This is a genomic window from Mitsuokella apri, assembly GCF_051886055.1.
GTDB lineage: Bacteria > Bacillota > Negativicutes > Selenomonadales > Selenomonadaceae > Mitsuokella.
This window is the reverse complement of the sequence record NZ_JBJEXT010000066.1, coordinates 1-81,265: the sequence shown is the minus strand read 5'-3', so window position 1 is coordinate 81,265 and position 81,265 is coordinate 1. Positions and strand designations below refer to the sequence as shown.

The following is an 81,265-nucleotide window of genomic DNA, read 5'->3' as shown; positions in this document are numbered from 1 at the left end:
CGCCGGAGTGGATGCAGCAGCGCCTCGAAGGGGCCGGCATCCGCGCCATCAACAATGTCGTCGATGTGACGAACTTTGTCATGATTGAGCTCGGCCAGCCGATGCATGCCTATGACTACGATGAAATCACGGGCCACACGCTGACGGCCCGCCTCGCCAAAGAAGGGGAAAACCTCCATACGCTCGATGACAGCTCGCGCCTCGCGAAGGGCACGGAGCTCGTCATTGCCGATGCCGAGCATCCGGCAGGACTCGCGGGCATCATGGGCGGCCTCGAGACGGAAGTCACGGACAAGACGACGACGGTCGTGCTCGAAGCGGCTTCGTTCAACGGCCCGAGCATCCGCCGTACGGCCCGTGCCTGCGGTCTGCATTCCGAGGCTTCGGGACGTTTTGAGCGCGGTGTCGATGTGACGAACACGCCGCGTGCGCTTGAGCGCGCCGCACAGCTGCTGCAGGACATGGGTGCCTGCACGGTCACGCAGGGCATTGTCGACTGCTATCCCGAGAAGAAGCAGCCGGTCACGATCGACTACACGACGGACGAGATCAACCGCCGCCTCGGCACGAATATCGAGGGCACAGAGATGGTCAAAATCCTGACGTCGCTTGGCTTTGAAGTCGAGGCCAAGGGCGAGGAACACTACCATGTCACGGTGCCGTCGTGGCGCAATGACTGCACGTACATGGAAGACCTCTCGGAAGAAGTCGCGCGCATTTACGGCTTTGACAAAATTGCGAGCACGACGCCGTTTGGCCGCATGGTACAGGGCAAACAGAGCGCCAAGCAGAATTTTGTCGACAAAATCAAGCACACGCTCGCCAGCCTCGGCATGACGGAGGAGCTTTCGTTCTCGTTCACGAGTGAGGACCTCTTCGATAAGCTGCTCGTGCCGGCTGATTCGGAGCTGCGCCGCGCCATCCCCATTATGAACCCGCTGACGGATGAAGCCCCGCTCGTCCGCACGTGCCTTTTGACGTCCATCATGGAAAATGCCGTGCGCAACTTCTCGCGCAAGAACAACGACCTCAAGCTCTTTGATGTCGCGCCGGTCTTCCTGCCGAAGGCACTGCCTCTTACGGAACTGCCGGAAGAGCGCCTGAAGGTTGCGGGCCTCATTACGGGCCGCCGCAACGAAGTCGGCTGGAACCAGTCGAACGAGATGGTCGACTTCTTCGATATGAAGGGCATTGTCGAAGAGCTCTTCCGCGTACTCGGCATTTCGAAGTACACGGTCGAGGCCGGCGAACACTTTGCGATGCATCCGGGCAAGACGGCCCTGTTTAAGAAGGGACGCGAGACAATCGCCGCTGTCGGCGAGCTCCATCCGCAGGCTGCCGAGAATTTCGGCATCAAGCAGAAGGTCTACCTCTTCGAGATGGATGTCGAAGTCCTCATGAAGTACACGGGCAAGAACTTCCACTTCGAGTCGCTGCCGAAGTATCCGGCCATCGCGCGCGACCTCGCCATCGTCGTCGACACGGATGTTGCTGCAGCAGACATCGAGCGCGTCATCGCGAAGAACGGCGGCAAGCACTTCAAGGATGTCACGCTGTTCGACGTCTACACGGGCGAACATGTCGCAAAGGGCAAGAAGAGCCTGGCCTTCAACCTGCAGTTCCAGTCGAAGGACAAGACGCTGACGGATGAAGAGGCCGATGCAGCATTCAAGAACATCCTGCAGGCCGTCGAGAAACAGTTCGCAGCTGAGCTGCGCGCCTGATGACGGCCGACCTGTGATGGTTTGACTGTTTGAGATGACTTAGTGAAGCGGAGGGATTTCCATGGCTGAAGCAAATGCATCGGGAAGCACGGCAAATACGGCCAATACGGCCGCTGCGAAGAAACCCGCCCAGCGCGTGGTCGTTGAGATTTTCGGCGAGACGTATCCGCTGAAGACGACGGACGACTCCGAGCGCCTCAAGAAGCTCGCCAAGGGCGTCGACCGCCTGATGAAGCAGATGGCCAGCGGCGTCCGCAGTTTTGACAGCACGAAAATCGCCGTGCTCACGGCCCTGCAGATTGCCGACGAATACGACAAGCTCAAGTCCGACTACGACGAGCTCGTCGAGCTGCTTGACGAAAAATAAAATAAAGCAGAATATGCGCCTATTATAATAGGAAGGAAAGACACGGATTCTTTAGTGAAGCCGTGTTTTTCTTTTTGTTTTGTCCTTGTTTTTGAGCAAAGTGCTTGACGAATTTGTCTGATTTTTTTATAATATAAATGTAAAAATCAAGTTGAACACGTTCAACAAATTCTGTTTGGGAAAGGACAGGGGGATTTTTGATGAAGGAACACACAAAGGAAATCCGGCAGAAGGTGCTGGAAACGGCGAAAGAGCTGCTGATCGAGCAGGGCTACAAGAAGACGACAATCCGCAGCATCGTGAACCGCTCGGGGGTACTGACGGGCAGCATCTATTATTTCTTCAAGAATAAAGAAATGATTTTTGCCGATATGATCGCGACCATCGTGCATCAGTGCATTGAGAAAATCGATGCCTGCAGCGAGGGGGAATCGCCGGCGTTCAAGTACGCGGTGATTTGCGAGGTCGAGCTCAAGAAGATGCAGGACGATCCGCGCATTCGCGAGATTTACTACGAGTGCTACCATTCGCCGATTATCTTTGAGCGCATGGTCGATTTGTTCGCCGCTTATGCGGAGCAGCTTTTTGGGGAGCGTTTCACGAAAGAAGAATACCGCCAGAAGAATCTGCTGATTAAGGGCGCGATGGGGGCCTGCATCACGGCCATGAATTTTGAGACGGCGATGAATACGGAAAAAGCCCGCCGCGAGGTCATCCGCGCCGCACTGAAGCTCTTCGGCATTTCGGAGGCAGAGATTGAGGCTACGCTGCAGCATATGGCCGAGCGCGAAGAAATCTGGCAGAAGATTGCGCAGGAGCTCGTTGAGATGCCGCTGGCAATCTGAGCCTGGCGAGCTTCTCTATATTTTTTCTAGGCTGTGATGGCCTAAGGTTTTTTTGCACTGAATTTGAACGCGTTCAAAATAGGGAGATGGTAGATATGCAAGGAAAGATGAGCAAGGCAGGGCAGCGGTCTCTGGGGCTGCTGCTGGCGTTTGTGCTGCTGATGATGATGCTCTGCGCGGGCTGCGGCAGGACGGCCAATGCGGACCAGACGACGTGGGGCCGTGCGGACGCGAAGGAAATCGACGTGAACTCAAAGATTGCGGGCCGTGTTGTGGAACTGCTTGTCAAGGAAGGCGATACGGTCAAGGAAGGTCAGGTCATCGCGCGCATCGATAAACGCAGCCTTGAGGCGCAAAAGGCCGAGGCTGAGGCGAGCATCCGGGCACTGCGGGCTCAGCAGGCGCAGGCGGCCGTGACGACGAACATGCAGTCGGGCACGACGGCTTCGGCGGTTTCGGAAGCACAGGCAGCGACGGATCAGGCACGGGCGGACCTCGCTCTCGCGCAGGCCGACCATGACCGCTATGCAGAGCTCCTGTCTGAGGGGGCTGTCTCGAAACAGACGTTTGAGCAGTTTGACACGAAGTACAAGACGGCGCAGGCCGCTTATGAGCAGTCAAAGGCCGCCGTGCGTCAGGCACAGGCCGGCACGCTGCAGACGGATGCATCGCGCGCGAACGAAGAGGCTCTGGCCATGAAGATTGAGCAGGCCGAGGCCACGCTGCAGAACATCGAGGTATCGCTCGATGAGACGGAAATCCGCGCGCCGTTTGACGGCGTCATCACGCAGAAGTACATCGAAGAGGGCTCGATGATTTCAAATGGCACGCCGCTTGTTGCCGTGCAGGACCCTGAGGACAACTGGATTGACATCAAGGTGCCGGAGACGAAGCTCTCGAAGTATTATGTCGGTCAGGAAGTCACGATGATTGGCCGCGACAACGCGACAAAAGTCACGGGCACGATTACGGATATCAGCAAGAAGGCTGAGTTTGCCACGCAGCGTGCGACGAGTGAACGCGGCGATGAGACGGATATCGTGAGCTTCAATGTCAAGGTGCAGGTCAACTCCGATGTGCTGCGCCCGGGCATGCGCTTCCGTCTTGAAGGGCTGGACGACGATCAGGCAGGGTCGTCCGGTGGTGCATCATGAAGGGCTTAGGCAGTATCAGCAGTATCGGGCGTATTTTTGCCTCACTCTATGCGATTGCCAAAGAGGAATTTCTCTATCTCATCAAGGGCAGGCCGCCGGTTGCGCTCGTGCCGTTCATCGTGCCGCTGGGCTTTGCTGTGCTGTTTGGCCTGATTTATCAGGAGAACGTTGTCAATCATATCCCAATGGTGGTCTGGGATGAGGACCAGTCGGCGACGAGCCGTTCACTCATCGAGGCGTACACCGATGCAGACCGCTTCACGTTTGTGGCGCAGGTTTCGGACGAAGCGTCGATGCGGGAGGCCATTCACGATGGCGAGGCCCGCGTGGCTCTGGCCATCCCGCGGAATTTCGATAAAGACCTCAAATCGGGGCGCGGCGCGGATTTTATGCTCATGGTCGATTCGTCGAATAATATGTTCGGCAATGCGGCCATCAGTGCTTCGCAGGAAGTCAGCCGCTCGTTCTCGGTCGCGGCAGGACAGCAGCTGCTTGAGAGTCAGGGGCTTTTGCCGGACGATGCCATCAATTCGGTTTATCCCGTGCGCATGGGCGTGCGCATCCTCGGCAATCCGGCCAACGGCTACAGCTCGTTCATGCTGTCGGGCCTCATGATGAACGGCCTGCAGATTGGCGTCATGCTGTCGCTTGCACCGGCCCTCGTGACGGAGCTTCTGCAGCCGCGCTGGCGGAAGAAACATCCGTTTCTGATTCTCGTGGGCAAAAGTATCCCGTACTGGCTGCTTTCATTTGCGGCGTATCTTCTGTCGCTTTACCTGATTATCCATGTGTTTGCCGTGCCGATGCGCGGCAGCTGGGGAGAGGCGATGCTCTTAGGGGCTTCGTTCATCTTCTTTGTCAGCAGTGTGCTGCACATTTTCTCGAGCTGCTGCCCGAGCCGCGTGCTGTCGCTGCAGGCCCCGATGGTCTACATCATGCCGGGCCTTCTGTACAGCGGCCTGTCGTGGCCAAATTTTGATATGAGCAGCATCGCGTCCGTGCTCGGCATGCTGATGCCGATGACGTACGGCGGCGACACGCTGCGCGACATTCTGCTGAACGGCACGGCACCGACACTCTATACCAACTGTAAGATTATGCTGCTCGGCGGTATTGGCTGCCAGCTCGTGGCCGCAGGGATTTTTTATCTGCGGCGGCGTTTCCATATCTGGACGGACGAATCCGGTACATCTCATGGAAATGAGGGAAAGGGGGAGCACGATGAAACTTCTGCAGGCAATGAAGCGTGAACTGCTGCTTGCTGTACGTGACCCGCGGCGTCTCGTGTTCCTGTTCGGCGCGGCCGTAGCCTATCTGATTGTCTTTGGCCTCTTGTACGTGCCGAATCTCGTCAAGGATGTGCCGTGCGTCGTCTACGATGCGGAAAACTCGCATTTCTCGCGCGAACTCGTGCGCGACATCGAGAGCAGCGACAGCATGAAGGCCGCGGTCTTTGTGACGAGCGAGGAAGAGATGCAGAACGCACTCAACACAAAGCAGGCGTATGCGGCCATCGAGATTCCCCCGGACTTTTCAAAAAAAGTCAAGACAGGGCAGGGAGCAGACGTGCTCTACATGGCGAACGGCGCGAACATCATCCTGACGAATATTACGAGCTCGGCCATGCAGGACATCCTCGCGGCATTCTCGGACCGCGCGGCCGCGGAACGCACGGCCCTGCGCACGGGCGGCGATGAACAGCTCTTGGAGCATATGATTTCGCCGGTCCATGTGCATCTGCGCGTGCTCTACAATACGACGCAGGGCTACATGTTCTTCTTCCTGCTCGGCCTGGCAATGGTCGCGTTTCAGCAGGGCATTTTCTTTGCCGTAGGCGCGGCCGTCGATGGCGAGTATGAGCAGGTGCAGGCCGGCACGCACGACTGGCATTTTTCGTCCGTGCTGCTGCTCGCGGCGAAATTCGTGCTGTACTGGGTCCTCGCGATGCTGTCGTATCTGCTTGTTGTCTTTCTTGTGCAGTATGTCTTTGAGATTCCCTTGAAGGCACCGCTCGGCACGCTGCTGACGCTCGCGGGCATTTTCGTGGCCGCGGCCATCAGTTTTGCCATGTTTTTCTCGGCGATTTTCAACTGTGAAATGGAATTCGTGCGGGCCATCATCATGTATCCGGTGCCCGCGTTCATCTTCACGGGCTACACGTGGCCGCAGGAGTCGATGCCCATATGGCTGCAGCACGTCGCGGCGGCTTTTCCTCTTTCGTGGTTCTCCAATACCGTGCGCGAACTGTTCCTCGCCGGCCATTCGCCGCGCCTCGCCGAGGATTATCAGGCCCTCGCCATCCTCATCGCGGTGTTCCTGAGCCTTGGCGTGCTGATTTTCTGCCTTAAGATGCGGCATTTCCGCCAAAAATACGGGCAGATGCGTGCGGCTGAGCCAGACGCATCCGCTGCGGGACAGCTCAGGAGCTGAACGGCTTCAGTCGCATTTTTCCTTTATTTATGATAAGATAAATACATTGAGAAAAGTCAAATAATAAAGGGTGGCGCGTAGATATGCATATGGATATTCATATTAATAGGAAGCAAAGCAACATAAATAAGACGCTGCTGGTGCTGCCGGCGGCCGTGCTGGGACTCGCGGCGCTGACCGCACCGATGCCGGTCTCCGCAGCGGAACAGGGCGTGCATGTGCAGCCCGTAGAGGTACAGACCGCGCAGCAGGCAGACGGGCAGACGGCAGCGGCAGAATCTGCGGAGAGCCAGAAAACGACGCAGGGCCAGACGGCTCAGCCGGTCAAAAAGATGAAACGTGTGCAGGCTCTTCAAGATGCGAAAGAGGCAAATGCGGCTGAGGCTGGTACGGCCGAGGCGAAACACGCGGACGGCAATATCGAAGTGCAGCTCGAGTACCTCGACGGCCGTTTCTTCAAAAAACGCAACGTCGACCTCTACAATGTGCATGTCTACAAACAGTACAGACAGCTCGGCGCGCTGTCGCTGCATTACGGCCTGACGTTTGAGCGTGCGCTCGGCTACACGACGGAGGACGATATCTATCGCGATGCCGAGGCCGTGGGCTTTGGTCCGTCGTACATGCTGCGCTGGACGAAACACGTCTCGGGCAAGCTCGATGCCTCGCTCGATGCCACGGGCAGCGTGCTCGCCTACAACCACGCCCATCCGGGCAACGGCCGCGCCTTCGGCTTTCTCTGGCGCATCGGGCCGAGACTCACGTACAACTACACGGACCGCGATGCCCTGAGCCTTGCCTACCTCTTTCATCATTCGTCGAATGGCTTCAGCACGCACAATCCGGGCTACAACGGCGTCGGCTTCTCGCTGGGCTTTACACATTGGTATTGATTGTCGGCAAAGAGCATTTTGCTCTTGTCACAGTGAACACTTAGCAGAGCGTTTCCTCTGGGAATGGACATTCCCGAGGGAACGCTCTTTCTTTATAACTGTTATTACAAAAATTAAAAATATTTTAAATTTCGGCAGGAGTTTTAAGAGGCGTGGAGAAGAAGGTAGTATCCGCTATAGAAGGACAATAAGGCCTCTTGTACTTTTGTAGTGAAAGATATTCAAATTAGTGCAGCGAAATTTAGTATTGGTAAGAAAGGAGTCGTTTTCATGAAGACAAAAATGACAAGCAGAATGCGAAACAACAGGCAGAGCAAAGAAGCTGGTTTCACCCTGATTGGCATGCTGATTGCCGTGGGCATCGTGGCCATCCTCGCGATGATTGCGGTACCAAAATTCACTTCGGCCATTGCTTCGGCGAATACGGCGAGAATTCAGGCCGACTTATCTACGATAAATACGGCTATTTCTGTTTATGAAATTGAGAATGGTGAGTACCCAGAGAATATTGGGGATCTGGGTAATTATTTACAGAATACAAAACCAAAACCGCCGACTGGGAAATGCTATATAAATGGTAGTGAAACAAAGATCCCTGAAGGGGGATACGATATTGATCGTTCTACACATCAGGCAACTTGCGGAGGAAAGAAGATAGCGGAGTTTTCAAAGACAAAAGATACAGAAAATGTAGATCAAGGATAACGATTCGGAGTAACGATCATGAGCTTAAATATGTACAGCCGGGGGCTGCTGGTCCTGGTCTTCTCGGTCATGCTGGCCGGCCTTGTCTTTGCTGAGCTGGAAAGCCCCGCCATCCTCTCGGGCAGTGTGTTCTGCCTGCTTTTGGTGACGATGGCGGCCATCGACTGCTGTACGGGCCTGCTGCCGGACCGCGGAAATCTTTTTTTGGCAGGGTTCGGGCTCCTGTTTGTGCTGACGGGGACGACTTGCAGCCTGCCTGAGGCCCTTTTTGGCGCCGCGGTCGGGGCCGGTGTGCTGCTTTTGCTGCGCCGGCTCTCGCATGGCGGGCTCGGGCTCGGCGATGTTAAGTACGCCGCGGCGTTTGGCATCTGGCTCGGCGGGCAGGGGACACTGCTTGCGCTGCTGCTGTCTTTTGCCATTGGCGCGGTGCTGGCCCTTCTGCTGCTGGCCTGCGGGCGGCTGCAGAGAGACAGCGAGCTGGCCTTCGGGCCGTTTCTGTCGGCAGGGGCCTACCTCAGTTATCTCGGCTTGCTCTGGTAGGTTTGCTGTTTACTATTTAGTCTACTATTTAATAGGAGAAACTGTGTGGCGGAGCAGAGGGCGGTGCGGCGGGACTTAGGAGGCGGCAATATGTGTTGATAGGGAAAAAGAGACGATTGGCGGCAGGGAGGTCTTCGGAGCGGGGCTTTCTGCTCGTTGAAGCGGTCTTGGCCTGTTTCGTGGTCATGATCCTCGCGTCCGTGGCCGTGCCGCGCGGCATGGCGCTTTACCGCGAGGCCGTGCTCGAATACGAGACGCAGTGCCTTTTGAGCGATATCCGCTATATGCGCGAGCTTTCGCGCAGCACGGAGCCGCGGCCAAAGGCTCTGGAATGGGACTATAACGGCCAGCGTGAACGGCGCGCGGGGATGTATTTCCAGCGTGACGGCTATGTCCTGATTGCCGGCAGCCGCACGTTTCGCGAGCATAAGTATGCCGGGGGCATCCAGATGAGCGGGCCTCTTTTGAGCGATGTCGAGACGAAAAGGCCGCTGGTGTTCGGTGACAATGGCGTATTGGTGAATCCCTGTACGATGTATCTCTTTTTTGCGGGGCAGCAGAGCAGTGGCAGGCGCTTTATCCTGAGCGCGGGCGGCCGCTGCCGCGTGGAAAGGGGGTCCCCATGGTAAAACAGAAGCAGCAAAAATGGAAAAAACGAGGGGAGCGTGGCTTTTTCCTGCTCGAAACCATCGTGCTGGCTGCCATGCTCGCCGTGATGACGGGCGGACTGCTGCTTTACCGTCAGGGCCTGCATCTGAATGAACAGACCCGTTTTGAAGCGGCGGCCGTGAGCCTTGCCGAATCGGAGCTTGCGTATCTGGAATATGATGCCAGGGAAAAGCCGGAGACTTTTGCGGCTGGTTCGTCGGAGCAGCCTATGTATGTGCCGTTTTCGACACGTCCCAGTGAGGGTGGCGCGGATTTCCGCGTGCAGCGGGAAATCGGGCGGCTTAAGGAATCCGATGTGCCGCGGCAGTCCGGCAATCTTGAGAGGGGAACGGACGCTGCCGGCAGCGGGGCACAGGCTGTGTATCTTGCCAAAGTGCGCGTCAGCTGGCAGGACCGGCGCGAAAGGGAGCAGAGTGTGACCTTGCAGAGGGTGATTTGTCCATGATATCTATGATTTATTTAAATCTCATGAAGCGCGGGAAGTGTGCCACTGGTACCCGCAGCCGAGAACGCGGCGCGCTGCTCCTCGATATGATGGTCTCTTTGCCCATGCTCGTCCTGCTGCTGGCCGGCGCAGCTGCCGTGGCCGCACTGGCCTTTCGCTCCGCTTTTTTCCTCATGGCGGACAGCGAGCTCGAGCAGGAAATCCAGATGGCCGTGCGTCAGGTCGCGGACGAGGCGCGCTCTTCTTATGAGGTGCGGTGGCGCGGAGAGGGCTGCGTGTTCAGGCAGTACCGCGGCGTCGATGACAAGGGGCAGAGCACGTATCAGGTCTCGTACTGGGTCAATGTGACGCAGGACAAAATCCATAAGCTCGTCTGGAAGGATGCGAGCCGGCCTCTGACGGGCAATCACGCGCTGGCGGGCGTCGACATCACGGAATTTTCGTGCCGGAAGCTCGCGCCGCGCCTCGTGGAAATCCGCCTGACAGGTCGGAGCCTCGTGACAAAGCACCGCTATACGCTGAAGACCGTGGTCTATGGCCCCGATATGCCGTAGATAGGCAGATAGACAGATAGGCAGATAGTAGATAGAGGAGAAAAATATGAAGAATGAACGCGGCTCCGCGGTCATCTGGACGGCGCTGCTGACAGTTTTTGTCCTGCTGCTCGGCTCGGCCGTCTGCTATACCTCATGGAACACAAAGCGCATGGCCGTGTCGTACGGGCGCGAGGCCGCGCTGCGCCTTGCAGCTGAAGGCGCCCTTGAGCAGGCTGCGCGGCAGGTGGAGCAGCAGCCGCCGGCGGCAAAGCTCGCCAAAGACATTATGCCGAAGCGGGAAATCAAGGGCGGGTACGGAATCATCACCGTGCGGGTCGTTGCCGTGGAACAGGAGCAGCAGGCGTGGCTGATTGCAGCAGCCGAGGAAAAGGACGGAGATATCTGGCAGCGCCATAAGCTCGTGCGGGGCTGCCTTGAGAAGAGAGAAAAGGAAGGTGGCTTTGTCTATGTCTGGAAAGGAAGGAGCCGGTAAATTCAAAGAAGCAGTGGCCTGTCTGCGGCAGAAGGCGGCGGGGCTGTCTTGGGGAAGGTCAGCGAAGCCAAGTCTCGGCCGATGGGACGATTTTTTCTGGGAATCCGCGCAGTCTGTCGTCGGCCTGGCCGTGCGCGCCGATACGGTCCTTTATCTGCGGCTGCAGGCCGAAAAGAAGGAACAGGGCGGGAGCTGGGACGTTCTGCGCATGGTGTCCGAACCGCGCGAGGCGGAACTGAGCCTTGGCGAGCAGGTGCGCATGCGCGCCGTGCGCGAGGGCTGGCAGGAGCTGCCGTTTGCCCTGTGCCTGACCGGCGAAGAACTCCTTCTCTATAAGACGGAGCTGCCGCCGAATCTGACTTCACGCGAGGAGCGGGAAGCGGCCCATTGGGAACTCGACGCGCGGCTGACGGAAGCCGGGCTTGACGCCGATGCCTACGCCATGGCCGTTAGGCGCGCCGCAGAAAATCCAAATTCAAATCCAAATCCGGCAGCGGCAGGGAGCGGGTCCGCTGGGACTGGTCCTTATGATGAGACGGTCGGGCACAGTTACTGGCTCGCAGCGGCCCCCAGTGCTAAGCTCAAGGCCATGCAGGAGGATTTTGCTGAGCAGGAGCTTTCGCTGCGCGGTTTTGCCGTGCTGGCTCCGCTGGGACCAGCCGTGCAAAACGGGCAGGGCGGCTGGGCCGCACAGTCTGGACTGACTGGGCAGCTTCAGATGTCAGGGCATGCAGGTCAGCACGAGTCCGTGCCGGCTCTTTATCTGCCGGCCCTCTGTGCAGCGCTGTCCCTTATTCATGGCGAAGACGCACTCGGTTTTCTGCTGGCCGGCAGGCAGCTCTCGGTGCGCCGCTGCCGCTATAAACGCCTCGCCGTGCTGACTTTGCTCGTCACGCTGACCGCGCTTTCGGTCTGGAGCTTTTTCGATGCGCGGGCTTATTTTCAGGCGCGGGCGGATTTCCGTCAGCAGAAGCAGGAGACGGCCCTGCTGCACCATGACCAGAAGGTCATGCAGATGACGAAAGCCCTGCAGGCCAAGGTCAGTCAGCGCGACCGGCGCATTGCGATGCTGATGGAAAAATCCCTGCCGTGGTACAGCGTCATGGTGCACCTCGGCCGGCCGGAGCTGCAGACGGACGGGGTCTGGCTGCAGGATATTTTGCTGCGGCGCGATAAGAAAATCGAGATCAGCGGCCTTGCCATGAGCTATGCGGCCCTGTCGGTTTTCCTGCAGTCCTTCGAGCAGGACCGTGATTTTTTCACGCAGGGGCCCGTGCTCGAAGAATCCTCGGCCGAGGGCAAAGACATCCGTTTCCGCATGAGCGTTTCTCTATAATTAGGATAGAAAAATAATAGGATAGAAAAAGGCGGGCGAGGGAGGCGAAACGAAAAATGTTTGGTATTCGCAAAGGAAGAAAGGGCAGTGACGGCGATGGCCTGCAGGGTTTGAGCGATTCGGCGGGCTTAGAACGTTTAGAAGGACTGGCAGGTACAAAGAAAAGCAAAGGTGCCGGAGCAATAGGGCGTAGGTTCAGGGATATAGCGGAGACGCGCGACGGCCGCTTTTTCCTGCTGTCGTTTTTTGTCTGCCTCGCGCTCGTGCCCATTTATTTTTTCGCGCTGCACCTGCCGCTGCAGCGGGCCGCGCAGGCGTATGCGGCCAGGGCGGAGCAGGCGCGCGGCGACACGGCGGCGGTCATGAATTTCAAGAATGTGCACCGCGATATGGAGGCCTATGAAAAAGAACTCGCGGAGCACGATGCGCGCAGCGGAAAGGCCCTGCCGGAAAAACTCGTGCAGGGGGAATTCCTGCACGAACTTCAGCAGAAGGCCTTGAAAAGTCAGGTGCAGCTGCATAAAGTCGTGCCGTCTGAGCTGCAGCCCATGCAGGGGCAGGAGAAAACAGCTGCGAAGGTTTCGCCTGAACAGAATTTGCGGGGCGCAGATGCCAATCATGACGCAGATGCAGCTGGTCTGCAGGAAATGGCCGTGATTGTCGAATGCGAGGGCTCGTATTTTGCGCTGCTCGATTTTCTGCGCAGGCTGCAGCAGTCGGAGCGCGTGCTCTGTCTCGAGGAAAGCCGAATCGGGCCGCCCGCTGCGGACAAAGGGACGGGCGGAGAATCTCTGCAGTGCCATCTGCGCCTTACGGCGTACGCCTGGCCGGCCCAAGAAGCAAAAGAAGTCAAAGAAGCAAAAGAAGCAGAATAGCCTTACGCAGGCATTACTTACTGTTTGGAAGGCTCGTCTTTCAGATAAGGATATTTGCTGTTTAGAAAGAGACTTGATTTATACTCGCGTATATCTTAAACTATAAGCAATATGATTTTTGAATACGCGAGGTGTAAGATATGAGTGAATTACGTTTTATGACGGCCGGCGAATCGCACGGCCCGTGCCTGACTGCCATCCTTGAGGGTCTGCCGGCAGGTCTGGTGCTCCATGAAGAGGCGCTCAACAAGGAACTGGCGCGCCGCCAGCAGGGCTACGGCCGCGGCGGACGCATGAAGATTGAGAAGGACCACGTCGACGTGCTGTCGGGCGTGCGCTTCCATGAGACTTTGGGCGGCCCGATTACGCTGCGGGTCGTCAACCGCGACTTCCAGAACTGGGGCGGCCGCATGGCTGCTTTTGGCGAGCCTGAGGGCGAGAAAGTCACGGCCGCGCGTCCGGGTCATGCCGATTTTACGGGCATCCGCAAGTACAACCGCAAGGATGTGCGCGATATCCTCGAGCGCTCGAGTGCGCGCGAGACGACGATGCGCGTGGCCGTCGGCGCCGTCTGCAAGGAATTTTTAAGGGCCCTTGGCATTACGGTCGTCTCACAGGTCGTCTGCCTCGGCGGTGTGAAAGTCGACCCCGCGAAGGTCGACCGCACGAAGCTCGGCACAGAAGAAGGACTTGGCGATTCACAGCTCAACTGCTACGACAAAGAGGCCGAAGAGCAGATGATTGCCAAAATCAAGCAGGCCAGAAAAGACGGCGACACGCTCGGCGGCATTTTTGAAATCACCGTGCGCGGCCTGCCCGCGGGCCTCGGCAGCCACATCCAGTGGGACCGCCGCCTCGACGGCAAACTCGCAGGCGCTCTTATGTCCATTCAGGCTATCAAGGGCGTCGAAATCGGCGCGGGCTTTGACTGCGCGATTCTGCCGGGCAGCCAGATTCACGATGAAATGTTCCTCGATGAAAACGGCCACGTCTACCGCAAGACGAACCGCGCCGGCGGTCTCGAGGGCGGCATGACGAACGGCGAAGAGCTCATCGTCAAGGCCGTGATGAAGCCGATTCCGACGCTCATGACGCCGCTGCATTCCGTCGACATCGAGAGCCACGAAGAAGTGCTCGCCTGCAAGGAGCGCAGCGACACCTGTGCCGTGCCGGCTGCTTCGGTCGTCGGCGAGGCCATGACGGCCTTCGTCATCGCACAGGCCATCTGCGACAAATTCGGAGCCGATGCCATGGTTGACCTCAAGGCCGCCATCGAGGCGTACAAAGAGCGCATCGGGAAGGAATGGTGAGCCGATGAAGAATGTTGTACTCATAGGCTTCATGGGCACGGGCAAGACGAGCACGGGACGCGTGCTTGCGCAGAAGCTCGGCATATCGTTTCTCGACCTCGACCAGGAAATCGAGAAGGAATACGGCATGGCCATCCCTGATATGTTTGCAAAAAAGGGCGAGGCGTACTTCCGCAGCTGCGAGCACGCGATGGTCGAGAAGGCCGCAAAGCGCCAAAACACCGTGATTTCGACGGGCGGCGGCACGGTCAAGGACCCGAAGAATATGGAAGCCCTGCGCAGAAGCGGTGTCGTCGTCTGCCTGCAGGCCGATGTTGATACGATTCTCGCGCGCACGGCGAGCAAGGGCGAGCGTCCGGTGCTCGACAAGGAGGACCGGGGCGACCGCCGCCGTGCCATCGAGAAGCTCATCGCAGAGCGCCGTGCGCTCTACAAGCAGGCGGATTTCTCGGTTGACACGAGCAGACTCTCGCCGCTGCAGGTCGTCGACGAGATCCTTCATTATCTGAAATTACGAGGTGTGTTGCATGCGTGAGGTACACGTTGCTCTCGGCAAAGAGAGCTATGATATCAGGATTGGTTATGATTTGAGCAGTGAGCTCATCGCCTTTGTGCGGCAGGCCGGCTTTTCGAAACAGGCCATGCTCGTGACGGACAGCAATGTCGGCCCGCTCTACGGCGAAAAGATCCGCCGCCTGCTCGAAGAGGGGGGCCTGAAGGCCACGCTCGTGACCATACCGGCCGGCGAGAGCTCGAAGAGCCTGAAGGTCGCAGAATCCCTCTACACGAAGGCCATCGAGCTTGGCCTCGACCGCAAGTCCCCGATTTTTGCCTTGGGCGGCGGCGTGGTCGGCGACCTCGCGGGCTTCATCGCGGCGACGTACATGCGCGGCGTGCCTTTCGTGCAGCTGCCGACGAGCCTGCTCGCTCAGGTCGATTCGAGCGTCGGCGGCAAGGTCGCCGTCAACCACGCGCTCGGCAAGAACCTCATCGGCGCGTTCTATCAGCCGAAGGGCGTCTTCATGGACCTCAATCTCATGAAATCCCTGCCGAAGCGCGAGATTTACACGGGCCTTGGCGAAATCATCAAGTACGGCATCATTTACGATGCGGACTTCTTCGCGTTTCTCGAAAGCCATGTCGATGACGTGCTGAAGCTCGAGCGCGAGGCCACGGTCCACATGATTGCGCGTTCGTGCGAAATAAAAGCCGCCGTCGTCAGTCAGGACGAGAAGGAAGCGGGCCTCAGGCGCATCCTGAATTTCGGCCACACGATGGCCCATGCCATCGAGAAGGAGACGGGCTACATCCGCTACAATCACGGCGAGGCCGTCGCCATCGGCATGGTCGGTGCGGCTGACATCAGCGCGCGCCTCGGCATGATTCCGGAAGCGGATGTTGCGCGCGTCACGAAGCTCATCGAGGCGCTGCACCTGCCGATTTACGCCGAGGGCTGCACGGTCGACGCGATGTACCGCGACATCTTCCACGACAAGAAGACCATCAACGGCAAGGTCAACTGGGTGCTCATGGAGGGCATCGGCAAAGTGACCTGCCGCAACGATGTGCCGGAAGACATCGTGCGCGCTGCCATGGCCGCACGCATCGGCAAATAAGCGCAGCAGGAATTTCTGTAGGCCAAAAGAAAATTTTTAAAGGACGGTTGAAACCGTCCTTTTTTTATGGTAGACTAATTGAGTATATGGGCGGTCCTCTGAGTGAGCATAAGGCTTGCCATGAACGTCTGACATAAGGAGGAAAAAAATGAATATCATCGAAACGTTAGAAAAAGAACAGCTCCGTTCGGATATCCCGGAGTTCGCACCTGGTGACACGGTCCGCGTTCACGCTAAGATCGTCGAGGGTTCCCGCGAGCGTATCCAGATGTTCGAGGGTGTCGTCATCGCCCGTCAGGGTTCCGGTGTCCGCGAGACGTTCACGGTTCGCCGCATCTCCTATGGTATCGGCGTTGAGCGTACGTTCCCGGTACATTCCCCGCGCATTGAGAAGATCGACGTTCTCCGCAAGGGTATCGTTCGTCGTGCAAAACTCTATTATCTGCGTAACCTTACGGGTAAAGCTGCTCGTATCAAAGAAAAACGCTAATCTGCGTACGGTAGGGACTGCTTTGGCAGTCCCTATTTGTTTATGCAGTTTTTTAGGCAAGTGAAGTAAGACAGGAGGAACTTCCATGAGTTCATTAGGAGAAGAGGCAAAAGACTGGGTCATATCCATTATCATCGCGATTGCCCTGGCCTTTGTCATCCGTCAGTTTGTCGTCGAGCTCTACATCGTCGACGGTCCGTCCATGCGTCCGACGCTGCAGTCGCAGGAACGCCTGGTCGTCAATAAGTTCATCTACGACTTCCGCGCGCCGCAGAAGGGCGAGGTCCTCGTCTTCCAGTATCCGCGCGATCCGAGCCGCGATTTCATCAAGCGCGTCATCGCGACGCCGGGCGACACGATCGAGATCAAGGGCGGCAATGTCTACGTCAACGACCAGCTTTTGAAGGAAGACTACATCCTCGAGAAGACGCGCAGCGAATACCCGAAGGCCACGGTCCCGGAAGGCACGGTCTTCGTCATGGGCGATAACCGCAACAATTCGGAGGACAGCCGCTTCGCCGATGTCGGCTTCGTGCCGTACAAGCTCATCAAGGGCAAGGCCGTCCTCGTCTTCTGGCCGCTCAGCGCGTTTAAGACGCTGCCTTAATGGGAGGGAATCAGCATGAAATGCATTTCCTGGAACGTCAACGGCCTCAGGGCCTGCCTCAAAAAGGGCTTTATGGAATCCTTCTGCAAGCTCGATGCCGATGTCTTTGCGCTGCAGGAGACGAAGATGCAGCCAGAGCAGGCCATCCTCGACCTGCCGGGCTATAAGCAGTACTGGAACAGCGCGGAGAAAAAAGGCTATTCGGGCACGGCGGTCTTTTCGCGCCTTGAGCCTCTGCAGGTGACATACGGCCTCGGCATCGAGGAACACGACCACGAGGGCCGCGTCATTACGCTTGAATTTCCAGACTGCTATTTTGTGACGGTCTATACGCCAAACTCCAAGCGCGGCCTTGAACGCCTTGCTTACCGCATGGAGTGGGAGGACGCGTTCCGCGCGTACCTTCAGGGCCTTGACGCGAAAAAGCCCGTCATCGTCTGCGGCGACCTCAATGTCGCGCACGAGGAAATCGACCTGAAGAACCCAAAGACGAATCATCATAACGCGGGCTTCACGGATGAGGAACGCGGCAAGTTCACGGAGCTTCTTGACGCGGGCTTTATCGATACGTTCCGCACGCTGTATCCGGAACGCACGGGCATCTACACGTGGTGGTCGTATCTGCGCAAGGCGCGCGACACGAACGCGGGCTGGCGCATCGACTACTTCGTCACGTCAAAGCGCCTGCAGGACAAGATTGCCGATGCGACGATTCACAACGAGATTTTCGGCAGCGACCACTGCCCGGTCGGATTGGAGCTGAACTTATGACGGCTGCTGCGAAGGGCCATAAAAAGACAAATCTCACGACGCTCTGCTATATTGAGCAGGATAATGCGTACCTCATGATGCACCGCGTTAAAAAGGAACACGACATCAACCACGACAAATGGGTTGGCGTCGGCGGCCACTTCGAGCCCGACGAGACGCCCGAAGAATGCCTGCTGCGCGAAGTCAAAGAGGAGACGGGCCTGGTGCTCGACGATTTCCGCCTGCGCGGCATCATCACGTTTATGTCGGACAAATGGCAGACGGAGTATATGTTCCTTTATACAGCGGACAAATTCCACGGCACATTCGTCGGCCGCGACGGCTGCCGCGAGGGCACGTTCGAGTGGGTGCCGAAAAAAGCGGTCTATGACCTGCCGATTTGGGAAGGCGACAAGATTTTCTTTCATTTAATGGAAGAACGTGAGCGTGTCTTTTCACTCAAACTGCGCTACATCGACGATGAGCTCGTCGAGAAAGTCCTTGACGGCAGGCCGCTTTAAAAACGTGGATAAAAAAGGGAATGAGGTTCTCCCGTGGCCTTGGGCCAAAACTGCTTTACAGCTGATGACTTCTGTGCTCTTGTGCAGGTCATCGGCTTTTTTGCTGTCAGGGACGTTATTTTGTTATTTATTAGGAAAGAAAGGAAGGGTATATATGGCAGAAAATCTTGGTCTTGTTTTTGTGGGCGGCGGTCTCGGGGCCGTCTGCCGCTATCTCGTGACGACGCACGTCGGCGCGCGCTTTGGCACATTTTTTCCGTGGGGCACGCTCGTCGTGAATACCGTTGGTTCGTTTCTCATGGGGCTTATCATGGGCCTGCTGCTGCTGCTCGTCGAACGCATGGGCAGCGGCATTTCGGAGTACGCAAGGCTTCTCCTGACGGTCGGCTTCCTCGGCGGCCTCACGACGTTTTCGTCCTTCAGCATGGAGACGCTGACGCTGCTGCGCGGCGGCAGTTATTTCTACGCGGCCTGCAACATCGGCAGCAATATCGTGCTCGGACTTTTGGCCGCTTTTCTCGGCTTCGTGCTCGCCGCGCGCCTGAGTGCCTGATTTTCAGGCGTTTTTGCGCCGGCGGGATTGCAGAAAGCGCGGCCGCTATGATAAAATGAAAAGCAGTGTAACTTGACAATTGCCATTCATATAAATTGGAAGTAATTTGGGAGGAAGAAACATTTTGTCAGCTTTAAGCGAAGAACTCGATAAAGAAATCAAGAAGCGCCGTACGTTTGCGATCATCTCGCACCCGGATGCCGGTAAGACGACGCTGACGGAGAAGCTGCTGCTCTACGGCGGTGCCATCCATCTCGCCGGCTCCATCAAGTCGCGCAAAACACAGCGCCACGCTGTGTCCGACTGGATGGAAATCGAGAAACAGCGCGGTATCTCGGTCACGTCGTCCGTGCTGCAGTTTGACTATGCGGGCTGCCGCATCAACATCCTCGATACGCCGGGCCATCAGGACTTCTCGGAAGATACGTACCGCACGCTCATGGCCGTCGACAGCGCCGTCATGGTCATCGACGTTGCGAAGGGCGTCGAGGCCCAGACGAAAAAGCTCTTCAAGGTCTGCAAGCAGCGCGGCATTCCTATTTTCACGTTCATCAACAAACTCGACCATTACGGCAAGCTGCCAATCGATATCATGGACGAAATCGAGAACGTGCTCGGCATCCGCTCGTATCCGATGAACTGGCCAATCGGTCAGGACGGCCAGTACATGGGCGTGTACGACCGCCGCAACAAGAAGGTCCTGCTCTTTGCCGCCGATACGACGCACGGTCAGCAGGCGCGCATCGCCGATGTCTACGAGCCGGATGACCCTGAAGTCATCGAGCGCGTCGGCGAGGACACGTGGCAGGCACTGAAGGATGATATCGAGCTTCTTGACGAGGCAGGCGAGGAATTCGATATGGACAAGGTCAACGCCGGCGAGCTCACGCCGATGTTCTTCGGCTCGGCCATGACGAACTTCGGCGTGCAGGATTTCCTCGAGGGCTATATCCGCATGGCGCCGACGCCGCAGCCGCGCATGTCGAGCGATGGCCTCATTGCGCCGGACGACGAGAAATTCTCGGGCTTTGTCTTCAAGATTCAGGCCAACATGAACCCCGCGCACCGCGACCGCCTCGCGTTCATCCGCATCTGCTCGGGCAAATTCGAGCGCAATATGAGCGTCTGGCATGAGCGTTCGGGCAAGATGATCAAGCTCGCGCAGCCGCAGCAGTTCCTCGCGCAGGACCGCCAGATCATCGATACGGCTTATCCGGGCGATATCGTCGGCCTGTTTGACCCGGGCATTTTCGGCATCGGCGACACAATCTGCGACGAGAGCCACAAGTTCAAATACGCCGACTTCCCGGTCTTCCCGCCCGAGAAATTCGCACGCGTGCAGGCCAAGGACACGATGAAGCGCAAGCAGTTCGTCAAGGGCATCGAGCAGCTCACGCAGGAAGGCGCGATTCAGCTCTTCCAGCAGGCCGGTGCGGGCATGGAATCGTACATCGTCGGCACGGTCGGCACCCTGCAGTTCGAGGTGCTCGAGTACCGTTTGAAGAACGAGTACAATGTCGACATCGAGATGAATATGCAGCCGTACGAAGTCGCGCGCTGGCTTGCGTATAAAGACGGACGCGAGGTCACGCCGGCATCGCTGAAGGGCGCGGACCGCGGCATGTTCGTCTACGACCGCAAGGGCAATCCGGTGCTGCTCGTCAGCAACGAATGGGCGCTGGGCTGGATCATGGACAACAATCCGGACCTCATTCTCAACCATGTGCCGTTTGACCGCAAAGAGGCATAATAGAAGTATAATAGAAGCATTGATGCAAAAAGAGGCTTTGCCGAGGGGCAAGTCTCTTTTTTTCTATAAGAAGTACTGGAATGATTCGCCCAATGATGATATAATCACAATGTTGAGTACCATTTTATAGGTGGTAGTCTGTCTTTTGAAGAAGAGAATGAGGCGGGGAGACCTGCTTTTATTTTTTCACTTTGGTATATCCATGCACGTAGGCGGTGTTTTCAATTAATAAGCAAGGTATAGAGGAAAAAGTAGAGACGGCAGTGCAGGCGGAGTCCGCGCCGCAGGGCGGACAGCCGGAAAATGGCGGCAATGACAAAGAGAAGAAGTCGAGCAAGGGTGAGTCGTTCCTGAAGGGCACGTTCATCCTGACGATTGCCGGCTTTGTCGTCAAGGTCATCGGCTCTTTGAACTGGATTTTTGTCTCGCGTATCTTAGGCGGTGAAGGTATCGGTCTTTACCAGATGGCCTTTCCGATTTACTTCTTTGCGATGACGGTTTCGCAGGCCGGCGTGCCGGTCGCGATTTCCATCATCACGGCGGAGCGCGTGGCCCTGAAGGATATCTTCGGCGCGAAGCGCGTGTTCAAGATTGCCATGCGGCTCATGTTCGTCACGGGCCTGTTTTTCTCCATATTGACGTATTTCGCGGCCGACTGGCTCATTGAGTGGCATTTCATCCGCGACCCGCGCGCGTACCTCTCGATGGTCGTGCTTGCGCCGACGGTCTTTTTCGTCACGTTCCTCGCGGCTTCGCGCGGTTACCTGCAGGGCTGGCAGCGCATGACGCCGACGGCCGTGTCGCAGATTGTCGAGCAGATTTTCCGCGTCATCACGATGATTCTGCTCGCGTATCTCTTCCTGCCCTGGGGTCTGGAGTACGCATCGGCCGGTGCCTCGCTCGGTGCTCTTGTCGGCGCCGTGATGGGCCTTATTGTGCTCGTTTACTATCATTGGAAGCTCGACCGCGATATCGAGCGCGACTATGGGCATGATATTAAGCCCTTGCCGGGGACGGAACATGAGCCGGTCAGCAAGATCATCCGCCGCATTTTCATGCTCTCGCTGCCGGTCTCGGCTGCGAGCATCATGCTGCCGGTCGTCTCGAACCTCGACCTCATGATCGTGCCGCAGCGCCTCGAGGTCGCGGGCTACAGCGTCAATGAAGCGACGGAGCTCTTCGGCTACCTGACGGGCATGGCGGTGCCGCTCGTCAATCTCTCGTGCATCATCACGGCCTCGATGGCCATGAGCATCGTGCCGGCCATTTCGGAAGCGAGGGCCCTGCGCGACATGAAGCGCGTCTACAGTCAGACGGCAGCTTCCGTGCGCATCTCGAACTTCGTCTGCTTCCCGGCCTTTGTCATCGTCTTCGTGCTTGCTACGCCGATTTCGACCCTCATTTACAACGCCCCGGGCGCCGGTCCGGCCGTCATGATTTCGTCGTTCAGCATCGTGCTCTTAGGCCTGCATCAGGTCTCGACGGGCATCCTGCAGGGCCTCGGCCATCCGAACATCCCGATGGTCAACATGATCCTTGCGGCTGCGGCCAAAGTCATCCTGAACTGGGAACTCACAGCCCTGCCCTGGCTCGGCATCATGGGTGCCGCATGGGCAACGGCCGCCGACATGGGCGTCGCGGCCATCATCAACCTCATTTTCATTTACAAATTCATCGGCTACCGCATGGAAATCCCGCAGCTCTTAAAGACGCTATTCGCGGCTGCCGTCATGGCCGTGGCCGTCTACTTCTTCTATGACTGGACGATGGCCTGGTGGCACCTCGGCGTCATCTCGACGTTCGGCGCCGTCTTCTTCGGCTGCTTCGTCTACATCGCTGTCATGCTGCTCATCGGCGGCCTGCTCGAGGAAGACCTCGTCCGCATCCCGATGATTGGCCGCATCGGCATCCGCATCCTGCGCCGCATCGGCGTGTTCAAGGACTAAAGGTCGGTTCGTGGTTTGAGAAATTTTGTGCTATTTTGTGCTATTTTGTGCTAGGGGGAAAGCATCTTGAAAAAACTCGTGCTCTTCTATAATCCGGTCTCGGGGCATGCTGCGTTTAAAAACAAGCTCGACTGGGTAGTGGAAGCCTTTCAGCGCCGCGGCATCTGCGTTGTCTTCTACCGCACGCGCAAAGAGGGCAATGAAGCCTTCATCCCGTTTGTGCAGGAAATCGCGCCTGACGGCCTGCTCGTAGCGGGCGGCGACGGCACCGTGCACGAAATCGTCAACCTCATGATGAAAGGAAAATTAGACCTGCCGCTCGGCATCATCGGCAGCGGCACCTCCAACGACTTTGCCACCTACCTCGGCGTCAACGAAAACCTCGAAGAATACCTCGACATCATCGCCAGCGGCCGCAGCCGCCGCGTCGACCTTGGCCTCGTAGGCAGCACCTACTTCATCAACGTTGCCAGCGGTGGCATGATGGCCTGCATCGCCCACGAAGTCGACGCCCGCTTCAAAAACGCCCTCGGCAAAATGGCCTATTATCTAAAAGGCATCGGCGAACTCCCAAAATTCCGCTACTTCCCGCTCAAAATCGAAGCCGATGGCAAAACCTATGACGTCGAAACCTTCCTCTTCGTCGTCATCAACAGCCCCGTCGTCGGCAGCATGAAAAACGTCGCCACCGGCGTCGAAGTCGACGACGGCAAACTCGACCTCCTGACCATCGGCCGCACGAGCCTGCCCAAACTCATGAGCATCTCCCGCGACCTCGTCAGCGGCAAAACCGTCTCCGGGCGCGAAGGCGTCCTGCACATTCAGGCCAAACACTTCCGCATCGAAAGCGGCATCCCCGTCGAAAGCGACATCGACGGCGAATGCGGCCCAATGCTCCCGCTGGAGATCGAAACCATCCCCAAAGCCGTAGCCATCTACTGCTAATATCATATGACTGAACAAAAAAGAGAGGCCCGCAGGACCTCTCTTTTAAACTGCAAATAAAGAAATACCGGTAACGGCAATGCCTGCAAAGCAGGCGAGCCCCTTCCTGAACTAAGAAGCAAAAAGTAACTGGGGCTGAGGGAACTATTTCGCCTGTAAGCTCCATCTTGTCAATATCGATGTAACACAACCGCAGCTAGGACCGGGGGAACTATTTCGCCTGCAGGCAGGCCGCAACTGCCCGCAGGGCTGGGCCCCGAGTATACTCAGCCAAGTCCTGCGATGCAGGAACGCCGCGGCAGGCGGCGAACAGGCTAAAACGAAGAAATCTGGCATGGGGCCCATTTAGCGGCAAGCCGAAGCCGAAATAGTTTCACCGGTCCCCGCCGAGACGCAGCCGAAGCCGAAATAGTTCCCTCCGCCCACGCCACGATGTTAATTTTATTCTGCTCCGTTGTCAATCTGCCCCAAATAATGCGCCACAAACTGCTGTGCCGTCCTGCCGCTGCGCCCGCTGTGCGTGAGCTCCCAACGTACGCCCGCAATCCGCAGCTCCTCCGGCGTGAGCTTGATGCCGGCCTTCCGCAGCATATGGTCGATAATCGCCAAATATTCTTTCTGGTCCGGCGCATAATACTGGATGATGAGCCCGAAGCGGTCCGACAGCGAAATCGTCTCATTGACGCTGTCATCGCGGTACACCTCATCCTTGCCCGAATCGCGGTCGCGCCAGCTCTCGCGAATCAGGTGGCGGCGGTTTGACGTCGCGTAAATCAATACATTCTCCGGCCGCGACTCCACGCCGCCCTCGATGGCCGACTTCAGATACTTGTACTCCGCGTCCGATTCCTCAAACGAAAGGTCGTCGAGGAAAATGATGAAGCGCTTGCTCGCAAAATAGCGCAGCGCGTCCATAATATCCGGCAGGTGCGAAAGCTGCGGCTTTGTCAGCTGCAAGAGGCGCAGCCCGCGGCTGTAATAGAGATTCGCGAGTGCCTTGACGCCCGACGACTTGCCCGTGCCGCGCGCGCCGACGAGCAGCACATTGTTGGCCGGCTTCCGCTGCACAAAAGCCTCCGTATTGTCGATGAGCTGCTCCTTTTGATGCGCATAGCCGATGATATCGTCCATCTGCATCGCCTCGAAATGGCGGATGCCGATCAGGCGCTGCTGCTTCGTATCCCAGCGGAACGCCTTGAAAGACGCGATATCGCCGTAACCAAAGCTTCCATAATAAGAGAGCAGGGCCCCCGCGTAATCTTCGGCTGTCTGCGCATCCTTCAAAAGCGCTTCAAGCGCTGCCGAAGCCTCATCGCTCTGGCGGACCGTCGGCTCATAGTCATCGAGCAGCGGCAGGTCGAGATAAAGGCTCGTCGGATTCGTCAAAAACGGCAGCAGCAGCGTCAAATCGTGCGTGAATGCCTTTTTGAGGCTCGCGCCGACCGGCCCGTTGCTGACCTCGATCGTCTGCGCCGCGAGATTCGCGTCGTGCACGAGCAGGTAAATGATGTAGCTGCGCAGGAGATTGCCGTGCAGCCCGACGTCTTCGGCTGTCTCGATGAGCTTCGCGGCGCAGATGCCCGTCTGGCTCTTGTCGCCGTCAAGCACCTCGCCGAGGGCGGCAATTGCGGGATCCTGCAGCAGACTGCGGCAGATCAGGAGTTTATGGCAATTTGGATAATCTGACATGGTTCATCCTTCTTTCTTTTCATATTCCTCTCATTATAATGGAAAACAAAAGAGATGTAAACTTGTAACTTTTAGTGCTCCGCGGGCAGAGGCCGGCGGCAAAAGAGCGGCGAAGCAATAAAATCATTGGGCTGCTGCTGAAGCGGGAAAGGTTCAGGCAAAGAGAGCGAACGCAGCTCTGTGGCCCTCGTGTCAAAAGCCAGCATCTTTTGCAGGGGACTGAGTCCTTTGTCCTGCAGGCGCTGCTTGGAATCAAGGAACTGGCTGACCTTGGTGACAAGAGGGACGGCAGATGTTTTTTTGACCGCGTGCAGCAGTCTGCGCCCCGTCTCGTCAAAGGCGAGCACGCGCGCGTAAAGGGGCCCCGTCTCGTCTGCGCGTTTTACATCTTCGATGCGGCTCCCGAGCAGCAGATGCGGGAAAATCCTCGCGATGCGGCTCGCGGGATAGCGGCTCGTGACCATCGCCTGCGTGAGTGCCGCGAGAGACGCACTTGCGCAGGCCTTGGCGAGCAGGCGGTTCTCAAGACCTTCCTGCAGCCCGAAGATTTGCCGGAGATTTTCAGAGTCCATCGTTAAAATCTTCGTGAGCAGGGGGCGGAAAAGATGCTCCGCATTGGCAAGGTCAGCGGGAAAAGCGCGCTGCAGCAGGGCAAACGACGTTTCGGGCAGCGAAGCGCGCAGGGCCGGCCAGTCGGGCTCGTCTTTTTGGAGCTCCTGCCGGACGGCTGAGGCCGAAGCCAAAGGGCCGAGGGCTGTTTCATGGTAGCCGGCACCGCGCCGTGCAATCAGAAGGGGCGTGATGTCTGGAGCATAGGCCCCGAGAGCGCGCAGATACTCGATGGCAAGGATGTTGTTGGGCTGCCGCAGTACATTTTCATCAAGACCATTCTGCTGCAAAATGGCCGTCAGGGCCTTCGCATACGACTCGCCCTGCTGCAGGCGCTCGTGAAGCTCCGCCTGCGTTGCTTCCGCGTCGATGGCTCTGGCAGCCGCGGCAAGCGGCAGAAGTTCCGAAGATTCTGCGCCAAAGGCCAGCGTATCGACAATGCCGAGCGAGGACAAAAGGCGCACCCCGCCGCGCGCAAAATCCTGCGCACTGCGGCAGGCAAAGAGAAACGGGAGCTCCAAGACAAGGCTGCAGCCGCCCAAAACAGCCATCTGCGCGCGCTGCCACTTGTCAAGCACCGCCGCCCCGCCGCGCTGCGTAAAACTGCCGCTGATGACCGCGACGACGGCAGCATCTTTTTCACCATAGAGCTGCAGCATCTTTTCGCGCACAGCGCGGAGCTGATAGGCGTGGCCCTGATGAAACGGATTATATTCGGCAATGATGCCAACAACGCGCATGAGATACTCCTTTTATAATTACCGCGATGGATTCGTGTGGGTGAGATGATTTTTGCAAGGGGAGCGGGGAAATATTTTCGGCTTCGGCGCGCCGCTAAATGGCTCCCAATGCAGAAAGATGCTTCGAAGGAAATTCGCCGCCTGCCGCGGCGTTCTTACATGGCAATCTTAGTCTGAGTTTTCTTGGGAGCCAGCCCTGCGGGCAGTCGCTCTGCGCTCTGCAGGCGAAAATATTCCCCCGCTCCCAGTTACTGCGAGCATTTTCGTCTTCGCGCCCCGTTAGCTGCAGATTGCTGTGCGGGCAGAACTCATCTTGATACTACCAAAACCTCACGTCATCAGGCTGAGGGCTGCAGCGCAGTCCTCAGCTTTAGAGGTATGGCAAGCAGTGACTGGCGGGGAGGGCATTATTCCGCGTGCAGGAACGAAGTGATTGCCCGCAGGGCTGGGCCATAAGGAAAGCCCTGCAAAGTACAGAATGTCAAAACGCCGCGGTCGGCGGCGAAGCCCCTTAGCCTGCAAAAAAATCATATGGCCCATTTAACGGAGTGACGAACCCGAAATAATGCCCTCCCCGCCTTTTGCGATGTAAACCCAACCAAAAGACCAATGTAATTAAAACTCTGTACCTTTAGTCTAGCAGACCATCCTCTATGCGTCCAATGGATTTGGGCTTTTTGCACGGATATGGTATACTTAAAACGATAGGCAGTCCTTGGACTGTCTTTTTATGGAATAGAGAAAGGATTTTTTATTTATATGGAAAAGAAAAAAGTAGTCGTCGCGATGAGCGGCGGCGTGGACAGCTCCCTTACGGCGGCGCTGCTCGTGGAGCAGGGCTATGACGCCATCGGCGTGACGATGCGCCTTTCTGAGGAGAGCCGTGATTTTGATGAGAATGACCGCGGCTGCTGCAGTCTCAGCAGTGTCGACGATGCGCGCCGCGTGGCGGAGGTCGTCGGTATCCCGCATTACGTCATGAACTTCAAGGACATGTTTCAGGAAAAAGTCATCGACTACTTCCTCGCGGACTATGCGAAGGGCTGGACGCCGAATCCCTGCATTGCGTGCAACCGCTATGTGAAGTTTGAAGGCCTCTTGCAGAAAGCGCTCGAACTCGGCGCGGAATATGTGGCCACGGGCCATTATGCGCGCATCGGGCAGGATGAGACGGGCCGCTATGTCCTCAAAAAAGGCATCGACACGCACAAGGACCAGTCGTACGCGCTGTATCACCTCAATCAGCAGAGCCTTGCGCATTTTCTCATGCCTCTTGGCAAATACACGAAGGTCGAGACGCGCAAACTCGCGGAAAAGTACAATCTGCCGGTCGCGCACAAGCCCGACAGTCAGGAAATCTGCTTTGTGCCGCACGATGATTACAAGGCGTATCTGCGCGAAAAGAATCCTGCGTGCCTGCATCCCGGCGACATCGTCGATGTGCACGGCAAAGTGCTCGGCCATCATGAGGGCGTGCCCCTTTACACGATTGGTCAGAGAAAAGGCCTTGGCATCGCGTATCCGGAGCCTCTGTACGTCGTCGACCTCGACATGGCGCACAACCGCGTGATTGTCGGCGGGGCTAAGGACGTTTTCTCGGACGGCCTGATTGCCGGTGACCTCAACTGGATTGCCATTGACGAGCTTACGGAGCCCATGACGGTCTCGGCAAAAGTCCGCTACGGCCGCCGCGAGGGCGAGGCCCGCATTGAGCCGATGGAAAATGGCAAGGTCAAGGTGACGTTCGCGGAGCCGCAGCGCGCCGTGACGCCGGGGCAGTCGGTCGTCTTTTACGATGGGGATACCGTCGTCGGCGGCGGCATCATCGAGAAAGCCTTCAAGCATCTCGGAAATGAGGAGGGGATGGCGAAGTGACACTTGAATCCAGCAACACGACGGTCGGCATCCTCTACGATATCGAGAACGCGCCGTTTGAGATGCTCAACTACACGCTCGGCAAGGCACGCCGCTTTCAGCCGTGCCGCACGATCGTGATTTCGGACTGGGATGAGCGCCCCGAGCAGAAGCGCTGGGACAAGCTCATGCGGCGCCCCGGGTTTACGTTCCGCCAGATCAGCCGCACCTTCCTCGGCAAGAATTCGCTCGACTCGGCCCTTTACGATTCGGCGAAGCTCTTGTATCAGGAGGGCGTGCGCCGCTTTTTCATCATCACGACGGATTCGGACTTTGTGCGCATCGCCCAGATGCTCAATTCGAAGGAAAAATCTTATATCATTGGCGTGGGGACGAAGCAGGCCAGCGAAACGCTGCGCAACGCTTATGACGAATTCATCGTCTACCCGCCGGAGGAAAGAGAAACCGTGAGAAAGAAACATACAAGCAAGCAGGAGAAGCAGGTCGAAAAAGCCGAGAAAGCCGAAAAGGCCGAGGCGAAAAAACAGGCCAAGCAGCTGAAGCAGGCCAAGCAGGAAAAAGAGCATAAAGAGCGCAAAGAAGCAAAAGAAATGGTGAAAGCTGCGAAAGAGCTGAAAGAGGCGAAGGAGCCGAAAGAAGTCAAGGCGGTCAAGAACAAAAAGGGCAAGAACGAAAAGGCCAAGACGGCGAAAAACGCGAAGCCCGAAAAAGCCGTGCAGGCGGAACCAGAGCAGCCGGTCAAAGCCGAAAAGCCGGCAAAACGAGCTGCCAAGGCTGCTCCTAAGCAGGGAAAGGCCGAAAAGGCGAATAAACCGCAGATGGAACAGGCAAAAGCGGCCGAGCAGCCGGCCGCGGCTGTCAAGGTGCCGGAAAGCGCTCTGCCGGAGGGCACTCTGGCCGTGCGCCTGCCCAAGACGCTGCGCCGTCAGCTTGAGGAGCGCATGCGTGAGGAAGAAGTCACGATGGACGAGCTGGTCACGTACCTTTTGATGCGCGGCCTTTCACGATGATTTTAAATGAGGGAAAATCCATGAAACGAGAAGAACTGGTTTTATTTTATCAATTCCGCGATGACGAGAAACTCGCGCTGGCGCAGAAGACGCTGCACCGCCTTGGCATCCATACGAAGGTGCTGCCGGAAGAAGCATGGCGCGAAAAAGTCGGCTATCTATTGGGCATCAAGGGCTTTCGGGCGGCCAATCCCGAAGATTATGAAGACGATGATTTCGTGTTCCCACATGAGGTCATGGTCATGCAGAACATCCGCAACAAGCGCCTTGACGCTGTACTGAAGGCCCTGAAAGATGCCAATGTGCCGCCCGTGCACTATAAATCCATTGTCACGCCGTTCAATACGCTCTGGACGCTGCGCCGCCTTTGCGAGACGATGCAGAAGGAGCATGCGGCCATGATTGAGATGGAAGAGGCCAAGGAAAAGAAAAAGGCAGAAAAAGAAAAAGCCAAGGCCGAGAAGGCCGCAAGGGCAGCACAGGCCGGAAAGAAAGCGGGCAGGGGCGATGAGTGACCAGCAGCAAGACAGGGAAAACAAGACAGCGCCTGAGGACCTCGACAAGACGGTCCTGCTGAATAAGACGGCCTCGTTTGACGCGGCAGGGGAAAAATCCGGCAGCTCCATCAACGCGCCGCAGGGAAAGCCGGCGGCCGCAAACGAAAAAGAGCCGGCCAGCCGCCTTGAAGATACGCAGCAGCTGCCAAAGATGACGGCTGCAGAGGGGGCGCAGGACGGACCCATCCGGCAGCCTTTTCCGCAGCAGGAGCAGGAAGAAGAGCCTCTGCAGCCCGGCGTGCGCGAACTGAAGCCCGATAAGGACCTGCAGAAAAAGGCCAAACAGCAGGAAAAGAAAAAATGGCTGACGCGCAAGCGCAAGAAGGCTCTGCTGCTCATCGCGGGCTTCTTCGTGGCCGTCTTCATCGGCTTTGCGCTCGCGGGCTACCGTCAGGATCAGGCGGACCTGCAGAACAATGAGCGCCAGCATCAGGAACAGCAGATGCAGGCGCGTCAGCAGCAGCTCGACGCGCAGGAGGGAGACCTTCAGAAGCAGCGTCAGGCTCTTGAAAAGAAAAAGAAGGACCTCGAGCAGCAGCAGCGCGACCTCGAGCGCCAGCAGGGCCGCCTTGAGGGACGCAGTCAGGCCATGCAGGAAAGTGCCGATGGCGAATCCGGCCTGCAGAAAATCCTCGACAAGGTGACGGGACAGTCGGACAAGAAGCAGAAAGCCTCTGCCGATAATCAGCAGCAGAGTGCCGATACGGCCGCGGCGGCTGCCGATGTGCAGCAGTCCATCAATGATGCGCAGCAGAAACTCGACGACGTGCAGCAGAAGCTTGACGATGTCCAGTCCCTGAAGGACGAGGCCGGCAAGGTCAAGGACAAGGCCGCGGATACGTACGCTGAGAACAAGGATACGATTGACACCGTGCTCTCGTACGCCAAGGAAGGGGCTTCGATGCTCGGCGACCTGCTGTTCCATTGATGCAGTCTTTAGGTGTATAGTCTTTAAGCAGGTTTAGACAAGGGGAAAATAGTATTCTGGACTTGTGAAATTTTGGAAGGGGCGTATAAGATGATAGGAAAACACTGGAAGAAAGGGCTCTCTCTCGGCCTGACGGCTGCGGCGCTGCTCTCGGCGCTTGTATTTTCGGGCTGCGGCTCCGATCGGCAGGCAGGCTCGTCAAGCGGCGAACTGCAGACGCTTTCGGTCGGCCTGATGCTGGATACAGACTCCCTGCCGTTCCTCATCGCCGAGGAGAAGGGGTATTTTGCGGACGAAGGGCTCAAGGTCGATATCCAGCAGTACAAGAGTGCGATGGACCGCGACTCGGCACTGCAGAGCGGCAACCTCGACGGCGCGGTCTCCGACATGCTCGCGGCTTCGTTTGCCAAATCGGGCGGCTTTGACGTCAAGATCACGTCGGCCACGGATGGCAGCTACAAGCTCATCGCAGGCCCGAATGAGCAGGCCAAAGACGTAAAAAGCCTCAAGGGCAAAGACGTCAGTGTTTCGCGCAATACCATCATCGAATACGTGACGGATGAGATTCTCGCGAAGGACGGCCTGCAGGGCGATGATATCAACAAGGTCATCATTCCGCAGATTCCGACGCGCCTTGAGATGCTGCAGAACGGCAAACTCGCGGCCGCGACGCTGCCGGAGCCGATGGCCAGCATCGCCATCCACAACGGCGGACACCTCATCAAGAGCTCCGATGACCTCGGCATCAACCCCGGCGTCATCCTCTTTACGAGCAAAGCTGCCAAGGACAAGAAAAAGGAAATTCAGGCCATGTACCGCGCCTATAACCGCGCCGTCGATTACCTCAACAACACGCCGCGCGACGAATACATCGATTTTGTCATCGAGAAGGCCGGCTTCCCGGCTGAGGCCAAGGATGCGCTCGTCCTGCCGAAGTACCACAAGGCCGCGCTGCCAGCGAAGCAGGATGTCTCCGACTGTATGAAATGGCTCAACACGAAGGGCCTTGTCAATGAGACCTACGGCTATGATGACCTCGTCGTCAATCTGCTTGGCGAATAAGAGAGAACAATTAAATTGATATATGATATGGGAACAGCATGATTGCGTTTGAACATCTGACCGTCCGCTACCGGACGGCACAAAAAGAAAAGAATAAGACAACCGTGCTCGATGATATCAGCCTGACCGTTCCGCAAGGAACGGTTTGTGCTATCATCGGGCCTTCGGGCTGCGGCAAATCCACGCTCTTAAAGGCCGCGGCCGGACTTATAAAGCCTGCAGAGGGCAATGTACGACTGGACGAGAGAGCCCTCGACCCGAAAAAAGACTGCATCGGCTTCATGCCGCAGAATTACGGGCTTTTGCCATGGCAGACTGTGCGCGAAAATATCGTGCTCGGCTGCCGCATCCGCAAAAACTGGCAGGATGGCAGGGAGGCAGATGAGGCGCGCCTGCAGGGACTCGCGCAGAAGCTTCATATTGAAGACCTGCTCAGCCGCTATCCGCGGCAGCTCAGCGGCGGCCAGCAGCAGCGCGTGAGCCTCGCGCGCTCTTTCCTGCTGCGCCCTGATATTCTGCTGATGGATGAGCCCTTTTCGGCGCTCGATGCCATCACGCGCGAGGAGATGCAGGACGTCTTTTTGACGCTCTGGCAGGAGCAGCACGTCACGACCATCCTCGTCACGCATTATGTCGAGGAGGCCCTTTATCTCGGACAGAAAATCGTCGTGATGGGCGCAAAGCCCGGCCGCATCGTGCGCGTTTTCGAAAATCCCCTGAGCGGCAGCCCCGAGAAGCGCGGCCGTCAGGAATTTTTTGAGATGGGGCGCAGACTGCGCGAGGAGATCCGCCGCATCAGCAGGGGGGAAGAAGCATGAGAATCAAACATACACTCGCTTCCTATGCGGCCGCGGCCGTTTTCCTGCTCGTGCTCTGGTACGCAGTCGCAGAAATCATGGAGCTGCCGATTGTGCCGACGCCGGACAAGGTCTTTGCAAAGCTCGGCCGCGTCTTCACGCAGTACATTCTCGTGCACGCGGCCTGGAGCCTCTGGCGCATCGCGGCGGGCCTCGGCCTCGCCGTGCTCGTCGGGTATCCTTTGGGCGTACTCATGGGCTATTTTAAAAGGGCTGACCGCTTTTTGTCCCCTGTCGTCTACCTGACCTACCCGATCCCGAAGATTGCGCTTTTGCCAATCCTCATGCTGCTCGCGGGGGTCGGTGAGCTCTCGAAAATCCTCATGATCTTCCTGATTATCGTCTTTCAGGTCGTCGTGGCTGTGCGCGATGCCATAAGGACGCTGCCGGAGGAGACGTATTATCCGCTGTACTCGCTCGGCGCGTCTTTTTGGCAGGTGTTCCGCTTTGTCATCATGCCGGCCTCGCTGCCTAAATTCATCACGGCCGTGCGCGTCGCGATGGCCACGGCCGTTTCCGTGCTGTTTTTCACTGAGACGTTCGGCACGAAATTTGGCATGGGCTATTACATCATGGATGCATGGCTGCGCGTCAATTACCTCGAGATGTACGCGGGCATCGTCGTGCTGAGCCTGATGGGCCTCTTGCTTTTTGGCCTGATCGATGCGTTTGAATATTTTGCCTGCCGCTGGCAGCGGAAATGAGAAGCAGAAGGCGGAAAATCATGAGGGACTGTGCGATGCGGAAGGTGCAGAAGATGAGGAAGGTGCGTAAGATATGAAAAAATATTTGGGGCTGCTTGTGCTGCTCTCGCTTCTCTTTGGGGCAGGCTGGGCTGGCTTTCATGCGCCGGAATTTCTGCCGCAGGCCGAGCGCTGCATGGATTCATTTTTGAGCCTTTTCGAGCGCGACGACGGCGAAATCCACGTCGAGGGCAGCGGCGCCGCGCTCGCGGACGTCAAAAAAGCGGCGGGCGCCTTTGACGAGCTCACGGAGCAGCAGATGGGCGCGAGAAGGCAGCATTCGGTCAAGGTCTATGTCGCGTCTTCGGATGCCGACTACCGCAGCATCCTCAGGGAAAAATTCGCACTCTCGGACGATGAGGCGGCAGAGATTGCGGGCATCTCGGGCGGCTGGTCGGGCGGACGGCAGCACATTACGGCCATCAACGCCAAGGCCGGTGTGATGGAAAGTCACAGCGACCGCTATGCGACGACGGCCCATGAGCTCTTCCATCAACTGCAGTACGAACTAAGCGACGGCCGCGACACGGACAAGGAGGCCCTGTTCTGGCTCGAAGAGGGCTCGGCCGATTACGTCGGCGCCATGATGGCCGAAAAACTCGGCGGCCGCAGAATGGCGCGCTGGCAGATGGACGTCCTCGATGACCTTCTCGGCGCGCCGCAGCCTGCCGAGCCGGCGGACCTCCTTCATCTTGAATTTGCCGAACGAAAGTCCATCATGAAGAAGAACTATCACGCCTACGAGATGGCCGACATGATGACCGCGCGGCTTCTCGGCCGCTACTCTGAAGAAGAGCGCGGCCAAAAGCTCGCATCGTATTTCAAGGCGCTGGGCACGGGCAAAAGCGGTGAAGAAGCTTTTGCGGAGGCCTTTGGCCTGTCGCTTGACGATTTTCTCACGGAGTTTTCTGCGTGGTGGCAGGGACAGAAGGAAAATCCGGCCGTGATTCACATCGAAGCGGGCGAGGGCGTGGCGGCGGAGCAGGCCGGTTTTTATCAGGAGCAGCTCGCCGCTGTGCAGAACCTTCTGCAGCGCCGGCTCGGCATGACGCTGCACGGCGAGTACACGCTCGTGCTCGCAAACGGCAAGGAACAGATGGCCGGGGCCGTCAGCGCGCACTCCGATATGACGCCTGCGGAAGCCGCGAAAAATATCGGCGAGAGCCTCTGGCTCGAGAACGGCAGCACGCTGTTTCTCGATGCCGCGGCGCTTGATTCGCGGCGTCAGCAGATTTTCAGCACGGGCGTCATGCTCACGCGCGTCATGGAGGCGCAGGCCATGGGCGGCACGGAAAAAGAAGTCGCGTGGCTCGCGCGCGGCATGGCCTATCTCATCGGCACGCAGCGTCTCGGCGAAGAGGGCCTTGGAGAGTTTGCGGACTACCGGCGCACTTGGTACGATATTCTCGCGGAAAAGGGGAGCTTCCCCGATGCCGCGTCTTTGACGGCGCCGAAGAACTACGAACAGGCCGTTGCCTCCTTTGGCGATGAATCGTGTTCCATCATCGCGGAGCTCACGGCCTACGACCTCGCGGCAAATCACGGCTGGAAAAGCTTTGCCAAATGGCTGCATGCCGCGAATCTCGCGGATGGCGACGGTGCACAGGCCTTCCGCAGCGTCTACGGCACGAGCCCCGCTGCGTATGCCTCGTCGTCAGCTTCGCGCCTGGTGCATGAAATGTATACACGCTGAGCCCCTTTACAAAAAGATTCTTCTGTGATAACATAATAGTCGTTCAAGCGAGTACATTCGATGCACTTGAACTTGAACGAGACGAATAGTCAATATGGCAATGGCGCCATGCAGAGGTGATGCTTCCTATCAGGATTCTTGATCAGGTTGTTTTTTCTGCATGGCTTTTTTGTTGCTCAATTTTAAAAAGGGTGGTATAAACATGGACGAGTTACTTTATGTGATTCCTGCAAACTCCAAAAAAGATGAAATCCTGAACACGCTCAAAGCACATCCGGAAATCCAGTTCGTTTCGCTGGTCGGCATCGATATGGCCGGCAACGATACGGATGAAAAAATCCCAATGCGCATCTTCCTTAAGGATATCGATGAGTTCTATGCTGGCACGGCTGTCCAGACGGATGGTTCTTCCGTCGTGCTGACGGGCATTGCCACCCTGAACAACGCAAAAGTCGATATGCCGATTGATCCTTCCGTCAACTGGTTTGTTGACTACAACATGGAAAACTACGACGAAGAGACGGAGAAACCAATTGGCACGCTGCGTATCCCGTCCTTCCTGATTCATGAAGGCAAACGCGTTGATTCGCGTGCAGTGCTTGCTGACACGCTCGCCTATGTCAAGGGCGAACTCCTGAAGCTCTTCAAAGAGCATCCGCAGATTGCGGGCATCGAGAGCGTCAACGGCAACGATGTTACGGATATCCAGTTCACGTCAGCTACGGAGCTCGAGTTCTGGGTCAAGACGCCGCTTGAAGATGCTGCCATCGAAGAGATGTCCGCTTCGCAGGTCCTGCAGGAGCAGTACTGGGAGCGCACGCACGGCATCGTCCGCACGGCTCTTGAGCAGTGCCTCGAAGTCCTCGACAAATACGGCTTCAAAGTCGAGATGGGCCATAAGGAAGTCGGCGGTCTCAAAGCACAGATCGACGAGAGCGGCCGCATGACGCATGTCTGCGAACAGCTCGAGATTGACTGGCGCTTCGCTGATGCTCTGCAGGCTGCCGATAACGAGCTCTTCGTCCGCACGATTGTAAGAGAAGTATTCCGCGCTGTCGGCCTCGAAGTCAACTTCAAGGCAAAACCGATGATTGGCCTCGCAGGCAACGGCGAGCACACGCACATCGGCATGGCTGCCATCACGAAGGACGGCAAGCTCCACAACCTCTTCACGGCTGACGACCAGGAGAAGGATTTCATGAGCGCCATCGGTTATGGTTCCCTCATGGGCCTGCTGAAGAACTACGAAGTCATCAACCCGTTCGTTTCTGCTACGAACGATTCCCTGAACCGCCTCAAACCGGGCTTCGAGGCTCCGGTCTGCGTCGTTACGTCCCTCGGCCATACGCCGAAGATCCCGTCCCGCAACCGTACGATCCTCGCAGGTCTTATTCGCGACCTCAGCAATCCGTACGCTACGCGCTTTGAGCTGCGTGCCTGCAACCCGTACACGAATACGTACCTCGTCCTCGCTGCCATCTATTCGGCCTGCCTCGACGGTGTCAAAGCCTGCGTAACGCACACGACGGCAGAATGCCTCGCCGAAATCTCCAAAGATGCCGGCGAAGAAGGCTTCTACCTCGAGAAAGACCGTGCATACCGCAGTGAAGACGATGTCTTCGAAGACTACACGGAAGAAGAGCGCACGCGCCTCTTCGGTGCTCCGCCGGCTACGGTCTGGGAGAACATGCAGAACTTCGAGAACTATCCGGCTAAGCTCGCAGTCATCACGGCTGGCGGCGCTCTGCGCGACCAGATCATCGAAGCATTCCGCGCTGGTGCCCTGACGCGCTGGAAGACCGAGCTCATCGCCCGCATCATTCCGGAGAACCGCGACATCGTCCGCAGTGCCAAGGAAGTCAAGACGGATTTCGTTACGGACCTCGATTCCTACAACTGGAACAAGATCAACGGCATTCGCAGCTACCTCGCTAAAGACAGCATCGATGAGAAGAGCCTCTTCACGCTGCTCATCAACGCTCTGAACGAAGGCGACTATGCAACGGCATCCGGCCTGCAGGTTGAGATGTACGACAAAGTCGAAGAGCTTAAATCCCTCTATGACTCCTATGTCAAGAACATGATCTGATTGCCTCAGGCAATTAGTTGAAATAAGGACAGCCCCATACCGTACGCTTTGTATGGTATGGGGCTGTTTGCTGTTTCCTGTGTCAACCGTTATTTCGATGAGGTTGACGATAAGGGAATGCCGTCCTATAATAGGAACATATGTAGGGCATTATAAAATTTATTTCTATGAGAGAAAAAGAGGGATTCATCATGAATGCAAAAGCATTTTCCGTACAAGACCTGACCAAAATGGCACTCTGCGTGGCGTTCTGCTGCGTGACGGCGTATATCTCGTTTCCGCTGCCATTTACGCCGGGCATGGTCACGGCCCTGACGCTTGCGCTCGGCGTCACGGCGTTCGTACTGCCGCCAAAACAGACGTTCATCGCACTCTTTGTCTATGTCATGCTCGGCTGCATCGGTCTGCCGGTCTTTGTCGGCGGTACAGCCGGCGTCGGCCGCCTCGTCGGCCCGACGGGCGGCTACATCATCGCGTGGCTCGTCGTCTACCCGATTATCAGTGCGCTCAAAGGGGATAAGCCGAGCTTCAAGCGCTACGCCCTCGTTGACATCGTCGTCGGCATCCCTCTTACCTACGTCGGCGGCCTCATCTCCATGATGCTCGTCATGGACATCGGCCTCAAAGCCGCCGTCGTCATGGCCGTCCTGCCGTACATCCCCGGCGACATCATCAAATGCCTCATGGCCGCCTTCCTCGGCGTCAAGGTCAATCAGGCCATCGACCGCAGATAAAAGAATCTGTTCCTGCGGAAATCATAGCGCTGCAGTCTCCCGCGTGGTATACTAATACTGTTTATACGTTGGCGCGAAAGGGAAGTGGGGGCATGAACAAAATAACGGACAGTCTTTTGCAGGGGCAAAAGACTGCCTTCTTCGATGCGAGGGTGAATTCGGCTGCCGAATATCGCCCTCAATTTGTGTACAATGACTACCACAATGGCCGCAAGGTCCTGTCGGCCCTCGAGCGCGAATTCGAGCACTGCGAGTCCTTCTGCATCAGTGTGGCCTTTATCACGATGAGCGGCATCACGCCGCTGCTCGGCATTCTGCGGGAACTGGAAGAGCGAAAAATTCCCGGCCGCATTTTGACAACGAATTACTTAAATTTCAGCGACCCCAAGGCCCTGAAGAAGCTGCAGGCATTCTCCAACATTGAACTGCGCATGTACTGGTCGGAACAGGGAGCTGGCTTTCACACGAAGGGCTATATCTTCCGCCGCGGCGATGTTTACCGCATGATTGTGGGCAGTTCCAATCTCACGGCAGCAGCTTTGACCAAAAATGAGGAATGGAACACGAAGCTCATTTCCCTTCATGATGGCGAATACACGCAGAGCATGCTCACGCGCTTTGAAGACCTTTGGTCGGACGAAAAACATACCCTTTCGTTTGCGCTCTTTTACGATGCGTATCAAAAGATTTATCAGCATGAGCGCGAACGCATGCAGGCAAAACAGGGACAGTCTTATGAGCTGCCCCTGTCAGACCTGCCGCTGGCGGCGGAAAATGCCGATTCGGTGGCAATGACCGGCACGTCCGCAGCCCTGCGTCCCAATCTCATGCAGGAGGAGTTTATTGAGAGCCTGCGCGCCCTTCGTCACCATAAGGCCCGCAGAGCTCTGCTGATTTCCGCGACGGGCACGGGCAAGACGTATGCCTCAGCCTTTGCCGCGCGTGATTTTCAGCCGCGGCGCATGCTTTTTGTCGTGCACCGCGAGCAGATTGCCAAGCAGGCCCTAAAGAGTTACAGGCGCGTTCTCGGCGAAAATATTGACGCGGGCCTGCTGTCCGGTACGGCTAAAGACGTCGATGCACAGTATCTCTTTGCGACCATCCAAACGCTTTCGCGTGAGGACGTCCTGCATTTATTTTCGCCAAATGCTTTTGACCTGATCATCATCGATGAGGTGCACCGCGCCGGCGCGGCCTCGTATCAAAAACTGCTCGACTACTTTACGCCGGTGTTCTGCCTCGGCATGACGGCCAGTCCGGACCGGCCGGACAGCTTTGATATTTACGCCCTGTTTGACCACAATATCGCTTATGAAATTCGCCTGCAGCAGGCTCTGACTGAGGATCTTCTCTGCCCATTCCATTATTTTGGCATCCATGATATCAGTTTGGGAGAGCGGACGTATGCGGCGGATGAGGTGCATGACGAACATCTTTTTCAAAAGCTTACAGGTGAGAGCCGTGTCGAGCATATCATCCGTGAGGCCGAGTTCTACGGTTTCAGCGGCTCGCGCGTCAAGGGCTTGATTTTCTGCAGTACAAATCGGGAGGCGGAAATTCTTTCGCAGAAGTTCAACGAACACGGCCTGCGCACGCTGAGTCTATCCGGCAAAAATTCACAGGCAGAACGAGAAGCGGCCATAAGCCGCCTCATCGAAGATGACATCCCCAATCCCCTCGATTATATCTTGACGGTCGATATCTTTAATGAGGGCGTCGATATCCCTGAAATCAACCAGGTCATCATGCTGCGCCCGACGCAGAGCCCGATTGTCTTTATTCAGCAGCTCGGCCGCGGCCTGCGCAAGGCGGAGGGGAAGGAATACGTCGTCATACTCGATTTTATTGGCAATTACAGCGACAAGAATTACCTGATTCCCATCGCACTTTCGGGTGACCGCAGCTACAATAAAGACAATATCCGCCACTTTCTGCTTGAGGGTGAACGCATGATTCCGGGGGCCTCGACGATTCACTTCGATGCGGTCGCGCGGGAGCAGATCTTTCATTCCATCGACCAGTCGAACCTCGCGGCAATCCAGCTTATCAAGGACAATTATTTCCATTTGCGCTATAAATTGGGGCGAATTCCTAAGCTGGACGAGTTTGACCGCTTCGGCGAGATGGACATCACCTGCGTATTTCGTGCCAATCGCCTCGGCTCGTATCATGCCTTTCTGAAGAAATATGAAAAGGACTATCGCGTTGCCTTCAATGCCCTTGAAGAAAAATTTCTGCAGTACATCTCGAAGGAATTTGCCGAGGGCAAGCGGCCGCATGAGCTATTGATGCTCGACATCATTTTGCAGCATCCCGGGGAAAAGCGGATTTTTCATGTGCTGGAGCGGCGTCTCTCGCTGCCTCCTTATGAAATTGCCTTCAAGCGCAATACGCGCCAAAATCTCATCCACATCATGACGGGAGATTTTGCGACAGGCGCGTCCCGCAAGACGTTTCAGGACTGCATTTTTATCGAACCATGTGCAGGGGACTACACAGCGTCGGCCTCGTTTCGCAAATTGCTGCAGCATGAGGACTTTCGGAGTCAGATAGATGAGCTCGTCCGCTTCGGCCTGCGGCGCTATCGGGAAAACTACAGCAATCCCTATCAGGACAGCGGCTTTCAGCTTTATCAAAAATACGATTATGAGGATGTCTGCCGCATCATGGACTGGAGCCATTCCCTCGTGCCGCTCAATATCGGTGGTTATAAATACGATGCGGAAAGCCGGACGTATCCCGTTTTCATCAACTACGACAAGGCGGCGGATGTGCAGGATTCCATCAATTACCATGACCGCTTCTTGAATAACGGCCAGCTCATTTCGATTTCCAAGAGCAAGCGAAGTCTCGATTCTGAAGATGTGCAGCGTTTCTGCAGGGCAAAGGCAGAGGGACTGCCGATTGACCTCTTTGTGCGGAAAAACAAAGAGGATAAAGAGGCCAAGAGTTTTTATTATCTGGGCCGTATGACAAATCACGGGGCTGAGCCCATCAAGATGGACTCGGGCGACACGGCCGTGGAACTTTTCTGGCAGCTCGACACGGCGGTCCGCGAGGACCTTTACGATTACCTTACAAGCAAAGAAGCCTGACTTTTGCATAAGAATGCAGAAGGGCAGAAAGATAGAAAGGAAGAGATAGATGAAAAAGATTCACGTGGCAGCAGCAGTCATTACGGATGGTACGAGCGTGCTGGCGACAAGGCGCAATTACGGCGATTTTGCGGGCGGCTACGAATTTCCGGGCGGCAAGCTCGAAGCCGGAGAAAGCGGGGAAGAAGCCCTGCACCGCGAGATTCGCGAGGAACTCAAGGCCAAAATCGTCATCGACCGCCTGCTCGGCACAGTCGAATATGATTATCCGAAATTCCATCTGACGATGGACTGCTACCTCTGCCGCTTGATGGGCCACCATATCACCCTGACCGTGCACGACCGCGCCAAGTGGCTTCATCCGGACGAGTTCGACACCGTCAATTGGCTGCCGGCCGACGTAAAAGCCGTCGGCTGGGCCAAAGAAGCTTTAAGGGCATAAAAAATGACCGCCAGTTATGCAGCTGTGCGGTCATTTTTCTGTCGCTTATGCGATACATGGTTCAATTTTTTCGAGTTCATTTTTCAGGGCAATTTTTTCATTGCGCAGCTCGATGTCGTTCTGCAAATCCATGAAGTAGCGGTCGCTGACACCGAAATACTTCGCAAGACGCAGGGAAGTATCCGCTGTGATTCTGCGCTTTCCGTGCAAAATATCCTGAATTCTCGAAATGGGAACGTGAATATCCTTTGCCAGGCGATAAGCCGAAATCCCCAATGGCTCCATGAATTCCTCGTGCAGAATCTCTGCAATCGTCGGAGTAGGAATGAACGACTTTTCCATATCTATCACCCCTTAATGGTAATCTTCAATTTGTACATCATAGAAACGATTGCTGTCTTTCAGCCTGAAACAGATTCGATATTGCTTGTTGATCCGAATACTGTACTCATCCTTTCGTGGGCCGGAAAGCTGTTCCAAATGATTCGCTGGAGGGACACGCAAATCGTTCAGACATGTTGCATTGTCCATCATAAGTAATTTTCGTAATGCAAGACGCTGAATTGATTGTGGCAGTTTCTTTGAAAATATCTGATGATAGACTTTTTCGGTCTCTTTGTCCCGAAAACTTGTAATCATGATTTTATTATACCTGAAAAGCAGGTATATATCAAGTAAATTGTTTACAGTTGCTGTTACGTGTTCTTTTATGATAGAATAAAAAAATCAGCAGTACGATGTACTGCTGATGGCCACCAACGGTAGGCGGTTGCCCTCTGATTCCGGTTTCTTTCTGGAAGTGGAGGGATTTTGTAAGCCCTCCACAGTTTCGGCTGAAAGGAGGGATGAAGCATGGACGGAATGGTTGTATACGATATCGTATTTAATGTTTTCGGACTTGCCATTGCTTGTTTTTCCCTAGGCTACGCCTTTGGTAAAGATAGAAGCAACAAAAAATGACCGCCAAGACCCCCATCTGACCGGTCATTTTGATTTGTTCTAGGGGCAGCCGCTTACGGTGGCCTCTTTTTCTATACTTATTATACCATTTGCCCGCAAGGCCTGCAAGAAATAAGTGCCGCAGTATCAGCCGACGAAGAAATCATGCGCGAGGCTGCTGAGTTTGGCGAGGATGACGAAGATGACGGTGCCGCCGACGGGGTAGAGGAAGAGGTTTGTGTAGTTCTTTTCTTTCCATGCAATCTTTGTGTTGCCCCAGATGACTTCGAGCAGGATGAGGAACGCGAGGAAGAAGACGACATTGACGACGAAGTAGAGTACGGTCATGATGGTCATGGCATGAGTCCTTTCTATTTATGAGTACGGAATAGGAAGAGTGATTCTTCTTGTTTGTTCCTTTTATTTTAACAGATGCAGGAAGTTCGTCAAGCAGCAGAAAAATAAATCCCGTAAGGCTTGACAAGTGTATGCGAGGCTCATATAATAAGGGCATCGAATAAAGCAAAGGCGATGCGGAAGACATGACCGCGGGGACGCTGCTTCAAGAGAGGGATGCATTGGCTGAGAGCATCCTAGGTGAGCGCCGGAGTTACCCCTTCCAAGCTGCAGGGCTGAAGATATTTTGCGTAAGCTCTGCCGGAGCACATTCTCCGTTACGAAATGCTGAGTGGCTGTTTCCTTCTATTATATATAGGGAGATGGCAATCAGGGTGGAACCACGATGCTAAGCTTCGTCCCTCTTCGGGACGGAGCTTTTTTGATTTTTAAGGAGGGCATACAGATGTTGAATATTACCATGAAAGACGGTGCAGTACGCGAGGTTGAAGCGGGTACGAGCATTCAGGATTTCGTGAAACAGGTAAGCAACAGCCTGGCTAAAAAGGTCCTGGCTGCCAAGGTGGACGGTGAGACGCAAGACCTCACGACCGTTCTCGATAAAGACTGCAAGGTAGAGTTCCTGACGTTTGATGATGCGGACGGCCGCTGGGCACTGCGCCACACGGCTTCTCACATCCTCGCACAGGCTGTCAAACGCCTCTACAAGGACAACAACGTTCGCCTGGCCATTGGACCGGCCATCGACAACGGCTTCTACTATGATTTCGATATCGACCGTCAGCTCACGGAAGCCGACCTCGCCGACATCGAAAAAGAGATGAAGAAGATCGTCAAGGAGAACCTCAAGCTCGAGCGCAAGGAAGTCAGCCGCGAAGAGGCCCTGAAGTTCTTCGAGGAGAAGGGTGAGACGTACAAGGTCGAGCTCATAAACGACCTGCCGGAAGGCGAAAAAATCACGATGTACACGCAGGGCGAATTCACGGACCTCTGCGCCGGCCCGCACGTCGTTTCGACGGGCAAGGTCAAGGCCCTGAAGCTCATGAGCATCGCCGGTGCTTACTGGCGCGGCGACGAGCACAACAAGATGCTGCAGCGCATCTACGGCACGGCCTTTGAGAAACAGGCCGACCTCGATGCCTACCTGCACATGCTCGAAGAAGCCAAGAAGCGCGACCACCGCAAGCTCGGCAAGCAGCTCGACCTCTTCAGCCTGCATGAGGAAGGCCCGGGCTTCCCGTTCTTCCATCCGAACGGCATGGTTATCCGCAACGAACTCATCAACTACTGGCGCGAAGTACATCGCCGCTACGGCTATCAGGAAATCAAGACCCCGATGATCCTGAACCGCAAACTCTGGGAGACTTCCGGTCACTGGGACCACTACAAAGAGAACATGTACTTCACGAAGATTGACGGCGAAGATTACGCGATTAAGCCGATGAACTGCCCGGGCGGCATGCTCGTCTACAATTCGAAGCAGCACAGCTACCGCGACCTGCCGCTGCGCCTCGGCGAACTCGGCCTCGTTCATCGCCATGAGAAATCCGGCGAGCTCCACGGCCTGTTCCGCGTCCGCAACTTCACGCAGGACGATGCGCATCTCTTCGTTACGCCGGACCAGATCGAAGAAGAAATCCAGCACACGATCGACCTCTTCGATGAAGTCTACAACACGTTCGGCCTGACGTACGTCGCCGAGCTCTCGACGCGTCCGGATGATTCGATGGGTTCGGACGAAATTTGGGAGAAATCCACGGCAGCCCTGCGCAACGCCCTGGAGCACCGCGGCCTCAAATACGTTGTCAACGAAGGCGACGGCGCGTTCTACGGCCCGAAAATCGACTTCCACCTCAAGGATTCGATTGGCCGTACGTGGCAGTGCGGTACGATTCAGCTCGATATGCTGATGCCGGAGAAATTCGACCTGACGTATGTCGGCGAAGACGGCGAGAAACACCGCACGGTCATGCTGCACCGCGTTGTTTACGGCTCCATCGAACGCTTCATCGGCATTCTCATCGAGAACTACGCCGGTGCATTCCCAACCTGGCTCGCTCCGGTACAGGCCCGCATCCTGCCAATCACGGACAAGCAGGCTGACTACGCGCATGAGCTCCGCAAGAAGATGTTCGACCTCGGCCTGCGCATTGAAGTCGATGACCGCAGCGAAAAGATCGGCAAGAAGATCCGCGAGAGCCAGATGCTCAAGACGCCGTACTCCCTCGTCGTCGGCGACCAGGAGATGGAAAACGGCACGGTCGCGGTCCGCAAGTACGGCGAGCAGAAGAGCGAAACGATGAAAGTCGAGGACTTCATTGCTTATCTGCAGGACCAGATTGCGACGAAAGCCAAGAAATATTAATGACTTGACAAAATCGTGTTGACAGGGCATGACTGCCGTGGTATACTAGTCAAGTACGCAACAAGAAGAAGCCACCGCTTCTCACCTGATGATGAACAGTCACTTGGGTTTATAACAGGAATGTTTTGAGAGGTGGCCTTGTGCCGCCTCTTTTTTATGTTATTTTATCAGGTTTGTCACGTTTTTAATCAGGAGGTGTTTCCACTATTAGCAGGGAATCGTTACGAATCAACGAACAGATCCACATCCGCGAAGTCCGCGTGACGAGCGCGACGGGTGAGCAGCTCGGCATCATGCCGACGCGCGAAGCGCTGCGCATGGCCGAGGAACAGCATCTCGACCTCGTCGAGGTTGCACCGAAGGCCAAGCCGCCGGTCTGCCGTATCATGGATTTTGGCAAGTACCGCTATGAACAGCAGAAACGGGAGAAGGAAGCCAAGAAGAAGCAGAAAGTCATCAACATCAAAGAGGTAAAACTTCGCCCGAATATTGAACAGCATGACTTCGATGTCAAGCTGAAGAACGCACTTCGCTTTGTCGAGGAAGGAAACAAGGTCAAGGTCACGATCATGTTCCGCGGCCGTGAGCTTTCGCATCCGGAGCTTGGCAAGGAAGTTCTCTCGCGTGTGGCTGCCGCCCTCGGGGATGCCGTCTCCGTTGAGCGCAATGCCAAACTTGAGGGTAAGAATATGACGATGATTGTCGCACCGAAGGTCGCGAAATCGTCGAAAAAGAAGCCGCAAAAGACGAAGAATATGGGAGGAAATAGCAATGCCGAAAATTAAGACTCGCAGAGCTGCCGCAAAACGCTTTACTGTAACGGGCAGCGGTGAATTCAAACGCAACAAGGCTTTCAAGAGCCACATCCTGGAGAAGAAATCTCCGAAACGTAAACGCAATCTGCGCAAAGCAACGCTCGTTGCTGGTGCTGATTTTGCCCGCGTTAAGACGATGCTCCCGAACGGCTAATCAAGAAGATTGCGCGTTTGGTAAGATTGATATATTTAGGAGGATAAAAACATGCCAAGAGTTAAAGTCGGCGTGACTGCACATAGACGTCATAAGAAAATCCTGAAGCTCGCAAAGGGCTACAAAGGTTCCAAGAGCAAACAGTTCAAGAAAGCCAATGAGACCGTCATGAAGGCTCTCTACTACGCACGCCGTGACCGCCGTGCGAAGAAGGGCAACTTCCGTCGTCTCTGGATCGCTCGTATCAATGCTGCTGCACGTACGAACGGTATCTCCTACAGCAAACTCATCAACGGCCTGACGAAGGCTGGTGTTGAAGTCAACCGCAAGATGCTGGCTGACCTCGCCATCTCCGATGAGAAGGCTTTTGCTCAGCTCGTAGCTGTTGCTAAAGAGAATCAGTAAGATTCATTCTGAAATGATTCAGGCCCAGCGGGTGCATATGCTGCCCGCCGGGCCTTTTCTGTATATCGCTATATATAATAGAAGGAAATTATCATGACCGAGATCATTGACAGCGCGGCTAACAAGAAAATCAAGCTGATGCAGAGCCTGCTTGCGCGCAGGCACCGCATGAAAGAAGGCTTATTCCGCGTGGAAGGGCTGCGCCTCGCGGAAATGGCGGCTGCGTCGGACTTTTCCCTGCGCTTTGCACTCTATACGGAGGAATTTGCGCAAAAGGAGCGCGGACAGAAGCTTCTCAAGGCCCTGCAGAAAAAATGCCCCATTTACGAAACCAGTGCATCGCTCGCAAAGAAAATCGCCGCGACCGACACGCCGCAGGGCATTTTCCTCGCGGCGGAGCAGAAGACGGAGAACCTTGAGGGCCTTGCCAAGCGCAGAAAGCAGGGGCAGGAGCCTCTCTATGCCGTGCTCGACGGCGTGCAGGACCCCGGCAACGCCGGCACGATCATCCGCACGGCCGATGCCGTCGGCGCCGACGGCGTGATTTTCACGAAGGGCTCGGTCGATGTCTTCGGCGACAAGACCGTGCGCGCGACGATGGGCTCGTTCTTTCATCTGCCCATTGTGACGAATGTGATGGCAGCGGAGCTCGTGGATTTTGCCCAAAAGCAGGGCTGCCAGCTCCTTGCGACGGCCCTCGATGAGACGGCCAGACCGCATTTTGCCGTGGACTTTAGGCGGCCTTCGGCCATCGTCTTTGGCAATGAGGGCAATGGCGTCTCTCCTGAGCTTCTCAAAGAGGCTAAAAAAGTCTATATCCCGATGTACGGCAAAGCCGAGTCTTTAAACGTCGGCATTTCGGCGGCCGTCGTGCTCTACGAGGCCGTGCGTCAGCGCCGCTTTGCCTGAGTTTTCCGGTTTATTCCTTCCAGACAAAGCAGAGGCCCAAGAGGCCGTCTTCTAGGGAAATCGTCAGCGAGTCATGGCCTTTTTCGAGCACGTTGCTGACGGCGCGCATGCTTTTCTGCGTCAGCACGGCGTTTTTGAGAGGCCAGTGCGTGCCTTGGAGCGTCACGCCTTCGCAGACAGCGGTGAAGGGCAGCAGCGAGATGGCCTTCGGCGCGATTTTTGGCGTGACCTGCAGCGTTTCGCCGCCGCGCACAAAGACCAAAGTTTCGCGCTCGTCGGACACAAGGCACGGCAGCGGCGCAAACGCACAGCTCATCATGGTGCTCAGTGCGTGGTCGAAGCGGCCGCCAAAGGCCCCCGTGACAATGGCAGCGGGAAAGCCGGCGCCTTTGGCCATCTTCAGGGCAAGCTGCGTGTCCGTATCGTCTTTCTCGACTGGGAATTTGGCAATCGGGACGTTTTGCTCTTTGGCCCACTGCCAGGATGCGGGCTTTGCACTGTCGCCGTCACCAATCAGGCGGTCTGGGAGAATCCCCGCTTTGCGGCAGGCATCAAGCCCGTGGTCGACGGCCCAGACATCGCGTCCTGCCGCCATTTCCTGCAGCCAGCTGCCTGCGGGCGCACGGCCGCCGCTGACGAGCAGGCAGGCTTCTTGAAAGGCCGAAATATCCGGCGCGTCGAAAGCGTCAGAAGCGGCCGGGGCTGTTTTTTTCTGCATGATGAGGAGCTGCGGCAGCTCGAAGGTGCAGAACTGTTCCGCTTGGCTTGCTTGGGATGCTTGGGACGCTGCGTTGTCCTGCATATTTTTTTGCGTCATAGGGAAGACCTCGATTTTCTCTTATATTCTGGAATTTCAGGAATTTCGCAGAGGAGTATGCTATAATGATAACCATAGCATAACACGCCCGCAAAAGACGGGCAAGCTCAGGAATTTTTACCAAACGAAGGGAGTTGTGATTTATGCTGAACTTTACGTATTATGGTCATTCGGCCTTTCTGCTGGATGATGGCAAATATAAGGTGCTCTTTGACCCGTTCCTCACGGGCAATCCAAAGGCTTCGATTAAAGCCGAGGATGTCGACTGCGATTACATCCTCATCAGCCATGCCCATGCGGACCATCTCGGCGATGCGCCGGAGATTGCGGCGCGCACGGGGGCGGAGCTCGTGGGCATTCCGGAGGTGCTCGCGGTCTGCGAACAGCGCGTGCCGGGCCTTAAAGAGCATCCGATGAATCTCGGCGGCTCGCTGACGCTGCCGTTCGGCAAAGTGCGCATGACGCTCGCACAGCACAGCGCCGGCGTCGCGGGCGGCATCGCCTGCGGCTACGTCGTCTACATGGGCGGCGAGGTCGTCTATTTTGCCGGCGATACGGCGCTTTTCAGCGATATGCAGCTCATCGGCCACAAGGACCAGCTCGACTACGCGCTGCTGCCAATCGGCGACAATTACACGATGGGCCTTGAGGATGCGGCCATGGCGGCGCAGCTCTTGAATGCCCGTCACGTCATCCCGATTCACTACAACACGTGGCCCCTCATCAATCAGGATGTGCGCCATTATAAGGAAATCACCGAGGCCATGTCGCGCGCCGAGGTTCATATCGTCGAGCCCGGCCAGTCCATGGAGCTCAAATGAGCCAGTCCGTACAGCCAAATTCAGGAAAATCCGCAGCGGCAGGCGGAGCAGGGAACAAAGAAAAGCTGATTGCCATTCTCGGGCCGACGGCTTCAGGGAAGACCGCACTTTCGGTTGAGCTCGCGAAGGCACTGCATACGGAAATCATCTCGGGCGACTCGATGCTCGTTTACAAGGGCTTTGACATCGGCTCGGCCAAGCCGACACTGGCAGAACGGCAGGGCGTAAAACATCACCTCATTGATATCTGTGAGCCGGCGGAAACGTACAGCGTGCCGCTCTTTCAGCAGCAGGCTGAAGCCATCATCCATGAGCTGAACGGCAGGGGAAAGATTCCGATTCTTGCCGGCGGCACGGGCCTTTACAGCAAGGCCCTGCTCGAGAACTACCAGTTCAACGAGACGGGCACGCATGCGGACTTTCGGCAAAAGATGACGGCTCTGGCCGAGAAAGAAGGGCTGGAGGCCGTCTTTGCCCTGCTTCAGCAGGAAAATCCGCAGGCCGCGGCCCTCGTCGATGCGAAGAACCCGCGCCGCGTCATAAGGGCTTTGGAACTCGCGCATTTCGGTGAGACCATTTCGCGTGAGAAATCCTTTGCGGAGCATGCCGAAGGCGAAGAATCCGCCGAAGATTTGCAGAAAAATCTCTTCTACGATGCGTTTGTCATCGGCCTCTCGTGGGAGCGCGAGGCTCTTTATGAACGCATCAACAGGCGCGTCGATATCATGTTTGCTTCGGGACTCGAAGAAGAAGTCAGGGGATTGCTGGCTTCGGGTGTCACGCGCTCTATGCCCGCAATGAAGGGCATCGGCTACAAGGAGACGGCCGCGTACCTCGCGGGCGAAATGACGCGCGCGGAGGCCGTCGAGACCATCAAAAGGGGCACGCGCCGCTTTGCCAAACGCCAGCTGACGTGGTACCGCAAGATGAAATACATTCACTGGTACGAGCCCGCGGCCCAGTCTGCTGATGAACTTTTGCACAGGATTTTGCATGACATGGCAGGATTTTTAGAAAGATAAGCGAAAGTAAAGATATAGATAGGTAATAAACAGGTGCTAGGAAAGGTGGAGTTCTATGCCAAACAAGACAATCAACCTGCAGGACAGTTTCCTCAATCAGGTTCGTAAAGAAAATATTCCCGTCACGATCCATCTGGTCAATGGGTTCCAGATTAAGGGGAATGTACGCGGTTTCGATAATTTTACGGTCGTGCTCGATTCGCTCGGCAAGCAGCAGATGGTTTATAAGCATGCCATTTCGACGATTACGCCGGCCCATCCGATTGCCGGAGCCTTTTCTGCGGAACATGCAGAACACGCGGAAAAATAAAAAGAAGCATGCCTGAGGAGAGGCATTTTCTTTTGTTTTTCGGTTTTTGATTTTGCTTTTTGGTTTAAAGGTCCTTCCGCCTTGAGCGGGAAGGGCCTTTTCTGGTGAGAAAGAACGGGAGATACATTATATGAAGACGAGAGGTTTTGAAATCGTATCGCAGTATCAGGGACGCGGCATCGAGGTGCCAAAACGCAAGACGGCGATGAGCGCCGGCTACGACCTGCAGGCAGCACGCTCCGTGGTGATTGGTGCGGGAGAGACGGCCATGGTGCCGACGGGGCTCAAGGCCTATATGCAGCCCGATGAAGTGCTGACCATTCACATCCGTTCGAGCATGGCCGTCAAGCGCGGCCTCATGCTCGTCAATCACGTCGGCATTGTCGATGCGGACTACTATAATAATGAAGACAACGAGGGCCATATCTTCATCGCGCTCTGGAACCGCGGTACGAAGCCTGTGACGATTGAGAGCGGCGAACGCATCGCGCAGGGCATCTTTCTGAAGTATTTGACCACGGACGGCGATGCGGCCGGCGAGGGCGAAACGCGTAAGGGCGGCTTTGGCTCGACGGGACGTTAAGGCAGTTAGGGGATTGCAATGATAAAAATTCAGGTACGAGAGGGTGAAATGCAGTATGGACAACGATAAAGAGAGCTTCGACCTCTTTGCGATGCCGCCGGCACAGCCTGCGGGCAGTTCAGGCAGTTCAGGCGGTTCGGGCAGGGCGCAAAGTCAGGCGGCCGGCAGCGGCGCCCTGCGCACATTTGAGCCTTTGGCCCGCCGCATGCGCCCGCGCAGTTTTGAGGAATTCATCGGCCAGCAGGAGGCCGTGGGGCGCGGCCGTTTCCTGCGCCGTTTGATTGAGATGGACCAGATTCCTTCTATTATATTCTACGGGCCGCCGGGCACGGGCAAGACGACGCTCGCGCAGATGATCGCGCAGATGACGGACAGCCGCTTCGAGAAGCTCAACGCCGTGGCAGCGGGCATCGGCGACATCCGCCGCATCGTTAAAGAGGCCGACGAGGCAAGGCGCTACTACCAGCGCCGTACGATTGTCTTCATCGACGAGATTCACCGCTTCAACAAGAGCCAGCAGGACGTGCTGCTGCCGTATGTCGAGGACGGACGCCTCGTACTCATCGGCGCGACGACGGAAAATCCATTTTTTGAGGTCAATCACGCCCTTCTGTCGCGCGTGCGCATTGTCAGGCTCTACAAACTGACCGACGGCCAGCTCATCGCCATTTTGAAGCAGGCTTTAAAGGATAAGGAACGCGGCCTTGGCGCACAGGCCATTGCCGTAAGCGACGAAGTCCTCCTCGCCATGGCCCAGATGGCGGGCGGCGACGCGCGCATGGCCCTGAATCTTCTGGAGGGGGCCGCGGCCATGCTGCCGCTTTCGGGCGGTGAAATCACGCTCTCCATGCTTGAAGAAATCACGGGCGAGCGTGTGCAGCATTACGACAAAAAAGGGGACAATCACTACGATACGGCCTCGGCCTTCATCAAGAGCATGCGCGGCAGCGACCCCGACGCGGCGCTTCACTATCTCGCGCGCATGCTTGCGGCCGGCGAGGATATCAAGTTCATCGCGCGGCGCGTTGTCATCTGCGCGGCCGAGGATGTCGGCACGGCGGACCCGCAGGCCCTGATTCTCGCGAACGCGGCGGCTCAGGCCGTGCAGTTCGTTGGCATGCCCGAAGCGCGCATCATTCTCGCCGAGGCCGTGACGTATGTCGCCTCGGCGCCGAAGAGCAACGCGGCGTATCTCGGCATCGATAAAGCCCTCGCGGATGTGCGCACGAAGGACTGCGGCGCGGTGCCGGTGCATCTGCGCGATTCGCATTACAAGGGAGCAGCCGAACTCGGCCATGGCAAAGGCTACATTTACCCGCACGATTATCCGCATCATTTCAAGGAGCAGGCGTATCTGCCCGATAAAATCCGCACGGCCCGCTACTATGAGCCGACGTACAACGGCGCGGAGGCAAAAATCCACGCGTATCTCAGGGCCTGCTGGCCCAAGCGCTTTTCCTGAGGCTTCACAGACAGGAATCTTTGACAGTGCGGGGCATTTCTGCTATATTGTCATATGTAAATCCTAGGTAATTACTCGGATTTCCAATTTGTGAATTTTATTGACTAGCAACATAGAGACAGGGATACTTGCCCTGTCAAGCTGAGGTGCACCATGAAGATATCGACGAAAGGAAGATACAGCGTAACGGCGCTTTACGAGCTCGCCCTGCACGACGGCGAGGGGGCCGTTTCGCTGAAGAGTATTGCGAAAAATCAGGGGCTTTCGGAGAATTATCTCGAACAGCTCATGGCCCCGCTGCGCCGTGCGGGCATCGTCAAGAGCGTGCGCGGCGCGCAGGGCGGCTATATGCTTGCGCGCAGCCCGAAGGAAATCACCATCGGCGAGATCATCACGACCGTCGAGGGGCCGATTGCGCTTGTGGACTGCCTGCTGACGAGCGCGGAGTCCTCGGAGCAGCCGTGCGACCGGGCCTGTGCCTGCGTGACGCGCGGCGTCTGGGAAAAAGTCTGCGACAGCATCAGCGAAGTGCTGAACCACATCACGCTCTACGACCTCTGCAATGATACCCATGCTTCGCATAAGAGAGTGGGGTGTGCAAGATGAAGCCCGTTTATCTCGACTATGCGGCGACGACGCCAACGGATGAGCGCGTGGTTTCTGCCATGCTGCCGTACTTTACGCAGCATTTTGGCAATCCGTCGAGCCTGTATTCCTTTGGCCGCGAGGCGCGTCAGGCCGTGCGCCGCGCGCGCTGGCAGCTCGCGGCACTTTTAAACGCGGAGCCTGAGGAGATGTTCTTCACGAGCGGCGGCAGCGAGAGCGACAACTGGATTATCCGCTCTTTGGCCGCGGAAGCTCTTGAAAAAAATGGCGGCGGCCATATCATCACGTCCAAAATCGAGCATCACGCCGTGCTGCACGCCTGCGAGTCGCTGCCTCAAGGCATCGAGGTGACGTATGTCGATGTCGATGAAGAGGGCCGCTTACACCTGGAAGACATCGAAAAGGCCGTGCGCCCTGATACGTTTCTCGTCAGCATTATGACGGCGAACAACGAAGTCGGCACCATTGAGCCCATTGCCCAAATCGGCGCGTTCTGCCGTGAGGGGGGCATTTTCTTTCATACGGATGCCGTGCAGGCCGTCGGCCATATCCCCATGGACGTGAAGAAACTGCAGGTTGACGCGCTCTCGCTTTCCGGGCATAAACTATATGGTCCAAAGGGCATTGGCGCGCTTTATCTGCGCCGTGGGAAAAAGATCTTGCCGCTTATCGCGGGCGGCGCACAGGAGCGCGGCCTGCGCGCCGGCACGGAAAATACACCCGGCATTGTCGGGCTCGGCAAAGCGGCGGAACTCGCGGCAGCAGAAATGATCTCCGAAACGGCGCGGCTCACGGCCCTGCGCGAACAGCTCATCGAGGGAATCCTGAAGATTCCGGGGGCGCACTTAAACGGCCCGCGCGAAAAGCGTCTGCCGGGCAATGTGAGTTTTGGCCTTGAGGGCATCGACCACGAGACTTTGCTCATAAGGCTCGACCTCATGGGCTTTGCCGTCTCGGCCGGCAGTGCCTGCAGTGCCGGGTCACTTGAGCCATCGCATGTGCTGACGGCCATGGGGCAGTCTGCTGAACAGGCCAATACTTCCATCCGCGTGACCATGGGCCGCTTCACGGACAAGGAAGAGGTCGAAGCGTTCCTTCAGGCAGTGAAGACGGCGGCTCTTTCCATGCGCGGGCAGGCCTGAGACAGAAACAGCAGAATTTGTCAAGGATTATGTCAGGATAATTTGTTTTCAGAAAAGCAATCATGTATAATGGAATGAGGTGCAGGCAATGCATTTCATTTCAAGGAGGAATCACGATGTTAGGAGATAAACTGCGCGAGGCGCGGGAGAAACAGAATTTAACATACAAGGACATCGAGAAGGGCACGAGCATCCGTGCTTTATACATTGAATATATCGAAAACGGCAATTATGATGAACTGCCGGGGGACGTGTACACGAAAGGCTTTATCCGCAGCTACGCGAACTTCCTGAAGCTCAATCCAAATGAGCTCGTGCAGGAATTCACGGCGGAGCGCCACGGGGGAGCGGCTCAGCCGGCCGCATCTGCACCGCAGAATCCGGCCTCGGCACGCCCGGCCCGTCAGGGAAATCAGGAAACTCAGGTACAGCCGGCCGCAAAACCTGCTGCTCCGGCAGCACCGAAAGCCGCTGCACCAAAATCCCCGGCAGAGCCGGTAAAACCGGCAAAAAACATGAGCCAGCCAGCTCCGAAAGCGGAAACAAAGCCCGCAGCAAAACCGGAACAGCCCAAAGCCGCTGAACCCAAGGCGGCACCGGAGCCAAAAGCAGCCCCGCAGGCCCCGGCACGCCCGGTTCGTCAGGCAAATCAAGAGACTCAGGAACAGCCAGCCGCAAAACCGGCGCCGCAGCCTGAGGCCAAGAAACCGGTAAGACCGGCGAAACCGGCCGCACCGAAGGCACGGCCTGCGCGCAGGGAACAGCCGGCCGCAAAATATGATTTTGACGAGCCAAAGCGCTCGAATACGAAGCTCATCGCCATTGTCGCCGTTATCCTCGTCGTGCTCGCGGGTGCCGCTTATGCACTGACGGGCAGCGATGACAGTGCCTCAAAGGCCCCGCAGCAGGCACAGCAGCAGGAGCAGGCTCCAGCACCAAAGACGTACGATGACGTCGAAGTCACGGCTACGTTCTCCGCCGACTGCTGGCTCGAGGTCAAGGCCGACGGCAAGACCATCTACGAGGGCACGCTGAAGAAGGGCGACAGCCAGACTTGGAAAGGTCAGGATAAGGTCACGGTCCGCGTCGGCGATGCCGGTGCCGTCTCGTTCTCCGTCAACGGCAAGGACCTCGGCAAGGCCGGCAAGGACGGTCAGGTTGCCAACAAGACCTTCACGAAGGAAAATAATTGATGCAGAAGCAGAACGAAACGCCAAAAGGGCAGTTGAATGCGGAGGGATTTTTGCCAATCTGCCGCAAAGATATGGAAAAGCGCGGCTGGCAGCAGCTTGACTTTGTCTTTATTTCAGGCGATGCCTATGTCGACCATCCGAGCTTTGGCCCGGCGATTATCTGCCGCCTGCTTGAAAAGCACGGCTACAAGGTCGGCATCATCCCGCAGCCGGACTGGCACTCGACGAAGGATTTTGGCCGCCTTGGGAGGCCCCGTCTCGGCTTCCTCGTCTCGGCGGGCAATATGGACTCGCTGCTCAACAAATTCACGGCGGCAAAGAAAGTCCGCCACGAAGATGCGTATTCGCCGGGCGGACAGTCCGGCCACCGGCCCGAGCGCGCGACGATTGTCTACTGCAGCCGCCTGCGCGAGCTCTACCCCGATGTGCCGATTATCATCGGCGGCATTGAGGCGAGCCTCAGGCGTATGGCGCATTACGACTACTGGTCGAACGAAGTCCGCCGCTCCATCCTCGTCGACAGCATGGCCGACCTCTTGATTTTCGGCATGGGCGAGCGCGCCATCATCGAGATTGCCGCAGATCTGCAGCAGGGCATTGAAGTCTCTAATATTCAGGATGTACAGGGCACGTGCTACCGCGTGCCCAATAAGGACTACGCGTGGGACTACCTCGAACTGCCGTCCTTTGCCGAGGTGCATAAAGATAAGAAGAAATTTGCCGAGGCCTTCAAGCTCGAATACCTCGAGCAGGACCCGATCCGCGGGCGCAGGCTCCTGCAGCAGAACGACGAATGGTGCGTCGTGCAGAATCCGCCGGCACTGCCTTTAAATGAGGCGCAGATGGATGAAATTTACGACCTGCCTTATATGCGCACATATCATCCGATTTACGAGAAGGCGGGCGGCGTGCCGGCCATCAAGGAAGTGCAGTTCAGCCTTGTCTCGCAGCGCGGCTGCTTTGGCGGCTGCAATTTCTGCGCGATTATCTCGCACGAAGGCCGCATCATCCAGCGCCGCAGCCATGCGTCCATCCTGCGCGAGGCGAAAATCCTCACGCAGATGAAGGGCTTCAAGGGCTACATCCACGATGTCGGCGGCCCGACGGCGAATTTCCGCCGTCCTTCGTGTGACGGCCAGCTGAAGCGCGGCACCTGCCGCGGCAAACCGTGCCTGTCGCCGGAGCCCTGCAAAATGCTCGTGGCCGACCACAGCGATTACATCAAGCTTCTCAGGGAGCTCCGGAGCCTGCCGGGCGTCAAGAAAGTCTTCGTGCGTTCGGGTATCCGCTTCGATTATTTGCTGCTCGCCAAGGACGACTTCCTCTACGAGCTCTGCAAGTACCACGTCAGCGGCCAGCTCAAAATTGCGCCGGAGCACATCTCCGACCGCGTGACGCGGCTCATGGGCAAGTCAAACCGCGCCGTCTACCTGCGCTTTGCCGAGAAATTCCGCCGTATCAACGAGAAGCTCGGCAAGAAGCAGTACCTCGTGCCGTACTTCATGTCGAGTCATCCGGGTTCGGAACTCAGCGATGCCATCGAACTTGCGGAATTCATCCGCGACATGGGGTACCATCCGCAGCAGGTGCAGGACTTCATCCCGACACCGGGCACGCTCTCGACCTGCATGTGGTACACGGGAATCAATCCTCTGACAGGCGAAAAGGTCTACTCGGCCAAAACATATGAAGAGAAGAGAATGCAGCGGGCGCTCATGCAGTACTGGCTGCCGAAGAATCATGAGATCGTCCGGAAGGCCCTGCATATGGCCCACCGCGAAGATCTCATCGGTTTTGGGCCCAAGTGTCTCGTGCGGCCGCGCAGACAGATAAAGAAGGGGTAAGTATGAGATGTCCTTATTGTAAACATGAAGACAGCCGCGTCATCGATTCGCGCGCCACAGATGACGGCATGACGATACGGCGCCGCCGCGAATGCACGGCCTGCGGCAAACGCTTCACGACGTATGAAGTCGTTGAGAAGCTGCCGCTGATGGTCATCAAGCACGACGGCCGCCGCGAAGTCTTTAAGCGCGACAAGATCTTAAACGGCATCATCCGTTCCTGCGACAAGCGCGACATCTCGATGGAACGCATTTTGGGCCTCGTCAATGAGATTGAGCGCGACATCCGCAATACGATGGACCGCGAAATCTCTTCGCAGGACATCGGCCGCCTCGTCATGGAGCGCCTGAAGGATTTCGACGATGTCGCCTACATCCGCTTTGCCTCGGTTTATCGTAAATTCGCGGACATCTCAAGCTTCCTCGAAGAACTGCAGGATATGCAGGCGCGCAAGCAGCGGGGGCAGAAGAAAAAACAGGCAGGCGCAGAGCCTGAAGCAAAGACCAAACAAGAGCCTGAGAAGTGAGACGGGCTTTTGTATGTTATGATTTTTGATTTTTAGATTCTTATTGGAGGAATTTTGCTTGGACTGGGAACTCAAGAAAGAGCTCAAAGAGCAGCTGCAGGAAGAACAGGGATACTATGTCTATCCCGTCGGCACGCGCACGCGCTTTGCCCTCGTCTATCCGAATTCCTACTTTGTCGGCATGTCAAATCTCGGCTTTCACATCATCTATGACCTTTTGAACAAGCGTCAGGACACGGCCTGCGAGCGCGTCTTTCTGCCGGAACGCACGAAAATCAAGCGCTACGAGAATACGCGCACGCCAATCATGAGCATCGAGACGCAGTCGCCTCTTTATGATTTTGACGTGCTGGGCTTTGCCGTTTCGTTTGAGATGGACTATTTCAATATATTGAAGCTTCTCGAGATGGGCAAAGTCAAGCTCCGGGCATCCGAGCGCGGCGAGCGCGACCCGATTTTATTGGCAGGAGGTCCCTGCCCGACGTTCAATCCGGAGCCGCTCGCCGCGATTTTTGATGCCTTCATCATCGGCGAGGGCGAGGTTATCATGCCGGCTTTTATGGATGCGTACCATGAGGCAAAACGAGAGGGCCTGACGCGGACGGAGCTCCTGAAAAAACTCGCCGAAGTGCCGGGCGTCTACGTGCCGTCGCTCTACGAGCATCATTACGACGAAGAGGGACATATCACGGCCATCGAACCGCTTGCGGGGGCTCCTGAGAAGGTCTCGCGCCAGTGGGTGCAGGACCTTGACGCGTATCCCGCGCATACGGTCGTCGTCACGGACAACACGGAATTCAATTTCTACCTCATTGAGACGGCGCGCGGCTGCGGCCGCCACTGCCGCTTCTGCATGGCGGGGTACTGCTTCCGCAGGCCGCGCAACCGCTCGCTTACAGTCATCAACGAGGAAGTGCAGGAAGCCCTGAAATACCGCAAGCGCATCGGCCTCATGGGGGCGGCGATTTCCGACTATCCTGAAATCAACGAGCTCTGCAAGGATATTTTGGGCGAGGGACTTTCGATGTCCGTAGCTTCGTTCCGCGCGGATTCCGTCACGAAGGAGCTCGTCGATTCGCTCGCGGAAAGCGGCCTCAAGACGCTGACGATGGCACCTGAGGCCGGCAGCGACCGCATGCGCGCCGTCATCAACAAGGGCATTGAGGAGCACCATCTGTTCCATTCGATGGACCTCGGCCTCGCCGCGGGCATCCGCAATTTCCGCCTCTACATCATGATTGGGCTGCCCTTTGAGGAAGAGGAGGACATCGACGCCATCATCGACCTCGCCGAACGGCTCAAGGATTACATGGAAGAGCGCGGCAGCAAGGGCAATTTGACGCTTTCTGTCAATCCGTTCATCCCGAAGCCCTTTACGCCGTTTCAGTGGGAGCCCATGGCCGACCGCAAGGTCGTCGAGAAACGCCTGAAGCGCCTTGAAAAGACCCTGCGCCGCCGCAAAAACGTCATCGTCAACATCGAGTCGCCGAAAGAAGCCTATATTCAGGGCGTGCTTTCGCGCGGCGACCGCCGCGTTGGCGAGGCCCTGCTCCTTGCCCATGAACTCGGTGGCAGCAAGGCCTTCAAGCGCGCGCTGAAGGAAAAGGGGCTTGACCCCGCGTTTTATCTTTACCGGCAGCGCGGCGAGGATGAGATTTTCCCCTGGGAGCGTCTCGATATGGGCTTTCATAAGTCGTATCTCTACGATGAGCTCAAAAAAGCGAAGGAGCTCAAGCCCACCATCCCGTGCTTTGAGGGCTGCCACCGCTGCGGCGTCTGCTGAAGCGCTTTCCTGAATTTTATAAAGAGGTGTTTTCATGAGCTTTTCTTTGCATGAAATCGATAAAGAACATCATATAGAGAGCGGCGAGTTTTCCCTGTTTCCAAAGAAAATTGCCGTACACGGCGTCTCGGGGCGCAGGGGCGGCGTAAGCCGTGGTCAGTGGTCTTCATTGGACCTCGGCCTGCACGTCGGCGACAATCCCGAGGATGTCATCGAGAACCGCCGCCGCTATCTCGGCGCCCTCGGCCTCGACGCCGCGCGCCTCGTGACGCCGGAACAGGTCCATGGCATCCACGTGGAGCGCGTGGGCCTTGCTGAGGCCGGCAAGGGCGCAGAAGCTTACGCCGATGCCATCCCGCGCACGGACGCGCTGATTACGAATGTGCCGAACCTGCCACTGCTGCTCTGCTTTGCCGACTGTACGCCGATTCTTTTCCTCGACCCCGTGCACAAGGCCGTGGGCATCGCGCACGGCGGCTGGAAGGGCACGGTAAACCGCATTGGCTATAAGACGGTCCGCCGCATGCAGGAAGAATTCGGCACGCAGCCAAGGGACCTGCTCACGGCCATCGGCCCATCCATCGGCCCGTGCTGCTATGAAATCGGCCCTGAGGTCGAAGCGAAATTCCGCGAGGCCTTTCCGGGCCATGAGGCGGAGCTCTTCCCGGAAAAATCTGCGGATACGGGCAAGCCGCATCTGAGCCTTTGGGCGGCCAACCGCATCCAGCTCGAAGAGGCCGGCGTCCTGCCGGAACACATCGATGAAGCGCAGACCTGTACGTCCTGTCATCACGATATGTTCTTTTCGCATCGCGCCGATGCCGGCAAAACGGGCCGCCTCGCCGCGGTCATCGCGCTGCGCGGCTGAGCCGCGAGGTCTCTCATCACGTTATCATTTTTTATTTTATCCTTTCTTTATAAAACGGGGGAAGTCGCATGATTGCAGAAAATCTCCATAAAGTTGAACACAATATCAAAGAAGCCATGGAACGCCGCACGCGCGTGCCGAAAGACGCGCCCGTGAAGCTCGTGGCCGTCACGAAGAATCACGATGTCGCAGCGATGCGCGAGGCCATCGACGCCGGCGCGACGGACATCGGCGAAAACCGCATTCAGGAAGCCAAGAGCAAGTTCGATGTCCTCGAACGCGATGTCACGTGGCACCTCATCGGCCATCTGCAGACGAACAAGGCCAAGCAGGCCGTCAAATACTTCAGCCTGATTCATTCCGTCGATTCCGAGCACCTCGCGCGCGCACTCGACAAGGAAGCAGGCAAAATCGATAAAGTGCAGGATATCCTCGTGCAGGTCAACCTCGCGAAGGAAGAGAGCAAGTCGGGCATTTACAAGGAAGATCTGCGCCCGCTTCTCGACCTCATCGACACGCTGCCGCATCTCCACCTCGTCGGACTCATGTGCATTGCGCCAAATTACGATGATGTGGAACAATGCCGTCCGCTTTTCCACGAAATGTATGAAATTTTCCAGCAGGTAAAGGAAATTCCGTTCAAGACCGCGAATATTAAATATTTATCAATGGGTATGACTCATGATTATCAGATTGCGGTGGAAGAGGGCGCGAATATCGTCCGCGTCGGCACGGCGATCTTTGGACCGCGTCAGTATTGAGACCAGTCCATAGAGAAACTGGGGGAGTGTTTTAGATGAATGTAATCGACAAGATTTGTGGCAAATTCGGCCTGTCGGATCCGGATGAGGAAGCCAAGCTCGCAGAAGCAGAGGCAGAGGAAGAAGCGGCCAAAAGAGAACGCAGTCAGAAGCGCCCTTATGGCGAGAAGGAGGAAGAAGAGTTGGGAAACAATAGAGAGCGGCAGGAGAAGGAAGCGGACAATGTAGTCAATCTTCGTTCCGGCACTTCCGTCCGTGAAAATGTCGTAGCGGCGCAGATGAAAGTCATCATCATCGAGCCGAAGACGTTCGACGACGCACAGCAGGTCGCCAACAACCTGCGCGAGAGAAAGCCGGTCGTCATCAACTTCGAGCACACGGATGCCGAGTCCGCGAAGCGCATCATCGACTTCATCAGCGGCACGACGTACGCGCTCAATGGTGAAATCAAGAAGGTTGGCCATAATGTCTTCCTCTGTGCGCCGAGCAATGTCAATGTGACGTACACGGAAGAAGAGCGCAAGGTCTCGACCGAGATGCCGTGGCTCAAGAAATAAAAACATCATTATACTATAACAGGTCATAAATAACAGGGGGCTTTTCCATGGGCATGGATTTACGCATCGGCTTTATCGGCGGCGGCGCGATGGCAGAGGCACTTGTTGCCGGCATCACGCAGGGCACGGTCAGCCGTGAAAATGTTTTTGTATCCGACCACAAGGCCGCACGCTGTCAGGAACTCGCCGCAAAGTACGGCATTCATGCCTGCGTCGGCGCCGATTCCTTTATCGGCAGTGTCGATGTACTGTTCCTGGCCATCAAGCCGCAGGCTGCTGCGAAGGCCATTGCGGAAGTCAGGGATAAAGTCGGGGAGCACACGCTGATTCTCTCCATCGTCGCCGGCCTGACGCTTACGGTGCTCGAAGCATCGTTTACGAAGCAGCCGGTCCTGCGCATCATGCCGAATACGCCGCTTTCCGTCGGCGCGGGCATGTCGGCCTTTGCCTGCGGCAAAAAAGCAGGTCAGGCAGAAGCCGCCATCGTGCAGGAAATCCTCGCGGCGGCCGGCCGTGCCATCGAGGTTTCGGAAACGGCCATGGATGCCGTGACGGGCCTTTCAGGCAGCGGCCCGGCCTATGTGTTCCTGCTCATCGATGCTTTGTCTGATGGCGGTGTGGCCGCCGGCCTTAAGCGCGATGCCGCGACGCTCCTTGCCGCACAGACGGTTTACGGCGCCGCAAAGATGGTGCTTGAGACGGGCAAACACCCCGATGTCCTGCGCGACCAGGTCACGAGCCCTGCGGGCACGACGATTGCCGGCGTGCGCGTGCTTGAAAACCGCGGCCTGCGCGGCGCGCTCATCGATGCCGTCATCGCGGCGACGGAAAAGTCCCGGGAGTTAGGGAAATAAGAAAGAAATAAATCATGGCAAGTGAACAAAAAGAAAAACTCATACGCTTTTATAAGGGTACGGAAGGTGAGGAGACGGTCGTCAAGCTCGTCGACCTCGCCGAAGCCGTGCAGCGCAGCCAGAAATTCCGCCTGAGCGGTTTTCTTGACCCGTACGGTCAGGAAATCGCCGAGACTGTAGCCGCAAACTATCCGGGAATCCGCGTGGATTTTAATGGCGGCTATCAGGGCGCGGAACGCGCGCGGGCCATGTACATCCACGAAGATTTTCAGGGCACGCCGTCAGGCTTTGACATCGCCTGCCTGCGCACCTCTTGGAACGGCCAGTTTGCGCGCCTGTCGCACCGCGATGTCTTAGGGGCTCTGATGGGCCTCGGCATCGAGCGCGACCGCCTCGGCGACCTTCTCGTCACGGCTGACTCCGTGCGCATCCTCTGCGACAGCAAGATGGCAGCATACCTCCTGCAGAATCTAACCAAAATCGGCGCGGTCGGCGTCTCCTGCGAAATGGCGGACCTCGCGGACATCGCGCCGCGCGAGGAGCGCTGCAAGGAAATCCGCGCGACCGTGGCGTCGCTTCGCGTCGACTCGATTGCGGCCTCGGGCTTTGGTTCTTCAAGAAGCCGCGCCGCCGCTGATATCGCGGCCGACAAGATGAAGCTCAACTGGCAGCCCGTCAAGAGCGCCTCGCAGACGGTCAAGGAAGGCGACATCATCTCGATGCGCGGCCGCGGCCGCCTTGAAGTCGCCGAAGTCCGCGGCCAGACGAAAAAGGGCCGCACGGTCGTCGTGCTCAAGCGTTACATTTAAATAAGTAGTAAGAACTCATCTATTATATAGAAAGAAAAGATAGGAGATCTTGGCTTTGCTTACACCACTCGATATCCACAATAAAGAATTCAAGCGCAGTTTTCGCGGCTACAATGAGGATGAAATCGATGACTTCCTCGACCAGGTCGTCAACGACTACGAAAAACTCTTCCGCGACAACGACAATCTCAAGGAGGAAGTCGCGCGCCTGAAGAAAGAGAACCAGCAGTTCCAGAAAAATGAGGACAGCATCAAGGAGACCCTGAAGCTCGCTCAGCAGACGGCGACGAATCTCACGGAGTCCGCGAAGCAGGATGCCCAGAGCCTGCGCGAAAACACGGCCAAGGAATGCCAGAACATGCGCCGCGATGCGGAGATTTCGGCCCGCCAGATGACGGAAGCCGCAGACCATCAGGTCAAGGCCGCAACGGTCGAGTACTGCCGCCTCATCGAAGCCAAGTCGCAGTTTCTGCTGCAGACGAAGGCTGCCCTGGAGTCGGAGCTCGCCGTGCTGCGCGATGCCATCGACCGCCTGCCGCGCCAGCAGGCAGCTGCGCCAAAGCAGGAAGCACCGCAGAATCTGCAGTCTCAGCAGGCAGGCAGCATCAATGGCAGTGTCAGCAGCGTGCAGAATGAGAACGCACAGAACGCACAGAATGCACAGAACGCTGCGCAGGCTGCTCCGTCTGCCGCACAGAAAGGCTGATTGCGCGCCATGGCGTACCTACTCTTTGCTTTTATCCTCGTCATCGACCAGCTGACGAAGTTTTATATCAGCAGCAATTTCCTGCCGGGCGAGAGCGTCGGCGTCGTGGAGCCGTTTTTCCACATCACCTATGTGCTGAATCCCGGTGCGGCCTTCGGCATGCTGCCCTCCGCGCGCTGGTTTTTCGTGCTGGCAGCTGCCGCGCTGCTCGCGGCGTTTCTCTTTTATCACAAGAGACTGCGCCGTCAGCCCGCTGCCTTTTATTATGGCTGCGTGGCCCTGCTTGCAGGCGCCGTGGGCAACCTCATCGACCGCATCCGTCAGGGCCTTGTCATTGATTTTTTTGACTTCCGCATCTGGCCGGTCTTCAACATCGCCGATGTGGCCATCGTGCTCGGCGTGGCCAGCATGATTTTCGCGATTTTATTCCGCATGAAAGAGATGGATGATTGAATATGTCAGATTCTATGGAGCCTACTAATTCTGCGAGCGCTGCGGGGCCTGCAAAGGTCTTTGCGGCAGACAAAGACGGCGAGCGCCTTGACGTCTTTTTGACGCGCATGGAGCCCGAACTCTCGCGCGCCCACGTCCAGAAAATCATCGCGGAGGGGCAGGCACTTGTCGGCGGCGCGGCGCGCAAGTCGAATTACAAGCTGCAGGCGGGCGAGGAAGTCACGTTCCATCTGCCCGAGGCCAAGCCCGTCGAAATTTTGCCCGAGAATATCCCCTTGGACATTCTCTACGAGGACAGCGATATCATCGTCGTCAACAAGGCGCGCGGCATGGTCGTGCATCCGGCCACGGGCATCTACACGGGGACGCTCGTCAACGCGCTTCTTTATCACTGCGATGACCTCTCGGGCATCAACGGCGAGATCCGGCCCGGCATCGTGCACCGTCTCGACAAGGATACCTCCGGGGTCATGGTCGCGGCGAAAAATGACGCGGCGCACCTCGACCTCGCGGAGCAGATCCGCACGAAAACGGCCCACCGCATTTACAAGGCCATCGTCTGCGGCAATATCAAGGAAGAGGCCGGTGTCATCAAGGGCGATATCGGCCGCCATCCGACGGACCGCAAGAAAATGGCCATCGTGCATGAGCACGGCAAGCCGGCCGTCACGCACTTCCGCGTGCTCGAGCGCTTCGGCGACTACACGCTCGTCGAATGCAGGCTCGAGACGGGCCGCACGCATCAGATCCGCGTGCACATGACGAGCATCGGTCATCCGCTGCTCGGCGACCCGAAATACGGCCCGCGCCGCAGCTGTCCGTTTGCCATCAAGGGGCAGGCCCTGCATTCGTGCGAGCTCACGCTCACGCATCCGCGCACGCATGAGCGCATGACCTTTACGGCACCGCTGCCCGAAGATATGGAAAAAATTCTTCGGACGCTGCGCGCCAAGTTTCACCGTTAACAGGCAAAATAAAATAATTAGGTAAATAGGTAAATAGGTAATTAGGTAATTAGGAGGGATTTCTATGCCAGTACTGACCGATAAGACCATCATTATGGATTCTGAGGGCATCCGCCGTGCCCTGACGCGCATTTCCCACGAAATCGTGGAGCGCAACAAGGGCGTCGAGAACCTCGTCATCGTGGGCATCCGCACGCGCGGCGTACCCATCGCCGAACGCATTGCCGACAACATCGAGCACATCGAGGGGAAGAGGCCGCCCGTCGGCATCCTCGACATCACGCTGTACCGCGACGATCTCTCCACACTTTCCTATCAGCCGATTGTCCATCAGACGGAGCTGCCGGCCGATATTCAGGACAAGACCATCGTGCTCGTCGACGATGTGCTCTACACGGGCCGCACAATCCGCGCCGCCCTCGATGCCATCATCGACATGGGCCGTCCGAAGGCCATCCAGCTCGCCGTGCTCGTCGACCGCGGCCATCGCGAGCTGCCGATTCGCGCCGACTTTGTCGGCAAGAACGTGCCGACTTCCTCGCATGAGGTCGTCAGCGTGCAGCTCAGCAGCACGGACAAGGCCGAAAAAGTCGTCATCCGCGAATTCCGCGAGGATAAGAAAGACGGCAAAGAGGAAGAATAAAAGTGAACCTGCTTCATTTTTATCTTGACAGTATCCCGTGTATGCGTTATGATGGATACACAAAGCAGAATAGTGAACTCACATCCAGAGCGGCGGAGGGACTGGCCCGATGAAACCGCGGCAACCATTGACTTTGTCAAAACGGTGCCAATTCCTTTAGGTCTGACCTATAAGATGAGAGTGCGATAACGAGCTCTCTATTATGGATAGAGAGCTTTTCTTATGCATGATACATGATAAAGGCTGCGAGAGACTGCTCTGCAAGCTTAACGTTAACCAAGATTTTAGAAGGGGGTTATTCCTTTGAGTAAAAAGCGTATGTTGTTTACCTCGGAATCCGTCACGGAAGGTCATCCGGACAAGATGGCGGACCAGATTTCCGACAGCATCCTCGATGCAATCCTTGAAAAAGACCCGAACGGCCGCGTGGCCTGCGAAACGCTCGTGACGACGGGACAGGTTCATGTCGTCGGCGAGGTTTCGACGAAATGCTACGTCGATATCCCGAAGATCATCCGTGAGACGGTGCGTGAGATTGGCTACACGCGCGCAAAATACGGCTTCGATGCCGATACCTGCGGCATCCTCGTTTCGCTCGATGAGCAGTCTCCGGATATTGCACAGGGCGTCGACAAGGCTCTCGAGGCCCGCGAAGGCGATATGGACGTCGAAGACGCCATCGGTGCCGGTGATCAGGGCATGATGTTCGGCTACGCGACGAACGAGACGAAAGAGTACATGCCGCTGACGATTGCGCTCGCGCACAAGCTGGCCCGCCGCCTCGCCGAAGTCCGCAAGGACGGCACGCTCCCGTACCTGCGTCCGGACGGCAAAACGCAGGTCACGGTGCTCTACGAAGATGGCAAGCCCGTCGCCGTCGACACGATCGTCATCTCGACGCAGCATGACGAAGATGTTGAGCTCGCACAGATCCGCAAAGACCTCATCGAGCACGTCATCAAGGCAGTAGTTCCTGCCGAACTCCTGACGGATGCGACGAAAATCTTCATCAACCCGACGGGCAAATTCGTCATCGGCGGTCCGCAGGGCGACTCGGGTCTCACGGGCCGCAAAATCATCGTCGACACCTACGGCGGCTGGGCCCGTCACGGCGGCGGTGCATTCTCGGGCAAGGACCCGACGAAGGTGGACCGCAGCGCCGCTTACGCTGCCCGCTACGTCGCGAAGAACATTGTCGCTGCCGGCCTCGCTGACCGCTGCGAGATTCAGCTTGCCTATGCCATCGGCGTAGCGCATCCGGTCTCCGTCATGGTCGACACGTTCGGCACGAACAAAGTCGACGAGGACAAGATCGAAGAACTCGTCAAGAAGCACTTCGACCTGCGTCCGGCCGGCATCATCAAGATGCTCGACCTGCGCCGCCCGATTTACAAACAGACCGCAGCCTACGGCCACTTCGGCCGCACGGACGTCGACCTCCCGTGGGAGCACACGGACAAGGCCGCCATCCTGCGCGAAGAAGCCGGCCTCTGAGCAAAAAAACAGCATAAGAAAAGACAGCCTCGCTCGCGGGGCTGTCTTTTTTACTATGTTTTACGGTATAAAAAGCTAAAGAGAGTAAAAACCAACGGGCAGCATCTTCGGATAAAGATGCTGCCCGCCGGTTTCGCATTTTGAGCTATGGGTGGTATATGTCAAAGTGCTTTTTGATAAAGCGCTAGGACATCTTTTTTGGTCGTGGCCCTTGGGTTGACCGCGATGTTGCCGCTCTTCATGGCATCGTCGGCCATGGCGTCGAATTTCTCGGCCGTGACACCGGCTTCTTTGAGGCTGGCGGGGATGCCGAGTTCGGCGTTCAGTTCACGCAGCAGCGAGACGAGCTCGATGGGCTCGAAGTCTGCAGCTGCCGGTGTCGGCGATACGTAATTGTAGATTTTCCTGTACTTGCCATTGTCGGTCAGGGCGTTGAAATCCATGATCGTCGGCAGCAGGATGGCGTTGGCCACACCGTGCGGCACGTTGAAATACGCGCTGACGGGGTGGCTCATGGCGTGGACATCGCCGAGGCGGGCCCAGGAAAAGGCGATGCCGGCAAAGAGGGAACCCGTCAGCATGGCCTCAGCGGCCTCGACGTCGGCGCGGTTGGCGACGTAGCGGCGGATATTTTTGCCGATGAGCTCAAGGGCCTTTTCGGCCATGGCATCGGAGAATGGCGAAGCCGCGCGCGAGATGTAGGACTCAATGGCATGCACCATGGCGTCGATGCCGCAGGCCGCCGCGACCGAGGCCGGCGCCGTCGTCAAAAAGTCGGCATCGAGAATCGCGTAACGCGGAATCAGCTTGTAGCTGAAGACCGTGAGCTTGTAGTTCCTCGCCTGGTCCGTGATGACGGAGAATGCCGTGACTTCAGAGCCCGTGCCGGCCGTCGTCGGGATCGCGATGAGCGGGATGATGTCGCCCGGCACCTTGCCGCCGCCCTCGTATTCCGTGATGCTGCCGCCGTATTTGGCGACGACGGCCACAGCTTTGGCAACATCCATCGGCGAGCCGCCGCCAAAGGCTACGATGAAGTCCGCACCGCTTGCGCGGAAGGCCTCGGCCGCTTTGGCGACGGTCTCAACGGAAGGATTGCCCTCCGTCTGGCTGAAGATATCCGAAGGAATTCCTTCTTTTGCCATGAGGTCCGCACAGTGCTTGACATGGCCCATCTTCGTGAGGTGCGGGCCCGAGATGATGAAGGCATGCGTGCCGCCGATTTTTTTGGCAGCCGCGGCGAGCTTTTCGACCGTGCCGCGGCCGACGAGAATATCCTGAGGGATGGAGAAGCTGAATTCGTGCATGGGTAAGAGTCCTTTCTATATAGAATAGGGGGTAACTCAGGGCGCAGTTGTCAGATTGCGCTCCGCGAGAATCTTGTTGATGGCTGCATCGATGGCATGGTCGAGGGCTTCGGAGATTTCCTCATCGCTCGACTGCAGGGCCGCAGCATCCTTGTCGGAGATGATGTCGACGAGCAGGCCGAAGCGTTCGCCGTACTCGCGCTTGCAGGCTACGCCGAAGATCAGGCCGAGCACGCACCAGCCGCCGGCCATGGCCCATTCCTGCCAAACGAGCGTTGCACCGGAATTCGGGATGACGTAGAGGGCAACCATGAAGCCCGAGAGGATGACGGCGAGCCAGCCGACAAGCTTATAATGCGAAACCTTGAACGGACGTTCAAGGTCCGGTTCCTTCTTGCGCAGAATGAGGAACGACATGGCGACCATGCAGTAAGCGAGGCAGCAGCCGAAGTTGCCGGCATCGACGATCCAGACGAGCATCTTGCGGCCGGCGAACGGCGCGATGACGGAGAGGAAGCCGATGAGGTAAAGGGCATTGACAGGCGTCTTATAGACCGGATGGAGTTTGGCGAAGAAACGCGGCACCATGTAGGACTCGGCCATGGAGTAGAGTGCGCGGCTGCCGCCCATGAGGAAGGAGTTCCAGCTGGTGATGATGCCGCACATGCCGCCGATGATGATGACTTTGGCCATCGTGGCCGAGTTCATGGCCTTGGCCATGGCATCGGCCGTGACGAGGCCCGTGCCGCTTTCGGAAGCCATAATTTCAGTATTCGTGAGCACGAGGCCGACAGCGATAATGACGAGTGCATAGAAGAGGACGGCGCAGACGACGGAGAGAATCAGGATCTTGCCGATTTTCTTGAGCGGTACGTTGATCTCCTCGGCGGCCTGCGGGATGACATCGAAGCCGATGAAGTAAAATGGCGTGGTGACGGCGACGGCGAGCACGGCCTTGATGGTCACGGACGCATCATCGCTGGCGATGAAGGCCTGCGGCATCAGGGTATCCGTGCTGCCCGTGATGACGGAGACGACGACGAGCAGGATGCCTGCGGCGCCGATGATGACGGTCAAAATGGTCTGGAGCTTGGCGGCAGCTTTGACACCGCGGATGTTGACGAACGTCATGATGATGCTCATGCCGACGGCAACGGCCAGCCACGAAGCGTAAATCTTAAAGCCCGCGACCGTGTAGAGGTAGCCCTGCAGGAAATTCGGGAAAATGTACGTGATGATGGTCGGCAGGGCACAGGCCTCAAAGCAGACAACGCTGGCATATCCGAGAACGATGGCCCAAGTACAGATGAAGGAACCGATTGGCCCCATGGCGCGGTAGCTGAAGACGTGTTCGCCGCCGCATTGCGGCATGGCGCTTGTGAGTTCGGCATATGTCAGGCCGACGAAGAAGATCATGACGCCGCCGATGCAGAAGCCGAGGGCCGCACCGAGCACGCCGCCATCGTGAATCCAGCTGCCGGTCGAAACGACCCAGCCCCAGCCGATCATGGCGCCGAAGGCGATGACGAGGATATCCCACGCGCCGAGCACGCGGTCAAAGGATGATGTTGTTGTTTCTACGCTTGCCATAGTATTCACACTCCTAACGCATCAGCCGTGACAGGCGGTTTGATGGAACTGTCGTGTTTGGCGGCGGCTTCTGCCGGCTCTTCCGGCATCGCTTTTTTCGTGGCAGCGGCTGCCGCTTTTTCTGCAGGTTCGGCCGGCTTGATGGTATTGGCAATCTCGGCTACACTTGCAAAGCCAAAGACCTTGGAGGCGACGTCCTCGATGAGCTTGGCCGTGCCGTCGATGCCTAAAAGGGAAGAATCAATCAGCATATGGCGGTTGTGGCGGTCGCCGCGGTAGGTGCCGGCTACCTGTTTGTAGCGAGCATGCAGATCTTCATCGCTCTTTTTGATTAAGAGGCTGGCATCGGTCTTGTTGAGGCTGTGGGCCTTCATGACGTTTTCAAGGCGCACCTGACTCGGCGCGTAAATGAAGACGTTCAGGCATTTTTCCTGATGGCGCAGGATGTGGTCGGCGCAGCGGCCGACGAAAACGCACGAGCCGCGGGCGGCGAGGCGCTTGACGGTTTCGCGCTGCAGGAAGACCACGCGGTCCGTGAGGTTATGGTACTTGATGGCGCCGAGTTTCTGCGGATTCGTATCGAGGTCGCGGCCGCGGATTTCCTTGGCCTTTTCGGCCTTGTCAAGAAGGTCCTTGGAGAAGCCCGCTTCCTCGATGATATCGTCGATGAGGCCGCGGTCGTAACACGGGATCCCGTAGTCCTTGGCAATGCGCCTGGCAAGCTCCGGCCCGCCGCAGCCGTATTCGCAGCCAACGGTGATAATGACTTTCTTTTTGCCTGTATCCATAAAAGCTTCATCTCGCTTTCTGATTATAAAAAGAAAAAGCAAAAAGCTGATGCGAGAGTACAGGACTCCCGCATCAGCTTCATTGCTGTATCCCAAAATGGGGATGTATATAGTAGTATTGTAGGATAGCTTGGTTAGTTGGTTGTGATGGGATTATTTGCTCAGGCTCTCGACCGTATCCTTGATGATGGCCACAGCCTTGTCGCAGTCGGCCTCGGTGATGATGAGAGGCGGGATGAGGCGGATGATGTGCTTGCCGATGGCCGTGATGAGCAGGTGACGGTCAAAGCAGCCGTGCTTGACATCGACGCCCGAGATCGTATCATCGAACTCGCAGCCGACGAGCAGGCCCTGACCGCGGACTTCCTTGACATGCGGCAGCTTGGCAAGTTTCTTCTGGAGATAAGCGCCGACTTTCTTGGCATTGCCGGCGAGGTCGCGGTCGAGGAGTTCATTGACTTCGGCAAGGGCAGCGGCGCAGCAGACCGGATGGCCGCCGAACGTCGTGCCGTGCGAGCCCATCGTGAAGGCTTTGGCGACTTCCTCGCGTGCGCAGATGGCGCCAATCGGCATGCCGCCGCCAAGAGCTTTTGCCATCGAGACGATATCCGGCTTGATGCCGTAGTTCATGAAGCTCATCGGCTTGCCCGTGCGGCACCAGCCCGTCTGGACTTCATCGATGAGCAGCAGCATGCCGTTCTCATCGCAGAATTTACGCAGGCCCGTCATGAATTCCTGCGTGGCCGGATGGACACCGCCTTCGCCCTGTACCGGCTCAATCATGATGGCGATTGTGTTCTCCGTGCAGGCATCCTTGAAGGCCTTGAGGTCATTGTAAGGAGCATAGGAGAAACCGTACGTCATCGGGCCGAAGCCGACCTGGCAGGCATTGCCCGGCTGACCCGTAGCACTCATGGCGCCGAACGTGCGGCCATGGAAGCCCATCTTAGCCGTGACGATGTGGTACTTGTTCGGGCCGTAGTGCTCGATGCCGTATTTGCGGGCCATCTTGATCATGGCCTCGTTGGCCTCGGTACCGGTGCTCTGGAAGAAAATCTTGTCCATGCCGATGGTCGTGCAGACCTTTTCAGCAAGCAGTGCCTGCGGAATCGTGTACGGATAGTTGAACGTCTGCATGAGCTCGCCGGCCTGTTCCTGTACGGCCTTGACGACTTTTTCGTTGCAGTTGCCGGCGCTGTTGACGGCGATGCCGGCGTAGAAATCGAGGTACGGCGTGCCGTTCTCATCGTACATGTACTGGTCTTTGGCTGTTTCAGCCAGGAAATCGAAACGCTCGTACGTCTCAATCATGTATTTCTTGACTTTGGCTTTGATATCTGCTGCAGTGAGTCCCGTGTCCTTGAGTTTCATGATGATTTCCTCCCTGTCCAATCAAAAAGGCGCCAGCGGACATTTCTCATGTCACGCTGACGCCATTGTCATCGTTTTTGTGGATGTTGTATTTGGTACTTGCTATCTTTGCTCTCGAGCTTATGTACAATATATCACACAAGTATGAATGCGTCAAGCCTATTTTAGCCATGTTTATTGTATTCATAACGATATATGTGCAATATACTGCATATATAGATACTTTGATATTTGTCAAAAGGATTCAGCTCACGACGAAGAACGAGGCAAAGCTGACTTTCTCCCGGCCGTGATTGCGGTAGACATGGTCGTCTTCCGAGGCAAAGCGGAAGGCTTCGCCGGTCTTAATGGTGAACGTTTCGCCATCTGCGAGTTCAAGGGAAAGCGTGCCCTGCAGCACAAAGACGTATTCCTTCGTGCGCTCGCCGTGGCCGCCGCTCCAGTAGGTGCCGCCCGCTTCGACATCGATGCGGTAAATCTCGACAACGTGATTGTCGGCAATCGGGAAGCACGTCCAGACGCGGTACTCGCCGGGCACGTCCTTCGTCGGCGCGATCTCATCGACGTCGACGAGGTACGCATCTTTCGTCGGGACCTGCGTGAGGTCCGCGAGCTTGATGCGCAGGCCGCTTAAAATCTTGTCAATGACCCCGATGGACGGATTGGCCGTGCCGCGCTCGATACTCGCGAGCATGCTCTTGCTCACGCCCGTCTGCTCCGCGACAACATCGAGGCTCATGCCCTTGGCTTTGCGGATGTGCTTGAGGTTGATGGAGATGTTGTGAATGAGATAATTCATAAGGATTCCTTCTTTGTCTTGCTTAAGGGAGGATGCTTTCATTATAACATAGGTACATGACATAGATACGTCTGGTCCGGCATTTTTTTGCTTTCTCGCTGCCGGGGCAATTTTCAGGGAAGTGTGAGCCGGACACTGTACTTTTCGGCCCAATCCGCTATAATAAGGATTATCAGCCCCATGAGAAAATAGAGAAGGGATGATAAGATGAAGAAAAATCAGGAGGCAGCGGCAGAGCTGCCCGAAGAGCGGCTGCCGTTCCTGCGCCGGCTCTTCGGCCATACGTGGATGGTCCTGCGCCATAAATACTGGGTCTTTCACTATGCCTGCATCGCGGGCATTCCGTGGCAGGGAATCACGCACGACCTTTCGAAGTTCTCGCGCATTGAATTCTGGGAGAGTGTGCATTACTACAATGGCATTTATTCGCCGATACGCCGCTGCAAGGAACTCAACAACGGCTATTCGTTCGCGTGGATCCACCATAAGGGGCGCAATCTGCACCATTACGAAGCATGGTGGGACAATTTTGACGGACCGGACGGCCCGCGGCCCATCGATATGCCGTACAACTACGCTGCCGAAATGGTCTGCGACTGCCTCGCGGCAGCGCGTGCTTATGGCCGTAAAAACTTCAGCTATCAGGCAGAATACGAGTGGTGGCAGCGCAAATGCCGGCACGGCGTCGCGATGACGAAGCACATGCAGGGCTTTATGGAAGAGGTCCTGAGCACCATCGCGAGGACGGAAGACGAGAGCCTGCTGCGTCCCGAAAATCTGCGTCCCATCTACGACCGCCACGTGCCGCCGCGTGCGTAAACGCTTGTCTTTTTGTCGTTTTCCTTGTATACTGTAGTTGATGCTATCACACACTGGCATTGCTTGTTTTAGGAAAATATCCTTTGGAAAGAGGGTTTGCATCATGAAGATGAAAAAGAATATTTTGGGCATGCTGCTCGCGGCCACGGCTGCCGTCTGCGCGCCTGTCGCCGTCTGCTCGGCCGCCTATGTCACGGCTTATGAGCAGCACGTCGATGAAAAATACGTCGTCGACACCTCGACAGTCTACCGTCCGGATGCCGACCACATCAACGTCGGCGTCTACTACACGGACAACATCAAGCAGAAGACGTATCCGTACGTCTACAAATTCTGGTACAATTCGGGCCGCGGTGCGTGGTACATCCTCGAACAGAAGGACAAGGCTGAATCCGGTGACATCTACGAGGATGATACGCATTACTGGTCCATTGTCGAGGAAAAGAGCATCGCACAGGACGTCCTGAAGGTCGTTCTGGCTTATACATCAGCGGATTGACTTTTTGCTTCTGACTGATTCTGCAGCTGCCTTCCTGCGCACCGCCTTATGCTGTATGGCATAACTGGCGCGGCACAGGGAGGCTGTTTTTCTCACTGTTGGACTGTTGATAAGTGTAAGAAAACTTCTATATAAATAGAAGGAAAGAAGGAGGTATTTTTATGAAAGCATACGACGTCATCATCATTGGCACGGGCGCGGGCAATATCATCGCCGATGCGGCCATCCGCGCACAGAAGACCGTGGCCATCATCGAGCGGGGACGCTTTGGCGGCACCTGCCTGAACCGCGGCTGCATTCCGACCAAAGTCATGGTCACGGCAGCCAACCTCGTCTGCGAAATGCGGGAAAGTGCGCGCATCGGCGTTCTCGCTGACAACATCCGCCTCGACTGGGAGACCGTCGCGAAGCGCCTGTGGCAGAAAATCGACGAAGGTCCCGGGATTCAGACGTACTACGACCAGTTCCCGAATGTCACGACGTACAACGGCACGGCTTCATTTACCGGCAAAAAGACTTTGCTCATCGAAAAGAACGACGGCGGCCGTGAGGAAATCGAGGGCCAAAATATCTTCATCGCCACGGGCGGCCGGACAAATATCCCAAAGCTTCCGGGTCTTGCAGAAGCGGGCTATGTGACGTCGGAGACGTTCTTCGGCCAGAAGTTCCCGAAGAAGCCCTACAAGAGCCTGATTGTCATCGGCGGCGGGCCCATCGGCTGCGAATTTTCCCATGCCTTCCGGGCGGCCGGCACAAAGGTCACGATTGTTCAGCACAATGTGCGGCTGCTGCCGAAAGAAGACGAGGAAATCTCGGCTTTTATGCTGAAGCAGTTTGAGGGCAGGGGCATTGAAGTGCTCCTGAACAAGGATACCGTCTCTGTCCGCGTGGAACATGGTGAAAAAGTCCTGAGCGTGCAGGACAGGAAGAGCGGCGAACAGGCAGAAGTCCGGGCCGAGGAAATCCTCGTCGCGCCGGGCATCCGCCCGATGACGGAGCTCCTGCACCTCGAACATACGGACGTGAGCCTCGATAAGCGCGGCTATATCCGCACAAACGAATTCCTCGAGACGAGCGCCGAGGGCATCTATGCCTTAGGCGACATCAACGGCAAGGCCCCGTTCCGCCACAAGGCCAACTACGAAGCCGAGATTCTCGCGCACAATCTCTTTGAGGGCAGAGCCCCCGAAGACTGGCGCTGGGCCGACTACGATGCCGTTCCAGCCGTGACCTATACCTACCCCGAAGCCGCGCATGTCGGCCTGACCGAAAAAGAAGCACAGGCACAGGGCTATGAAACGGAAACGGCCCATAACAACTACTCCGCAGCCGTCAAGGGCTTTGCACTCGGCTTTGAACCAGGCCGTTCCGATGACGGCTTCGTCAAACTCGTGCTCGACAAAAGAAAGCACCATATCCTTGGCGCCCATATCGTCGGCCACGAAGCCTCGATTCTCATCCAGCCCTTCATCAACCTGCTCATGTGCGGCAAACATACCATAAAGCCCATAAGCGGGGACATCGCTTCGGAGACCGCCAAAAAACTCCGCGCCCTGCCGCTGACGCGCGACCTCGACCCGCGCTCCGTCTACACGCTCGGTGAAAGTATGACCCCGCATCCGTCGCTCTCGGAAGTCACCATGTGGACGCGGTATTACTACGAGAAAAAGTAAATAAGAAGCATTCCAACTGATCCTGCAGGCATCCGGCCATCTCCGGCTGACCGCAGGGTCAGTTTTTTATATATACCACATCGAAATTATCAATCTTTTCATAAGATATTTTTATTGATGATAGGCTTGCATTTTGTATACCATTGGTGTACACTAGAGTCCATCAAACGTTACATAAAAACGCTTTTATACAAAATTATTTCCATATATATGTAACATTTGACTATTGGAGGTGTACATAGAAGATGAGGATTTGGGGAAGAAGCAGAATCATATGTCTTGTTATGGCCGTGGTGATGAGTTCTCTGCTGCTGTCGGGCTGCGGGCTCGGCAAGATGGCCCGTGAACATCAGGCCGCTCAGGGCGGACCTGTCGAGCTGAAGCTTGCTTACCATCTGCCGCAGGACCATTACCTGTCGCAGGGCATGGAACGCTTTGCCGAGCGTGTCAACGAACGCTCCAACGGCTCCATCAAGATCACGACGTATCCGGCTGGCCAGCTCTACACGGATAAGAGCATGAACGATGCCATCATGTCGGGCGGCCTCGACATGGGCCTGAATTCCACAGCCATGTGGACGACCGTTGTGCCGGCCCTCAATGTCCTCGATGTCCCGTTTCTCCTGAACAGCTACGAAGCCGTCGGCCGTGCGATGGACGGCAGCCTCGGCCGCACATTGACAAGCGAAATGGAAAGAAAGGGCGTCCATCCGCTGATTTGGGTTGATTATGGCTATGTCCAGTTCTGCAACAACCAACGTCCTTTAAAAGAACCGGAGGATTTCAAGGGCCTGCAGCTGCGCGGCTACGGCCAGATTCCGGCCGAGACCATCAAGGCCCTCGGCGCTTCGCCTGTTACGATGAGTTCGAGTGAAGTCTACATGGCCATGCAGCGCGGCACGATCGACGGCCAGACTTCGGGCACGACGGCCATGTATCAGAGAAAAATCTACGAAGTCGCCAAATACCTGACGATGACGAATCACGCTTACTGCGAATTCGTGCTCGCCGTCAACGGCGGCTCGTGGGACCGGCTGACCGACGAGCAGAAGCAGATTGTCGAGGAATGCGCGAACGAGACGCGCGACGAACTGCGCGAAGAAACGAAAAAGCAGGACCGCGAATGCATGGAAAAACTCCGCGACGCCGGCATGGAAGTTTACGAGATTCCGCCCGAGGATTTGCCGAAATGGCAGGAAGCCACGATGCCCGTACGCGAAAACTTCATCCGCAAAATGGGTGACCTCGGCCGTCAGCTCGTCGACCAGTGCCTTGCCGCGAATAATCAGTGAGAAAGGAAGCAGATTTTATGACATTCAAAGAAATTGTTTTGCTCTATGACCGTTTGCTTGGCAAGCTCACGCGCCTTGCCGCCGTGCTCGCAGGTCTGCTGCTCCTTTTGACGGCCCTGATCATCTGCTACGAAATCATCGTGCGCGATTTCTTCCACTCGCCAACCGAGTGGGTGCTCGAAGTCGCGACGTACGCCATCATCATCGCAGGCTTTCTCGGCCTTGCCGTCGCGTTCCGCGACAACGCCCATGTGCGCGTCGACATTTTCGCCGGCCGCTTTGCTCCGGAGACAAAGCGCAAACTCGATATGGCCCTGAACGTCGTCTCGTTTTTGCTGTTCCTGATTTTCATGACGGAGAGCATGGACCTTGTGACATCGTCCTATACCTATCATAAACTTTCGCCGTCCATTTTGCGCTTTCCGCTGTTTATTCCGCAGTTTGCACTCGTTGCAGGCTCCTTCCTGCTCTTAGGCGAGATTGCCCGCCGTTTCCTCTTTGAGCTGCTGCGTCTGCCGCTGACAAAAGAGAAAGCAGAGGAGAAGGAAAGGAAGGTGCGTTAAATGTCAGCTGTTTTTGCCATCATCGTTTTAGCTTTATTTGCCCTCGGCATGCCCGTGGCCTTTGTGCTCATGCTCGGCGGCGTGCTCGGCATGCTGTTTTTCCTCGGCGGTCCGGCTGCGTTCACGCAGATTCCGGTCATCGCCTATAAGACCCTTGACGATTTTGTCCTCGTCGCTGTGCCTCTCTACATCCTCATGAGCGAGATTCTCTTAAAGGGCAAGGTCGGCAACGGCCTCTTCGAACTTGGCAGCAAATGGCTCGGCCATCTGCCGGGCGGCATCGGCGTTGCGACGATTTTCGCCTGCGCGATTTTTGCCGCTATTTCGGGCTCAAGCGTGGCCACAGCCGTGACCATCGGCGCCATGGCTATTCCGGAAATGCTCAAGCGCGGCTATGAGCGTACGACCGTCCTCGGCGCCGTCGCTGCGGGCGGCACGCTCGGCATCCTGATCCCGCCGAGCATCCCGATGATCCTGTATGGCTCCATCACGGGCGAGTCGGTCGGCAAACTCTTTATCTCGGGCATCGTGCCGGGCGCTTTGATGACGCTCTTTTTTATCTGCTACCTTGTCTTCCGCTGCCGCCATATGGAGCGTCAGCAGCCGGCGAGCTGGTCAGAGCGCATGGCGACCCTCAAAGAAAACATCTGGGGCCTGCTTCTGCCGATTATCGTCGTCGGCGGCATCTACACGGGCCTGTTCACCCCGACTGAAGCCGCTGCCGTCGGCACGTTCTACAGCCTCGTGATCACGTTTTTCGTTTACCGCACCGTAAAACTCCGTGACATGGGCGTCATTCTGCAGGACACGGTCAAGACAACTTCGATGATTTTCGCCATCATGATTGGCGCGATGCTCTTCGGCTTTATCCTGACGGCTTTGCAGGCCCCGCAGGCCCTGATGTCGCTCGTCACGAACGCGCAGGTCAGCCGCTGGTTCATCTTCATCGGCATCAACCTCGTCCTTCTGGCCCTCGGCTGCGTGCTCGAAACGGTCTCGATCATCCTCATCACGCTGCCGATGCTCTATCCGATTGTCAAGTCCTTGGGCTTTGATCTCATCTGGTTCAACGTCGTCATGCTCATCAACATGGAACTTGCCCTCATTACCCCGCCGGTTGGCATGAACCTCTTCGTCATCAAAGGCATCAGCCCCGACAGCACCATCGGCCAGATCATTCAGGGCTCCGTGCCCTTCGCCATCATCATGGCCCTTGAAATCGTCCTCTTGTGCCTCGCTCCGCAGCTCGCCACGTGGCTGCCGTCCGTACTGCAGTAAAGCAGTTTCCTACTATATAATATAGGCTTAAAAAAGGCCCTGCTCACAGATTCATGAATCTCTGGGCAGGGCCTTTGTCGATAAAGCTGCATAGGCAGCTTGGTGAGAGGATGAAAAAACAGGGCCACTTCTTCTTTCCAGAATGGAATGGTATAATAAAGATAAAAAGAGGGAGGGCGCGCAATGAAGGCCAAACGGAGTTATAAGGATTCGCTTTTTCGTCATATCTTCAATGATAAAGCGAGGCTGGCGAGTCTCTACAAGGGGCTGACTGGGCGTGAGATCGACACAAAGGATATCACGATTACGACGCTCAAGGGTGTATTTTTCAACGATATCAAGAATGACATCAGTTTTCGTATCGGCAACCGCGATATCATCCTCATGGAACATCAGAGCTCGTGGAATCCCAATATGGCACTGCGGATGCTCTGGTATATCGCGAAAATCTACAGCCGTCAGATTGGCAGGGATATCGTATACCGCTCGCAGATGGTAGAAATTCCGGCACCGGAATTCTATGTGCTTTACAATGGGCATCAGGAAGAACTTGCCTACCAGAAACTGCGTCTTTCCGATGCGTTTGCGCATGAGACGGATACGCTTGAACTCGTGGTGGACTGCTATAATATCAACTATTCGGAACACAGCGAGCTTTTGAATCAATGCTACGAGCTGCGGTGCTACAGCATTTTCGTGCAGAAGACCCGCGATTATTACGCGGAAAGCCACGATCTTGCACGGGCTGTTCGTCTGGCTATTGCGTACTGCAAGACTCACGACCTCATGGCTGACTATTTTGCGGAAAATGAGAAAGAGGTGTTCGACATGGTGAATTTTAAATGGGATCAGAAACGTGCGCTCGAAATCGCGAAGGAAGATGGCGTTGCCGAAGGCCTCGAGAAAGGAATCGAGAAAGGGCGTGCAGAAGGCCGTGCGGATAAGAAGCGCGCGATTCTAGGAATTGCTCTGTCCCTACTGCGCAAGGGGATGTCGGTGAATTTTATTGCGGAAACTACACAGCTTTCTGTTGAAGAGGTGAAAAAACTTGCACGAGATAATGGTCTGGCTTTTTGATGGAATAAATTTTGCAGTATGAGAGAGAAAAAATCGTCATCGTAGGATGGCGATTTTTTCTGATAATAGACAGAATGCTGCGTGCGCGCTTCATAACCGAGAATTTTCATCCTATCATATTTAAAGTCGTGAGTGAATGAATGCTGTCCCGCAGTTCCCTGACGCGCTGCTCGATAAAATCAATGCAGATATTGTGTTTGCCAAAACGGCTGATCTCCTGATTTACGGCAACCATTTCGTTGTACACGAATCGGGCGGCATCAGCATTGCGCTGGATTATTTTTTTCTGTTGGTCGCTGGGGTAGATGTGGACCTTCAAGCCGTAATGGTGGAGATAGTCCTTCATGTGCTACATTTTATCACCTCTTTTCTGTTATGTAGTGCCTTTTGTCAAGCACCAATTTCTATATCTTTGCCAGAAG

Annotated in this window: 83 protein-coding genes and 2 riboswitches; of the genes, 71 read left to right on the top strand and 12 right to left on the bottom strand. The window is 56.5% G+C overall.

The window, feature by feature from the left end; translation table 11 throughout:
* The 26 genes from pheT to ACI4OH_RS09610 form a co-directional block, all read left to right on the top strand.
* On the top strand, positions 1-1,724 hold a 1,724-nt coding region (pheT, locus tag ACI4OH_RS09735; protein WP_439784670.1), incomplete at its 5' end, for a phenylalanine--tRNA ligase subunit beta.
* A gap of 61 nt (positions 1,725-1,785) precedes the next feature.
* A complete protein-coding gene (locus ACI4OH_RS09730; protein ID WP_439784669.1) occupies positions 1,786-2,091 on the top strand; it encodes a cell division protein ZapA in 306 nt (101 codons plus the stop codon).
* A 200-nt stretch (positions 2,092-2,291) separates the two neighbouring features.
* Positions 2,292-2,936, top strand: coding sequence for a TetR/AcrR family transcriptional regulator (locus tag ACI4OH_RS09725; protein WP_302609991.1), 645 nt, complete (start codon positions 2,292-2,294; stop codon positions 2,934-2,936).
* A gap of 95 nt (positions 2,937-3,031) precedes the next feature.
* The gene (locus ACI4OH_RS09720) at positions 3,032-4,090 is read left to right on the top strand and encodes an HlyD family secretion protein (protein WP_302488770.1); all 1,059 of its coding nucleotides are present in this window, start codon (positions 3,032-3,034) and stop codon (positions 4,088-4,090) included.
* Positions 4,087-5,340 carry an ABC transporter permease gene (locus ACI4OH_RS09715; RefSeq protein WP_435720654.1) on the top strand — a complete coding sequence of 418 codons (1,254 nt, stop codon included), beginning with the start codon at positions 4,087-4,089 and terminating at the stop codon, positions 5,338-5,340. Before ACI4OH_RS09720 ends, ACI4OH_RS09715 begins: the two co-directional genes overlap by 4 nt.
* The gene (locus ACI4OH_RS09710) at positions 5,312-6,520 is read left to right on the top strand and encodes an ABC transporter permease (RefSeq protein ID WP_439784668.1); all 1,209 of its coding nucleotides are present in this window, start codon (positions 5,312-5,314) and stop codon (positions 6,518-6,520) included. The genes ACI4OH_RS09715 and ACI4OH_RS09710 overlap by 29 nt, the downstream gene beginning before the upstream one ends.
* An 83-nt stretch (positions 6,521-6,603) precedes the next feature.
* The gene (locus tag ACI4OH_RS09705) at positions 6,604-7,413 is read left to right on the top strand and encodes an acyloxyacyl hydrolase (protein ID WP_439784667.1); all 810 of its coding nucleotides are present in this window, start codon (positions 6,604-6,606) and stop codon (positions 7,411-7,413) included.
* 270 nt (positions 7,414-7,683) lie between these two features.
* A complete protein-coding gene (locus ACI4OH_RS09700) occupies positions 7,684-8,118 on the top strand; it encodes a competence type IV pilus major pilin ComGC (RefSeq protein WP_439784666.1) in 435 nt (144 codons plus the stop codon).
* Positions 8,119-8,136: 18 nt separating this feature from the next.
* Entirely contained in the window at positions 8,137-8,658 is a 522-nt protein-coding gene (locus ACI4OH_RS09695) for a prepilin peptidase (RefSeq protein WP_439784665.1), read from the top strand.
* Positions 8,659-8,750: 92 nt separating this feature from the next.
* Positions 8,751-9,287 carry a pilus assembly FimT family protein gene (locus ACI4OH_RS09690; RefSeq protein ID WP_439784664.1) on the top strand — a complete coding sequence of 179 codons (537 nt, stop codon included), beginning with the start codon at positions 8,751-8,753 and terminating at the stop codon, positions 9,285-9,287.
* Entirely contained in the window at positions 9,281-9,772 is a 492-nt protein-coding gene (locus tag ACI4OH_RS09685) for a hypothetical protein (RefSeq protein ID WP_435720648.1), read from the top strand. The genes ACI4OH_RS09690 and ACI4OH_RS09685 overlap by 7 nt, the downstream gene beginning before the upstream one ends.
* Positions 9,769-10,326, top strand: a complete 558-nt coding sequence (locus tag ACI4OH_RS09680) for a hypothetical protein (RefSeq protein ID WP_435720647.1) — start codon at positions 9,769-9,771, stop codon at positions 10,324-10,326. Before ACI4OH_RS09685 ends, ACI4OH_RS09680 begins: the two co-directional genes overlap by 4 nt.
* Before the next feature lie 46 nt (positions 10,327-10,372).
* The gene (locus ACI4OH_RS09675) at positions 10,373-10,801 is read left to right on the top strand and encodes a TadE/TadG family type IV pilus assembly protein (protein ID WP_435720646.1); all 429 of its coding nucleotides are present in this window, start codon (positions 10,373-10,375) and stop codon (positions 10,799-10,801) included.
* Positions 10,776-12,137: a PilN domain-containing protein gene (locus ACI4OH_RS09670; protein ID WP_435720645.1), complete on the top strand. Its 1,362-nt coding sequence runs from the start codon at positions 10,776-10,778 to the stop codon at positions 12,135-12,137. Before ACI4OH_RS09675 ends, ACI4OH_RS09670 begins: the two co-directional genes overlap by 26 nt.
* Before the next feature lie 56 nt (positions 12,138-12,193).
* On the top strand, positions 12,194-13,012 hold the full coding sequence (locus ACI4OH_RS09665) for a hypothetical protein (protein WP_435720644.1): 819 nt from the start codon (positions 12,194-12,196) through the stop codon (positions 13,010-13,012).
* Positions 13,013-13,152: 140 nt separating this feature from the next.
* A complete protein-coding gene (gene aroC, locus ACI4OH_RS09660; RefSeq protein WP_435720643.1) occupies positions 13,153-14,322 on the top strand; it encodes a chorismate synthase in 1,170 nt (389 codons plus the stop codon).
* Between the two features lie 4 nt (positions 14,323-14,326).
* The gene (locus ACI4OH_RS09655; protein ID WP_432646573.1) at positions 14,327-14,857 is read left to right on the top strand and encodes a shikimate kinase; all 531 of its coding nucleotides are present in this window, start codon (positions 14,327-14,329) and stop codon (positions 14,855-14,857) included.
* Positions 14,850-15,938, top strand: a complete 1,089-nt coding sequence (gene aroB / locus ACI4OH_RS09650; RefSeq protein ID WP_432646574.1) for a 3-dehydroquinate synthase — start codon at positions 14,850-14,852, stop codon at positions 15,936-15,938. The genes ACI4OH_RS09655 and aroB overlap by 8 nt, the downstream gene beginning before the upstream one ends.
* Positions 15,939-16,086: 148 nt before the next feature.
* On the top strand, positions 16,087-16,428 hold the full coding sequence (gene rplS, locus ACI4OH_RS09645; RefSeq protein WP_295712137.1) for a 50S ribosomal protein L19: 342 nt from the start codon (positions 16,087-16,089) through the stop codon (positions 16,426-16,428).
* A gap of 85 nt (positions 16,429-16,513) precedes the next feature.
* Entirely contained in the window at positions 16,514-17,035 is a 522-nt protein-coding gene (lepB, locus tag ACI4OH_RS09640; RefSeq protein WP_432646575.1) for a signal peptidase I, read from the top strand.
* A 15-nt stretch (positions 17,036-17,050) separates the two neighbouring features.
* Positions 17,051-17,806, top strand: coding sequence for an exodeoxyribonuclease III (locus tag ACI4OH_RS09635; RefSeq protein ID WP_435720642.1), 756 nt, complete (start codon positions 17,051-17,053; stop codon positions 17,804-17,806).
* On the top strand, positions 17,803-18,306 hold the full coding sequence (locus ACI4OH_RS09630; RefSeq protein WP_435720641.1) for an NUDIX hydrolase: 504 nt from the start codon (positions 17,803-17,805) through the stop codon (positions 18,304-18,306). The genes ACI4OH_RS09635 and ACI4OH_RS09630 overlap by 4 nt, the downstream gene beginning before the upstream one ends.
* A 7-nt stretch (positions 18,307-18,313) precedes the next feature.
* Positions 18,314-18,387, top strand: a riboswitch (Fluoride riboswitch).
* Between the two features lie 73 nt (positions 18,388-18,460).
* The gene (gene crcB, locus ACI4OH_RS09625) at positions 18,461-18,859 is read left to right on the top strand and encodes a fluoride efflux transporter CrcB (protein WP_432646578.1); all 399 of its coding nucleotides are present in this window, start codon (positions 18,461-18,463) and stop codon (positions 18,857-18,859) included.
* Between the two features lie 124 nt (positions 18,860-18,983).
* Positions 18,984-20,609 (top strand): peptide chain release factor 3, encoded by a 1,626-nt coding sequence (locus ACI4OH_RS09620; RefSeq protein ID WP_435720640.1) that lies wholly within the window; start codon positions 18,984-18,986, stop codon positions 20,607-20,609.
* Between the two features lie 350 nt (positions 20,610-20,959).
* Complete coding sequence (locus ACI4OH_RS09615; RefSeq protein ID WP_435720962.1) at positions 20,960-22,555, top strand: putative polysaccharide biosynthesis protein; 1,596 nt, start codon at positions 20,960-20,962, stop codon at positions 22,553-22,555.
* Between the two features lie 66 nt (positions 22,556-22,621).
* A complete protein-coding gene (locus tag ACI4OH_RS09610) occupies positions 22,622-23,500 on the top strand; it encodes a diacylglycerol/lipid kinase family protein (protein ID WP_439784663.1) in 879 nt (292 codons plus the stop codon).
* Between the two features lie 441 nt (positions 23,501-23,941).
* Here the strand turns inward: ACI4OH_RS09610 and ACI4OH_RS09605 are convergent, their stop codons facing one another.
* Positions 23,942-25,189 carry an ATP-binding protein gene (locus ACI4OH_RS09605; protein WP_439784662.1) on the bottom strand — a complete coding sequence of 416 codons (1,248 nt, stop codon included), beginning with the start codon at positions 25,187-25,189 and terminating at the stop codon, positions 23,942-23,944.
* A gap of 71 nt (positions 25,190-25,260) precedes the next feature.
* A complete protein-coding gene (locus ACI4OH_RS09600; RefSeq protein ID WP_439784661.1) occupies positions 25,261-26,538 on the bottom strand; it encodes a tRNA(Met) cytidine acetate ligase in 1,278 nt (425 codons plus the stop codon).
* A gap of 759 nt (positions 26,539-27,297) precedes the next feature.
* Here ACI4OH_RS09600 and mnmA point away from each other — a divergent pair.
* From mnmA to ACI4OH_RS09540, 12 genes are all read left to right on the top strand, one after another.
* Positions 27,298-28,413, top strand: coding sequence for a tRNA 2-thiouridine(34) synthase MnmA (gene mnmA / locus ACI4OH_RS09595; protein ID WP_439784660.1), 1,116 nt, complete (start codon positions 27,298-27,300; stop codon positions 28,411-28,413).
* Positions 28,410-29,423 carry an NYN domain-containing protein gene (locus ACI4OH_RS09590; protein ID WP_439784659.1) on the top strand — a complete coding sequence of 338 codons (1,014 nt, stop codon included), beginning with the start codon at positions 28,410-28,412 and terminating at the stop codon, positions 29,421-29,423. The genes mnmA and ACI4OH_RS09590 overlap by 4 nt, the downstream gene beginning before the upstream one ends.
* Positions 29,424-29,443: 20 nt before the next feature.
* Positions 29,444-29,938, top strand: coding sequence for a DUF3783 domain-containing protein (locus tag ACI4OH_RS09585; protein WP_432646585.1), 495 nt, complete (start codon positions 29,444-29,446; stop codon positions 29,936-29,938).
* Positions 29,931-30,908, top strand: a complete 978-nt coding sequence (locus tag ACI4OH_RS09580; protein ID WP_439784658.1) for a PilN family protein — start codon at positions 29,931-29,933, stop codon at positions 30,906-30,908. The genes ACI4OH_RS09585 and ACI4OH_RS09580 overlap by 8 nt, the downstream gene beginning before the upstream one ends.
* A gap of 90 nt (positions 30,909-30,998) precedes the next feature.
* A complete protein-coding gene (locus ACI4OH_RS09575) occupies positions 30,999-31,970 on the top strand; it encodes an ABC transporter substrate-binding protein (RefSeq protein ID WP_439784657.1) in 972 nt (323 codons plus the stop codon).
* A gap of 38 nt (positions 31,971-32,008) precedes the next feature.
* The gene (locus ACI4OH_RS09570; protein ID WP_439784656.1) at positions 32,009-32,788 is read left to right on the top strand and encodes an ABC transporter ATP-binding protein; all 780 of its coding nucleotides are present in this window, start codon (positions 32,009-32,011) and stop codon (positions 32,786-32,788) included.
* On the top strand, positions 32,785-33,531 hold the full coding sequence (locus ACI4OH_RS09565) for an ABC transporter permease (protein WP_439784655.1): 747 nt from the start codon (positions 32,785-32,787) through the stop codon (positions 33,529-33,531). Before ACI4OH_RS09570 ends, ACI4OH_RS09565 begins: the two co-directional genes overlap by 4 nt.
* 73 nt (positions 33,532-33,604) lie before the next feature.
* Entirely contained in the window at positions 33,605-35,263 is a 1,659-nt protein-coding gene (locus ACI4OH_RS09560; RefSeq protein ID WP_432646590.1) for a hypothetical protein, read from the top strand.
* Between the two features lie 202 nt (positions 35,264-35,465).
* On the top strand, positions 35,466-37,352 hold the full coding sequence (locus tag ACI4OH_RS09555) for a glutamine synthetase (RefSeq protein ID WP_432646591.1): 1,887 nt from the start codon (positions 35,466-35,468) through the stop codon (positions 37,350-37,352).
* Between the two features lie 191 nt (positions 37,353-37,543).
* Positions 37,544-38,086 carry a biotin transporter BioY gene (locus tag ACI4OH_RS09550; RefSeq protein WP_432646592.1) on the top strand — a complete coding sequence of 181 codons (543 nt, stop codon included), beginning with the start codon at positions 37,544-37,546 and terminating at the stop codon, positions 38,084-38,086.
* Positions 38,087-38,178: 92 nt separating this feature from the next.
* Positions 38,179-41,181, top strand: coding sequence for a DEAD/DEAH box helicase (locus ACI4OH_RS09545; protein ID WP_435720636.1), 3,003 nt, complete (start codon positions 38,179-38,181; stop codon positions 41,179-41,181).
* 49 nt (positions 41,182-41,230) lie between these two features.
* The gene (locus ACI4OH_RS09540) at positions 41,231-41,623 is read left to right on the top strand and encodes a (deoxy)nucleoside triphosphate pyrophosphohydrolase (protein ID WP_432646594.1); all 393 of its coding nucleotides are present in this window, start codon (positions 41,231-41,233) and stop codon (positions 41,621-41,623) included.
* Between the two features lie 45 nt (positions 41,624-41,668).
* On the opposite strand, the gene ACI4OH_RS09535 is transcribed toward ACI4OH_RS09540, so the two are convergent.
* From ACI4OH_RS09535 to ACI4OH_RS09525, 3 genes are all read right to left on the bottom strand, one after another.
* Complete coding sequence (locus ACI4OH_RS09535) at positions 41,669-41,965, bottom strand: HigA family addiction module antitoxin (protein WP_432646595.1); 297 nt, start codon at positions 41,963-41,965, stop codon at positions 41,669-41,671.
* Positions 41,966-41,977: 12 nt separating this feature from the next.
* Positions 41,978-42,262: a type II toxin-antitoxin system RelE/ParE family toxin gene (locus tag ACI4OH_RS09530; RefSeq protein ID WP_432646596.1), complete on the bottom strand. Its 285-nt coding sequence runs from the start codon at positions 42,260-42,262 to the stop codon at positions 41,978-41,980.
* A gap of 447 nt (positions 42,263-42,709) precedes the next feature.
* The gene (locus tag ACI4OH_RS09525; protein ID WP_435720635.1) at positions 42,710-42,919 is read right to left on the bottom strand and encodes a hypothetical protein; all 210 of its coding nucleotides are present in this window, start codon (positions 42,917-42,919) and stop codon (positions 42,710-42,712) included.
* A gap of 445 nt (positions 42,920-43,364) precedes the next feature.
* Here ACI4OH_RS09525 and thrS point away from each other — a divergent pair, with 445 nt between their 5' ends.
* From thrS to ACI4OH_RS09500, 5 genes are all read left to right on the top strand, one after another.
* Positions 43,365-45,284: a threonine--tRNA ligase gene (gene thrS / locus ACI4OH_RS09520; RefSeq protein ID WP_439784654.1), complete on the top strand. Its 1,920-nt coding sequence runs from the start codon at positions 43,365-43,367 to the stop codon at positions 45,282-45,284.
* A gap of 206 nt (positions 45,285-45,490) precedes the next feature.
* Positions 45,491-46,069, top strand: coding sequence for a translation initiation factor IF-3 (gene infC / locus ACI4OH_RS09515; RefSeq protein ID WP_432646455.1), 579 nt, complete (start codon positions 45,491-45,493; stop codon positions 46,067-46,069).
* A complete protein-coding gene (gene rpmI, locus ACI4OH_RS09510; RefSeq protein ID WP_432646417.1) occupies positions 46,056-46,253 on the top strand; it encodes a 50S ribosomal protein L35 in 198 nt (65 codons plus the stop codon). Before infC ends, rpmI begins: the two co-directional genes overlap by 14 nt.
* A gap of 51 nt (positions 46,254-46,304) precedes the next feature.
* On the top strand, positions 46,305-46,658 hold the full coding sequence (gene rplT / locus ACI4OH_RS09505; protein WP_005842448.1) for a 50S ribosomal protein L20: 354 nt from the start codon (positions 46,305-46,307) through the stop codon (positions 46,656-46,658).
* 93 nt (positions 46,659-46,751) lie between these two features.
* Positions 46,752-47,567: a TrmH family RNA methyltransferase gene (locus ACI4OH_RS09500; RefSeq protein WP_435720633.1), complete on the top strand. Its 816-nt coding sequence runs from the start codon at positions 46,752-46,754 to the stop codon at positions 47,565-47,567.
* Positions 47,568-47,577: 10 nt separating this feature from the next.
* Here ACI4OH_RS09500 and ACI4OH_RS09495 read toward each other — a convergent pair whose 3' ends face one another.
* Positions 47,578-48,285 (bottom strand): thiamine diphosphokinase, encoded by a 708-nt coding sequence (locus tag ACI4OH_RS09495; RefSeq protein ID WP_439784653.1) that lies wholly within the window; start codon positions 48,283-48,285, stop codon positions 47,578-47,580.
* Between the two features lie 242 nt (positions 48,286-48,527).
* Here ACI4OH_RS09495 and ACI4OH_RS09490 point away from each other — a divergent pair, with 242 nt between their 5' ends.
* The 21 genes from ACI4OH_RS09490 to metK all read left to right on the top strand — a co-directional run bounded on the left by ACI4OH_RS09490 (position 48,528) and on the right by metK (position 67,787).
* Entirely contained in the window at positions 48,528-49,205 is a 678-nt protein-coding gene (locus ACI4OH_RS09490; RefSeq protein WP_432646420.1) for a metal-dependent hydrolase, read from the top strand.
* Positions 49,202-50,227, top strand: a complete 1,026-nt coding sequence (miaA, locus tag ACI4OH_RS09485) for a tRNA (adenosine(37)-N6)-dimethylallyltransferase MiaA (protein WP_432646421.1) — start codon at positions 49,202-49,204, stop codon at positions 50,225-50,227. Before ACI4OH_RS09490 ends, miaA begins: the two co-directional genes overlap by 4 nt.
* Positions 50,228-50,282: 55 nt before the next feature.
* Positions 50,283-50,537: an RNA chaperone Hfq gene (hfq, locus tag ACI4OH_RS09480; RefSeq protein ID WP_432646422.1), complete on the top strand. Its 255-nt coding sequence runs from the start codon at positions 50,283-50,285 to the stop codon at positions 50,535-50,537.
* 130 nt (positions 50,538-50,667) lie between these two features.
* Positions 50,668-51,120, top strand: a complete 453-nt coding sequence (gene dut, locus ACI4OH_RS09475; RefSeq protein WP_439784652.1) for a dUTP diphosphatase — start codon at positions 50,668-50,670, stop codon at positions 51,118-51,120.
* A 55-nt stretch (positions 51,121-51,175) separates the two neighbouring features.
* Positions 51,176-52,582, top strand: coding sequence for a replication-associated recombination protein A (locus tag ACI4OH_RS09470; protein WP_439784651.1), 1,407 nt, complete (start codon positions 51,176-51,178; stop codon positions 52,580-52,582).
* A gap of 153 nt (positions 52,583-52,735) precedes the next feature.
* A complete protein-coding gene (locus ACI4OH_RS09465) occupies positions 52,736-53,188 on the top strand; it encodes an RrF2 family transcriptional regulator (RefSeq protein ID WP_432646425.1) in 453 nt (150 codons plus the stop codon).
* A complete protein-coding gene (locus tag ACI4OH_RS09460; RefSeq protein WP_435720628.1) occupies positions 53,185-54,330 on the top strand; it encodes a cysteine desulfurase family protein in 1,146 nt (381 codons plus the stop codon). Before ACI4OH_RS09465 ends, ACI4OH_RS09460 begins: the two co-directional genes overlap by 4 nt.
* A gap of 116 nt (positions 54,331-54,446) precedes the next feature.
* Complete coding sequence (locus tag ACI4OH_RS09455; protein ID WP_435720627.1) at positions 54,447-55,523, top strand: helix-turn-helix domain-containing protein; 1,077 nt, start codon at positions 54,447-54,449, stop codon at positions 55,521-55,523.
* Positions 55,523-57,367, top strand: coding sequence for a YgiQ family radical SAM protein (locus ACI4OH_RS09450; RefSeq protein WP_435720626.1), 1,845 nt, complete (start codon positions 55,523-55,525; stop codon positions 57,365-57,367). Before ACI4OH_RS09455 ends, ACI4OH_RS09450 begins: the two co-directional genes overlap by 1 nt.
* A gap of 2 nt (positions 57,368-57,369) precedes the next feature.
* Complete coding sequence (nrdR, locus tag ACI4OH_RS09445) at positions 57,370-57,894, top strand: transcriptional regulator NrdR (protein WP_435720625.1); 525 nt, start codon at positions 57,370-57,372, stop codon at positions 57,892-57,894.
* A gap of 58 nt (positions 57,895-57,952) precedes the next feature.
* Positions 57,953-59,677, top strand: coding sequence for a TIGR03960 family B12-binding radical SAM protein (locus ACI4OH_RS09440; RefSeq protein WP_435720624.1), 1,725 nt, complete (start codon positions 57,953-57,955; stop codon positions 59,675-59,677).
* Between the two features lie 34 nt (positions 59,678-59,711).
* Entirely contained in the window at positions 59,712-60,545 is an 834-nt protein-coding gene (gene pgeF / locus ACI4OH_RS09435) for a peptidoglycan editing factor PgeF (protein WP_432646431.1), read from the top strand.
* Positions 60,546-60,613: 68 nt separating this feature from the next.
* Positions 60,614-61,306, top strand: a complete 693-nt coding sequence (locus tag ACI4OH_RS09430; protein WP_439784650.1) for a YggS family pyridoxal phosphate-dependent enzyme — start codon at positions 60,614-60,616, stop codon at positions 61,304-61,306.
* 35 nt (positions 61,307-61,341) lie between these two features.
* The gene (locus ACI4OH_RS09425; RefSeq protein WP_432646433.1) at positions 61,342-61,863 is read left to right on the top strand and encodes a cell division protein SepF; all 522 of its coding nucleotides are present in this window, start codon (positions 61,342-61,344) and stop codon (positions 61,861-61,863) included.
* Between the two features lie 47 nt (positions 61,864-61,910).
* Positions 61,911-62,717, top strand: coding sequence for a pyrroline-5-carboxylate reductase (gene proC, locus ACI4OH_RS09420; protein ID WP_439784649.1), 807 nt, complete (start codon positions 61,911-61,913; stop codon positions 62,715-62,717).
* A gap of 14 nt (positions 62,718-62,731) precedes the next feature.
* Positions 62,732-63,526 (top strand): YlmH family RNA-binding protein, encoded by a 795-nt coding sequence (locus ACI4OH_RS09415; protein ID WP_435720622.1) that lies wholly within the window; start codon positions 62,732-62,734, stop codon positions 63,524-63,526.
* Positions 63,527-63,581: 55 nt separating this feature from the next.
* A complete protein-coding gene (locus ACI4OH_RS09410; protein ID WP_439784648.1) occupies positions 63,582-64,232 on the top strand; it encodes a DivIVA domain-containing protein in 651 nt (216 codons plus the stop codon).
* A gap of 9 nt (positions 64,233-64,241) precedes the next feature.
* Positions 64,242-64,685 carry a signal peptidase II gene (gene lspA, locus ACI4OH_RS09405; RefSeq protein ID WP_435720620.1) on the top strand — a complete coding sequence of 148 codons (444 nt, stop codon included), beginning with the start codon at positions 64,242-64,244 and terminating at the stop codon, positions 64,683-64,685.
* A 14-nt stretch (positions 64,686-64,699) separates the two neighbouring features.
* Positions 64,700-65,650 (top strand): RluA family pseudouridine synthase, encoded by a 951-nt coding sequence (locus ACI4OH_RS09400; protein ID WP_435720961.1) that lies wholly within the window; start codon positions 64,700-64,702, stop codon positions 65,648-65,650.
* A gap of 64 nt (positions 65,651-65,714) precedes the next feature.
* Positions 65,715-66,293, top strand: coding sequence for a bifunctional pyr operon transcriptional regulator/uracil phosphoribosyltransferase PyrR (pyrR, locus tag ACI4OH_RS09395; RefSeq protein ID WP_439784647.1), 579 nt, complete (start codon positions 65,715-65,717; stop codon positions 66,291-66,293).
* Between the two features lie 77 nt (positions 66,294-66,370).
* A riboswitch (SAM riboswitch) is annotated at positions 66,371-66,474 on the top strand.
* Positions 66,475-66,611: 137 nt separating this feature from the next.
* The gene (gene metK / locus ACI4OH_RS09390) at positions 66,612-67,787 is read left to right on the top strand and encodes a methionine adenosyltransferase (RefSeq protein WP_432646457.1); all 1,176 of its coding nucleotides are present in this window, start codon (positions 66,612-66,614) and stop codon (positions 67,785-67,787) included.
* A 161-nt stretch (positions 67,788-67,948) separates the two neighbouring features.
* On the opposite strand, the gene ACI4OH_RS09385 is transcribed toward metK, so the two are convergent.
* The 5 genes from ACI4OH_RS09385 to ACI4OH_RS09365 all read right to left on the bottom strand — a co-directional run bounded on the left by ACI4OH_RS09385 (position 67,949) and on the right by ACI4OH_RS09365 (position 73,642).
* The gene (locus ACI4OH_RS09385) at positions 67,949-69,094 is read right to left on the bottom strand and encodes an iron-containing alcohol dehydrogenase (RefSeq protein WP_439784646.1); all 1,146 of its coding nucleotides are present in this window, start codon (positions 69,092-69,094) and stop codon (positions 67,949-67,951) included.
* Positions 69,095-69,130: 36 nt separating this feature from the next.
* Positions 69,131-70,684 carry an APC family permease gene (locus tag ACI4OH_RS09380; protein WP_439784645.1) on the bottom strand — a complete coding sequence of 518 codons (1,554 nt, stop codon included), beginning with the start codon at positions 70,682-70,684 and terminating at the stop codon, positions 69,131-69,133.
* A 5-nt stretch (positions 70,685-70,689) separates the two neighbouring features.
* Positions 70,690-71,472, bottom strand: a complete 783-nt coding sequence (locus ACI4OH_RS09375) for a cytidylate kinase-like family protein (protein ID WP_435720616.1) — start codon at positions 71,470-71,472, stop codon at positions 70,690-70,692.
* A gap of 153 nt (positions 71,473-71,625) precedes the next feature.
* Positions 71,626-72,843 (bottom strand): aspartate aminotransferase family protein, encoded by a 1,218-nt coding sequence (locus ACI4OH_RS09370; protein WP_439784644.1) that lies wholly within the window; start codon positions 72,841-72,843, stop codon positions 71,626-71,628.
* Positions 72,844-73,087: 244 nt separating this feature from the next.
* Positions 73,088-73,642, bottom strand: coding sequence for a helix-turn-helix domain-containing protein (locus ACI4OH_RS09365; RefSeq protein WP_435720614.1), 555 nt, complete (start codon positions 73,640-73,642; stop codon positions 73,088-73,090).
* A gap of 207 nt (positions 73,643-73,849) precedes the next feature.
* Here ACI4OH_RS09365 and ACI4OH_RS09360 point away from each other — a divergent pair, with 207 nt between their 5' ends.
* From ACI4OH_RS09360 to ACI4OH_RS09330, 7 genes are all read left to right on the top strand, one after another.
* A complete protein-coding gene (locus ACI4OH_RS09360; protein WP_432646444.1) occupies positions 73,850-74,461 on the top strand; it encodes a DUF5662 family protein in 612 nt (203 codons plus the stop codon).
* A gap of 103 nt (positions 74,462-74,564) precedes the next feature.
* Positions 74,565-74,960, top strand: a complete 396-nt coding sequence (locus ACI4OH_RS09355) for a hypothetical protein (RefSeq protein ID WP_432646445.1) — start codon at positions 74,565-74,567, stop codon at positions 74,958-74,960.
* Between the two features lie 161 nt (positions 74,961-75,121).
* Entirely contained in the window at positions 75,122-76,633 is a 1,512-nt protein-coding gene (locus ACI4OH_RS09350) for a dihydrolipoyl dehydrogenase family protein (RefSeq protein ID WP_439784643.1), read from the top strand.
* 284 nt (positions 76,634-76,917) lie between these two features.
* Positions 76,918-77,925, top strand: coding sequence for a TRAP transporter substrate-binding protein (locus tag ACI4OH_RS09345; RefSeq protein WP_432646447.1), 1,008 nt, complete (start codon positions 76,918-76,920; stop codon positions 77,923-77,925).
* Positions 77,926-77,942: 17 nt separating this feature from the next.
* On the top strand, positions 77,943-78,488 hold the full coding sequence (locus tag ACI4OH_RS09340; RefSeq protein WP_432646448.1) for a TRAP transporter small permease subunit: 546 nt from the start codon (positions 77,943-77,945) through the stop codon (positions 78,486-78,488).
* On the top strand, positions 78,489-79,766 hold the full coding sequence (locus ACI4OH_RS09335) for a TRAP transporter large permease (protein ID WP_435720610.1): 1,278 nt from the start codon (positions 78,489-78,491) through the stop codon (positions 79,764-79,766). It begins immediately after the preceding gene.
* A 183-nt stretch (positions 79,767-79,949) separates the two neighbouring features.
* Positions 79,950-80,843, top strand: a complete 894-nt coding sequence (locus ACI4OH_RS09330; protein WP_435720609.1) for an RpnC/YadD family protein — start codon at positions 79,950-79,952, stop codon at positions 80,841-80,843.
* Positions 80,844-80,949: 106 nt separating this feature from the next.
* On the opposite strand, the gene ACI4OH_RS09325 is transcribed toward ACI4OH_RS09330, so the two are convergent.
* A complete protein-coding gene (locus tag ACI4OH_RS09325; RefSeq protein WP_435720608.1) occupies positions 80,950-81,189 on the bottom strand; it encodes a helix-turn-helix domain-containing protein in 240 nt (79 codons plus the stop codon).
* Positions 81,190-81,265: the final 76 nt, after the last annotated feature.

Coding starts and splice junctions, on each gene's coding strand:
- ACI4OH_RS09400 (WP_435720961.1), top strand. CDS start 64,700: ATGGAGCCTACTAATTCTGCGAGCGCTGCGGGGCCTGCAAAGGTCTTT.
- ACI4OH_RS09455 (WP_435720627.1), top strand. CDS start 54,447: ATGTTAGGAGATAAACTGCGCGAGGCGCGGGAGAAACAGAATTTAACA.
- thrS (WP_439784654.1), top strand. CDS start 43,365: ATGTTGAATATTACCATGAAAGACGGTGCAGTACGCGAGGTTGAAGCG.
- ACI4OH_RS09430 (WP_439784650.1), top strand. CDS start 60,614: ATGATTGCAGAAAATCTCCATAAAGTTGAACACAATATCAAAGAAGCC.
- ACI4OH_RS09600 (WP_439784661.1), bottom strand. CDS start 26,538: ATGCGCGTTGTTGGCATCATTGCCGAATATAATCCGTTTCATCAGGGC.
- ACI4OH_RS09340 (WP_432646448.1), top strand. CDS start 77,943: ATGACATTCAAAGAAATTGTTTTGCTCTATGACCGTTTGCTTGGCAAG.
- ACI4OH_RS09670 (WP_435720645.1), top strand. CDS start 10,776: ATGTCTGGAAAGGAAGGAGCCGGTAAATTCAAAGAAGCAGTGGCCTGT.
- ACI4OH_RS09490 (WP_432646420.1), top strand. CDS start 48,528: ATGCTGAACTTTACGTATTATGGTCATTCGGCCTTTCTGCTGGATGAT.
- ACI4OH_RS09385 (WP_439784646.1), bottom strand. CDS start 69,094: ATGCACGAATTCAGCTTCTCCATCCCTCAGGATATTCTCGTCGGCCGC.
- ACI4OH_RS09575 (WP_439784657.1), top strand. CDS start 30,999: ATGATAGGAAAACACTGGAAGAAAGGGCTCTCTCTCGGCCTGACGGCT.
- ACI4OH_RS09565 (WP_439784655.1), top strand. CDS start 32,785: ATGAGAATCAAACATACACTCGCTTCCTATGCGGCCGCGGCCGTTTTC.
- hfq (WP_432646422.1), top strand. CDS start 50,283: ATGCCAAACAAGACAATCAACCTGCAGGACAGTTTCCTCAATCAGGTT.
- ACI4OH_RS09730 (WP_439784669.1), top strand. CDS start 1,786: ATGGCTGAAGCAAATGCATCGGGAAGCACGGCAAATACGGCCAATACG.
- ACI4OH_RS09365 (WP_435720614.1), bottom strand. CDS start 73,642: ATGAATTATCTCATTCACAACATCTCCATCAACCTCAAGCACATCCGC.
- nrdR (WP_435720625.1), top strand. CDS start 57,370: ATGAGATGTCCTTATTGTAAACATGAAGACAGCCGCGTCATCGATTCG.
- ACI4OH_RS09680 (WP_435720647.1), top strand. CDS start 9,769: ATGATATCTATGATTTATTTAAATCTCATGAAGCGCGGGAAGTGTGCC.
- ACI4OH_RS09715 (WP_435720654.1), top strand. CDS start 4,087: ATGAAGGGCTTAGGCAGTATCAGCAGTATCGGGCGTATTTTTGCCTCA.
- ACI4OH_RS09710 (WP_439784668.1), top strand. CDS start 5,312: ATGAAACTTCTGCAGGCAATGAAGCGTGAACTGCTGCTTGCTGTACGT.
- ACI4OH_RS09570 (WP_439784656.1), top strand. CDS start 32,009: ATGATTGCGTTTGAACATCTGACCGTCCGCTACCGGACGGCACAAAAA.
- aroC (WP_435720643.1), top strand. CDS start 13,153: ATGAGTGAATTACGTTTTATGACGGCCGGCGAATCGCACGGCCCGTGC.
- ACI4OH_RS09585 (WP_432646585.1), top strand. CDS start 29,444: ATGAAACGAGAAGAACTGGTTTTATTTTATCAATTCCGCGATGACGAG.
- ACI4OH_RS09375 (WP_435720616.1), bottom strand. CDS start 71,472: ATGGATACAGGCAAAAAGAAAGTCATTATCACCGTTGGCTGCGAATAC.
- ACI4OH_RS09555 (WP_432646591.1), top strand. CDS start 35,466: ATGGACGAGTTACTTTATGTGATTCCTGCAAACTCCAAAAAAGATGAA.
- rplS (WP_295712137.1), top strand. CDS start 16,087: ATGAATATCATCGAAACGTTAGAAAAAGAACAGCTCCGTTCGGATATC.
- ACI4OH_RS09345 (WP_432646447.1), top strand. CDS start 76,918: ATGGCCGTGGTGATGAGTTCTCTGCTGCTGTCGGGCTGCGGGCTCGGC.
- lspA (WP_435720620.1), top strand. CDS start 64,242: ATGGCGTACCTACTCTTTGCTTTTATCCTCGTCATCGACCAGCTGACG.
- ACI4OH_RS09580 (WP_439784658.1), top strand. CDS start 29,931: ATGAGTGACCAGCAGCAAGACAGGGAAAACAAGACAGCGCCTGAGGAC.
- ACI4OH_RS09675 (WP_435720646.1), top strand. CDS start 10,373: ATGAAGAATGAACGCGGCTCCGCGGTCATCTGGACGGCGCTGCTGACA.
- ACI4OH_RS09355 (WP_432646445.1), top strand. CDS start 74,565: ATGAAGATGAAAAAGAATATTTTGGGCATGCTGCTCGCGGCCACGGCT.
- ACI4OH_RS09725 (WP_302609991.1), top strand. CDS start 2,292: ATGAAGGAACACACAAAGGAAATCCGGCAGAAGGTGCTGGAAACGGCG.
- ACI4OH_RS09605 (WP_439784662.1), bottom strand. CDS start 25,189: ATGTCAGATTATCCAAATTGCCATAAACTCCTGATCTGCCGCAGTCTG.
- mnmA (WP_439784660.1), top strand. CDS start 27,298: ATGGAAAAGAAAAAAGTAGTCGTCGCGATGAGCGGCGGCGTGGACAGC.
- ACI4OH_RS09495 (WP_439784653.1), bottom strand. CDS start 48,285: ATGCAGAAAAAAACAGCCCCGGCCGCTTCTGACGCTTTCGACGCGCCG.
- ACI4OH_RS09630 (WP_435720641.1), top strand. CDS start 17,803: ATGACGGCTGCTGCGAAGGGCCATAAAAAGACAAATCTCACGACGCTC.
- ACI4OH_RS09525 (WP_435720635.1), bottom strand. CDS start 42,919: ATGACCATCATGACCGTACTCTACTTCGTCGTCAATGTCGTCTTCTTC.
- ACI4OH_RS09540 (WP_432646594.1), top strand. CDS start 41,231: ATGAAAAAGATTCACGTGGCAGCAGCAGTCATTACGGATGGTACGAGC.
- pyrR (WP_439784647.1), top strand. CDS start 65,715: ATGCCAGTACTGACCGATAAGACCATCATTATGGATTCTGAGGGCATC.
- ACI4OH_RS09370 (WP_439784644.1), bottom strand. CDS start 72,843: ATGAAACTCAAGGACACGGGACTCACTGCAGCAGATATCAAAGCCAAA.
- ACI4OH_RS09450 (WP_435720626.1), top strand. CDS start 55,523: ATGCAGAAGCAGAACGAAACGCCAAAAGGGCAGTTGAATGCGGAGGGA.
- ACI4OH_RS09360 (WP_432646444.1), top strand. CDS start 73,850: ATGAAGAAAAATCAGGAGGCAGCGGCAGAGCTGCCCGAAGAGCGGCTG.
- ACI4OH_RS09425 (WP_432646433.1), top strand. CDS start 61,342: ATGAATGTAATCGACAAGATTTGTGGCAAATTCGGCCTGTCGGATCCG.
- ACI4OH_RS09655 (WP_432646573.1), top strand. CDS start 14,327: ATGAAGAATGTTGTACTCATAGGCTTCATGGGCACGGGCAAGACGAGC.
- ACI4OH_RS09560 (WP_432646590.1), top strand. CDS start 33,605: ATGAAAAAATATTTGGGGCTGCTTGTGCTGCTCTCGCTTCTCTTTGGG.
- ACI4OH_RS09330 (WP_435720609.1), top strand. CDS start 79,950: ATGAAGGCCAAACGGAGTTATAAGGATTCGCTTTTTCGTCATATCTTC.
- proC (WP_439784649.1), top strand. CDS start 61,911: ATGGGCATGGATTTACGCATCGGCTTTATCGGCGGCGGCGCGATGGCA.
- ACI4OH_RS09635 (WP_435720642.1), top strand. CDS start 17,051: ATGAAATGCATTTCCTGGAACGTCAACGGCCTCAGGGCCTGCCTCAAA.
- ACI4OH_RS09350 (WP_439784643.1), top strand. CDS start 75,122: ATGAAAGCATACGACGTCATCATCATTGGCACGGGCGCGGGCAATATC.
- ACI4OH_RS09720 (WP_302488770.1), top strand. CDS start 3,032: ATGCAAGGAAAGATGAGCAAGGCAGGGCAGCGGTCTCTGGGGCTGCTG.
- ACI4OH_RS09535 (WP_432646595.1), bottom strand. CDS start 41,965: ATGGAAAAGTCGTTCATTCCTACTCCGACGATTGCAGAGATTCTGCAC.
- ACI4OH_RS09335 (WP_435720610.1), top strand. CDS start 78,489: ATGTCAGCTGTTTTTGCCATCATCGTTTTAGCTTTATTTGCCCTCGGC.
- miaA (WP_432646421.1), top strand. CDS start 49,202: ATGAGCCAGTCCGTACAGCCAAATTCAGGAAAATCCGCAGCGGCAGGC.
- ACI4OH_RS09700 (WP_439784666.1), top strand. CDS start 7,684: ATGAAGACAAAAATGACAAGCAGAATGCGAAACAACAGGCAGAGCAAA.
- ACI4OH_RS09460 (WP_435720628.1), top strand. CDS start 53,185: ATGAAGCCCGTTTATCTCGACTATGCGGCGACGACGCCAACGGATGAG.
- ACI4OH_RS09705 (WP_439784667.1), top strand. CDS start 6,604: ATGCATATGGATATTCATATTAATAGGAAGCAAAGCAACATAAATAAG.
- metK (WP_432646457.1), top strand. CDS start 66,612: ATGTTGTTTACCTCGGAATCCGTCACGGAAGGTCATCCGGACAAGATG.
- ACI4OH_RS09325 (WP_435720608.1), bottom strand. CDS start 81,189: ATGAAGGACTATCTCCACCATTACGGCTTGAAGGTCCACATCTACCCC.
- ACI4OH_RS09665 (WP_435720644.1), top strand. CDS start 12,194: ATGTTTGGTATTCGCAAAGGAAGAAAGGGCAGTGACGGCGATGGCCTG.
- ACI4OH_RS09695 (WP_439784665.1), top strand. CDS start 8,137: ATGAGCTTAAATATGTACAGCCGGGGGCTGCTGGTCCTGGTCTTCTCG.
- ACI4OH_RS09465 (WP_432646425.1), top strand. CDS start 52,736: ATGAAGATATCGACGAAAGGAAGATACAGCGTAACGGCGCTTTACGAG.
- ACI4OH_RS09685 (WP_435720648.1), top strand. CDS start 9,281: ATGGTAAAACAGAAGCAGCAAAAATGGAAAAAACGAGGGGAGCGTGGC.
- rpmI (WP_432646417.1), top strand. CDS start 46,056: ATGCCGAAAATTAAGACTCGCAGAGCTGCCGCAAAACGCTTTACTGTA.
- ACI4OH_RS09550 (WP_432646592.1), top strand. CDS start 37,544: ATGAATGCAAAAGCATTTTCCGTACAAGACCTGACCAAAATGGCACTC.
- ACI4OH_RS09500 (WP_435720633.1), top strand. CDS start 46,752: ATGACCGAGATCATTGACAGCGCGGCTAACAAGAAAATCAAGCTGATG.
- ACI4OH_RS09530 (WP_432646596.1), bottom strand. CDS start 42,262: ATGATTACAAGTTTTCGGGACAAAGAGACCGAAAAAGTCTATCATCAG.
- pgeF (WP_432646431.1), top strand. CDS start 59,712: ATGAGCTTTTCTTTGCATGAAATCGATAAAGAACATCATATAGAGAGC.
- lepB (WP_432646575.1), top strand. CDS start 16,514: ATGAGTTCATTAGGAGAAGAGGCAAAAGACTGGGTCATATCCATTATC.
- dut (WP_439784652.1), top strand. CDS start 50,668: ATGAAGACGAGAGGTTTTGAAATCGTATCGCAGTATCAGGGACGCGGC.
- rplT (WP_005842448.1), top strand. CDS start 46,305: ATGCCAAGAGTTAAAGTCGGCGTGACTGCACATAGACGTCATAAGAAA.
- ACI4OH_RS09380 (WP_439784645.1), bottom strand. CDS start 70,684: ATGGCAAGCGTAGAAACAACAACATCATCCTTTGACCGCGTGCTCGGC.
- ACI4OH_RS09415 (WP_435720622.1), top strand. CDS start 62,732: ATGGCAAGTGAACAAAAAGAAAAACTCATACGCTTTTATAAGGGTACG.
- crcB (WP_432646578.1), top strand. CDS start 18,461: ATGGCAGAAAATCTTGGTCTTGTTTTTGTGGGCGGCGGTCTCGGGGCC.
- ACI4OH_RS09545 (WP_435720636.1), top strand. CDS start 38,179: ATGAACAAAATAACGGACAGTCTTTTGCAGGGGCAAAAGACTGCCTTC.
- ACI4OH_RS09470 (WP_439784651.1), top strand. CDS start 51,176: ATGGACAACGATAAAGAGAGCTTCGACCTCTTTGCGATGCCGCCGGCA.
- aroB (WP_432646574.1), top strand. CDS start 14,850: ATGCGTGAGGTACACGTTGCTCTCGGCAAAGAGAGCTATGATATCAGG.